This window comes from Brachybacterium ginsengisoli (genome assembly GCF_002407065.1).
Taxonomy (GTDB): Bacteria; Actinomycetota; Actinomycetes; order Actinomycetales; family Dermabacteraceae; genus Brachybacterium; species Brachybacterium ginsengisoli.
The window spans coordinates 395,603-508,227 of the sequence record NZ_CP023564.1; the positions used below are offsets into that span (position 1 = coordinate 395,603).

97 protein-coding genes, 1 tRNA gene, 1 other RNA gene and 1 pseudogene (2 of these 100 running past the window's edge) are annotated in these 112,625 nt (G+C 71.9%); 48 read left to right on the forward strand and 52 right to left on the reverse strand.

The genetic code is table 11. The features are described from left to right. The 6 genes in view from CFK41_RS01745 to CFK41_RS01770 are tightly spaced (at most 38 nt apart) and all read left to right on the forward strand, a layout consistent with a single transcriptional unit that may run on beyond the window. Window positions 1–74: the end of a DUF1772 domain-containing protein gene (locus tag CFK41_RS01745; RefSeq protein ID WP_096798122.1), read on the forward strand. 376 nt of this gene lie to the left of the window's left edge; only the last 74 of its 450 coding nucleotides appear in the window; its start codon lies beyond the left edge, outside the window; it ends in the stop codon at window positions 72–74. After that, on the forward strand, window positions 71–1,018 hold the full coding sequence (locus tag CFK41_RS01750; protein WP_096798123.1) for a carbohydrate ABC transporter permease: 948 nt from the start codon (window positions 71–73) through the stop codon (window positions 1,016–1,018). The genes CFK41_RS01745 and CFK41_RS01750 overlap by 4 nt, the downstream gene beginning before the upstream one ends. Before the next feature lie 38 nt (window positions 1,019–1,056). Beyond that, the gene (locus tag CFK41_RS01755) at window positions 1,057–3,090 is read left to right on the forward strand and encodes a pectinesterase family protein (RefSeq protein WP_096798124.1); all 2,034 of its coding nucleotides are present in this window, start codon (window positions 1,057–1,059) and stop codon (window positions 3,088–3,090) included. After that, the gene (locus CFK41_RS01760) at window positions 3,087–4,607 is read left to right on the forward strand and encodes a pectate lyase family protein (protein WP_151904633.1); all 1,521 of its coding nucleotides are present in this window, start codon (window positions 3,087–3,089) and stop codon (window positions 4,605–4,607) included. Before CFK41_RS01755 ends, CFK41_RS01760 begins: the two co-directional genes overlap by 4 nt. A 25-nt stretch (window positions 4,608–4,632) precedes the next feature. Continuing rightward, window positions 4,633–6,018, forward strand: coding sequence for a pectate lyase family protein (locus tag CFK41_RS01765; RefSeq protein WP_096798126.1), 1,386 nt, complete (start codon window positions 4,633–4,635; stop codon window positions 6,016–6,018). Further along, window positions 6,015–6,902: an acetylxylan esterase gene (locus CFK41_RS01770; RefSeq protein WP_096798127.1), complete on the forward strand. Its 888-nt coding sequence runs from the start codon at window positions 6,015–6,017 to the stop codon at window positions 6,900–6,902. The genes CFK41_RS01765 and CFK41_RS01770 overlap by 4 nt, the downstream gene beginning before the upstream one ends. A gap of 15 nt (window positions 6,903–6,917) precedes the next feature. Here the strand turns inward: CFK41_RS01770 and CFK41_RS01775 are convergent, their stop codons facing one another. Next, window positions 6,918–7,493, reverse strand: a complete 576-nt coding sequence (locus CFK41_RS01775) for a dihydrofolate reductase family protein (RefSeq protein ID WP_096798128.1) — start codon at window positions 7,491–7,493, stop codon at window positions 6,918–6,920. Between the two features lie 298 nt (window positions 7,494–7,791). Here CFK41_RS01775 and CFK41_RS01780 point away from each other — a divergent pair, with 298 nt between their 5' ends. Next, window positions 7,792–9,477 (forward strand): ribonuclease J, encoded by a 1,686-nt coding sequence (locus CFK41_RS01780; protein ID WP_096798129.1) that lies wholly within the window; start codon window positions 7,792–7,794, stop codon window positions 9,475–9,477. Window positions 9,478–9,556: 79 nt separating this feature from the next. Here the strand turns inward: CFK41_RS01780 and CFK41_RS01785 are convergent, their stop codons facing one another. Both CFK41_RS01785 and CFK41_RS01790 read right to left on the reverse strand, forming a co-directional pair. Next, a complete protein-coding gene (locus tag CFK41_RS01785; RefSeq protein WP_151904634.1) occupies window positions 9,557–11,104 on the reverse strand; it encodes an HNH endonuclease signature motif containing protein in 1,548 nt (515 codons plus the stop codon). A 264-nt stretch (window positions 11,105–11,368) separates the two neighbouring features. Beyond that, complete coding sequence (locus tag CFK41_RS01790) at window positions 11,369–12,208, reverse strand: helix-turn-helix domain-containing protein (protein ID WP_096798130.1); 840 nt, start codon at window positions 12,206–12,208, stop codon at window positions 11,369–11,371. Window positions 12,209–12,264: 56 nt separating this feature from the next. On the opposite strand from CFK41_RS01790, the gene CFK41_RS01795 reads away from it, so the two are divergent. Beyond that, window positions 12,265–13,113 carry a phytanoyl-CoA dioxygenase family protein gene (locus tag CFK41_RS01795; RefSeq protein WP_096798131.1) on the forward strand — a complete coding sequence of 283 codons (849 nt, stop codon included), beginning with the start codon at window positions 12,265–12,267 and terminating at the stop codon, window positions 13,111–13,113. A 26-nt stretch (window positions 13,114–13,139) separates the two neighbouring features. On the opposite strand, the gene CFK41_RS17880 is transcribed toward CFK41_RS01795, so the two are convergent. Next, window positions 13,140–13,307, reverse strand: a complete 168-nt coding sequence (locus tag CFK41_RS17880; protein ID WP_169928765.1) for a KOW domain-containing RNA-binding protein — start codon at window positions 13,305–13,307, stop codon at window positions 13,140–13,142. A gap of 172 nt (window positions 13,308–13,479) precedes the next feature. Between CFK41_RS17880 and CFK41_RS01800 the strand changes: the two genes are divergently transcribed. Next, window positions 13,480–13,971: a hypothetical protein gene (locus tag CFK41_RS01800; protein WP_096798132.1), complete on the forward strand. Its 492-nt coding sequence runs from the start codon at window positions 13,480–13,482 to the stop codon at window positions 13,969–13,971. Between the two features lie 16 nt (window positions 13,972–13,987). Here CFK41_RS01800 and CFK41_RS01805 read toward each other — a convergent pair whose 3' ends face one another. Both CFK41_RS01805 and CFK41_RS01810 read right to left on the reverse strand, forming a co-directional pair. Further along, a complete protein-coding gene (locus CFK41_RS01805; RefSeq protein ID WP_096798133.1) occupies window positions 13,988–14,533 on the reverse strand; it encodes an AAA family ATPase in 546 nt (181 codons plus the stop codon). 43 nt (window positions 14,534–14,576) lie between these two features. Further along, window positions 14,577–15,668 carry an NADH:flavin oxidoreductase/NADH oxidase gene (locus tag CFK41_RS01810; RefSeq protein WP_096800887.1) on the reverse strand — a complete coding sequence of 364 codons (1,092 nt, stop codon included), beginning with the start codon at window positions 15,666–15,668 and terminating at the stop codon, window positions 14,577–14,579. A gap of 185 nt (window positions 15,669–15,853) precedes the next feature. Between CFK41_RS01810 and CFK41_RS01815 the strand changes: the two genes are divergently transcribed. Beyond that, window positions 15,854–16,162 (forward strand): ArsR/SmtB family transcription factor, encoded by a 309-nt coding sequence (locus CFK41_RS01815; RefSeq protein WP_096798134.1) that lies wholly within the window; start codon window positions 15,854–15,856, stop codon window positions 16,160–16,162. Between the two features lie 21 nt (window positions 16,163–16,183). Here the strand turns inward: CFK41_RS01815 and CFK41_RS01820 are convergent, their stop codons facing one another. Both CFK41_RS01820 and CFK41_RS01825 read right to left on the reverse strand, forming a co-directional pair. Then, a complete protein-coding gene (locus tag CFK41_RS01820; RefSeq protein WP_096798135.1) occupies window positions 16,184–17,677 on the reverse strand; it encodes a hypothetical protein in 1,494 nt (497 codons plus the stop codon). An 80-nt stretch (window positions 17,678–17,757) separates the two neighbouring features. Continuing rightward, window positions 17,758–20,001: a glycosyl hydrolase family 95 catalytic domain-containing protein gene (locus tag CFK41_RS01825; protein ID WP_169928766.1), complete on the reverse strand. Its 2,244-nt coding sequence runs from the start codon at window positions 19,999–20,001 to the stop codon at window positions 17,758–17,760. A gap of 253 nt (window positions 20,002–20,254) precedes the next feature. Between CFK41_RS01825 and CFK41_RS01830 the strand changes: the two genes are divergently transcribed. From CFK41_RS01830 to CFK41_RS18265, 4 genes are read left to right on the forward strand one after another with little or no spacing between them, the layout of a single operon-like run. Beyond that, window positions 20,255–21,418, forward strand: a complete 1,164-nt coding sequence (locus tag CFK41_RS01830; RefSeq protein WP_096798136.1) for a Gfo/Idh/MocA family protein — start codon at window positions 20,255–20,257, stop codon at window positions 21,416–21,418. A gap of 5 nt (window positions 21,419–21,423) precedes the next feature. Continuing rightward, window positions 21,424–22,656 carry a DUF993 family protein gene (locus tag CFK41_RS01835; protein ID WP_096800889.1) on the forward strand — a complete coding sequence of 411 codons (1,233 nt, stop codon included), beginning with the start codon at window positions 21,424–21,426 and terminating at the stop codon, window positions 22,654–22,656. Next, window positions 22,653–23,489 carry a sugar phosphate isomerase/epimerase family protein gene (locus CFK41_RS01840; protein WP_096798137.1) on the forward strand — a complete coding sequence of 279 codons (837 nt, stop codon included), beginning with the start codon at window positions 22,653–22,655 and terminating at the stop codon, window positions 23,487–23,489. The genes CFK41_RS01835 and CFK41_RS01840 overlap by 4 nt, the downstream gene beginning before the upstream one ends. 33 nt (window positions 23,490–23,522) lie before the next feature. Next, window positions 23,523–25,202, forward strand: a complete 1,680-nt coding sequence (locus CFK41_RS18265; RefSeq protein ID WP_096798138.1) for an acyltransferase — start codon at window positions 23,523–23,525, stop codon at window positions 25,200–25,202. A 30-nt stretch (window positions 25,203–25,232) separates the two neighbouring features. Here the strand turns inward: CFK41_RS18265 and CFK41_RS01850 are convergent, their stop codons facing one another. The 3 genes from CFK41_RS01850 to CFK41_RS01860 form a co-directional block, all read right to left on the reverse strand. Next, a complete protein-coding gene (locus tag CFK41_RS01850) occupies window positions 25,233–26,336 on the reverse strand; it encodes a LacI family DNA-binding transcriptional regulator (protein ID WP_096798139.1) in 1,104 nt (367 codons plus the stop codon). Window positions 26,337–26,419: 83 nt separating this feature from the next. Continuing rightward, the gene (locus CFK41_RS01855; protein WP_096798140.1) at window positions 26,420–27,409 is read right to left on the reverse strand and encodes a hydroxyacid dehydrogenase; all 990 of its coding nucleotides are present in this window, start codon (window positions 27,407–27,409) and stop codon (window positions 26,420–26,422) included. After that, window positions 27,406–28,188 carry a sugar phosphate isomerase/epimerase family protein gene (locus tag CFK41_RS01860; protein ID WP_096798141.1) on the reverse strand — a complete coding sequence of 261 codons (783 nt, stop codon included), beginning with the start codon at window positions 28,186–28,188 and terminating at the stop codon, window positions 27,406–27,408. The genes CFK41_RS01855 and CFK41_RS01860 overlap by 4 nt, the downstream gene beginning before the upstream one ends. A gap of 198 nt (window positions 28,189–28,386) precedes the next feature. On the opposite strand from CFK41_RS01860, the gene CFK41_RS01865 reads away from it, so the two are divergent. Continuing rightward, entirely contained in the window at window positions 28,387–29,607 is a 1,221-nt protein-coding gene (locus CFK41_RS01865) for a multidrug effflux MFS transporter (RefSeq protein ID WP_096798142.1), read from the forward strand. Between the two features lie 25 nt (window positions 29,608–29,632). On the opposite strand, the gene CFK41_RS01870 is transcribed toward CFK41_RS01865, so the two are convergent. The 5 genes from CFK41_RS01870 to CFK41_RS01890 all read right to left on the reverse strand — a co-directional run bounded on the left by CFK41_RS01870 (window position 29,633) and on the right by CFK41_RS01890 (window position 33,886). After that, a complete protein-coding gene (locus CFK41_RS01870) occupies window positions 29,633–30,340 on the reverse strand; it encodes a CE1759 family FMN reductase (RefSeq protein WP_096798143.1) in 708 nt (235 codons plus the stop codon). Continuing rightward, window positions 30,340–31,503 (reverse strand): LLM class flavin-dependent oxidoreductase, encoded by a 1,164-nt coding sequence (locus tag CFK41_RS01875; protein WP_096798144.1) that lies wholly within the window; start codon window positions 31,501–31,503, stop codon window positions 30,340–30,342. The genes CFK41_RS01870 and CFK41_RS01875 overlap by 1 nt, the downstream gene beginning before the upstream one ends. Before the next feature lie 638 nt (window positions 31,504–32,141). Further along, a complete protein-coding gene (locus CFK41_RS01880; protein WP_096798145.1) occupies window positions 32,142–32,585 on the reverse strand; it encodes a cytidine deaminase in 444 nt (147 codons plus the stop codon). Between the two features lie 4 nt (window positions 32,586–32,589). After that, window positions 32,590–33,222 carry an AAA family ATPase gene (locus CFK41_RS01885; RefSeq protein WP_096798146.1) on the reverse strand — a complete coding sequence of 211 codons (633 nt, stop codon included), beginning with the start codon at window positions 33,220–33,222 and terminating at the stop codon, window positions 32,590–32,592. A gap of 136 nt (window positions 33,223–33,358) precedes the next feature. After that, entirely contained in the window at window positions 33,359–33,886 is a 528-nt protein-coding gene (locus CFK41_RS01890) for a GNAT family N-acetyltransferase (protein ID WP_096798147.1), read from the reverse strand. Window positions 33,887–33,991: 105 nt separating this feature from the next. On the opposite strand from CFK41_RS01890, the gene CFK41_RS01895 reads away from it, so the two are divergent. From CFK41_RS01895 to CFK41_RS01905, 3 genes are all read left to right on the forward strand, one after another. Next, the gene (locus tag CFK41_RS01895; RefSeq protein ID WP_096798148.1) at window positions 33,992–34,561 is read left to right on the forward strand and encodes a nucleoside/nucleotide kinase family protein; all 570 of its coding nucleotides are present in this window, start codon (window positions 33,992–33,994) and stop codon (window positions 34,559–34,561) included. A 171-nt stretch (window positions 34,562–34,732) separates the two neighbouring features. Continuing rightward, complete coding sequence (locus tag CFK41_RS01900) at window positions 34,733–36,790, forward strand: S9 family peptidase (RefSeq protein ID WP_096798149.1); 2,058 nt, start codon at window positions 34,733–34,735, stop codon at window positions 36,788–36,790. 290 nt (window positions 36,791–37,080) lie between these two features. Next, window positions 37,081–38,145, forward strand: coding sequence for an Rv2578c family radical SAM protein (locus CFK41_RS01905; RefSeq protein ID WP_096798150.1), 1,065 nt, complete (start codon window positions 37,081–37,083; stop codon window positions 38,143–38,145). Window positions 38,146–38,159: 14 nt separating this feature from the next. Here the strand turns inward: CFK41_RS01905 and CFK41_RS01910 are convergent, their stop codons facing one another. From CFK41_RS01910 to CFK41_RS01945, 8 genes are all read right to left on the reverse strand, one after another. Continuing rightward, a complete protein-coding gene (locus tag CFK41_RS01910; protein ID WP_227873167.1) occupies window positions 38,160–39,353 on the reverse strand; it encodes a hypothetical protein in 1,194 nt (397 codons plus the stop codon). 37 nt (window positions 39,354–39,390) lie between these two features. Further along, entirely contained in the window at window positions 39,391–40,698 is a 1,308-nt protein-coding gene (locus CFK41_RS01915) for a hypothetical protein (protein ID WP_227873168.1), read from the reverse strand. Window positions 40,699–41,015: 317 nt separating this feature from the next. Continuing rightward, a tRNA-Ser gene (locus tag CFK41_RS01920) sits at window positions 41,016–41,103 on the reverse strand. A gap of 306 nt (window positions 41,104–41,409) precedes the next feature. Beyond that, entirely contained in the window at window positions 41,410–42,762 is a 1,353-nt protein-coding gene (tyrS, locus tag CFK41_RS01925) for a tyrosine--tRNA ligase (protein WP_096798151.1), read from the reverse strand. A gap of 685 nt (window positions 42,763–43,447) precedes the next feature. Continuing rightward, the gene (locus CFK41_RS01930) at window positions 43,448–43,555 is read right to left on the reverse strand and encodes a methionine/alanine import family NSS transporter small subunit (RefSeq protein WP_096798152.1); all 108 of its coding nucleotides are present in this window, start codon (window positions 43,553–43,555) and stop codon (window positions 43,448–43,450) included. A gap of 49 nt (window positions 43,556–43,604) precedes the next feature. Beyond that, window positions 43,605–45,245, reverse strand: a complete 1,641-nt coding sequence (locus CFK41_RS01935; RefSeq protein WP_096798153.1) for a sodium-dependent transporter — start codon at window positions 45,243–45,245, stop codon at window positions 43,605–43,607. Window positions 45,246–45,635: 390 nt separating this feature from the next. Continuing rightward, the gene (locus CFK41_RS01940; RefSeq protein WP_096798154.1) at window positions 45,636–47,192 is read right to left on the reverse strand and encodes a PTS ascorbate transporter subunit IIC; all 1,557 of its coding nucleotides are present in this window, start codon (window positions 47,190–47,192) and stop codon (window positions 45,636–45,638) included. A 35-nt stretch (window positions 47,193–47,227) separates the two neighbouring features. After that, entirely contained in the window at window positions 47,228–48,088 is an 861-nt protein-coding gene (locus CFK41_RS01945; RefSeq protein ID WP_096798155.1) for a PTS sugar transporter subunit IIA, read from the reverse strand. Between the two features lie 279 nt (window positions 48,089–48,367). On the opposite strand from CFK41_RS01945, the gene CFK41_RS01950 reads away from it, so the two are divergent. Both CFK41_RS01950 and CFK41_RS01955 read left to right on the forward strand, forming a co-directional pair. Beyond that, window positions 48,368–49,756, forward strand: coding sequence for a M20 family metallopeptidase (locus tag CFK41_RS01950; protein WP_096798156.1), 1,389 nt, complete (start codon window positions 48,368–48,370; stop codon window positions 49,754–49,756). 67 nt (window positions 49,757–49,823) lie between these two features. Further along, complete coding sequence (locus CFK41_RS01955) at window positions 49,824–51,410, forward strand: AbgT family transporter (protein WP_096798157.1); 1,587 nt, start codon at window positions 49,824–49,826, stop codon at window positions 51,408–51,410. A gap of 10 nt (window positions 51,411–51,420) precedes the next feature. Here CFK41_RS01955 and CFK41_RS01960 read toward each other — a convergent pair whose 3' ends face one another. Together CFK41_RS01960 and CFK41_RS01965 are read right to left on the reverse strand one after the other, a co-directional pair. Continuing rightward, window positions 51,421–52,071: a cysteine peptidase family C39 domain-containing protein gene (locus CFK41_RS01960; protein WP_096798158.1), complete on the reverse strand. Its 651-nt coding sequence runs from the start codon at window positions 52,069–52,071 to the stop codon at window positions 51,421–51,423. A gap of 180 nt (window positions 52,072–52,251) precedes the next feature. Next, on the reverse strand, window positions 52,252–52,797 hold the full coding sequence (locus CFK41_RS01965) for a GNAT family N-acetyltransferase (protein ID WP_096798159.1): 546 nt from the start codon (window positions 52,795–52,797) through the stop codon (window positions 52,252–52,254). 74 nt (window positions 52,798–52,871) lie between these two features. Between CFK41_RS01965 and CFK41_RS01970 the strand changes: the two genes are divergently transcribed. Continuing rightward, on the forward strand, window positions 52,872–53,282 hold the full coding sequence (locus CFK41_RS01970; protein WP_096798160.1) for a CidA/LrgA family protein: 411 nt from the start codon (window positions 52,872–52,874) through the stop codon (window positions 53,280–53,282). Then, window positions 53,279–53,977 carry an LrgB family protein gene (locus CFK41_RS01975; RefSeq protein ID WP_096798161.1) on the forward strand — a complete coding sequence of 233 codons (699 nt, stop codon included), beginning with the start codon at window positions 53,279–53,281 and terminating at the stop codon, window positions 53,975–53,977. The genes CFK41_RS01970 and CFK41_RS01975 overlap by 4 nt, the downstream gene beginning before the upstream one ends. Window positions 53,978–54,063: 86 nt before the next feature. On the opposite strand, the pseudogene CFK41_RS18105 reads toward CFK41_RS01975, so the two are convergent. Continuing rightward, window positions 54,064–54,192, reverse strand: a pseudogene (locus CFK41_RS18105) (arsenate reductase/protein-tyrosine-phosphatase family protein); the annotation flags it as partial. An 88-nt stretch (window positions 54,193–54,280) separates the two neighbouring features. Beyond that, window positions 54,281–54,676, reverse strand: a complete 396-nt coding sequence (locus CFK41_RS01985; protein WP_096798162.1) for an ArsR/SmtB family transcription factor — start codon at window positions 54,674–54,676, stop codon at window positions 54,281–54,283. A gap of 84 nt (window positions 54,677–54,760) precedes the next feature. On the opposite strand from CFK41_RS01985, the gene arsB reads away from it, so the two are divergent. The 3 genes from arsB (at window position 54,761) to CFK41_RS02000 (ending at window position 56,743) form a co-directional block, all read left to right on the forward strand. Beyond that, entirely contained in the window at window positions 54,761–55,885 is a 1,125-nt protein-coding gene (gene arsB, locus CFK41_RS01990; protein ID WP_096798163.1) for an ACR3 family arsenite efflux transporter, read from the forward strand. Then, a complete protein-coding gene (locus CFK41_RS01995) occupies window positions 55,882–56,316 on the forward strand; it encodes an arsenate-mycothiol transferase ArsC (protein ID WP_096798164.1) in 435 nt (144 codons plus the stop codon). Before arsB ends, CFK41_RS01995 begins: the two co-directional genes overlap by 4 nt. Window positions 56,317–56,386: 70 nt before the next feature. After that, complete coding sequence (locus CFK41_RS02000) at window positions 56,387–56,743, forward strand: iron chaperone (RefSeq protein ID WP_096798165.1); 357 nt, start codon at window positions 56,387–56,389, stop codon at window positions 56,741–56,743. A 24-nt stretch (window positions 56,744–56,767) separates the two neighbouring features. Here CFK41_RS02000 and CFK41_RS02005 read toward each other — a convergent pair whose 3' ends face one another. Both CFK41_RS02005 and CFK41_RS02010 read right to left on the reverse strand, forming a co-directional pair. After that, on the reverse strand, window positions 56,768–57,583 hold the full coding sequence (locus CFK41_RS02005; protein WP_169928768.1) for a Rossmann-fold NAD(P)-binding domain-containing protein: 816 nt from the start codon (window positions 57,581–57,583) through the stop codon (window positions 56,768–56,770). A 43-nt stretch (window positions 57,584–57,626) separates the two neighbouring features. Next, entirely contained in the window at window positions 57,627–58,517 is an 891-nt protein-coding gene (locus CFK41_RS02010; RefSeq protein WP_096798166.1) for a helix-turn-helix transcriptional regulator, read from the reverse strand. A gap of 141 nt (window positions 58,518–58,658) precedes the next feature. On the opposite strand from CFK41_RS02010, the gene CFK41_RS02015 reads away from it, so the two are divergent. From CFK41_RS02015 to CFK41_RS02025, 3 genes are read left to right on the forward strand one after another with little or no spacing between them, the layout of a single operon-like run. Continuing rightward, window positions 58,659–59,855, forward strand: coding sequence for an MFS transporter (locus tag CFK41_RS02015; RefSeq protein ID WP_096798167.1), 1,197 nt, complete (start codon window positions 58,659–58,661; stop codon window positions 59,853–59,855). A gap of 10 nt (window positions 59,856–59,865) precedes the next feature. Next, on the forward strand, window positions 59,866–61,227 hold the full coding sequence (locus tag CFK41_RS02020) for a TrkH family potassium uptake protein (RefSeq protein ID WP_227873169.1): 1,362 nt from the start codon (window positions 59,866–59,868) through the stop codon (window positions 61,225–61,227). Further along, window positions 61,220–61,921: a potassium channel family protein gene (locus tag CFK41_RS02025; RefSeq protein ID WP_096798169.1), complete on the forward strand. Its 702-nt coding sequence runs from the start codon at window positions 61,220–61,222 to the stop codon at window positions 61,919–61,921. The genes CFK41_RS02020 and CFK41_RS02025 overlap by 8 nt, the downstream gene beginning before the upstream one ends. 31 nt (window positions 61,922–61,952) lie before the next feature. Here the strand turns inward: CFK41_RS02025 and CFK41_RS02030 are convergent, their stop codons facing one another. Beyond that, the gene (locus CFK41_RS02030) at window positions 61,953–62,939 is read right to left on the reverse strand and encodes a peptidoglycan-binding protein (RefSeq protein ID WP_169928769.1); all 987 of its coding nucleotides are present in this window, start codon (window positions 62,937–62,939) and stop codon (window positions 61,953–61,955) included. 450 nt (window positions 62,940–63,389) lie between these two features. Here CFK41_RS02030 and CFK41_RS02035 point away from each other — a divergent pair, with 450 nt between their 5' ends. The 6 genes from CFK41_RS02035 to CFK41_RS02060 all read left to right on the forward strand — a co-directional run bounded on the left by CFK41_RS02035 (window position 63,390) and on the right by CFK41_RS02060 (window position 71,961). Continuing rightward, window positions 63,390–65,153: an ABC transporter ATP-binding protein gene (locus CFK41_RS02035; protein ID WP_096798171.1), complete on the forward strand. Its 1,764-nt coding sequence runs from the start codon at window positions 63,390–63,392 to the stop codon at window positions 65,151–65,153. After that, the gene (locus CFK41_RS02040) at window positions 65,150–67,177 is read left to right on the forward strand and encodes an ABC transporter ATP-binding protein (RefSeq protein ID WP_096798172.1); all 2,028 of its coding nucleotides are present in this window, start codon (window positions 65,150–65,152) and stop codon (window positions 67,175–67,177) included. The genes CFK41_RS02035 and CFK41_RS02040 overlap by 4 nt, the downstream gene beginning before the upstream one ends. Window positions 67,178–67,346: 169 nt before the next feature. After that, the gene (locus tag CFK41_RS02045; protein WP_096798173.1) at window positions 67,347–68,510 is read left to right on the forward strand and encodes an FAD-dependent monooxygenase; all 1,164 of its coding nucleotides are present in this window, start codon (window positions 67,347–67,349) and stop codon (window positions 68,508–68,510) included. Window positions 68,511–68,795: 285 nt separating this feature from the next. Then, a complete protein-coding gene (locus CFK41_RS02050) occupies window positions 68,796–70,022 on the forward strand; it encodes a hypothetical protein (RefSeq protein ID WP_096798174.1) in 1,227 nt (408 codons plus the stop codon). 17 nt (window positions 70,023–70,039) lie between these two features. Continuing rightward, window positions 70,040–71,278, forward strand: a complete 1,239-nt coding sequence (locus tag CFK41_RS02055) for a sensor histidine kinase (protein WP_151904636.1) — start codon at window positions 70,040–70,042, stop codon at window positions 71,276–71,278. Beyond that, entirely contained in the window at window positions 71,275–71,961 is a 687-nt protein-coding gene (locus CFK41_RS02060) for a response regulator transcription factor (protein ID WP_227873170.1), read from the forward strand. The genes CFK41_RS02055 and CFK41_RS02060 overlap by 4 nt, the downstream gene beginning before the upstream one ends. Window positions 71,962–71,999: 38 nt before the next feature. On the opposite strand, the gene CFK41_RS02065 is transcribed toward CFK41_RS02060, so the two are convergent. The 3 genes from CFK41_RS02065 to CFK41_RS02075 all read right to left on the reverse strand — a co-directional run bounded on the left by CFK41_RS02065 (window position 72,000) and on the right by CFK41_RS02075 (window position 74,419). Continuing rightward, complete coding sequence (locus CFK41_RS02065; RefSeq protein WP_096798176.1) at window positions 72,000–72,902, reverse strand: AraC family transcriptional regulator; 903 nt, start codon at window positions 72,900–72,902, stop codon at window positions 72,000–72,002. 7 nt (window positions 72,903–72,909) lie between these two features. Next, window positions 72,910–73,686: a phytanoyl-CoA dioxygenase family protein gene (locus CFK41_RS02070; protein WP_096798177.1), complete on the reverse strand. Its 777-nt coding sequence runs from the start codon at window positions 73,684–73,686 to the stop codon at window positions 72,910–72,912. A gap of 163 nt (window positions 73,687–73,849) precedes the next feature. Then, the gene (locus tag CFK41_RS02075; RefSeq protein WP_096798178.1) at window positions 73,850–74,419 is read right to left on the reverse strand and encodes a dihydrofolate reductase family protein; all 570 of its coding nucleotides are present in this window, start codon (window positions 74,417–74,419) and stop codon (window positions 73,850–73,852) included. A gap of 101 nt (window positions 74,420–74,520) precedes the next feature. Between CFK41_RS02075 and CFK41_RS02080 the strand changes: the two genes are divergently transcribed. Further along, a complete protein-coding gene (locus CFK41_RS02080; protein ID WP_096798179.1) occupies window positions 74,521–75,105 on the forward strand; it encodes a TetR/AcrR family transcriptional regulator in 585 nt (194 codons plus the stop codon). A gap of 19 nt (window positions 75,106–75,124) precedes the next feature. Here the strand turns inward: CFK41_RS02080 and CFK41_RS02085 are convergent, their stop codons facing one another. The 3 genes from CFK41_RS02085 to adh all read right to left on the reverse strand — a co-directional run bounded on the left by CFK41_RS02085 (window position 75,125) and on the right by adh (window position 77,599). Further along, complete coding sequence (locus tag CFK41_RS02085) at window positions 75,125–75,412, reverse strand: hypothetical protein (protein WP_096798180.1); 288 nt, start codon at window positions 75,410–75,412, stop codon at window positions 75,125–75,127. A 70-nt stretch (window positions 75,413–75,482) separates the two neighbouring features. Further along, entirely contained in the window at window positions 75,483–75,962 is a 480-nt protein-coding gene (locus CFK41_RS02090) for a DUF779 domain-containing protein (RefSeq protein WP_096798181.1), read from the reverse strand. Window positions 75,963–76,075: 113 nt separating this feature from the next. Next, window positions 76,076–77,599, reverse strand: coding sequence for an aldehyde dehydrogenase (gene adh, locus CFK41_RS02095; RefSeq protein WP_096798182.1), 1,524 nt, complete (start codon window positions 77,597–77,599; stop codon window positions 76,076–76,078). Between the two features lie 129 nt (window positions 77,600–77,728). Between adh and CFK41_RS02100 the strand changes: the two genes are divergently transcribed. Beyond that, a complete protein-coding gene (locus CFK41_RS02100) occupies window positions 77,729–78,733 on the forward strand; it encodes an aldo/keto reductase family protein (RefSeq protein ID WP_096798183.1) in 1,005 nt (334 codons plus the stop codon). A gap of 115 nt (window positions 78,734–78,848) precedes the next feature. On the opposite strand, the gene CFK41_RS02105 is transcribed toward CFK41_RS02100, so the two are convergent. Then, on the reverse strand, window positions 78,849–80,420 hold the full coding sequence (locus CFK41_RS02105) for an alanine/glycine:cation symporter family protein (RefSeq protein ID WP_096798184.1): 1,572 nt from the start codon (window positions 80,418–80,420) through the stop codon (window positions 78,849–78,851). A gap of 280 nt (window positions 80,421–80,700) precedes the next feature. Here CFK41_RS02105 and ffs point away from each other — a divergent pair. The 3 genes from ffs to CFK41_RS02120 all read left to right on the forward strand — a co-directional run bounded on the left by ffs (window position 80,701) and on the right by CFK41_RS02120 (window position 83,483). Then, an RNA gene (ffs, locus tag CFK41_RS02110) (signal recognition particle sRNA small type) lies at window positions 80,701–80,797 on the forward strand. A gap of 122 nt (window positions 80,798–80,919) precedes the next feature. Next, complete coding sequence (locus CFK41_RS02115; RefSeq protein ID WP_096798185.1) at window positions 80,920–82,305, forward strand: TIGR01777 family oxidoreductase; 1,386 nt, start codon at window positions 80,920–80,922, stop codon at window positions 82,303–82,305. A gap of 113 nt (window positions 82,306–82,418) precedes the next feature. Next, on the forward strand, window positions 82,419–83,483 hold the full coding sequence (locus CFK41_RS02120; RefSeq protein ID WP_096798186.1) for an EamA family transporter: 1,065 nt from the start codon (window positions 82,419–82,421) through the stop codon (window positions 83,481–83,483). On the opposite strand, the gene CFK41_RS02125 is transcribed toward CFK41_RS02120, so the two are convergent. Then, on the reverse strand, window positions 83,434–84,828 hold the full coding sequence (locus CFK41_RS02125; RefSeq protein ID WP_407641133.1) for an MFS transporter: 1,395 nt from the start codon (window positions 84,826–84,828) through the stop codon (window positions 83,434–83,436). The two genes, CFK41_RS02120 and CFK41_RS02125, sit on opposite strands and share 50 nt — an antisense overlap. Before the next feature lie 330 nt (window positions 84,829–85,158). Beyond that, window positions 85,159–86,616, reverse strand: coding sequence for a dicarboxylate/amino acid:cation symporter (locus CFK41_RS02130; protein ID WP_096798187.1), 1,458 nt, complete (start codon window positions 86,614–86,616; stop codon window positions 85,159–85,161). 219 nt (window positions 86,617–86,835) lie between these two features. Here CFK41_RS02130 and CFK41_RS02135 point away from each other — a divergent pair, with 219 nt between their 5' ends. Further along, window positions 86,836–88,125, forward strand: a complete 1,290-nt coding sequence (locus CFK41_RS02135; RefSeq protein ID WP_174705953.1) for a hypothetical protein — start codon at window positions 86,836–86,838, stop codon at window positions 88,123–88,125. Window positions 88,126–88,162: 37 nt separating this feature from the next. Here CFK41_RS02135 and CFK41_RS02140 read toward each other — a convergent pair whose 3' ends face one another. From CFK41_RS02140 to CFK41_RS02150, 3 genes are all read right to left on the reverse strand, one after another. Further along, window positions 88,163–88,639 carry a bleomycin resistance protein gene (locus CFK41_RS02140; RefSeq protein WP_227873171.1) on the reverse strand — a complete coding sequence of 159 codons (477 nt, stop codon included), beginning with the start codon at window positions 88,637–88,639 and terminating at the stop codon, window positions 88,163–88,165. A gap of 11 nt (window positions 88,640–88,650) precedes the next feature. Beyond that, on the reverse strand, window positions 88,651–89,061 hold the full coding sequence (locus tag CFK41_RS02145) for a VOC family protein (protein ID WP_096798188.1): 411 nt from the start codon (window positions 89,059–89,061) through the stop codon (window positions 88,651–88,653). Between the two features lie 160 nt (window positions 89,062–89,221). Further along, window positions 89,222–89,476 carry a type II toxin-antitoxin system prevent-host-death family antitoxin gene (locus CFK41_RS02150; RefSeq protein WP_096798189.1) on the reverse strand — a complete coding sequence of 85 codons (255 nt, stop codon included), beginning with the start codon at window positions 89,474–89,476 and terminating at the stop codon, window positions 89,222–89,224. A gap of 199 nt (window positions 89,477–89,675) precedes the next feature. Between CFK41_RS02150 and CFK41_RS02155 the strand changes: the two genes are divergently transcribed. Then, complete coding sequence (locus CFK41_RS02155; protein WP_096798190.1) at window positions 89,676–93,095, forward strand: DNA polymerase III subunit gamma and tau; 3,420 nt, start codon at window positions 89,676–89,678, stop codon at window positions 93,093–93,095. Window positions 93,096–93,171: 76 nt separating this feature from the next. On the opposite strand, the gene CFK41_RS02160 is transcribed toward CFK41_RS02155, so the two are convergent. Next, window positions 93,172–93,693 carry a transcriptional regulator gene (locus CFK41_RS02160; RefSeq protein WP_227873172.1) on the reverse strand — a complete coding sequence of 174 codons (522 nt, stop codon included), beginning with the start codon at window positions 93,691–93,693 and terminating at the stop codon, window positions 93,172–93,174. Window positions 93,694–93,868: 175 nt separating this feature from the next. Continuing rightward, the gene (locus CFK41_RS02165) at window positions 93,869–95,212 is read right to left on the reverse strand and encodes a glycoside hydrolase family 125 protein (RefSeq protein ID WP_096798192.1); all 1,344 of its coding nucleotides are present in this window, start codon (window positions 95,210–95,212) and stop codon (window positions 93,869–93,871) included. Between the two features lie 163 nt (window positions 95,213–95,375). Here CFK41_RS02165 and recR point away from each other — a divergent pair, with 163 nt between their 5' ends. After that, window positions 95,376–95,969, forward strand: coding sequence for a recombination mediator RecR (gene recR / locus CFK41_RS02170; protein ID WP_096798193.1), 594 nt, complete (start codon window positions 95,376–95,378; stop codon window positions 95,967–95,969). A gap of 16 nt (window positions 95,970–95,985) precedes the next feature. Then, window positions 95,986–97,692 carry a hypothetical protein gene (locus CFK41_RS02175; RefSeq protein WP_096798194.1) on the forward strand — a complete coding sequence of 569 codons (1,707 nt, stop codon included), beginning with the start codon at window positions 95,986–95,988 and terminating at the stop codon, window positions 97,690–97,692. 31 nt (window positions 97,693–97,723) lie between these two features. On the opposite strand, the gene CFK41_RS02180 is transcribed toward CFK41_RS02175, so the two are convergent. From CFK41_RS02180 to CFK41_RS02205, 6 genes are all read right to left on the reverse strand, one after another. Beyond that, window positions 97,724–98,836, reverse strand: a complete 1,113-nt coding sequence (locus tag CFK41_RS02180; RefSeq protein ID WP_096798195.1) for an ABC transporter permease — start codon at window positions 98,834–98,836, stop codon at window positions 97,724–97,726. Continuing rightward, window positions 98,836–99,804: an ABC transporter ATP-binding protein gene (locus tag CFK41_RS02185; protein ID WP_096798196.1), complete on the reverse strand. Its 969-nt coding sequence runs from the start codon at window positions 99,802–99,804 to the stop codon at window positions 98,836–98,838. Before CFK41_RS02185 ends, CFK41_RS02180 begins: the two co-directional genes overlap by 1 nt. Window positions 99,805–99,995: 191 nt before the next feature. Then, a complete protein-coding gene (locus CFK41_RS02190; RefSeq protein WP_096798197.1) occupies window positions 99,996–101,351 on the reverse strand; it encodes an ABC transporter substrate-binding protein in 1,356 nt (451 codons plus the stop codon). A gap of 202 nt (window positions 101,352–101,553) precedes the next feature. After that, complete coding sequence (locus CFK41_RS02195; RefSeq protein WP_096798198.1) at window positions 101,554–102,447, reverse strand: carbohydrate ABC transporter permease; 894 nt, start codon at window positions 102,445–102,447, stop codon at window positions 101,554–101,556. Between the two features lie 11 nt (window positions 102,448–102,458). After that, window positions 102,459–103,322 (reverse strand): carbohydrate ABC transporter permease, encoded by an 864-nt coding sequence (locus tag CFK41_RS02200; protein ID WP_096798199.1) that lies wholly within the window; start codon window positions 103,320–103,322, stop codon window positions 102,459–102,461. A gap of 81 nt (window positions 103,323–103,403) precedes the next feature. Next, entirely contained in the window at window positions 103,404–104,246 is an 843-nt protein-coding gene (locus CFK41_RS02205) for a helix-turn-helix transcriptional regulator (RefSeq protein ID WP_096798200.1), read from the reverse strand. 265 nt (window positions 104,247–104,511) lie between these two features. Between CFK41_RS02205 and CFK41_RS02210 the strand changes: the two genes are divergently transcribed. Then, on the forward strand, window positions 104,512–105,453 hold the full coding sequence (locus tag CFK41_RS02210) for an SDR family oxidoreductase (RefSeq protein WP_096798201.1): 942 nt from the start codon (window positions 104,512–104,514) through the stop codon (window positions 105,451–105,453). Window positions 105,454–105,511: 58 nt separating this feature from the next. Then, complete coding sequence (locus CFK41_RS02215) at window positions 105,512–107,875, forward strand: NAD(+) synthase (protein WP_096798202.1); 2,364 nt, start codon at window positions 105,512–105,514, stop codon at window positions 107,873–107,875. A gap of 192 nt (window positions 107,876–108,067) precedes the next feature. On the opposite strand, the gene CFK41_RS02220 is transcribed toward CFK41_RS02215, so the two are convergent. Beyond that, window positions 108,068–109,030: a hypothetical protein gene (locus tag CFK41_RS02220; protein WP_151904638.1), complete on the reverse strand. Its 963-nt coding sequence runs from the start codon at window positions 109,028–109,030 to the stop codon at window positions 108,068–108,070. A gap of 767 nt (window positions 109,031–109,797) precedes the next feature. On the opposite strand from CFK41_RS02220, the gene CFK41_RS02225 reads away from it, so the two are divergent. The 3 genes in view from CFK41_RS02225 to CFK41_RS02235 are tightly spaced (at most 44 nt apart) and all read left to right on the forward strand, a layout consistent with a single transcriptional unit that may run on beyond the window. Next, complete coding sequence (locus CFK41_RS02225; protein ID WP_096798204.1) at window positions 109,798–111,165, forward strand: aspartate kinase; 1,368 nt, start codon at window positions 109,798–109,800, stop codon at window positions 111,163–111,165. Window positions 111,166–111,209: 44 nt separating this feature from the next. After that, window positions 111,210–112,280, forward strand: coding sequence for an aspartate-semialdehyde dehydrogenase (locus CFK41_RS02230; RefSeq protein ID WP_169928870.1), 1,071 nt, complete (start codon window positions 111,210–111,212; stop codon window positions 112,278–112,280). Window positions 112,281–112,299: 19 nt separating this feature from the next. Then, a protein-coding gene (locus CFK41_RS02235; RefSeq protein ID WP_096798206.1) for a TetR/AcrR family transcriptional regulator crosses the window boundary here: on the forward strand, window positions 112,300–112,625 show its 5' end (the start). The gene runs 511 nt beyond the window's last position; only the first 326 of its 837 coding nucleotides appear in the window; its start codon is at window positions 112,300–112,302; the stop codon falls past the right edge of the window.

Below are 112,625 nucleotides of genomic sequence, written 5' to 3' on the forward strand. Positions count from 1 at the left end.
CCCTCGCCTTCCTGTACTTCCTGCCCGCAGGGCTGTTCGCCCTGCGTCCCACCCCCGAGCGGAGCCACGGATGACCCTCTCGACCCCGTCCACGACGATCCCTCCCGCGCTCGCGAGCGGGCCCGCCGAGCCCCGGCCCCGCCGCAAGGGGCGCCCCCGCCCCACCGGTCAGAAGGTCTTCGCGGTGTTCAACGGGATCATCCTCACCGGCTTCGCGCTGATGTGCCTGATCCCCTTCATCCACATCATCGGCAGCTCCTTCGCGACCCCCGGGGAGCTCGCCACGCGGAACTTCGTCCTCATCCCGCGGGAGTGGTCCACGGCCGCCTACCAGTACATCCTCTCCACGCCGACGATCTTCCGCGCCATGGGGGTGTCGGTGTTCGTGACGGTGGTGGGCACCTTCGTGAGCCTCGTGCTCACCTCGATGATGGCGTACGCCCTCTCGAAGCCCCAGCTGCCCGGACGTCGCTACATCAACTTCCTGGTCATCTTCACGATGCTCTTCAGCGGGGGCATGATCCCGAGCTTCATCCTGGTCACGAAGCTGGGGCTGGTGGACTCGCTGTGGTCGCTGATCCTCCCGGTCGCGATCAACGCGTTCAACCTCGTCATCATGCGCAACTTCTTCCAGGGCATCCCCGCGAGCCTCGAGGAGGCCGCCCGCATCGACGGATGCTCGGAGCTGGGCGTGTTCGCCCGGGTGGTGCTGCCGCTGTCCCTCGCCTCGATCGCGACCATCGGCCTCTTCTACGCCGTCACCTACTGGAACACCTACATGCACGCGGTGCTCTACATCAACGACTCCTCGAAGTGGCCCATCCAGGTGCTGCTGCGCCAGGTCGTCATCGTCTCCAGCGGCATGAACGCGGATGCCACCGCCGTGGACGTGGTCCCGCCCGCGCAGTCGGTGAAGATGGCCGTGATCGCCGTGGCCACCCTGCCGATGCTCGCGATCTACCCCTTCGTCCAGCGCTTCTTCGTCAAGGGCGCCATGATCGGCTCCGTCAAGGGCTGAGCTCCGCAGCATCCGCACCGAACAGATCGAGGAAGATCATGCCTTTCGTGTCACGCCGCCGGTTCACCGCCACCCTCGGCCTCGCATCCGCCGCGGCCCTCGTCTCCACCGGTCCCGCCGCGGCGGCTCCTCCGGAGGACGCAGGAGGAGGCGAGCTCCTGCGCAGGATGCACGTCCCCTCCGGCCGAACCACGGCCGACGGCCCCATCTGGTCGCCGACCCCGACGGGGTTCGCCGGAGTGCGGACCGAGCAAGCTCCTCACGGAGCCATCGGCGGCCAGGGCGGCACGATCGTCGTCGTCCACGACGGGGAGGCTCTCGCCGACGCCGTGCTCCAGGAGGGGCCGACGGTGGTCCTCGTCGAGGGGTCGATCGTCGTCGAACCCTTCGGCACGAACCTGAAGGTCTCGAGCGATACCAGCATCCTCGGGGCGGGCCGCGGGGCGGAGATCGTCGGCGGCGGATTCCATCTCGACCGCGTCGCGAACGTGGTGATCCGCAACCTCACCTTCCGCGACTCGTACGTCCCGGGGGACTGGGACGGCAAGAGCGAGGACAACGACAACGACGGCGTCCGCGTCGACACCTCGCACCACGTGTGGATCGATCACTGCGAGTTCGCCCGGCTGGGCGACGGGCTCGTGGACGTTCGGAAGAACGCCACCGACGTCACGCTCTCCTGGTGCATCTTCCGCGACCACAACAAGACGGTCGGCGTCGGATGGACCGAGGACGTCCTCACCCGGATCACCCTGCACCACAACTGGTCCTCGAACACGTACCAGCGAAACGCCAGTATCGACAACGTCGCCGCAGGTCACCTGTACAGCTGCGTCTTCCAGGGGCAGGGACAGTACGGGACGATGTCGCGAGGGGCCTCGCAGCTGGTCGTCGAGGCGTGCCTCTACGAGAACGGCGAGGACGCGCTCGTCGCCAAGGACCCCGCCTCGAGGATCGACTCGCGCGGGAACCGCTTCACCGGGATCCGCGGGCGGAAGGACCACACCGGCCCCACCTTCGAACCCTCCGAGCACTACGACTACACGGCGGAGCCGATCGACGACGTCGCGCGGATCGTCACGGGGAACGCCGGGCCTCACGCCCGGACCGAGCAGGTGGGCCGACGGATCCGGGTCGCGCTCGACGGATCCGGGGACGTGGCGAGCATCGGCGCGGCCGTCGGCGCCGCGTGGCGCTCGCCGCATCCGGTGGAGATCGTCGTGGCCCCGGGCATCTACCGCGAGATCGTCCGTATCCAGCCCGGCATGCCGGCGGGGCTCGTCCTGCGCGGGGAGACCGGTGCGGCCACTGATGTGGTCCTGACCTACGACCTCGCCGCCGGGACGGAGAAGTTCTACGGCGGAGTGTTCGGCGGCACGGGCGCGGCGACCCTCGCCGTCCTCGCCGACGACGTCACCCTCCGGGATCTGACGATCGAGAACGCCTACGACGAGGAGGCGCATGGCGGCAGCCAGGCCCAGGCGCTGCGCACCGTGGGGGACAGGATCGTGCTGGACGGGGTCCGCCTGATCGGCAACCAGGACACCTTCCTGGCCGAGTCCCCCGGCAAGGGCGTCGTCTCCCGCGTGTACGTGAGCGACTCCTTCCTGGAGGGCGATGTCGACTTCATCTACGGCAGGGCGACCCTCGTGCTCGAGAACTGCGAGATCCGATCCTTCGACCGGGGGAGCCCGGACAACAACGGGTACGTCTGCGCTCCGAGCACCGACTCGGGGGTCCGGGGGTTCCTGTTCACCGGGTGCACCTTCACCTCGGACGCCGCCGAGGGATCGGTGTTCCTGGGGCGCCCGTGGCATCCCAGCAGCAACCCGGACGTCGCCCCGTCGGCGGTCATCAGGCACTCCCACCTCGGTTCGCACATCCGGACCCCCGGCTGGTCGGACATGGGCGGATGGCCCTGGCAGGAGGACTTCCTGCGCGAGCACGCCAACGAGGGCCCGGGTGCCGCCGTCGGCGACGAAGGCCGCCCCCAGCTCACCGCGGACGAGGCAGCCGAGCACACCCGCGAGAACTACCTCAGCGGTGACGACGAGTGGACGCCCTGGTCATGAACATCCCTCCCCGCCCGCCGGAGTCCATCTCCCGCCGTCACCTTGCTCGGATCGGCACGGCCGCGATCGGCTCCGTCGCCGCAGTCGGGGCCGCCCCGCCTCTCGCCACGGCGCGGCCGGCCGCCGGGCCCGAGCACTCCGACGCCGGAGCGATCGACCTCCTGCGGCGCATGCGTGTGCCCCCGGGGCCGACGTCGGCAGGAGGGCCCGTCTGGTCCGCCCTCGCGACCGGATTCGCAGGAGTCCGCACCGAGGACCTCCCGCTGGGAGCGGTCGGCGGGCTCGGCGGGACTGTGGTCGAGGTGAGGGACGCCGAGGAGCTCTCCGCGGCGCTGGCCCTCGACGGCCCGACGGTCGTGCTCGTCCACGGCACGATCGTCCTGCCCTTCGGGTCGATGCTGGAAGTCGGGTCGAGGACCAGCGTCCTCGGCGTCGGTCGGGGTGCTGAGATCGTCGGCGGGGGCCTGCGCCTCCTCCAGGTGAGCGACGTCGTGCTCCGCAACATCACGTTCCGGGACTCGTTCATCGGAGGGGACTGGGACGGCAAGTCCGAGGAGAACGACAACGACGGCATCCGCGTGGACACCTCGGACCACGTCTGGATCGACCACTGCGAGTTCGTCCGCCTCGGCGACGGCCAGGTCGACATCCGCAAGGACTCCACCCACGTGACGGTCTCCTGGAGCATCCTGCGGGATCACAACAAGACCCTCGGAGTCGGCTGGACCGACAACGTCCTCACCACGCTGACCCTGCACCACCTCTGGTTCTCCAACACCCACCAGCGCAACGGCAGCATCGACAACACCGCCCTGTGCCACGTCTACAACTGCCTGCTCGACGGATCGAGCTCCTACGGCATGGCCTCCCGAGGGGCCGCACAGCTGCTCGTCGAGCACAGCGTCTTCGCGTCGGTGCGCAATCCCATCGGGGTCAGTGATCCCGAGTCGCGGGTCGCGCAGAACGGCAATCTGCGCGACGGGACGTGGGGGTCGTGGGAGGACACGGGGGTCGACGTCGATCCGGCGGATCACTACTCCTACGATCTCGACCCGGTCGAGGACGTCCGCTCCCTGCTGGCCCGCCATGCGGGCCCGCACGCCCGAGGCGAGTGGACGGCCCGACAGATCCACGTCTCGCAGGACGGCAGCGGGGATGTCCGCTCGGTCCACGCCGCCGTCGGAGCCGCGTCCCGCTCCCCGCATCCGGTCGAGGTCATCGTCCATCCCGGTGTGTACCGGGAGGTCGTGACCATCTGGCCACGCCTCGAGGGGCTCGTGATCCGGGGTGCGAGCGGGGATCCCGCCGATGTGGTGCTCAGCTACGACAAGCCCGCACAGGACTGGGCCACGGTCACGGTCCTCACCTCCGGTGTGACGCTCAGCGCGCTGACTCTGGAAGCCGCCCTGGAGGATGGTCGTCCGGCCTACCCGTTGCGCTCGATCGACGACTCCCTCGTCCTCTCGGACGTGGTGCTCCTCGGCGGCCCTCACGGGATCTCCGATCCGCGCTCCTGACCCCCCTCATAGATCAAGGACGATCATGACCTCACCGACCCACCTCATCCGCGGCGCGGCCGTCGCCCTCTCCGTCCTCGCGCTCGCCGTGCCCTCCGCCGCGCTCGGCGCTCCCGGTAGGCCTGCGGAGCATCCACGCAGCCCGGCGATCACCGAGTACCAGATCCTCTCCGCCGGCGACGGCTGGGCCGGGGCCGAGGGTGCCGTCACGGGCGGCTCCGAGGCGTCCGCCGAGCAGATCGTCGACGTCGGCAGTCGTGAGGAGCTCCTCGCCGCGCTCGCCGACGCCGGGGACACGCCCTCCATCGTCCGGGTGCACGGGAACATCCCGATGAACGTCGACGACAAGGGCACCCCGCTGACCTGCGAGGGCCTCGCGGAGGGCACCGGCTTCGATCTCGACGCCTATCTCGAGGCGTACGACCCGACCACCTGGGGCACGGACCGCGAGCCCGAGGGCGAGCAGGAGGAGGCCCGTCGCGCCGCCGCGGAGAAGCAGCGTGCGCTGATCCAGGTGGATGTCCCCTCGAACACCACGATCATCGGGGCCGAGGAGGGGGCCGGGCTCACCGGGGCGTCCCTCTCGCTCCGCGGCGTGGACAACGTGATCGTCCGCAACCTGGTGCTCGCGGACACCTACGACTGCTTCCCCGCCCGGGACCCCACCGATGGGGCGCTGGGGAACTGGAACAGCGAGTACGACAGCGTCCGCGTCGTGGACGGGGCGAGCCGCATCTGGATCGACCACAACGCCTTCACCGATGCCCCGATGACCGACGACCAGCTCCCCGAGCACTTCGGTCGCACCTACCAGCGTCATGACGGGGCGCTGGACGTCACCAACGGCTCGGATCTCGTGACCGTCAGCTGGAATGCGTTCCGCGACCACGACAAGCTCACCCTCGTCGGCTCGACGGACAACCCTGATCGCGGCGATCCCGGGAAGCTGCGGGTCACCTTCCACCACAACCTCTACGACGGTGTGGGCCAGCGCGCGCCGCGCGTGAGGTTCGGGCAGGTCGACGTCTACAACAACCACTACGTGATCCGTGAGGCGCAGACGGTCGGGTACGGCTACTCGCTGGGCGTCGGCGTCGACTCGCATCTGTGGGCCGAGGCGAACGCCTTCACGACCGGTGGGGTCGTCGACGCCGGGGACCTGATCACCGTGCTGAAGGGGGCGGAGATCGCCACGCCGGGGAACCTGGTGGACAATCGACGCGTGGATCTCCGTACCGCGTACAACGAAGGACTCCCCGAGGCGGAGCAGCTCGCCGAGGACACCTCGTGGGAGCCCCGGCATCGTCTCTGCCTGGACAAGGTCCAGCACGTCGCCGGGGTCGTCGGCGCCTGGTCGGGGCCGCGCTTCGGCCCGGCGCCCGGGCGCATCGCCGAGGACTGCCTCGCATGACGGTCCCGGCGCAGCGCGAGCGCCTCACCGCACTCCTCGCCCTCGAGCCCGAGACGCCTGACGCTCCGGCGCGCCTCGAGGGCGACTCCGGCGCACCGGGCACCCACGAGGTCGCCCTGATCGCCGCCGACGGCACCCGGATCCCGGCCCTCCTGCTCCGGCCCGACCCGTCGGCGGCGACGGGGGCCGCAGCGGTGCTGGTGGCCGGGCACGGCCGTGGGATCGACGACCTGGTGGCCACGGATCCGGCCGACGGGTACCACGACGCCCTCGCCCACAAGCTGGTGCGGGCGGGGATGACGGTGCTGTGCCCGGAGATGGTCAGCTTCGGCCGGCGCCGGTTCCCATCGGCCGATGCCGAGAACTCCTGCGGGATCGACGCCGCCCGGCACCTCCTGCACGGCCAGCCGGTCATGGGCCACCGGGTCGCGGACGCCCGCACCGCGGTCACAGTCCTGCGAGCGCTGGACGGCGTGGACCCGGAGCGCGTCGCGGTGGTCGGCGGCTCGGGCGGGGGAGCGGTCTCGCTGCTGCTGGCCGCGGTGGACACCCGGGTCGCGGCGGCGCTGGTCTCGAACTACTTCTGCACCTTCGAGGCGAGCATCGGGTCGATACGGCACTGCCCCTGCAACATCATCCCGGGGCTCCTGCCGGGCCTCGAGATGGCGGACATCGCCGCGCTCGTGGCACCGCGGACGCTGGTCCTCGAGGCCGGGCAGCAGGACCGCATCTTCCCGATCGAGGCGACCCGTGCCGCGCACTCGCTGCTCGCCCCGGTCTGGGAGGCGCACGGCGAGCCCGGCCCGGAGCTGGTGGTCACCGACGGCGGTCACGCCTTCCGGGCCGAGCGCTCGCTCGAGGCGCTGCGGGAGCGGCTCGGCTGAGCAGGGCCGGTCGGGTCAGCGCACCACGTCGTAGATCAGCTTCACCACGCCGTTGGAGTAGGCGGCGCTGTCGCGCAGGCGCAGGTCGCGGCGCTCGGCGTCCCCGTCCGGGAAGGCCCGCTTGCCGGTGCCCAGCAGGACCGGGAAGACCAGCAGGTGGTAGCGGTCGATGAGATCGGCCGCGGCGAGGTTCCGGGCCAGCTCTGCGCTGCCGTGGAGGAACAGCGCGCCGCCCTCGGTGGCCTTCAGGGCGGCGACGTCCTCGATGCTGCGCAGCACCTCGATCGGGCCCCAGTCGGCAGTGACGTCGTCGGCCTCGAGCGTCGTGGAGACGACGTACTTGGGCATGTCCTGCCAGGCGGCATGGTCCTCGGAGGTGGACCAGACGGGCCAGAAGGCGTCATAGCTGCGCCGGCCCAGCAGGAGTGCCGAGGTCTCGGCGAGCTCCTCGCCCTTGAGGGAGAACGCCTCGGGGTCGAAGGGCGTCGAGAGCACCCAGCCTCCGTGCGGGTGGCCTTCGGAGGAGTCGCCGGGGGAGTCGACGATCCCATCGGCCGTCATGAACCCTGTCCACACGATCTCGCGTGCCATCTCGGTACCTCCGCAGGTCGGGGCGGCACTCGCGAGCGGTCGCGGTGATCCGTGCCGGGGTGTCGCCGGGGCTGACGCTAGCAACGCGCCCGGCCCCGCGCCAGACTTCCGGCGGCTCGGAACCCCCGCGCACCTGGGCCGACACGGGGATGTCGGAACGTGGGCTATTCGGCACGGATGAGGATCTGAGGCCGACCTGGCGTACGTTGGAGGGTGTGACCGCTGCAGCGAGCCCTGCGACGCGCGCGGAACCGACCAGACCTCTGTCCATGACCCTTCGACGATAGAAGACACCACCATGCCCTCCCCCCGCACCAAGCTCACCGCACCCCCGCGCCTGGCCAAGAACGGCATGCGCATCACGGCCCTCGGCGGCCTCGGCGAGGTCGGCCGCAACATGACCGTGTTCGAGCACGCCGGCAAGCTCATGATCGTCGACTGCGGCGTGCTCTTCCCCGAGGAGCACCAGCCCGGCATCGACGTGATCCTGCCGGACTTCACCTCGATCCGCGATCGCCTCGACGACATCGAGTGCATCGTCCTCACCCACGGGCACGAGGACCACATCGGCGGCGTCCCGTACCTGCTCAAGGAGCGGGCGGACATCCCGCTGGTGGGCTCCGAGCTGACGCTCGCCTTCATCACCGCGAAGCTCAAGGAGCACCGCATCACCCCGAAGACCATCCAGGTCGAGGCGGGGCAGAAGCACAAGGCCGGCTCGTTCGACCTCGAGTTCGTCGCCGTCAACCACTCGATCCCGGATGCGCTCGCGGTCATGATCCGCACCAAGGCCGGGTCCGTGCTGCACACCGGTGACTTCAAGATGGACCAGTTCCCGCTGGACGGCCGCATCACCGACCTGCGCGCCTTCTCCCGGCTCGGCGAGGAGGGTGTGGACCTGTTCCTCACCGACTCGACCAACGCCGAGGTCCCCGGCTTCACCATGTCCGAGCGGGACCTGAACCCGGCGATCGACCAGGTCTTCACCTCGTCGCCGCGACGGATCATCGTCTCCAGCTTCGCCAGCCACGTGCACCGCATCCAGCAGGTGCTCGACGCCGCCCACGCCAACGGCCGCAAGGTCGCCTTCGTGGGCCGCTCGATGGTGCGCAACATGGCGATCGCCCGCGACCTGAACTACCTGAACATCCCCAAGGGCCTGGTCGTCGACTTCCGCAAGATCCAGTCGATGCCCGACCACAAGATCACCCTGATCTGCACCGGCTCGCAGGGCGAGCCGATGGCGGCGCTGGCCCGCATGGCCAACGGCGACCACCAGATCCAGGTCGGCGAGGGCGACACCGTGCTCATGGCGAGCTCGCTCATCCCGGGCAACGAGAACGCCATCTACGGCATCATCAACAAGCTCACCGATCTGGGCGCGAACATCGTGCACAAGGGCAACGCCAAGGTGCACGTCTCCGGTCACGCGAGCGCCGGCGAGCTCGTGTACTGCTACAACATCGTGCGCCCGAAGAACGTCATGCCGGTGCACGGCGAGTCCAAGCACCTGCACGCCAACGCCGAGCTGGCCCGCCGCACCGGCGTCCCGGAGAAGAACATCGTCATCGCGCAGGACGGCGTGACCGTGGACCTCGTCTCCGGCCAGGCGAAGATCTCCGGCAAGGTCGAGGCCGGGCTGGTCTACGTGGACGGCCAGACCATCGGCACCGCCACCGAGGACACCCTCGCCGAGCGTCGCACGCTCTCCGGCGGCGGCGTGGTCACCGTGGTCGCGCTGATCGACCCGAAGACCAACCAGCCCGTCGAGCCGCTGGAGTTCCTCACCAAGGGCTTCGTGCACGACGATCGCACCTTCCAGGGCGCCGAGACCCAGGTCAACAAGGCCCTGGCCCGTGCCCGTCAGGACAAGATCGACGACATCGGCGAGCTCGAGGAGATCATCGTCGAGGCCGTCAGCGGCTACCTGCGCCGCACCTACCGCCGCGAGCCCGCGGTGATGGCGGTCGTCGTCGACGCGTGATCCCGCGCTGATCACCGCCTGATCACGAAGGCCCCTCCTCCCGCACTGCGGGATCGGAGGGGCCTTCGTCGTCCGGTGCTCAGAACGGAGGATCGGGGTACTGGATCGGGTCGGGCGCACTCGCGGGGTCGGGGGCGTCCTCGAGGAGCCCGAGATGGCGGGCCTCCTCCCAGACCAGCATCTCCTCGTAGATCTCGAAGGAGCGCTCGAGCGCCTCGGCGAGCACGGGCGTGACCAGATCCTTGTTCTGCCGCACGTCCATGTGCACGCGGCCGTCGACCAGCCAGGTGGTGCTCCCGTCGGGATTCCGCACGGGATCGAGGATCCTACGGGTCTTCATCGAATGGTGTCGCCAGCACAATCGATGGAGATTCTCGATCGCGGTCTGCCCGCCGTTCTCTGGATTCTGGTGATCGTATTCCTGGATATGGTCCGATTCTCCGACGGTGCAGGTGTTCCGGGTGCATCCGGGGACGGCGCAGACGGGGTCGAGAAGTCTCAGATGCTCCTGCATCGCCGGGGTGGGTGCGTAGCGGTCCGCCTTCAGCGGGAGGAGGGTGCCGTCGGCCGGATCGGTGAGGATCCGGTACCAGGTGGACTCCCCGGCGGCGAGGTGGCGGGCCATGGCCGCCGGCAGCGGGATGGTCCCGTCGATCGTGCCCGGCGCCTCCGACTCCCCGAGCAGCGTCATCGCGGGCACCACGACCTGCAGCCGCATCCGGCTCGCCGGACCCTCGATGCCGCCGGTCTCCAGCACGGAGCGGGTGAGGATCGCGTAGCGCAGCGGGGCGAGGGGCAGATGCCGACCGTCCCGGGCGGCGGATCCGTCGAGGTCGAAGGGGATGGGGGTGCCATCCGCCAGGGCGCGGCGCTGCTCATCCTGGACGGCGCGAGCGGCGGCGTCGAGACGGTGGGAGACGTCGACGATCTCGTGGACCGGCCCGGCGATGATGAGGCGCGCGGTGCCGTTGTTCTCGGGGATCACCTCGAGCGCCACATCGCGCATCTCCTGCGGCGAGGGGCGCGAGGCGGCCGAGCCGAACCAGGCGATGAGCTGGCCGAGCTCCCGGCTGAACCGATCCGCGCGCAGGTTCGCGAGGTCCCAGTCGGCCACGCGGTCATCCAGCAGACGGCACTGGTCCGGGCTGAGGCGGCGCACGCGCCTCAGCAGCAGCTCGAACCAGGTGACCGGGAGATGGCCCGCGGCGAGGCGCTCCAAGGTGCGGGGGAGGCAGGTGACGGCGATGAAGGCGTCCCGCAGCAGCGACCGGGCCTGGTCCAGGGTCACGCGGCGCGCATCGGCGACGAGGATCGCGTAGGTGTCCCCTTCGCCGTCCTCGTCCGTCTCGTCCCAGAGGATCGCGAGGCGTCGCAGTCGCTCCGCGTACGCGCGCGCCTCCTCCCGGTGCGAGTCGAACAGCTCGCGGGCGACGTGATCCTCGACGGATCCCGGCTCGGTGAAGGCGCGCGCGGCGAAGTCGTCGGGATCGAGGGGGTTCCGGGCGCGGACCTGGCGGCGGGGAGGCTCCGTGCCGCGGGGTGTCGAGGGTCGGGTGCGATCGCCCACGGGCCGCGGGGTGGCGGCGCTCGGTCCGATGGCGGTGCGCAGGTCGATGGTGGACGTCATCGCGGCACCTCCTCGGGCGATCTGCGGCGATCATCTGCAGTGTTCTGCAGTGTTCTTGTTCTGCAGTGTTGTTGGTCTACAGGGCCTCAGTTTACCACCTCAGCGATTGTCCGACCAGGCTTATCGGCAATTCTGTGGATATTGTGGATAACCCTGCGGTATGGAGGGGCCGTCAATATGTCGAAGAGTTCCTGATGTGGAAAAGAATGTTGATGAGCGGGCTGTGTGGAGGAAGGGTGCCCCGGGCCCACAGTCCACCACCCCTCACCGATGCCGCTGCCGGTGCTCCGTCGGGCTCATCCCGTGCAGCGAGCGGAAGCGCCGCGAGAAGTAGAGCGGATCGCGGAACCCGGCCCGCCGCGCCACCTCGGCGACCGGCGCCGTGGTGAGCTCCAGCAGCCGCGCCGCGCGTTCGAGCCGCTGGGCCTCTACGTAGCGCGCAAGGGGCGTCCCCACCTGCGCCGTGAACAGGTGCGAGAGGCGGGAGGGGGAGAGGTGCGCGACCTCGGCGAGGGCGCCCGGATCGAGGTCGGCGTCCAGGTGCGCGTCGATGTGCTCGAGCACCGCGAGCACCCTTTCGTCGAGCTGGTGGCGCTGTGGGTTCTGGGTGTCGTACCAGAGCAGGGCCGCCTCGAGGCCGTTCAGGGCGAACAGCTCCGGCCGGCCCACGGCGAGCCGGGCCGCGCGAGCCGCCCCGCGCAGTGCCCGGCGCACACGACCGTCCACCTCGGCGCCGAGACGGATCCTCCCCATCCCCAGCGCGACCTCGGGCCAGTCGAGCAGGGCGAGCCAGGCCGCCGGCGGGTGCACGTGGCTGTACAGCAGGCGCCAGTGCCCGGCCTCGGGGTCGGTGCCGTAGTCGTGTGGGGTCCCCGGGCGCAGCAGCACCGCCTGCCCGGGGTGCGCCGTATGGAGGCCCCCGTCGGCCGATCGCACGATCCCCGCGCCGGCGACGGTGTGGAGCAGGAGCCAGTCCTGCGTGCCGCGCGAGCGGCGCACCCGGTAGCTCGCGTCCTCCTCGAGCTCGCCGAGCAGCACGCGGCCCGTCTCCGGCGGCGGCACCTCGGTGCCGAGCACCTGGCGCCGTGCAGCAGGATCGTCCATGTCCTCGCCCTCCGATCACCTGGTCGACAGATGGTGCTGGTCCTCAGACTGACAGCATGACCACACTGAACACCACCCCCACCGACATCGGGCTCACGATCGCCGACGCCGACGTCGACGCCCAGCAGCTCGCCGCCGCCTACGAGCAGGCCGGAGCCGTGCACCTGCGCGGAGTCCTCACCGCCGAGGAGATTCGGGAGCTGCGCGAGGCGTTCACCGAGCACATCGAGACCGACGGCGCCGGCGGAGCCTTCCACGAGATCCCCGAGGACGATCCGCTGCACGCCTACCCGCGCATGATCCAGCCGCACCGCGACGAGCACCGCCCGGGCCGGCTGGCCCGACGCTGGCTGCTCGACGAGCGCATCATGGGGCGGGTCGCGTCGGCCGTCGGCCCGGTGTGGGCGGCGCAGTCGATGTTCTACTTCAAGCCCGCCGGGGCGCGCGGCCAGGCGATGCACCAGGACAACTACTTCCTGCAGTCCCACCCCGAGACCTGCATCGCCGCCTGGATCGCGGTGGACGACTGCGACGGCGAGAACGGCGCGCTCGGCGTGGTGCCCGGCACCCACCGCTACGAGATCGAGTGCCCCGAGGAGGCCGACGCGACGGAGTCCTTCACCACCATCACCGTCTCCATCCCGGAGCATCTGAGCGTGGTGCAGACGGACATGCGCGCCGGTGACATGCTGATCTTCCACGGCAGCCTCGTGCATGGGTCGAAGCCGAACACGAGCACCGACCGCTTCCGCCGCTCGCTGATCCTCCACTACATCCCCGAGGGCAGCCGCGAGGTGGCCTCCTCCTACCAGCCGCTGCTCGACGCGCACGGCGACGAGGTGCGCATCGAGACCTCCGAGTACGGCGGCGAGTGCGGCGAGGGCTGGGTGGTGGGCAACCACTGAGGCTGACGGGCGGGGGACGGGCGCGGCTAGCCCCAGGGCTCCAGCTCCTCCGCCCGGTAGTACATCTGCTGCGTGCCGCCGAAGCGCACGAGGTAGGTGGAGTCGTCCTCCTTGAGGTAGACGATCGTGCCGTACTGGTGCTGCATCGGTCCGTCCTTGACGCGGACCCCGTCTCCGATGGCGTACTCGTCCATGCTGGCCTCGATTCCTGTGGTGGCGCTGCGGATTCCCCTCCAGGCTCGCGCAACCGGGCGGCGAGCGGTAGGGCGGTTCGTCATGGGTTCTCGGGATGGGGCGGTGCGTCCGCTCGGTCACACCGGGACCCGCGCGTCCCCGTCCGCCCGCTCACAGCGGGACGATGGAGGCATGACCCACCTGTCCGGATCTGCTGACGAGCTCCCCGCCTCCGCTGCGGGCACCCTCCCCGTCCGCGCGATCGCGCTGCTCTGGGTGATCACCGGAGGCCTGGTCGCCGCGGTGACCAGCCCGCTCGGCCTCGAGCACGGGTCCTGGTCCTCGGCTTTCCAGGTGCTGGTGGGCGGTGTCATGCAGGGCGCGCTCGGGATCGCCCAGCACCACCTCGCCGCCGGGAGGATCGGCCGACGGACCCTGCTCGCTCAGCTGCTGGCCTGGAACCTCGGCTGCCTGGCCGTGATCGGCGGGACCCTGATCACCGCGCCCCTGCTGGTCGACGCCGGCGGTCTGCTGCTGGTGGTGGCGATGGTGCTGATGATCCGCGCCGTGGGCCGTGGAGCGCGCGGGCCCGCCTGGGCGCTGTGGCTGTTCCGGGCCGCGCTCGTGGTGACCGCGGCGAGCATCCCGGTGGGCCTCGTGCTCGCGCATCTGCGCGCGGCCTGAGCGCAACCCGATCTCGTCAGCTCGGTACGCCCTGCGGCTCCCACTCCAGCACCTCGTCGACGAGCGCGCCGACCGGTCGCGCGCTGTCCACTCGGAGCACCGGGACGTCGAGGGTGCTCAGCCACTCCTCGTGGCCGGCGCGGCTGCGGCCGGTGAAGGCAGGGTCGTCGTACCCCAGCGCCCACTCGCGGAACTCGGTCCACGCCTGCTGGTCGATCTCCTGACCCTCGCGCCGCACCTGCTCGCGGGCCTCGAGGCGGCGAAGGCGCTCGGCCGGGTCGAGGGTCACGAACACGACAGCCTCGCACCGGGCGAGGACCTCGTCGCCCCAGCCGTTCATCGCGCCGGAGAGCACCCACGCCTCCCTCGGGGCGAACACCTGCTCCATCAGCGTGATCCGCGCCGGGGGCTCCCGCTTCTCCCGGAACGGAGGCGTGGTGGGCACCCAGAAGTAGTCGTCGGCATCGGCGTGGGGCACGGCCCAGCGGTCGGCGAGGGCCCTCGCGAGGGTCGTGGTGCCGGAGCCGCTGGCGCCGAGGACGTGGAGGCGGGAGCGCTGCATGCGTCCATTGTCGCCACCTCTCGCCTCCTCGGCGCCGCGCCGCTCAGCGGTGGGCGCGGTGGTACGCCATCGGGATCAGGTCGGGGTCCTCGTGGTGGAGGGCGTCGGCCGCGCGAAGGGCGAAGTTCGGATCGCGGAGCAGCTCGCGGCCCAGCAGCACCACGTCCGCCTGGCCGGTGAGCAGGATCTGCTCGGCCTGGGCGGGCTCGAGGATCAGGCCGACGGCACCGGTCGGCATCCCGGTCTCGGCCCTGACCGCGGCGGCGAGCGGCACCTGGTAGCCGGGGCCGACGGGGATCTCGGCCGGGGCGTTGCCGCCGGAGGAGACGTCGACCAGGTCCACGCTGTGCTCGGTCAGCCAGCGGGTGACCTGGATGGTCTCCTCGAGGGTGAGGCCGCCCTCGAGCCAGTCCGTCGCCGAGAGGCGCACCAGCAGCGGCATGGAGTCGCCGATCTCCGTGCGCACCGCGTCGACCACGCGCAGCAGCAGCCGGGCGCGGTTCTCGAGCGATCCGCCGTAGGAGTCGGTGCGCTGGTTGGAGAGCGGGGAGAGGAACTCGTGCAGCAGGTAGCCGTGTGCGCCGTGGATCTCGACCAGGTCGAAGCCGGCGTCGGCCGCCCGACGGGCCGAGGCGACGAAGGCGCCGACGGTCGCGTCGAGGTCCGCCTCCTCGGCGGCGCGCGGCGTCGCGACGCCGTCGAAGGGGACGGCCGACGGGGCGAGGGTCTCCCACCCGCCGTCCTCGATCGCCATCGTGGTGTGCCCGCGCCCGGTGCCCCACTCGCCCCATTCCGGCCAGAAGCTGCCCTTGCGGCCCGCGTGCGCGAGCTGGATGCCGATGGCCGCTCCCTGGGAGTGCACGAAGTCGACGATCGGGGCGAGCGCGTCGCGCTGCTCGTCGTTCCAGAGGCCGAGGTCCTTGTCGGAGATGCGGCCCTCGGGGGTGACGCCGGTGGCCTCGACGATGATCGCGCCGGCGCCTCCGCGGGCGAAGCTGCCGTAGTGGACCATGTGCCAGTCGGTCGCGATGCCGTCGTGGGCCTCCACGGCGTACTGGCACATCGGGGGGACCCAGATCCGGTTGCGCACGGTGAGATCGCGCAGCGTGATGGGGTCGAAGAGCAGGTGGGACACGGGGTGAATCTCCAAGCGGGTCGTGGTCGCGGCGGGGGCACGGGTCCAGGGGCCGGTGCCGACGACGCGGATGTTCGACACCGACCATACTTCGATCTGCATCGAACGTCGATGTGATTCGAACATCGATCCAGATCGAACCATCGCGGGTATCATCGTGGTATCGACGCGGAACAGGAGACGACGTGCGCACCCTCGAACACCCCCGGTCCGATGCGCTGTGCATCGACGACGTGCTGACCGCGCTCGCGGACCCGATGCGTCGCCTCATCGTGCGCCGGCTCGCCGAGGGGGAGCACGAGATGACCTGCGTGGCCATCGACCTCCCGGTCGCGAAGTCCACCAGCTCCCATCACTTCCGGGTGCTGCGGGAGGCGGGCGTGATCCGGCAGACCTACGAGGGTGCGTCGATCATGAACGGCCTGCGCCGCGAGGACCTCGCCGCACGGTTCCCCGGCCTGCTGGACGCCGTCCTCGAGGCGCCACAGCGCTGAGCGCGGTGCGTCAGCGGCGTCTCACTGATACGACACGAACCACGGCCGCGGCTCGACGGCGAAGGTCTCCTCCGGGGTGAACATCGGGGTGTCCTCGTCGTAGAAGTTCTTCCACGCCATGAGGATCCCCTCCGGCAGGTCGCGCTGCAGGGCGCGGTAGGTGCCGCGCTTGTCGCCGGGGACGCCGTGGCCGTCGGCGTGCAGGGTGATCGCGAGCTCCGGGCGGGAGGTGTCCACGTCCTGCCGGTCGCGGATCATCGAATGGGTGAACTGGTGGAGGATCAGCACCTTCTGCGGCAGGCCGTGCTCCGCCGTGAGGTCGGCGAGCCAGGTGGAGACCTCGTTGATCTCCGCGGCGTCGACCGAGCCGATCTGCGCGAGGTGCTTCTGACCCGGTGCCAGGCGCCACTCGGAGTCCAGCGCGAGCCCCACGTGCGGGGCCGTGAGCAGGTCCTCGTAGCGCCTCGCCTGGGTGAGGAAGTCGGTGGTGCCGGGCTGCAGGTCGAGCACCACGTACACCCCGGCCTCGCCGGCGGCGTCGACCCACTCGCGCAGCGGCTCGGCCGGTAGCTCGCGGGAGTAGTCGCCGTCGCCCCCTGCATCGGAGTCGGCGACGGTGGCGATGATCTCGAGCGCCGGGACCAGCGGCTCCTCGCCGAGGCCGTCGTACTCGGCGGTCAGCTCCTGCACCCGCGTGATCGTCTCGGCCAGGCCCTGCTCGCCGAGGATCCCGAGCGAGGGGACGCCGGGGGAGCCGTAGGCGGCGATCATGCGGCGGCCCGGCAGGGCGGTGATCCCGCCGCCCGGCAGCTCGGGCGTGGTCAGCGCGTGCTGCAGCCGGTCCACCCAGTCGTCGGCCGCACCGAAGCTCGCCCCGAGGCCGAGCGCGCCCGCCGCGGGGTCGTCGCCGACGGTCTCGCGGAGCGCGGCGATCGATCCGCCGCTGCGGCCCACGTCCCCGTCGGGCATCTCTGCGACCGTGCCGCCGGCGGCGGTGACCAGGGCGTGCGCGACCTCCTGGGCGGGGGAGGGAGCCGACGGGTCCACACTCAGCAGGACGGGGACAGGATGGTTCTCCCGGCGCAGCTCCGGCAGCTCGACGTCGCTCGCGGAGAGGTCGAGCTCGAGCACGTCGAGGTCGCCCTCCAGGCCCTCGGGCACGGTCCCGTCGAGGGTGAGGATCGCGTCGGCGCCGAGCCGCTCGAGCTCCTCGGTCACCGCGTCCCCGACGCCCACCAGCAGGGGGAGGCCGACGCGGGCGGCGAGGGGCGCGAGATCGGCGAGCGTCGCATCGGTCGCGAGGACCACCACCTCCGAGGATTCGAAGAGGGTGGCGCTCAGGGCGAGCGCGGTCGACGCAGGGTCCTCACCCGGCAGCACCGTCGAGGCGGGGGCGTCCTCGGTCAGCACCACCCGGACCTGGTCCCCGCCGGTGCAGGCCGTCAGGGCGCCCAGCAGTGTGAGCGCGGTGAGGCCTGCGAAGGCCCTGCGGGAGAAGGGTGTCGGTCCGTGCATCGCCGCTCTCACTGGTCCTGCTCCTCAGCGTCGCCGTCCGTCCGCCGCGGCGGCCGCTGCCGCCGGGCGGGACCATCGTGTCAGACGAAGCGGTCCGCCCGGACCACCACCGGCTCCAGGTCGGAGAGGGTCACCTCCACGCTCTGCTCCCCGCGGCGCACGCGGTGGGTGCCGAGCGCTCCCGGCCCGAGCGCCCGCAGGGACAGCGCGGTCAGGGCGCCGTCCTTCCAGGTCATGTCCACGGCGATGCCGGGGCGGGCGCGCAGGCCCCGCACGGAGCCGTCGGCCATGATCTCCGGCAGCGCCGGCAGCAGCTCGATCTCGCCCCGGTGGCTCTGGAGCAGACACTCCGCGAGCGCGGCGACGATGCCGAGGTTGCCGTCGATCTGGAACGGCGGATGGGCGGAGAAGAGGTTCGGGTACAGCCCGCTGCGCGCGGTGCCGTCGGGCAGCTCGGCGGGGCGCAGGTAGAGCTCGAGCAGGGACTGGACCCGGTCCGGGCGGTGCAGGCGCGCCCAGAGGCAGGTCTTCCACACCAGCGACCAGCCGGTCGCCTCGTCCCCGCGCGCCTCGAGGCTGCGGGTCGCCGCCTGCTCCTGCTCGGGCGTCGCCGCAGCGGACCCCGGGTAGAGGAAGCCCAGGTGGGAGACGTGCCGGTGGTGCGGCTCCTTCTCCTCGATCCCGTCGCGGTGCCACTCCAGGACCCGCCCGTCGGCGCCGATCCGCGGCCCGGGCATCAGGTCGAGGGCGGAGGCGGCGCTGAGCACGACGGGGTCGTGGTCCTCGCCGAGCAGCGCGGCGGCGTCCACCAGATGCTGAGCGGTCTCCCGCACCAGCCAGCGGTCCATCCCGGTGCCCTCGCTGAGGCTCACCACCGTTCCTTCCTCGGTGAGCCAGAGGTTCTCCGGCGAGGTGGAGGGGAAGGTGACCAGGTGGCCGTCCGCGCTCTCGTGGAGCAGGCAGAGCGCGAAGGCGACGGCCTCGCGCAGCGCGGGGTAGCGCTCGCGGGCGATCTCGAGCGGGTCGCGGCCGTCGTGCGAGGCGAGGGTGCCGAGCAGCTGCTCGAGCCACAGTCCGCCCATCGGCCAGGTCGACCAGGAGGGCTCGCCGCGCACCGGATCGGTGTAACCCCAGGGGTCGGAGTTGTGGTGGACGGTCCAGCCGTCGGCCCCGTAGAGCCGGCGCGCGGTCTCCTGCCCCTCGCGGCGCAGCATCGCCACGTACCCCTCGAGGGCGCCGGCGGCGTCCGGGACGTGCGCGATGGCGGCCGCCCAGTGGTTCATCTCGAGGTTGATGTTCACGGTGAAGTTCGAGGACCACGGCGCCTCGAGGCGCGCGTTCCACAGGCCCTGCAGGTTCGCCGGCGGCAGGCCGGGGCGCGAGGCGGAGCCCAGCAGGTAGCGGCCGTAGGTGAAGGAGGTGGCCAGCAGCTCCGCATCCGCCGAGCCGTCCAGCTGCAGCGAGACCTCCTCGGCGCCCGGGCGGGGGTGGTCGCCGTGGCGGCGGCGCAGCTCCTCCTCGCCGCGGGCCAGGGCGGCGTCGGCCTGCTCCTGCGCCTGTGCGAGAGCCTCCTGCACGGGGCGATCGGGCACCTCGCCGAGCCCGCGCCAGGTGGTCGCGATCGCGCACACCACCAGCATCCTGCCGTCCTCGGCGCGGGTGCGGACCACGACGGCAGCCCGGCTCGCCCGCTCCGGATCCCAGACGGTCTCCAGCTCCCGGCGGAACTGGCCGGCGGGGATGTCGGAGGGTGCGCGCAGCACCAGGTCGAGGCCGTTATCGTGCACCTCGCGGTGCTCCTCGGCCAGCGGAGAGTCGAGCTCGAGCACGGCGCGGGCGCCCTCGGGGCTGGGGAGGGCGTGCACGAGCACCTCGTCGGCCGCGCTGGTGAAGCTGAGATGCTCACCCGCCGCGGCCAGCACCCGGTGCTCGCCGTGCTCGAGGTCCAGGACCCGCTCGGCATCGGCGTCGGCGTCCTCCGCCGCCGCGCCGTCCAGCCGCACCGTCAGGTCGCCGACCGGCAGGTAGGCCTGGGACCAGGCGGCGCCGAGCCGTTCGATCTCCTTCTGGGCCTCCGCGATCTCCCCGTCCTCGAAGAGGGCGCGCGAACGCGCGAGGGCCGCGGCCGCCTCCCGGCGCGGGGTGCGATGGGGTGCGTCGACCCCGGGCATCCCCGACCACAGCGTGGACTCGTTCAGCGAGAAGCGGGCGCAGCTCGCATCACCCCAGACCATCGCGCCGAGGCGGCCGTTGCCGAGGGGGAGGGCCTCGAGCCAGCGCTGCGCGGGACCGCGGCGGCGGAGGAGGGAGGGGGAAGAGCTCACAGGAGGAACCTTTCGTCGGGCGCCGAGGGTCGGTGGGGTCGCGTCGTCCAGGAGTCGTCGTCGACCGCCCCTCCTCGCAGGAGAGCGCGTGGATCTTCCTAGCGGATCAGGGGTGATCGGGGCCACTGCTTGCCCGGTGTTGTCGGCATGCGCTTGCCCGCGCCCGGGGGATGTGCTTGACTTGCCACATCGGAAAGCGGTTACCGCTCGCATCGGCGCGAACGGACCGGACATCACGAAGGGGAGCCGCCACATGGCCGCACGCAGGATCGGGATCATCGTCAACGGCGCCACCGGGCGCATGGGCTATCGGCAGCACCTGGTGCGGTCGCTGCTGGCGATCCAGGAGCAGGGCGGCGTCGAGCTCGCCGACGGGGACCGGCTGGTGCCGGACCTGCTGCTGGTGGGCCGCAACGAGGAGAAGCTGCGCGGCGTCGCCGAGAAGCACGGCCTGACGAACTGGACCACCGACGTCGACGAGGCGCTCGCGAACCCGGACTACGAGGTCTACTTCGACGCGCTGGTCACGAACCTGCGGGTGGAGAACCTCAAGAAGGCCATCGCGGCCGGCAAGGCGATCTACACCGAGAAGCCCACCGCCGAGACCTTCGAGGACGCCCTCGAGCTCGCACGGCTCGCCAAGGAGCACGGCACCGTCAACGGCGTGGTGCACGACAAGCTCTACCTGCCGGGCCTGCTCAAGCTGCGCCGCCTCATCGACTCCGGCTTCTTCGGGGAGATCCTCTCCGTGCGCGGCGAGTTCGGCTACTGGGTCTACGAGGGCGACTGGCAGGCCGCCCAGCGCCCCTCCTGGAACTACCGCAGCGAGGACGGCGGCGGCATCGTCGCGGACATGTTCCCGCACTGGAACTACGTCATCGAGGAGCTGTTCGGCCGCATCGAGGACGTCTACGCCCAGACCGCCACCCACATCGGCACCCGCTGGGACGAGAAGGGCAAGGAGTACACCGCCACGGCCGACGACGCCGCCTACGGCGTCTTCCGCCTCGAGGGCGGCACGGTCGTGCAGATGAACTCCAGCTGGGACGTGCGCGTGCACCGCGACGAGCTGGTCGAGTTCCAGGTCGACGGCACGAAGGGCAGCGCCGTCGTGGGCCTGCACGGCGCGCACATCCAGCCGCGCGAGGCGACCCCGAAGCCCGTGTGGAACCCGGACGTCAAGGACTCGCACAACTACTTCGACGACTGGATCGAGGTGCCGGACAACGCCGGGCCCGACGGCTACGACAACGGCTTCAAGGTGCAGTGGGAGGACTTCCTGGTCCACTACGCAGAGGGCCGTGAGTACCCCTTCGACTTCCTCTCCGGCGCGCGCGGCGTGCGCCTGGCCGAGGCGGGGCTCACCAGCTCCGCCGAGGGCCGCCGCATCACGCTCGACCCGCTGACGGAGGTGTGAGGACCGTGAGCGAGCTGCAGCTGACCCTGCTGGGGGAGGACGGCGCGCTGCGCCGCCTGTCGCTGGCCGAGTCGCCCGCCTTCGCCCGGCCCACCGCGCCGCTGCGCTCCCGCGTGGTCTACGCGGCGGTGCACGTGGTCCCGCAGGTGCACGGCGACAACACCCCCGGCGCCCCGGCGGACATCGACTGGGACGCCACCCTCGCCTTCCGGCGCACCATGTGGTCCCGCGGGCTCGGGGTGGCCGACGCGATGGACACCGCCCAGCGCAACATGGGCCTGGACCCCGTGGCGACCCGCGAGCTGATCACCCGCACCGCCGACGCCGCGCGTGCCGCGCTCCAGGACCCGGAGATCTCCGCCGTGTTCCCCGAGGGTGCGGGCGTGAGCGACCTCGTGGTGGCCGGCGTGAACACCGACCAGCGCAGCGAGCAGGAGCTGAGCCTCGACGAGGTCGTCGAGGCGTACCTCGAGCAGCTCCGCGCCACCGAGGCCTCGGGAGCCGGGACCGTGCTGATGGCCAGCCGGCACCTCGCCCGCGCGGCGAGCACCCCGGCCGAGTACGAGGACGTCTACCGCCGCGTGCTCGAGGCCGCGACCGAGCCGGTGGTGCTGCACTGGCTGGGAACCGTCTTCGACCCGCAGCTCGCCGGCTACTTCGGGAGCGACGACCCCGCCGTCGGGGCCGAGACCCTGCTGCGCATCATCGAGGCGGACCCCTCGAAGATCCGCGGCGTGAAGATGAGCCTGCTCGACGACGCCGCCGAGATCGCGGTGCGCGGGCGCCTGCCCGAGGGCGTGCGCATGCTCACCGGGGACGACTTCCACTTCTCCCACCTCATCGTGGGCGATGGGGACGGGGCGTACTCCGACGCCCTGCTCGGCGCCTTCGCCGCCACAGCCCCCGCGGCCTCCGCCGCCGTGCAGGCGCTGGATGCCGGGGACACCGACGAGGCGCGCCGCATCCTCGACGCCTCCGAGCAGCTGGGCCGGCACATCTTCTCCGCGCCCACCTTCCACTACAAGACCGGCGTGGCCTTCCTGGCCTGGCTCAACGGCCACCAGGACGCCTTCGTCATGGTGGGCGGGATGCACTCCGCCCGCAGCCTCCCGCACCTCTCGCGCACCATCGAGCTCGCCGCCGCCACCGGCAACCTCGAGCAGCCCGCCCTCGCCGTCGAGCGCTGGCACAGCATGCTGCGCCTGGCCGGGTACACGATCGACGAAGGAGCCGCATGAGCACGCAGCGCCTGTCCCTGAACCGCTGGACCTTCCGCACCACGCCCCTGCAGGAGTTCCTCGAGACCACCGTCTCCCACGGGATCGAGTCCGTGGGGCTGTGGCGCCAGGACGTCGCCGAGGTGGGCCTGGACGCCCTGCGCCGACGGGTCGACGACGCCGGGCTGCGGGTCAGCTCGCTGTGCCGCGGCGGCTTCCTCACCGCCTCCGCCGCGGTGGACCGCACCGCCGCGCTCGAGGACAACCGCCGGGCGATCGACGAGACCGCCGGGCTCGGCGCCCCCACTCTGGTGCTCGTGGTGGGCGGGGTGGACCGCGCGGACAAGGACATCGTCGGCGCCCGCACCCGGGTCACCGAGGCGATCGCCGAGCTCGCGCCCTACGCCGCCGAGCGTGGGGTGACGCTGTCCATCGAGCCGCTGCACCCCATGTTCGCGGCCGACCGGGCCGTGGTCTCCACCCTCGACCAGGCCCTCGACATCGCCGAGGCCTCCGGCAACCCCGCCGCCGGCGTGGTCGTGGACACCTATCACGTGTGGTGGGATCCGTACCTCGAGCGCGCGATCCAGCGGGCCGCCGCGGCGGATCGCCTGTTCAGCTACCAGGTGTGCGACTGGAACCTGCCGCTCGCGGCGGAGCCCCTGCACTCCCGCGGCTACATGGGCGACGGCTACATCGACTTCCCCTCCATCACCCGCATGGTCGCGGCCACGGGCTACACCGGGGACATCGAGGTCGAGATCTTCAACGAGGACGTCTGGGCCACCCCGGCCGACGACGCCGCGCGGACCATCGCCGAACGCTACGCGGAACTCGTCCTGCCGCACGCCTGAGGAACTCACTCCGCCCATGGAAGGATCCTCTCCATGACCACCAGCGACCCGCAGGGACTCGTCGACGCCGAGCACGACTTCAACGCCTGGTCCTTCTGGGCCGAGGCGGGGGAGGAGGAGCAGGCGCGCCAGCGGGAGCGGCTGGACGCCCTGGCGCAGGCCGGGGCCGTGCTCGGCGAGCGGTGCGTGGTCTCGACCTGGGCGGCCTGCTTCCCGGACCGTCTGGTGCTCGGGGCCGGCTCGTACCTGGCCGCCTTCAGCTACGTCACCGGTGACGTCGAGATCGGGGAGCACTCCACCCTCAACGCCTACTCGGTGGTGCGGGGCCGGGTGCGGATCGGGGACGGCGTGCGGATCGGCGCGCACACCTCGGTGCTCGGGTTCGACCACTCGATCGCCCCGGAGCTCCCGGTGCGCAAACAGCCGCTGACCAGCGCGGGCATCACCATCGGGGACGACGTCTACATCGGCTCCCACGTGGCGGTGGTCGACGGCGTCGCCATCGGCGCGCACAGCGTGATCGGCGCCGGGGCCGTGGTCACCCGGGACGTCCCCGAGTGGTCGGTGATGGTGGGCAACCCGGCGCGACGGATCCGCGACCGGCGCGGCACCTCCGCCCCGGCCCGCGGACAGGACGCCACAGGCGCCCTGCAGCGGCTCGCCGAGAGCGCCCGACGGGACGGCGCCGCGGTGCTGGAGCGCTGCTGGGACCCGGAGCAGCAGGCCTTCGTCGACACCCCCGGGGCGCCCGCGACCGTGCGCGCCCTCTGCGACGCGATCGAGATCGCGGCCCTGATGGGCGACGGCGAGCTGCCCGGCCTCTCCCGGGCCGACGCCGCCCGGGACCTCCTGTCCCGCCAGGACGAGGCCACCGGGCTGATCCCCGAGCGTGCGAGCGCAGGGGAGGCGGCCGAGGGGGAGAGCGTCGACGCCGTCGCGCTCGGCGGCGGCCGGATGCGCTATCACGTGCTGAGCGCCGGGTACGCGCTGGACCTGCTCGGCGAGCGGTTCGCGCATCCGGTGCGGGTGGTGGACGAGCTCGACGCCGAGGCGATGCTCGCCGCGGTCGCCGCCCAGCCGTGGGGAGAGCGCGCCTGGGGCGCCGGCGACTGGGTCGACGTGGTGGGCACGGCCCTGACCTGGAACCGGGAGTGGTTCGGGCTCGACGGTGCCGTCGAGGCGCTGCTGGGCTGGTTGCACCTGGCCGTCGACCGCCGCTCCGGCACCTGGGGCGCGCCCCAGGGGAGCGACGGCCTGCGCCAGCCGGTCAACGGGTACTACCGGCTCACCCGCGGCACCTTCGCGCAGTGGGGACTTCCCGTGCCGCACCCCGAGCGGACCATCGACACCGTCCTCGCCCACGCCCAGGACCAGCGCTTCTTCGGCACGGGACGCTCCACGGCCTGCGACGTCCTCGACATCGCGCATCCGCTCTGGCTCGCCGGCCAGCAGACTGCCCACCGCGCCGACGAGGTGCGGGAGTGGGCGCAGCGGCAGGCGATCGATCTGGAGCGGGCCTGGAAGCCCGGGCGCGGATTCGGCTTCGCGCAGCGACCGGATGACGTCGGCCAGGCCGCGCCGGGGCTGCAGGGCACCGAGATGTGGCTCGCGATCAGCTGGTACCTCGCGGACCTGCTCGGGGCGGCGGGGTCGCTGGGCCTCGAGCCGCGCGGGGTGCATCGGCCCTGGCCGCGCCTGACGATCACCCGCTGAGAGCGGGCGGGACGGGTAGAGAGGGCCCGGTCAGGAGCGGGCGGTGAGAGCGGTCGACTCGCGCAGGTGCACGTCGCCGCGCACATGGACCTCGGTCGCGGTGCTGGGCGCCTCGCCCACCTCGGCGGTGCTGTCGTCCGCGTCGGCGGTGTCGTCCTCGCCCTCCGCAGCTGGGCGCTCGAGCACCCACTCCACCGCCTGGCGCGCCATCTCGTGCAAGGGCAGCGCGATGGTGGTCAGCGTGGGGGCGGCGTCCTCGCCGTCGGGCACCCCGCCGAATCCGGCGACCGCGACCCGGCCGGGCACGTCGATCCCGCGGCGGCGCAGCTCGCCGAGCGCGCCGAGGGCCATGACGTCGGCCGGGGCGAAGACGCACAGCGGCAGGTCCTCGCCGGCGGGGGCCGAGACGAGGTGGTCCTCGATCACGGCGGCCAGCTCGTAGCCGCCCTCGCGGGTCAGGCCCGCCTCCACGCTGAGCTCCGGCTCGATGCCGGCCTCGGTGAGCGCGGCGATGAAGCCGCCGGTGCGGTCCGCGGCGGAGGGGATGCCGGAGATGCCCTGCACCACCGCGAAGCGCCGGTGGCCCTCGACGACGAGCGAGGTCGCGAGCTCGTGGGCGGCGGCGGCGTTGTCGGGGACGATCGTGCGGCCCACGCCCACGGCCTGCCCCATGCCCACGACCTTGCCGCCGTTGCGCACGAACCCCTCGAGCAGGGTGCTGATCGCGGCGTCGGAGTCGTTGCCGTAGCGGTGCGAGCCCACCAGCACCAGGGCGTCGACCTGCTGGGCGATGAGGGAGCGCAGGGCCCGCACCTCGGTGTCGATCTCGCGGTCGGTCTGGGTGAGCAGCACCTGGGACTGGGAGGCGAAGACCTGCTGCTGGACCTCGCGGGCGATGGTCGCGAAGTAGGGATCGGCGATGTCGTGCACGACCAGGCCGATGAGGCCCGAGCGCGAGCGGGCCAGCGCCTGGGCCTGGGCGTTGGGGACGTAGCCCAGCCGATCGGCCGCGGCGCGCACCTTCTCGGCCACGGCCTTGCCGGGGACTCGGGAGGATCCGTTGAGCACCCGGGACGCTGTTGCCAGGGAGACCCCGGCGTCCTGGGCGACGTCGCTGAGGCGCACGGCGGGCATCGGGACTCCTTCCACGGGGCAGGGTCGGGAAACGCTGTCCTGCCGTTGTCAGCATATCGGGGAGGGTGCCGCCGCGTGCCCGGTCAGGCGGAGACGTCGCGGCGGCCGCCGTCCACCGGGAAGCGCGGCGGCTCACCGGCTCTCAGGCGTCTGACCTCCTCGAGCGCCGCCTCGCCCATCCTGTGGAGCTCGTTGCCCTGGGACCCGGCGAGGTGCGGGGTGATGCTCGCCCGTGGTGCGTTCCACAGCGGATCATCGTCCGCGAGGTCGTCGTGCACGTCCAGCACGGCGGCGATCCGGCCGGAGACCACCTCGTCACGCAGCGCGTCGAGATCCACCAGGGCGGGGCGGGCGGTGTTGACGAAGGTGGTCCCGTCGCGCAGCAGCGCGAGCAGACCCCGGCTGACCAGTCCCCGGGTGGAGGGGACGTCCGGGGCGTGCAGGCTCACCACGTCGCTGCGCGCGTACAGCTCCTCCGGCTCGACCTTCGTGGCGCCGAGCGCGGTGACCTCCTCGGCGCTCGCGAAGGGGTCGGTGATCAGCACCTCGACGTCGAAGGAGCGCAGGTGCTCGGCGACCAGGACCCCGATGCGGGAGGCGCCGACGAGCCCCACCACGGCGCCGTGGTTCCCGATCTCGGAGGCGGCGATGCTCGTGGGCGGGCGGTGGTCACGGCGGTAGGCGTGCTCCTGGGCGAGGGTGCGCTTCCCGGCCAGCAGGATCTGGGCGAGGGTGAACTCCGCGACGGGGACCGCGTTGGCCTCGGTCGCGGAGGTGACGGTGAGGTCGCCGCGCTCCCAGACGGCGTCGGTGACGATGCCGCGCACGGTCCCGGCGGTGTGCACGATCGCACGCAGCCGCGGCAGGCGGGCCAGGGCCGCGGCGTCGACGGGGCCGGAGCCCCAGCCGGTCAGCAGCACCTCCACCTCGGCCAGCTCGGCGTCCTCGGCCGCGGAGAGGTCCGGCACGGTCCGCCCGGTGTCGATCTCGGCCAGCTCCCGTAGCCGGGAGAGCTGGGACGCGGTGAACATGCGGTGCTGCAGCCCCGCGGGCATCGCCAGCAGCGCTCTCATCGGGCGGTCTCCTCGCCGGCGGTGATGAGGGTGCGCAGCGTGTCCGTCTCGCGGCGCAGCAGGGCGGGGTCGTCGCCGGGGACGAACTCGAGCAGCGCGTCGCGGTCCGTGCCCTGGGCGGCGAGGACGGTGAAGACCTGCTCCCACAGCTCGGAGCGCTCGGACAGGGCGAGGCGCTCGTGGCCCGGCCACCACGAGAAGACGTGGATCGTGGAGGTGCGGGGGAGCACCCGGCGCAGGGTGCCGATCGCGTCCTCGGCGGGCATGTCCTGGTGGGGCTGCCAGTAGGAGTGCACGGTCGGGTGGCCGATCTCGTCCAGCAGGCGCAGGGTCGAGCCGATCTCGTCGGTGAGGGTGCCCCCGTGGAACTCGAGGCCGACGTCGATGCCGTGCGCGGCGGCGAGGTCGGCGAACTCCTGGATCCGACGAACGGTCCGGGCGCGCTCCTCGACGGTGGCCTCGGCGGAGCCGGTGCGGGAGGCCCAGACCCGGATCCGCGGGGCGCCGAGGGCGCGGGCGGCGGCGAGCACCGCCTCGCCCTCGGTCCGGACCTCCTCGTCGGCGCCGACGAACCGCAGGTAGGAGCCGTAGGACGCGACGGCGAGGCCGGCCTGCTCGGTGAGGGCCCGTGCCTGTTCGGCCGCGGCGACGTCGCCCGGCGGGACATGGACGTCCCCGGCCCACTCGATGCACTCGAGACCGGCGGCCCGGGCGTGATCGACCACGTCCGGGACCGCGAGATCGCGGAAGGTGACGGAGCAGAGTCCGGGGCGGATCACGGGTGCCTCCTGCGGAGCGGTCGGTGCACGGCGCGGGCCGCAGCGCCGCGGACGGGATGGAAAGCGATTGCCTTCCAGTGTATCCGCGCAGCCCTGGGGTGCCCTGTCAGGGCCTGGTCCGGGCCGACGTGCGGTGATGGGATCAGGGGGTCCGCGGGAACCGGCCCGCATGACGCCGCCAAGGAGAACGACCCCGCTGTGACCGCCACCCTGCCTGCACCGACCCGCCCGGCGCTGTCCCGGGCGATGCCGTGGATCCTGCTGCTGCTGACCGTGTTCGGCCCCCTCTCGATGGACCTGTACCTGCCGGCGCTGCCCGCCCTGACCCGCGAGCTCGAGGCGACGACCTCGATCGCCCAGCTGACCGTCACCGCCTGCCTGATCGGGCTCGCCGCCGGGCAGCTCTTGGCCGGACCGGCCTCGGACCAGTACGGCCGCCGGCGCATCCTGCTGATCGGCGTGGTCGCCTACGTGCTCACCTCGCTGCTGTGCGCGCTGAGCCCGAGCATCGAGCTGCTCATCCTGGCCCGCTTCGTGCAGGGCCTCGCCGGCGGCGTGGGCATCGTGATCGCCCAGGCCGCGGGCCGCGACGTGTTCGACGGCCGGGAGCTGATCCGCTTCTACGGCCGTCTCGCCATCGCCGGACCCACTGCCGCGATCGTCGGCCCCATGATCGGCGGACTCCTGAACGTGGTGATCGACTGGCGCGGGCTGTTCGGCTTCCTGGCCGTGGTGGGCCTGGTGCTGCTGGTGCTCTCCGCGACGCTGTTCACCGAGACCCTGCCGCCCGAGCGTCGCACCGCCGGCGGGATCGGCCGCACCGGCGCGGACCTCAAGGTGCTCTTCGCAGACCGGGTGTTCGTCGGCGCCGTGCTCTCCCAGGGCTTCGTCTACGCCGCGATCTTCTCCTACCTGGCAGGTTCCACCTTCGTGCTCCAGGAGATCTACGGCCTCTCTCCGCAGTGGTACGCGGCCGCCTTCGCCCTGAACTCCTCCGGCGGCGTGCTCGCGGGCTGGCTCGGCGGGCGGACCGCCGAGCGCTGGCGGGTGCACGGCGCCCTGTTCGTGGGCATCGGGATCACCGCCGTCGGCTGCTCGGGGCTGCTGCTCTCCGGGCTCGTCGCGATGCCGCTGCCGGTGGTGATCGCCTCGTTGCTCCTGCTGGCCTCGGGGGCGCAGTTCGCCTCGCCCGCAGGCACCACGCTCGCCCTGTCCGAGTACCCGCAGATGGCGGGCATGGCCGGATCGGTGCTGGGCACCGCCCGGTTCGGGCTCGGCGCCGTGGCCGCGCCCTTCGTGGGCATCGCCGGGTCGATGAGCATCCTGCCGCTGGGGGTCGTCACGACCGGCGCCGCCCTGCTCGCCCTCGGGGCCGCGCTGCTCACGCTGCGGCGCAGCCCCGTGGCGGTCGCGGCCTGAGGGAGGCGGCCGACGGGCGGGCGGCTCAGCGCCGGCCCAGCAGTGTCCCCATCGGCACGAAGTCGGAGAACTCCGGGTCCAGAGCCGGGGCGGCCGGGGCGTCGGCCGTGGCGGGCGCCGCGTCGGCCGCCGGGTCCAGCGCGGGCTGTGCCGCCTCGCCCCGTCGTGCGCGCAGCATCGCCGCGAGCTCGCCGGCCGCACGGCGCACCCGCGCCCCGAGCGGCAGCTCGTCGGCCTGTCCCTCGGTGTCGGCGCCGAAGTCGGCCGACGCCGCGAACACCGCCGTCGGCACCACGTCCGCCTTCAGGTAGCCGGCCATGGGCCGGATCGCGTAGTCGATCGCGAGGGAGTGGCGGGCCGTGCCCGCGGTCGCGCCGAGCAGCAGCGGCTTCCCCTTCCAGATCTCCAGGTCCACCGCGTCGAAGAACATCTTGAACAGGCCCGAGGGGCCCACGTTGAAGACGGGGGTCACGGCGATGACGGCGTCCGCGGCACGGATCTGCTCGATCACGAGCGAGAGCCGCTCGCCGGGGAAGCGGGTCAGCAGCGCATCGGTGATCTCATGGGCGTGCTCGCGCAGCTCGATGGTGGTCACCTCGACCTCGACGCCGTCCGTGCCGAGCGCCGCCGCGGACTCGCGGGTGAGCTGGTCGGCGAGCATGCGGGTGGAGCTCGGGGTGGAGAGCCCGGCGGAGAGCGCCAGGATCCGGTAGGTGGTCGGTGCCGTGCTCATCAGTGCTGTCCCTTCGCGTCCTCGGCCCGCAGGCCGGTCCAGTTGTCGCCGGTCTCGAACTTGTAGGCGTCGTCGAAGGAGCCGTTCTCCGCCTCGGCGGCCGCGACCCGGAGCGCATGCGTGGGCGCCTCGGGGACGTCGGCCGGCTTGCGGGCCTCGAGCTCCTTGCGCAGCACCGGGACCACCTCGGTGCCCAGCAGCTCGATCTGCTCCAGGACCGTCTTCTGCGGAAGCCCCGCGTGGTCCATGAGGAACATCTGGCGCTGGTAGTCGCCGACGTTGTCCGCCATGGTCAGGTAGCGCTCGACGACCTGCTCGGGGGAGCCGACGGTGAGCGGGGTCTGCGCGGTGAAGTCCTCCATCGAGGGACCGCCGCCGTAGACCGGGGCGTTGTCGAAGTAGGGGCGGAACTCGGTGACCGCGTCCTGGCTGTTCCGGCGCATGAAGGCCTGACCGCCGAGGCCCACATAGGCCTGGTGGGCCTTGCCGTGGCCGTAGTGCTCGTAGCGCTCGCGGTACAGCTGGACCATCTGCTTGGTGTGGCTCATGGGCCAGAAGATGTTGTTGTGCAGGAATCCGTCGCCGTAGTACGCGGCCTGCTCGGCGATCTGCGGGGAGCGGATCGAGCCGTGCCACACGAACGGGGCCACGCCGTCCAGCGGGCGCGGGGTGGCGGTGAACTGCTGCAGCGGGGTGCGGAACTGGCCCTCCCAGTCCACGACGTCCTCGGTCCACAGGCGGCGCAGGAGGTCGTAGTTCTCGATCGCGATCTCGATGCCCTTGCGGATGTCCTGACCGAACCACGGGTAGACCGGGCCGGTGTTGCCGCGGCCCATCACGAGGTCGACGCGGCCGCCGGTGAGGTGCTGCAGCATCGCGTAGTCCTCGGCGATCTTCACCGGGTCGTTGGTGGTGATCAGCGTGGTCGCGGTGGAGAGGATGATCTTCTCCGTCTGCGCGCCGAGGTAGGCCAGTGTGGTGGTGGGGGAGGAGGTGACGAACGGCGGGTTGTGGTGCTCGCCGAGCGCGAAGACGTCGAGGCCCACCTGCTCGGCGAGCCTGCCCTGCTCGATCATATTCTGCAGGCGCTCGTTCTCGGTGGGCACCTTGCCGGTCAGGGGATCGGGGGTGATGTCGGCGATGGTGAAGATTCCGAACTGCATGGCAGGCTCCTTGGGGTGCGTCGGGTCTCCGGGAGGGGCTGTGGCCGGGGTGCTGCAGGGGGTCCTGCTCCCGGCCGATGAGGCCGCTCCGTGAAGTTGCTACAACTTTAAACTACTTTGAGGATGGGGGCAACCTCAGGGTGACGGCGGTCGCCTGGTGGTGGGGAGGGGCCGGCCCGGCCCCCGGCGCGAGGGTCACGAAGGTGGGGGAATGGGGCCCGGATAGGCCCTCGTTCGTGACTATGGCGCTCGCCCGGCCCGGGAGAAAGGGTGCCCCCCGGCGTGAGGGTCACGAAGGTGGCGGATTGGGGCTCGGATAGACCCTTGTTTGCGACTATGGCGCTCGCTCTGGCCGTGGCGGCTGGTGCGAGTGTCACGAACATAGGGGATAGGCGCTCGGATAGCCCCGCTTCGTCATGAGGGTGCTCTTCTGTTCGCTGAGTCATCGCACCGTCTGGTCGTCCACGGCCTCGACGACGGCTCGGGGTCCTCGGGGCGGAGGAGTTCGTTGGAGATGTGCGTGCGGGGACCGTATGCCGGGTGTTTGGAGATGAGCGACGAACAGTCTGGCTAGTGACGGGGGAGAGGTGCGGCGAAGTCCGAAGAGTCTGGTCCGAAATGACTGTTTCTGACTCAGGTCACGTGGAGGGCTCGGCGCTCGTCCACATCGCCGGGGTGTCGTCGAAGGCCTGGAGCCAGTAGTGCGGCATCAGGTCTCGCAGCGGCACCCAACCGGGAGTGGTGGAGTGCTCCTGCGGCACCGCTGCCAACACACCGGGCCCGTGTGTCGCCAGACGCTCCTGGCAGACCCCGCATGGGGCCAGCACCTTCTCCGGGGAACCCGGCTCCCGGTACAGGCAGATCGTCGCCACGATCGACTCGCCGAGCCGGTGCGCTGCACAGTAGGGCTCCGTCTCGTGACAGACCTCGACCGCAGGGTTGAAGGCCTCGGGGGCGGTCCCCAACAAGATCTCTCCCGACGCCGTGAGCATGGCCGCGGCGCCCCCGTCGCTGTCCGGGAACCGCAGGTCGATGAGGTTCCGGCAGGCAAGGACCAGAGCGTCGAGATCGTGGGTGCGCATGGGGTCAGTATGGGCGAGGCGGTGGGGTGCGAGGAATCGACGTGAGGTGGCGAGGCGGCTGCCTTGCTCTGCATCGATGATCGCTGGCGGAGCCTTGCTGGTGAGCGGTTGTCCAAGGCGCCCGAAGAGACCGGACCTGTTCCACGAGCGCGTTCACCTGAGTGGGGTCAGCCGTGTCCTGGGCGTCGATCGTCAGCGCGTCCTCGTCGACGGGAGGTTCGAAGTTCGCCCGATGGTCATGGAGGACGGCATCGGTCACGTCCGGGCGGTTTGGGGACAGCCTGTTGGCACGAACGCGAGTCTGCTGGAGTTCAGGGCTGATCCGGATCCAGACGACCACGAAGGGTGCACCGCAGCTGTCGGCGACTTTGCGCCACTCATCCCTGATGAACCGCGGCGAGCCGGTGTCGTCAACAATGACCCGGTGCCCTGCGTCGAGAAGCTCGCGTCCGCGCTCGTGAGCGATCCGGTTGGTCTCGGCCCATTCCTCCAGCGGGATGCCTTGGCCGCCGTGCAGTCCGCGTTCTTCGTTGATGAGGTCGAGACTGATGAGGCTGGCAGGCAGAGAGTCAGTGAGTCGTGCTGCAAGGGTGCTCTTGCCTGCGAAAGAGAGTCCGCACATCAGCGCCAGCGTCATTCTCGCAACCTACCGCCGCTCAGGTTCTCTGTCGCCCGAATAACGCTGCTGGTCAGGCACCTGGGTTGCGCGGAGGACAGGTTGGGCTCGGTCGGAGGTGAGACGGAACGTTCCGAGGAGCGAGCTGGCCGCACCCTCAGTCTCCGACGGTTCCCCCGAGTCCGTCCTGCATCAGGTCGCGCGAAAAGGTTCGTAATGGCCGCTTCAGGAGAGAGTGCTCGTACTCGTCGCCCACGGCCGTCCACCCCTCACTCCGGTAGAGCCCGAGCGCTGTGTGATTGTCGAGGAGGGCGTGGAGCACCGCCTGCCTGTAGCCGGCATCGGAGAGATGCCTGCCGATGGCTTGCAGCAGCGTCCGCCCCAGTCCGCGAGCCTGCTGGCTCGGTTGCACCGCGAGCAGGCCGACCACGGCTGCGTCGGGCGGGTCGGTCGGCATGCCACTTCCAGGGGCAGTTGCAAGGACGAATCCATCGATCTGTTCGCCGCTCGACGCAACGATCCATCCGATGCTCCTGTCGAACTTCGGCCGAGCCCGATCCGCGATACCGCCGATGGAACGACCGTCCCGCACAGCACACGCATCGACCCATAGGGCGACGCACTGCTCGATGTCGGAGGATGCTCCGGCCCGAAGAGTGAGCGCTGGATCAGCGTGGCGTTCCATAGGGTCAGTCTCTTACCCCCGCCCTACTCATGGCCGGAAACCCGATAACTCAGCACCCGGCTCCGCTCCGCCCCAACGAACCCGCACGTACGGCACCCTGTAGCGATGAGCGACTCAGAGCTGCTGGTGATCGGTGGGGCGTCCGGGGTGGGGAAGTCGTCGGCCGCGTTCGCGCTCCACGACCTGCTGGCGGCGCGGGATGTGCGGCATGCGGTGCTGGAGGGCGATGCGCTCGACCTGGCGCACCCCGCGCCGCGGCAGGAGGGGATGGCGCTGCGGAATCTCGCCGCGATCTGGGCCAACTATCGGGAGCTCGGCCACCGTCGGCTGATCTATACGAACACGGTCTCCGTCCTGGAGTCGGCCGCGCTCGCCGAGGCCATGGGCGACCGGCCGCGCATCACGGCAGTGCTGCTCCAGGCCGGCCGCGGCACGATCGACGCTCGGCTCGCCACACGGGAGCAGGGGCAGAGCCTCGTCGCCCATGCGGAGCGGAGCCGTTCGGCGGCCGTGCGGCTCGAGGTCGAGGCCGACCCTGCCGTGCACCGGATCGACACCGAGGGCTGCACCCCGGACGAGGTGGCCCGGAAGATCGACGCCCTGCTCGACTGGGGCCGGCGACGTGGCCCTAGCCGGTGCGAAGGTGGCGAACCTGGGGGAACGGGGGTCGGATGAGCCCGTCTTCGTGACCACCGCGCTCGCCCGGCCCGGAAGGCACGGGATGCCCCGGTGCGAGTGCCACGAACCTGGGGGAATGGCGCTCGGAGGAGCCCCGTTTGTCACAGCAGGGCTACGGGATCGTGACGAGGATGGTGGCGCCGTCGGCCGGTGGCAGGATGGTGCCCCATGACACACGAAAGCATCGAGACCCTGCTGGACGCGGCCCGATTGGCCGGACTCGAGACCACCGAGGGCGGTCGGATCCTCGCGAAGGTGTCCCGCCCGGACGCGAAGGGCACCTCCTACCGCAGCAGCCTCGTCGAGATCGACGGCGACCGCCTGCTCCCGCTCACCCGCGGCAGCGCCTCCGTCGGCGCCGTCGCCGCGGCCGAGGACGGCACCACCTACTTCACCGCCAAGCGCGTGGGCGAGGACGGCGAGGAGTCCGAGGACGCGCAGCTGTGGGCCCTGCCCGTGCGCGGCGAGGCCCGTGAGCTCGCCACCCGTCCCGGCGGCTTCGGCGGCCTGACCATCGCGGGCCGCCACCTCATCACCGAGCTCGAGGTGCACTCCCAGGCCGCCGACGAGGCCGAGCACGCCGAGCTCACGAAGAAGCGCTCCACGGCCAAGGTCACCGCCGCCTTCCACACCGGGTTTCCCACCCGCTACTGGGACCACGACCTCGGCCCCACCCGCCCCGTGCTCGCGATCGCCGCGCTGCCGGACGACCTCGCGCTCGCCGAGCGCACCCCGGCACCCGCCGGCGCCGACGCGAAGACCCCGTCGGCCGACGGGGACGACGAGGACCAGCCCACCCAGGTCCTCCACTTCCGCCACCTCGCGATGCCAGCCGGTCGGCTCCTGGACTGGACCGTGGACCGCAGCGGCGAGAAGGCGCTGATCGCGGTGCAGGACTCCCGCGGCGATCTGCTCGCCGTCCCCGACCTCTACCTCCTGGACCTCGTGGGCGGCGAGGCGCCGCGCCTGCTGCGCGAGGGCACGGCCGAGATCGAGCACGGCCCGGGCGAGTTCAGCCCCGACGGCCGCCGCGCCCTCGTCGGCCGGTACCGCACCTGGACGCAGACGGCCACGATGGGCGTCGGCGTCGAGCTGCTCGACCTCGCCACCGGCGAGTCGACCCCGGTCTGGCCTGAGCTCGACCACTGGGCGGACCCGATCTGGCTCGACGAGGACACCCTCGTCGCCACCACCGACGAGCAGGGCCGCGGCGCCGTGTGGATCGGCGGGGTCCATGACCCGGCCCCGCGCCGCCTCGCGGGCGGACCCGACCAGGACCTCGCCTTCTCCGGCGCCTCGGTCGCAGGCGGTGCGATCATCGCCTCCGCCTCCGGGATCGCCGTCGCCCCGCACCCCGTGCGCATCGATCCCGCCGACGGCACCGTCACCGCGCTGCCCAACCCGGCCGAGCCCGTCGACCTGCCCGGCACCCTCACCGAGGTCACCGCGACCGCCGAGGACGGCACCGACCTGCGCGCCTGGCTGCGCCTGCCCGAGGGGGAGGGGCCGCACCCGCTGGTGGTCTTCGCCCACGGCGGCCCGTGGGGCTCCTGGAACGCCTGGACCTACCGCTGGAACCCGGGCCCGTTCGTCGCCGCCGGCTACGCCGTGCTGCTGCCGGACCCGGCGATCTCCACCGGCTACGGCCAGGCGATGATCGACCGTGGCCAGCACGAGCTGGGCGGCGCCCCGTACACCGACATCATGGCGCTCACCGACGCCACGATCGCCCGCGAGGACGTCGACGCCGAGCGCACCGCCTTCGCCGGCGGCTCCTACGGCGGCTACATGGCCAACTGGGTGGCCGGGCACACCGGTGACCGCTTCCGATGCATCGTCACCCACGCCTCCCTGTGGGACACCGCCACGATGGGCGCGACCACCGACAACTCCGGGTGGGAGCGGCCGATGCGGGAGCAGAACCGGCTCTACAACCCCAAGGACTTCGTGGCCGACATCGTCGCTCCGATGCTCGTGATCCATGGCGACCGGGACTACCGGGTGCCGATCGCCCAGGGCCACGCCCTCTGGTACGACCTGCACACCTTCTCGGGCACTCCGCGCGATGCCGAGGGGCGCACCCGCCATCGCTACCTGTACTTCCCCGACGAGGGCCACTGGATCCAGGGCCGCGGCAACGCGCAGGTCTGGTACGAGACCTTCCTCGGCTTCCTGGACGAGCACGTGCGCGGCGAGGAGTGGACGCGCCCCGCGACTCTGGGCTGATCGACGTGCTGCGAGGGACGAGCGGCAGGAGATCAGCGGGATGGCAGGGCTGATCGACGTGCTGCGAGGGACGAGCGGCAGGAGATCAGCGGGATGGCAGGGCTGATCGACGTGCTGCGAGGGACGAGCGGCAGGAGATCAGCGGGATGGCAGGGCTGATCGACGTGCTGCGAGGGACGAGCGGCAGGAGATCAGCGGGACGGCAGGGCTGAAGTCACCGGGCGGCCGACGGGCGGGATGGTCCGTCGGTCGCCCTTGACATCTGTTCGAACGGGCGTTCGAATAGGGTCATGCGGTGGAGCGGGCAGGAGATCAGCACGGGGACCGGCGAGCAGCCGAGCACCCCGGCGCTGCTGGGCATGTCCGGGCTGGTGCGCAGCGTGCAGACCCCGGAGTTCCAGGGCGTCACCTTCCACGAGGTGATGGCGAAGTCGGCGCTGAACAAGGTGCCGGCCGCGAGCTCCATGCCCTTCGAGTGGACGGTGAACCCCTACCGCGGCTGCTCCCACGCCTGCGTGTACTGCTTCGCCCGCAGCACCCATCGCTACCTCGACCTCGACGCCGGGGCCGACTTCGACCAGCAGGTGATCGTCAAGGTCAACGTCGCCGAGGTGCTGCGGGCCGAGCTCGCCAAGCGCTCCTGGAAGCGCGACCTCGTGGCGCTCGGCACCAACACCGACCCCTACCAGCGGGCCGAGGGCCGGTACCGGCTGATGCCCGGCATCCTCTCCGCCCTCGCCGAGTCCGGCACGCCGATCTCGATCCTCACCAAGGGGACGCTGCTGCGCCGTGACCTGCCGCAGCTCGAGACCATCGCCGAGCAGGTCCCCGTGGACCTCTCGATGTCGATCGCGGTCTTCGACGACGCGCTGCAGAAAGCCGTCGAGCCGGGCACGCCGAGCACCGCCGCGCGCCTGGCCACGGTGCGCGCCGCGGCCGACGCCGGATTCCGTGTGACCGTCTTCCTCATGCCGATCATGCCGTGGCTGACCGACTCCGACGCGCAGCTCGACGAGGCCCTGGCCCGGATCGCCGAGGCGGGTGCGGCGCACGTGGTCCACGGCGCCCTGCACCTGCGGCCCGGTGCCAAGGAATGGTTCCTGGAGTGGATCGATCGGGAGCATCCCGAGCTCGCCACCGGGTATCGGCGCTTCTACGGGACCTCGTCCTCCGCGCCCGTCGCGTACCGGCGCACCCTCTCACGTCGGCTGGTCCCGCTGCTGCGTCGCCACGGGCTCGACTTCACCGAGGACGTCGACCAGCCCGAGCACCGGAGCCGGGCGGCGGAGGCCGCGCGCCGGCCGCGCCTCGCACCGGCGGCGCTGGATCTCCTGCCGCAGCCGGCGCTGTTCTGACCGGAGGGAGGGGCTCAGGCGACCTGGTCGGCCGGGGCGCTCCAGGTCGTGCACTGCCCCAGTTGGCCGCGGCTCTTCTGCCCGGCGACGACCCAGGCGGCGCGGGAGTCCTGAGAGGGGTCGCCGGCGCTGAGCGGTGCGCTCTGGGCGTCGACCGAGGTCACGAAGTCCTCCACCCGATCGGCCGGCCGGATCCCGGCGGGGAGCTGGAAGGCTGCCGCCGAGGCGATGCAGCTCAGCTGGAGCGTGTAGCGGCGCTGCGCCTCCTCGGCCTGCTCGGGGGAGTCGGCGAGGGCGAGCAGCAGCGAGCCGTAGTAGTCGTCGAGGTCCCCGGCGGCGAGGACGAACACCGCGTAGGAGTACGAGAGGTGCCACATGTACAGGCTCGGCGCCTCCTCGGCGGAGGCGTTCGAGAACCCGGCATCCCACTGCGCCGGCCAGTACAGGGTGCGATCGTCGTGGCAGACCACCGGGGCGGTGCCCGTGAAGCGCTCGGCCGCGCAGGAGGAGCCCTGCGGCGGGGAGTCCGTCTCGAAGACCACCACCCGCGGGGCCTCGAACGATATGCCTTCGGCCGAGAGCGCCGGGGCCCAGGAGACGGCGAGGCAGTCCGCCCCGGCCTCGAGGAAGGTGGGCAGCTTCTCCGCCGGCACCATGCCACCGGTGGTGGCGGGCAGGGAGCATCCGGTGGGTGCGGGCAGCTGCGTGACGAGCAGCGGGTTCTCGGTGAGCACCTCGCGCAGCTCCTCCGGCCCGCCGGAGGGGATCTGGTCCTGTTCCAGCGGCTCCCACACGCCGGGCTCCGTGCCGGGCGGCGCGGTGAAGGGATCGCTCCGGGCGATCGGGGTCGAGTCGCGGTCACGGTTCGTGAGCCACAGCGCGGTCAGGCCGCCGCCGATCCCCAGCAGCAGGAGCAGGGCGCAGCCGAAGGCGATGCCCGGGATCAGCAGTCCGCGACGCCGCGGCCCCGTGGTCGCGTCGATCCCCGGGGGCAGCGCAGAGCCCGAGGACGAGTTCGCGGGAAGAACCCGCATCGGCTCCCGGGTCGCAGACGGCGGTGGATCGAAGCGCGGCCGCTGGTCGAAACGCTGGATCGGGTCGGGGTCGACGGACTGTCCGACGGGGGAGGTGCCGGAGGTCAGCGGGCGAGGTGCGGTGTCCTCGTCGTCCGGGGCATCCGGGAACCCGACCTCGTCGTTGCTGGTCATCGTCCTCCTCCGACCGGGCCGGGCTGCGGCGCCACGATCAGGTCACCTGGTCGACGTCCGCCGTCCAGGCATTGCAGACGGAGAGGTCGCCGCCGGAGTCGAAGCCGCGCTTGATCCAGGCGGCGCGGGTCTCCGGGCGGATGGTGTTCGGCGGCTCGCCCTCGGGCCAGAACGTCGGATCGGTGAGCGCCTCACGGAGCGCCGGGGTGGGCTCAGCGGCGGTGGGGACCTGCATCGAGGCCGCCGAGGCGAAGCACTCGCGCTGCATGGTGAAGCGGCGCCAGGCCTCGTTGTAGCGCTCCTCGTCGGTGGTCTTGAGCCCGTCGCGGAGGGTCGTGAAGTAGACGGTCAGCGAACTGTTCCAGCTCAGCGTGTTCGTGTAGATGAAGGAGAGGTCCCACAGGTAGGCCCCCGGGACGTTCTCCGGGTCATCCAGCGTCAGCCCGGAGCCATAGCCCACGGGCCAGTAGATCGTCGAATCCAGATTGCACATGCGCGGGAAGTCCGCGGAGAACTCCGAATCGCAGACGGCCGTCGAGGGAACGTCCGGGTGCTTGTACACCACGATCTTCGGGCTCACCCAGGGCAGGTTGCGGTCCGAGCTCGCCGTGGACCAGACCTGGTCCAGGCAGGTCGCGGAGGCGTCCAGAACCGCCTGCAGCTCCTCGACGCTCGGCTCGACCGGGGTCGCCGGCAGATCGCACTCGGGAAGAGTGGGGAGGGTGCCGGAGGTCAGCGGGTTGTCCCCCATGGTCTTCCAGAGCTCATCCGGGGTGCCGGTGGGCGGGTCATAGGGGACGACCACCTCGAACTCCCCGGCCTCCGACTCCTCCGGGGTCGTCGAGTCCGTCGCGCTCGGCGTCTCGGAGTCCTCCGGTGTGGTGGTCTCCGAGGGGGTGTCGGAGGCGACCGGGGCGTCGTTGGTGCGCAGGGCGAGGTAGGTGATGCCGCCGCCGACCACCAGCAGCAGGGCCAGGACGCAGCTCAGCGCGACGCCGATGAGCAGCCAGGGGCGCTTCGGACGGGGCTGCTGGCCGCCGGGGCCCTGGGGGCTGCCCGGTCCCCACCCGCCGGGGCCCTGCTGGTTGCCCGGGCCCTGAGGGCTGCCGGGACCGGACGGCGCGGGAGTCCAGCTGGCGCCCTGGGGGCCGGTGGGACCGGACGGCGCCCCGCCCCAGCCCTGCTGGCCGTGCGGTGCGGGGGAGGCCTGCGGTGCGCCATATCCAGGAGCTGACTGGGGGCCGCCGCCCTGTCCGTTCGGGTTCTGCGGCTGCCCGCCCTGCGGTGCGCCGTTCTGCCACGGCTGCGGCCCGCTGTCAGGACCACCCCATCCTGAGCTCGACATCGGCTTCCCCTCGCGTCCTCGGTCCAGTGCTGAGCGAAGGATATCCGTGCAGGCCGTGGCCGAGAAGGCGGTTCCGGCAGGTCGGACGGTGCGCTGGGCGATGGTGGCGCGGTGATCGCCGGGTCGCGGGGCGCTGACGTGCGCGGACGTGCGACGACAGGCGGCCGACGGGTCCAGGTCCCGATGCGGTCACGAGTTCGTGCCCGTCGGCTCTCCCTGAGGCCCTGCCTGCGGTGCGCGGCCTGCGAGCGAGTGCGTCCGGGCATGAGAAAGGCCCCTGATCTGCGATCGATCTCGCAGGTCAGGGGCCGTTCTTCTGGCGGAGGATAGGGGATTTGAACCCCTGAGGGCGTTAACCCAACACGCGTTCCAGGCGTGCGCCATAGGCCGCTAGGCGAATCCTCCAGCGCTCGTAAGAGCAGGCATCAGCGTACCCGACGCCCCGGTGACGTGCGAACTGACCGGGTACAGGTCACACTGCGGGCGTCGGCGGGGGAGCGGTGGGCGCTGGCGCGGGCACTGCGGGAGTCGGCGCTGGAACAGTCACTGCTGGCCTCGCTGGAGTCGGCGGCAGGCGCTGCTTCCGACGTGGGCCGCCGCGCCGTGGTCGTCTGCTGGCGCGTGGGCGATGAGTACGGCGATATCGGCATAGTCATCGCTCCTGCGCCAGCAGTCGACCAGGTGGAGAGAAGCCCGCCGCCTGATGAGAGGTCAGGTGCGCGGCGCCTCCACCCGGAACCAGCGCCGCCGGCCCGCCCGCACCACCTCGCCGCCGCGCAGCACCACCGCCTGCTCCGGATCCTCCACCCGGGCGTCGTCCAGCGTGACCGCCCCGCCCGTCAGCAGACGGCGGGCGGCTGATCGGGACAGGTCCGGCCGTGCCGCGATCACCAGGTCCAGCGCCGTGAACTCTCCGGGCTCGAGGGCGAGCGGGACCATCTCCTTCGGCCGCTCGCCCGCCGAGAAGACCCGCAGGAACTCCTCGCGGCTGCGCCGGGCGGCCGGCGCGCCGTCGTTCCGCGCCACCACCGCCTCGGCGAGATCCAGCTTGGCGTCGCGTGCCGCGGCGCCGCCGGCACCCGCCCGTCGGCCCAGGTCCTCCGCCTGCTCGAGGGGCAGGTCGGTGTAGACGCGGGCCCAGATGCCCACCAGCTCGTCGCGCAGCGTCATCAGCCGGCCGAACTTCTCCTCCGCGCTCGCGCACAGCCCCACGTAGTTCCCGAGCGACTTGGACTGCTTGGGCCCGCCGTCCAGCCCGGGGGTGACGGTGCTGGTGATGACGGTCTGCGGGCGCTGGCCGTGCTTGACCTGCAGCTCCCTGCCCATCGACTCGTTGAACAGCTGGTCCGTGCCCACGATCGTGAGGTCGGAGTCCAGCGCGACGCTGTCGAAGCCCTGCAGCACCGGGTACAGCAGCTCGTGCATCGCGATCTCGGTGCCGGAGGCGAGGCGGGCGCGGAACATGTCGCGGGAGATGAGCTGGGCGTGGGTGATGAGGCTGAGCTCGCGGAGCATCCCGGGCACGCCCATCTCGTCGAACCACTCGGAGTTGCGCCGGATCTCCAGCAGCTCGGGCTCGCTGCGCAGCACGCGGGTCACCTGGGCGAGGAACGACTCGGCGTTGTCGTGGATCTGCTGCTCGGTGAGCACGGGGCGGGTGGTGCTGCGCCCGGTGGGATCGCCGATGCGGCTGGTGGTGTCGCCGAGCAGGAAGACCACCGTGTGGCCGTGGTCCTGCAGCGTGCGCATCATCCACAGGTTCACGGCATGGCCGAGGTGGAGGTCCGGCGCGGTGAGGTCCACGCCGAACTTCATCCGCAGCCGTCGGCCCTCGCGCAGCCGGTCCAGCAGGTCCTGGCGTCCGAGGATCTGGTCCGTGGTGCGCTCGAGCGCGGCCAGGATCTGCTCGGGGGAGCCGCCGGGGGACGGGGTCGGGGCGGCGGCCGACGGCGGAGCGGGCTCGGGGGAAGCAGTCGGCGGAGCGGGCTCGGGGGAGACGGCGTCGGGGGAAGCAGTCGGCGGAGCGGCCGACGGAGGGGCGATCGGGCGGGTCGTGCTGTGCATGGGGGTCCTCTCGAGTGGGCGAGAGGATCTGCGGAGCCCCCACGCCGTGGGAATGACGACGGCGAGGACCGTTGGTCCTCGCCGGGGGCTCTGGGGGAGCGGTGCGCAGTCACCGCGGATGCATCAGGGCAGCTGCGTCACCGCAGCAGCGCGCACGACGGCACGGCTCTCCTCAGAGCCGTACGGATAGTCGAAGCGCGTGAGCATGCCGGAAGAGTAGCGCATCGCGGAGGACGGGGGCGGGCCCGGCCTCCGCGGCGCGTTCCTGCCGCGCCGTCGCCCTGTCGCCCTGCCGCCCTGTCGCCCTGCCGGCCTGCCGTCCTGCCGCCCCGTCGGCCTGCCGGCCTGCCGTCCTGCCGGCCTGCCGTCCTGCCGCCCTGCCGCCCCGTCGGCCTGCCGCCCTGTCGCCCTGCCGCACCGTCGGCGCCCGCGCGTGGTCGGGTACTGGCGTGTGGGCGAGGAGTATGCCGATATCGCCGCAGTCCTCGCCAGGGCGCCAGTTGTCGACCAGATCGGGGGGAAGCCGGGGCGGCGCTGGGCTGGGCAGGACCAGCGCGGGGCGGCGCGGGGCGGCGCGGGACAGCGCGCGCCGGGCGGATCGAGCACTGCCCCCGCACACGGAACGGGCAGGGCCGGGGCCGCTCTCGCAGCCTCCGCCCTGCCCGTTCCGGGTCCGTCGGGGAGGTCAGTCCTTGACCTCCGGGTGGCGGGCGAGGTTGACGACGGCGGCGACGAGGCCGCCCCAGACGGTGACGATCGCGATGATCATCATGACGATGGAGGCGAAGGACATGATCACTCCTGGGTGGTGAGAGGGCGGTGGCTGCGGGATCCGCGACGCGTCAGCGGACGGACCGCAGGGCGTGCGGGGTGTCCGCCGAGGGATCGGCGTCCAGACCCCTGCCGGAGACGACCTCGGGGGCGATCGGATCGCCGTCGGAGTCCGCCTTGAACAGGTTCGACCCGGCGGGCCACGGGATCAGCGAGAGCACGATCGCGACCACGACCAGGCCGATCGCCATCAGCCAGCCGAACACCAGCACGAACCACGAGGGGTAGCCCTCGTAGGTGGTGCCCGAGGTGACCAGCGAGATGGTGCTGAGGATCAGCGAGACGCCCAGCACGAGCGGCGCGATGACCGCCACGCACAGCATCCAGATCCGCCCCACGGGGAAGGTGCCGTGGTGGTTGAGGTGATCGCGCAGGGTGGGCAGGCCGCGCACCAGGTAGGCGACGATCAGCGTGGACACCGCCGCGACGGCGACGATCCCGTACTCGTTGGCCCACTTGTCCATGACGTCCAGCAGCGGCAGGCCCATCGTGGTGGAGAACAGCACGGTGGAGACCACGGCCATCGGCACGGAGACCCACAGCGTGGCGGAGAGGCGGCCCAGGCCGAACTTGTCCTGGATCGCGGCGATGACGACCTCGACGATGGAGATCAGCGAGGTGAAGCCCGCCAGCACCAGCGAGCCGAAGAACAGCACGCCGATCAGCGCGCCCGCGGGGGCCTCGCCGATGATGGTCGGGAAGGCGATGAACGCGAGGCCCACGCCGGAGGTGACGACCTCGTCGATCGCGACACCCTGCGCCTGGGCCATGAAGCCCAGTGCCGAGAACACGCCGATGCCGCACAGGATCTCGAAGCTCGAGTTCGCGAAGCCGACCACCAGGCCGGAGCCGGTGAGGTCGGTCTTCTTCTTCAGATACGAGGCGTAGGTGAGCATGATGCCGAAGGCCACGGACAGCGAGAAGAAGATCTGGCCGTAGGCGGCGATCCACACGGCCGGGTCCGCGAGCGCGCCCCAGTTCGGGCGGAAGAAGGCGTCCAGGCCGTCGATCGCACCGGGCAGGAACAGGGAGCGGACCACGAGGATCACGAACATCACCACGAGCAGCGGGATGAAGACCACCGAGCTGGCTGCGATGCCCTTCTGCACGCCGAGCGCCATCACCACGATCACCGCGAGCCACACCACGATCATCGAGATCAGCACGGCCGGGACGACATCAAAGGAGATGGTGGCGTCGGCCCCGCCGAGCGCCTGGGTGTACTCGCCGAAGAAGGCCGCCGGGTCATCGCCCCAGCGCTGGTCGAGCGAGAAGATGGTGTAGTTCGTGGCCCAGGCCAGGATCAGCGCGTAGTACAGCGCGATGATCAGGGCGATCAGCACCTGCCACCAGCCGAGGAACTCGGTCCAGCGGCGGAAGCGGCGCCAGGCGGCGGGGGCCGAGCCGCGCCAGCGATGCCCGAGGGCGTAGTCGAGGAACAGCAGCGGGATGCCCGCGCTGAGCAGCGCGACCAGGTACGGCAGGATGAACGCGCCGCCGCCGTTCTCGTACGCGACCGCGGGGAAGCGCCAGATGTTGCCGAGGCCGACGGCGGAGCCGATGGCCGCGAAGATGAACGCCGTCCGGCCGGAGAAGGCGCCGCGGTCGGCGCTCTGCGTCTCCGTGCCGGCGGATGGGGACGTTGCACTCATGAAGAGCCTCCGGGGAGCTGCGCCGTGGGGGCGGCGCGGGGAAGGGCCGACGACGGTGACGGCCCGGGGGAGGGACGCCGCAGAAGGTCGGCGACCGATGGACAGCCGCGGGGCGCGGCAGGCGCTGTCGTCGGGAGATGGAGCGGGCCCGGGCGGGCGCGCGCTCCGTCGGGGACGACGGGACCGTCGCACGAGGCGGCGGCGAGGACCACCGCGAGGTGGCCGCGGGCCGCGGGGGTGGGCGGCCCGGAGAGGGTGTGCCGGTGCGGGATCGCCGCGGAGCACTGGAGGGAATCGTACCGTTCGGGCCCGCCCGGTGCCGCTCTGGGCGGAGCCGGCCGGTCGGGCCCGGACGGACGGACTCGGACGGACGGACTCGGACGGACGGACTCAGGCCGGGGGCGGCGGGGGCGTGGGTGCGCCGGCCGGGGGAGCGACCCTCGGGTAGGCGGCACCGGCGGCGCGGCGCGGTGCGCCCTGGCCGTCCCCGGCCTCCGCGGCGGCGCCGACGGGCTCGCGCGCCGGGGCCGGGTCCCAGCCGGCGTCGACCACGCGGCGCTGCATGAGGATCGCGCCGCCCAGGATCACGGCGCCCACCACGACCAGCAGGATGATGCCGGGCAGCACGCCGGTGCGGGCGGAGTAGCCGATGAGGATGCCGAACCAGCCGAAGTCGGTGTCGCCGAAGGTGGTGTTCGCCGAGCCGAAGGAGCCCAGCACCTTCAGCAGCAGCGCCGGCAGGAAGGTGACCAGCAGGCCGTTGACGAAGCCGCCCGCGACCGCGCCGCGTCGGCCGCCGGTGGCGTTGCCGTAGACGCCCGCCGCACCGCCGGTGAAGAAGTGGGGCACCAGGCCGGGCAGGATCAGGGCGAGCCCGAGCACCGGGCCGAGCCAGACCCCGAGCACCAGCAGCCCCACGAGCCCGCCCACGAAGCTCGAGAGGAAGCCGATCAGCACCGCGTTCTGCGCGTACGGGAAGACGATCGGGGCGTCCAGCGCGGGGATCGCGCCGGGGACCACCTTGGCGGCGATGCCCTGGAAGGCGGGCACCAGCTCGCCGAGGATCGTGCGCACGCCGAAGAGGATCACGGCCACCGCGATGCCGAACTGCAGGCCCTGGGTCACGGCCTGCATGAGGTAGTTGCCGACGTCGGTCGCGCCGCCCTCGAAGGCGTCGAAGGCGGTGGCCTGACCGGCGCGCAGCAGGTAGGCGACCGCGACCACGAGGTACATGAGCACCATCGACAGGGCGGTGGCGACCATGGAGTCGCGCAGGAAGCGCAGGGACTCGGGGACCTTGAGGTCCTCGGTGGAGCGGCTGCGGCCCTTGGGGTCCACGAGGCGGCCGACGGCGCCGGCGGCGATGTAGCCCGCGGTGCCGAAGTGCCCGATCGCGATCGAGTCGTCCCCGGAGATGCGGCGGGTCCAGGGCTGGGAGAAGGCCGGCAGGGAGACCATCAGGATGCCCAGCAGCACCGCGCCGAGCACCACCACGACCACGGTGGGCATGCCCGCCGAGGCCATGACCACGGTGATCAGGGTGGCCATGAACAGCAGGTGGTGGCCGGTGAGGAAGACGTACCGCAGGGGCGTGAAGCGGGCCAGGGCGATCGCGACGACGAAGCCGAGGATCATCAGCCACGCCACCTGGGCGCCGAACTGCTCCTGGGCGATGCCGGCGATCGCCTCGTTGGTCGGGACCACGCCCTGCGCGCCGAGGGCGCCCTGGATCATGACGCCGAGCGGGGTGAGGGAGGCGGTGACGAGGGTGGCACCGGCCCCGATCAGGAGGAATCCGAGGACGGCCTTGAGGGCGCCGCCCGCGACCTGCCCGGCGGACTTCCGCAGGGCGATCAGGCCGATCGCGGTGATGATGCCGATGAGATAGGCGGGGACGCTGAGCACCTCGTTGACGAGGAACTCCGCGATCGAGACGAGCACGTTCATGAGCTGGCTCCGGGGGAGAGGGTGGGGAGGCGGGATCAGACGGCGTAGACGCGCCGCAGCACGGCGTCGATCTCGGCCTGGGAGGTGAAGTTCTCGATGACCTCGACCGGGACGCCGACGTCGCCGAGGGTGTCCGCGATGGCGCCGGAGGTGAGGATGACGTCCGCGTCCTTGGCCCGGCCCTTGGCGGAGATCGTGTCGGTGGCCTGGATGTCGAGGTACGGGGACCAGCCCCAGCGGTCCAGGACCTGCTCGGCTGTGTTCTTGAGGAACAGGCTGGTGCCCAGGCCGTTGCCGCACACGGTGAGGATGAGGTTCTTCGACGGGACCGCGTCCGGGTCCGAGGGGGTCGCGGCGGCGGCCGACGGGGCGGCGGCCACGGGGGAACCGGCGGAGGCCGACGCCGTCGGGCTGGTCGCGGCGGCGGCGTCGCCGACCGCGGCGGAGGATCCGGCGCCGAGCGCGGCGAGGACCTCGTCCGGGGTGGCCGCCTCGTCCAGGGCGCGACGGCCCTCGGGGTCGGCGAGCACCCCGGCGAGGGCCGCGAGCGCCGCCTGATGGGCGGAGGCGTCGGCCGCGGCGAGCGCCATCACGAGCGTGACCGGGTCGTTGGCCTCGTGGCCGAAGGGGATCGGCTCGGCCAGGCGGACGAAGGACATCGCGGTGCGATGCACGGACTCGTCGGGCCGGGAGTGCGCGAGGGCGAAGCCGGGCGTGATGACGATGTACGGGCCATGCTCCTCGACCGTGCGGATCATCGCGTCCGTGTAGGCCGGGGTGGTGGCCGAGGCGGAGACCAGGAGGTCGCCGGAGAGCCGGATCGCCTCCCTCCAGTCCGTGGCCGGTGCGTCGAGGAGGATGGCGGTGGGATCGACGAGATCGCTGAGCTGTGACACGGGACTTCTTCTCTCGAGAGGGGTGCGCGCTGCGCCGTTCGAGCGTACGTCCTCCGCGACGAGCCCGGTGGGCCAGGACCCTGTGGCAGGCGGTGGGCGCGAGCGAGCTCACGGCGGCGGCTCCGCTCGGGGACCGGCGCACAGGGCCGGGCTCCGGCGCCGGAGCCCTGCGTCGGCCGAGGAGCAGTGCGTCCGGGGAACAGGACGCGAGGTCACAGGCCGGGCAAGGTTCGGCTCCGGGTGCCCGAGCATCGTGCCCGGTGTCATACCGTGGCCCGCATGTCCCTTGAGTCGACGCCGCGCGACGGCGCCCCGCAGTCCCCCGGCAGCCAGCACACCGAGGTCTCCACGGCCTACCTCGCCCAGCTCGACGAGGAGAGGGAGGCCGCGATGCGCAGCGAGAGCCACCCCGGCTCCTCCTTCACCGGCGCCGCCGCCGCGCTCCACACCCTCCTCGAGGAGAAGGTGGCGACCCACGGCCCGGAGATGATCGAGCTGATGCTCGACCTCGCCGAGCACCCCGAGCCGGCCTTCGAGGAGCACCGCTCCGCGCGCGCGATCGCGGACGTGCTCGCCGCCCACGGCATCGAGGCGCAGGTGGGCGTGCACGGGCTGGACACCGCGATCCGTGCGGAGATCCGCGGCGAAGGCGGCGACCAGGAGGGCGCGCCGACCTACGCGATCCTCTCGGAGTACGACGCCCTGCCGGGCGTGGGCCACGGCTGCGGCCACAACGTCATCGCCGTCATGGGCCTCGGCGCGTTCCTCGCGCTGGCCGCCCTCGCGCAGGCCGACCCGTCGGCCGTGCCGGGACGGGTGGTGTTCCTCGGGACCCCCGCCGAGGAGGGCCACACCGGCAAGGAGTACATGGCCCGTGAGGGTGCCTTCGAGGGCCTCGACGCCGCCGTGATGGTGCACCCCTACGGCTACGACCTGGCCGATCAGACCTGGCTGGGGCGTCGCACCCTCACCGTCGAGTACCACGGGCACACCGCTCACGCCTCCGCCCAGCCGTACATGGGCCGCAACGCGCTGGATGCGGCGAGCCTGATGTACCAGGGCGTGGGCCTGATGCGTCAGCAGACCCCGCCGACGGACCGCATCCACGCCGTGATCCGCGAGGGCGGGGAGCGGGCGAGCGTGGTCCCCGACCATGCACGCCTGGACCTGTACGTGCGCTCGCAGCGGCCCGAGACCCTGCGGGACCTCTCGCAGCGCGTCGAGGACGTGGCCCGCGGCGCGGCGCTGATGGCGGGCGTGGGCGTCACGGTGACCTGGGACGAGCACCCGCCGTCCCTGCCCGTGCGTACCAACGAGGCGCTCACCGGGCGCTGGGTCGAGTCGCAGCGCCGCCGCGGCCGCGACCCTCTGCCCCACGGCGTGGTCTCGCCGTCGCTGGCCGCCTCGACCGACTTCGGCAACGTCAGCTACCGGATCCCCGGCATCCACCCGGTGATCCGGATCGCGCCCTCCGAGATCGCGCTGCACACCCGGGAGTTCGCCGCCTGGGCGGTCTCCGAGGACGCCCGGACCGCTGCGGCCGACGGCGCCTACGGCCTCGCCGCGACCGTGCTCGACGCCCTTCACGACCCGGCGCTCGCCACCGCCGTCGGCGACGAGTTCCAGGCCGCCGGCGGCGCGATCGACGTCCCGCACTTCTTCGACTGACCTGCGTCGATCGACCTCGCTGCAGTCCCCCTCCTCCTCCTCCTCCCCCACACCCCCAGGAGCTTCGATGAGCACCGCAACCACCGAGCCGTCGCCGAGCGGCGGCTTCACCGACCGGGCCCTGAACTGGGTCGAATGGGCCGGCAACAAGCTGCCCGAGCCCTTCATGCTGTTCGTGGTCCTGTTCCTGGTCACCGGCGTGGTCTCCACCGGCATGGAGCTCGCCGGCGTGGTCGTGCAGGTGCCCGGCTCGGACGAGCCCACCGCCATCCAGGGGCTGTTCACCGGTGAGGGCATGGCGTGGCTGACCACGAACCTCGGCGTGAACTACATCGGCTTCCCGCCGCTGGTCACCGTGATGCCGATCCTGCTCGCGATCGGCATCGCCCAGCACTCCGGCCTGCTGGCCGCCGCGATCCGCAAGCTGTTCGGCTCCGCCCCGGCGTGGATGCTCCCCTATGTGGTGGGCTTCGTGGGCGTGGTCTCCTCGATCATGGCCGACTCCGCCTTCGTGGTGGTCCCGCCGCTCGCGGCGCTCGTGTTCAAGGCCGCCGGCCGCCACCCCGTCGCCGGCCTGCTGGGCGGCTTCGCGGCCGCCGGCGCCGGATACTCCACGAACATCTTCCCGACCTCGCTGGACGCCCTGTTCGCCGGCATCACCACCACTGTCATGGACGCCCTGCCCGGCTTCGAGTTCAGCGCCGTGAACCCGGTGTCGAACTGGTGGTTCAACATCGCCTCGTCGATCATCCTGGGCTTCGTGGCCGGCTTCATCATCGACCGCCTCATCGAGCCGCGGCTGCGCCGTCAGGGCGTCCCGGTGGACGAGGTCGCCGTCGAGGGCGCCGAGGACTCGGCCGAGAGCGCCGAGCAGATGCGCGCCGCCCTCTCGCCGAAGGAGAACAAGGGCCTGCTGGTCGCGGTGATCGCCGCCGTGGTCCTGACCGCCGGGATCCTCGTGGCCGTGCTCCCCGCCGCCTCGCCCTGGCGCAACGAGGAGGGCGGCTACCTGCCCAAGTCCCCGCTGCTGGACTCGATCGTGTTCATCGTGATCGCGTACTTCTTCGTGGTGGGCATCGCCTACGGCGCGATCGTCGGCACCCTGCGCAGCACCCGCGACGCGGTGCGGATGATGTCCGATGCGCTCAAGGAAATGCTGCCGTTCATCGTGCTGGCCTTCATCCTGGGCAACTTCATCTCCCTGTTCAACTGGTCCGGGATCGGCACCTGGATCGCCGTCACCGGCGCCGCCGCCCTCGAAGGGGCGGGGCTCACCGGCTTCGGCGCCATCATCGGCTTCATCCTGCTGGCCAGCGTGCTGAACCTGTTCATCATCTCCGGCTCCGGCATGTGGGCGATCATGGGCGCCGTGTTCGTGCCGATGTTCGCTCTGATCGGCTACGAGCCCGCCTTCACCCAGGCGGCGTTCCGCGTGGGCGACTCCGCCACGCAGGTCATCACGCCGATGAACCCGTACATGATCGTGCTGCTGGGCATGCTGCGGAAGTATGAGCCCGGCGCCGGCCTGGGCACCCTGATGGCGCGGATGCTGCCCTTCGTGATCCCGTTCTGGATCGTGTGGACGGCGATCCTGGCGGTGTTCTTCTTCGCCGATCTGCCGCTCGGCCCGGGCAACAGCATCTTCATGGGCTGAGGCTCGGCCCTCAGCTGACGATCGTGGAGTACCCCTGCCGCGCGGCGATCAGGTGGTCGCGCGAGTAGCTGGTGATCCCGAGGGTCTGGGCGCGCCCGGGGTCGGAGACCAGGATGTTGCCGTCGGCGTCCTCGCCCTGGGCGACCACGAAGTGGCCGTAGTTCGCCGTCGGATCGTCGATCAGGGCGCCGTGGCGGACGTGCAGGATGACCACCGAGCCGTTCGCCGCGGCGGCCACGCCCTCCTCGAAGACGGCGCGGGTGGCCCGGGCGCCGGCGTCGCGGATCCCGTCCTCGAGGTCGCCGAGGTACGCGCCGATGTAGTCGACGCTCTTGGCGTCGGGGTCGTCCCACGGGGAGAGCCCGCAGCGGGCACGCATCTCCTCGACGGCGCGGATGTTGCCACCCACCTCGGTGCCCTTCGTCCCCGAGACGTAGTGCGGGACCGTGCGCCCGGCGGCGACCATCGCGATCACCGTCGAGGTGGGGCCGCAGTTCTCCGTGTCCCAGCGGCCCGTGCCCATCTGGTCGACCACCACGAGGTCGCTCGAGGCATGGGCCTGGCTGGTGGCGAACAGACCGGCGGCGACGGTCAGCCCGATCGCGCCGAATCCGCGGAGCGCGGTGCGTCGATCGATGGCGTCATGCAGGGGGCGGGGCATCCCGGTGACCTCCGATGGGGCAAGAGGGGCGGTGCAGTCGACGCCGTCAGCGCTGCTCGTGAATGATCAACCACTGTGGTCCCCGTGCCCCGGGCGCTTCAAGCCGGGCGTGATCCTCCGCTCGCCGTGGCGGCGGCCACTCGGGGCCGACGGCGAGCTCGAGCAGGGCTTCGCCGCAGGTCAGCGCGTCGTTGATCGGGGGTCGCCGGCCACGGGTGTCACCCCGGGCTCGTGCTCGAAGGAGTGATGTGCGCGACCGAAGGCCTGCGTGGTCCCGCGGCGGCGGAAGCCGATCTTCTCCAGCACCCGCGCCGAGGCGGGGTTGTGGACGTCGGCCAGGGCGACCAGCCGCGGCAGCGTGAGGGGCCCGACGGCGGCGTCGAGGCACAGCTGCGCGGCCTCGGTGGCCAGGCCCCGACCCCACCACGGCCTGCCCAGCGTGTACCCGAGCTCGACCCCGTGCTCGGTGACCTCCAGGCCCGCGTCCCCGATCAGCGCGCCGGTCGCGCGCTCGATCACCGCCCAGAAGGCGAAGCCGTGCCGTGCCTGGTGGGCCCGGTGCTCGGCGATCATCTCCGCGGACCGCCCGCGATCCACCGGCCCGCCCTCGCCCACGTACCGCATCACCTCGGCGTCGCCGTAGACGCGATGCGCCGCCTCGAGGTCGGCCGGCTCGAAGGAGCGCAGCAGCAGGCGATCGCCGAGCAGGGGGAAGGACAGGGACATGGCGGCAGTGTGTCGCCGGCATCGCCCGTGGTCAACTGCGTTTCCCACGGCCCGTGCCGGATACCCTGGCGGCGATGTCCCGACTCTCCGCGCTCCCGCCGATCGTGCTGGGCCTCGTGATCCTGGTGCTCGCGCAGCTCGCCGGGCTGGGGCTCGCGTCCCTGCTGCACCTGCCCGTCCCCGGGGTGGTGCTGGGCCTGGTGATGCTGGTGGGGCTCGGCGCACTGCGGCCCACCGCGATGCTCACGCGCCGGGCCGAGCCCGCGGCCGCCCCGCTGCTGAAGCACCTGCAGCTGCTGTTCATCCCGCCGGGCGTGGGCATCGTCGTCGAGCTCGAGGAGCTGGCGCACAACGCCCTCCCGATCGCGCTCGCCGTCGGCGGATCCTTCGCCCTCGCCCTGGTGCTCGTGGGGCACCTGCTCCAGGCGCTCCTGCGCTGGTGGGACCGTCGTCGAGCGGCGGCCGACGGGGAGGCGCCCGCATGAGCGCCGTGCTCCACCTGCCGCTGTTCGGGATGGTCCTGACGATCCTCGTCTACCTCGTCGCCCACCGGCTGCACCAGGCCTCCGGGCGCAGCCCCCTGCTCACCCCGGTGCTGGTGAGCGTGATCGTGATCGCCGTGATCCTGCAGCTCGTGGGCCTGCCCTACGCCGAATACCTGCGCCAGTGCTTCGTGCTCACCCTGCTGCTGGGCCCGGCCACCGTCGCGCTCGCCCTGCCGCTGCTGCACAACGGACGGGCCCTGCTGAGCTCCGCGCTGCCGGTGGCGGTGACGCTGCTGATCGGTGGGGCGGTCAGCGTGGCGATCACCGTCGGCACCCTCCTCGCCTTCGGGGTGGACACCGACCTCCTGCTCGCCGCGCTGCCGCGGTCGGTGACCTCGCCGGTGGGGCTCTCGATCGCCGAGGTGCTCGACGCCTCGGTGCCGCTCGCGGTGACCCTCACCCTGATCTCCGGAGTGGCCGGTGCGGTGGTCGGCCCGGCGCTGCTGACCCTCGCCCGGGTGCGGGACGAGCGGGCGCGGGGCTTCGCGATCGGCATGACCTCCCACGGCATCGGCACCTCGCGGGTGCTCGCCGACTCGGCGGTCTCCGGGGGCTGGTCGAGCGCCGGGATGGTGCTGAACGCGCTGGCCATGACCGTGGTGCTGCCGGTCGTGGCGCACCTCGTGACCGGTTGAACCTCCCCTCGCCCGAGCTCGGAGGCGTCAGCTCAGAGGTCCGGGCGGAGGTCAGGCTGCGAGGCTCGCGATGAGCTCCTCAATCCGGCAGCGGGATTCACGGAGTCGGCCGGAGCGGAGCCGGCCGAGCGAACCTCGATGCGGTCGCCCGCGAGATGCTGCAGATAGCCGGCGGCCATCTGGGAGCGGCCGGCGTTGTGGACGCAGACGACCAGGACGCTGGGGCGAGAGGACGTGCGGTCTCCTGGTGGGCTGGGAGGAGTCGTCGGCGCAGGCGCGGCGGACGGTGGATCGGGCGGCGGATCAGGCGAGGTGCAGGAAGTCGCGCAGCTCCGCGAAGGCCGAGGGCACCACGGAGTAGTGGGCCCAGCGGCCCTTCTGCTCGCGGGTGAGGAGGCCGGCATCCACCAGCTTCTTCATGTGGTGACTCACGGTGGGCTGGGAGATCCCGAGCGGCTCCGTGAGGTCGCAGGCGCACACGTCCCCGCAGCCGGCGGCGGCGACGTGGGAGAGCAGCTGCAGCCGGGTCGGGTCCGAGAGCGCCTTGAGCCGGGAGGCGAGATGCTCCGCCTCCTCGGCAGAGATCGGGGCGCCGCCCAGCGAGCAGCAGTCCTCGGCGCCCGCCGCTCCGGATGTGCAGCCATCGGAAGTCTCTTCGCCGAGAGGGGCGAGGGTGAGGGGCTGTGACGAGAGGGTCATGGGATCACCATACATTGACGTCCGTCTATGTGACGGGCTAGCGTTCCCCTCGATATCCGTCCATCGGAAGAGGCAGCACCCGTCATGTCGACGACCACCGCGCCCGGAGCGCCCACCAGCGTCGCCGACGAGATGTCGTTCCTGGACCGGTACCTGCCGGTCTGGATCCTGCTGGCGATGGGGCTCGGCCTGCTGCTGGGGCGCGCCGTGCCCGGGATCGCCCCCGCGCTCGAGTCCGTGAGCATCGCCGGGGTCTCCCTCCCGATCGCGGTGGGCCTGCTGGTGATGATGTACCCGGTGCTCGCCAAGGTGCGCTACGACGAGACGCGCCGCATCAGCGCCGACCGTCGGCTGATGATCACCTCGCTCGTGCTGAACTGGATCATCGGCCCCGCGCTCATGTTCGCCCTCGCCTGGATCTTCCTCGCGGACCTGCCCGAGTACCGCACCGGGCTGATCATCGTGGGCCTCGCCCGCTGCATCGCCATGGTGCTGATCTGGAACGACCTCGCCTGCGGCGACCGCGAGGCCGCCGCCGTGCTGGTCGCGATCAACTCCGTCTTCCAGGTGCTCGCCTTCGGGGCACTCGGCTGGTTCTACCTGCAGGTGCTGCCCGCCTGGCTGGGTCTGTCCACCACGACGGTGGAGTTCTCGCTCGGCGCGATCGTGCTCAGCGTGCTCGTGTTCCTCGGCATCCCGCTGCTCGCCGGAGTCCTCACCCGGGTGCTCGGCGAGCGGGCCCGGGGCCGGGCCTGGTACGAGGAGACCTTCCTGCCGCGCATCGGCCCCTTCGCCCTCTACGGCCTGCTGTTCACGATCGTGCTGCTGTTCGCCCTGCAGGGGGACGCGATCGTCTCCGCCCCGGTGGACGTGGCCCGGATCGCGCTGCCGCTGCTGGTCTACTTCGTGCTCATGTTCGTGGGCTCCCTGTTGCTGGCCCGCGCCGTGGGGATGGACTACGCGCGGTCCACCACCGTCGCCTTCACCGCCTCGGGCAACAACTTCGAGCTCGCGATCGCCGTCGCGATCGGCACCTTCGGCGTCACCTCGGGTCAGGCGCTCGCCGGCGTCGTCGGCCCTCTCATCGAGGTCCCCGTCCTGGTCGCGCTGGTCTACGTCTCGCTGTGGCTGGGCCGTCGGCTCTTCCCCGGCGATCCCACCGTCCCCTCCGCCCGCACCCCCGCCGTCCCCGAGGAGATCTCCGCATGAGCGCCGCATCCACCACCCCGTCCGTCCTGTTCGTCTGCGTGAAGAACGGCGGCAAGTCCCAGATGGCCGCCGCCCTCATGGAGGCGCGCGCCTCCGGCGCCGTCGAGGTGCACTCCGCCGGCACGAAGCCCGGTTCCGCGATCAACGCCCTCTCCGCCGAGGTGGTCGCCGAGGTCGGGGCGGACATGTCCGCAGGCTTCACGAAGCCGATCGACCCCGCGGTGCTGGCCCGGGCGGACCGCGTCGTGGTGCTCGGCGAGGAGGCCGTGGTCGAGCCCGTCCCCGGCATGTCGGGGACCATCACCACCTGGGTCACCGACGAGCCCTCCGAGCGCGGCATCGAGGGCGCCGAGCGGATGCGCCTCGTGCGCGACGACATCGATCGCCGGGTGCGGTCCCTGCTCGCGGAGCTCACGGCCGACGAGGGCTGAGCGCCCGGCGTACGCTGGCGACGCTCCCTCGCGACACGGCCTACGGGACGCGAGCGGAAGCGAGGCACCCGTGACGGCGACACCCGACCACGACACCTACATCGCGGCGGCGCCCGAGGCGTTCCGACCCCTGCTGGAGGGCCTGCGCGCGACCCTGGCCCGCGCCCTGCCGGACGCGGAGGAGGTCGTGGCCTACACCATGCCGGGCTTCCGGATCGACGGGACGATCGTCGCGGGCTACGCGGCGTTCACCCGGCAGTGCGGGCTGTACCTCCAGGCCGAGGCGCTCACGGAGCATGCCGAGGAGATCGCCGCCGCAGGGCTGAAGGCGACGAAGACGGGCATCACCTTCACGCTGAAGACGCCGATCCCGGACGGTCTCGTCGCGGAGCTCGCGCTGGCCTCGCGGAGGGCCGCAGGGGTCTGACGCCCCGGGCCGTGGTCTCGAGCCTCAGGGCCGACGGGGCCCGGGCGGTGCGTCCTCGAGCATCGCGTCGTAGCCCGCCCGGAAGTCCGGCACCTCGAGATGCCCCAGCAGCTCATGCAGCGCCGCGGCGTCCAGCACCGTGCCCGTACCGGGATCCGGGGAGACGCGCGGCGGGACGGGCACGCCGAGCCGCTGCGCGAGATGCGTGACGACCTCGCCGAGCCGGGCGGGTGCGCCGTCGGCCGCATGGAGCAGCGCCGGCGGCTCGGGCGCCGACAGCAGCGCGACGATCGCTCGCGCCAGATCGACCTCGTGGATCCGGTTGGTGCGGCGGTCGTGCTCGACGGGCCGCCCTTCCAGGACGGTTCTGATCAGGAGGTCCCGGCCGGGGCCGTAGATCCCCGCGGGGCGCAGGATGCTCGCGCCGAACAGCTCGCGCGCCAGCTGCTCGCCCTCGACGAGCACCCGGGCGCGGTCGGAGCGGGGCCGGGCGGGATCGGCCTCGGTGAGCGGGCGCGAGGCGTCGTAGCCCTCGAGCACGCGCGTCGAGGAGACGAACACGGTGCGCCGCGGGAGCGAGGGGAGCGCGGCCGCGAGATGCGCGAGCGGCTCCCGATAGCTCGCGGCGACCGACGGGGCCAGCGTGATGACCATGGCGTCCGCCGCGGGGAGCGCGACGGACAGGGGAGCGCTGAGGTCCGCTGCGACGTGGGTGAACGTCGGCGGCAGGGAGCTCGGGTCGCGGCGCAGGCCGAGCACCTCGTCGCCGCCTGCGCCCAGCAGCTCGCCCACGCGGAGGCCCACCCGCCCGCAGCCCACCAGCAGGGTGCTCGCGGTCACGGCAGTCCTTCCGGTCGGTGAGGCTCCAGTATCGCCGGAGGGCTCACTCCTCGCGGGGCTTCACCGGCATCGTCATCGGCGCGATCGGCTTCTGCGAGGCGGCGAGGGAGGCGAGGAGACGCAGCCGCTCCTCGCTCGGGGAGCCGGGCTCCGCCGTGCAGACGAACATCATCCAGCCGGGGGTGCCGGGCAGCTCGAGGCCGTCGAAGGTGAGCTCGAGCTCGCCCACCTGCGGATGGAGCATCCGCTTCACGCCCGCGCGGTGGTACCGGACGTCGTGCGCGGACCAGCGCTGACGGAACTCCTCGCTGCGGGTGACGAGCTCGCCGATCAGGTCCGTGAGGTGGGTGTCGCGGGGGTTCTGCCCGGCCGTGAGCCGCAGCGAGGCCACGATGCTGTCCGCCGAGCGCTCCCAGGCCGGGTAGAAGGTGCGCGAGGCCGCGCTGAGGAACACGAACCGGGCCGTGTTGCCGCGCGCCTCCGGGTCCTCGAGCAGCGGCGCGTGCAGGGTCCGGCCCAGCGCGTTGAGGGCCACGAGGTCCTTCCGCGGGGTCACGATCCAGGCCGGCGCATCGGTGATCGCGTCCAGGATGCGCTGCAGGGACGGGCGCATCGACGTCGAGGGGCGAGAGGGGCGGCGACGTACGGCGGCCGGTCCCGCGGCGCGCGCGAGGGCGTGGAGGTGGTCGGTCTCGGCGTCGGTGAGCTGGAGGGCCGTGGCGAGGGCATCGAGGATCTCGGGGGAGACCCCGGCGAGGTCGCCGCGCTCCATGCGCACGTAGTAGTCCACGCTCACCCCGGCGAGGAAGGCCACCTCCTCGCGGCGCAGTCCCGGGACCCGTCGACGCCCGCCGCCGACGATCCCGGCCTGCGCGGGGGTGAGCCGTCCGCGACGGCTGGTGAGGAACTCCCTCACGTCCTGGCGGTTGTCCATGCGGCCAGGCTACGGCGGGAACGGGGAGGCAAGGGGGTAAGGGCAGTACCTGGACCGGCAGGGACTTCCCCGCACCCGCGCGCCGGTGTGTACTCGGTCAGGACGACGGCGTGATCGTCGACCCCTATTCCGAGGACCTCCGTGAACCGACTCCTGATGCCCTCCGCGGCGCTCCTGTGGGGGCTGCAGATCGCCTTCCTCAGCCCCTCCCTGGCGCTGATCCTCACCTCGCTCTACGGGGCGTCGATGGTCGAGGTGGGCTGGGTGCTCGCGATCTACAACGCGAGCGGCTTCGTCGCCTCGCTGGTCCTGCCGGCCTGGGCGGACCGTCATCTCGACTACCTCCGGCCCATGCTCGGCGCCGGGGTGCTCACGGCGCTGCTCGTGCTGCTGCTCGCCACGGTCACGACCCTGCCCCTGGTCACGATCGCCCTGGTGGTGCTCGGCGGTCCCGCCGGTGTGGGCACCTCGATGATGTTCGCCCACCTGCGGCACTCGGGGGCGCGGGCCTCGCAGGTCATGAACATGCGCGCGGTGGTCTCGGCCGCCTGGGTCGCGGGCCCGCCGGTCGCGACGCTGATCATCGGCTGGTACGGCCCCCGCGCGATCCTGGTCGCGATCGGGGCGGTCGCGCTGCTGAACATCGCGACGACGATGGCGATGATGTCCCTCCGTCGGCGGGAGTCCCTCGCGGCCGACGGGGCTGCGGCGCCCGTCGTGCACGAGGACTCCGTCGCCCTCGGGACAACCGGGATCGTGCTCGTGACCACGGCGTTCGTCCTGCTCCAGGCGACCAACGCGACGAGCATGTCCTTCCTCGCGGTGTACGTCCCGCAGACCCTCGGGATCGACGTGCTCTGGGCGGGCATCGCTCTGGGCCTCGCGGCCGGGCTCGAGATCCCCGCGCTGATGCTCATCGGCCGGCTCACCGAGCGCTTCTCGAGCCTGGGCCTGATCGTCACCGGCTGCCTCGCCGGCATCGTCTACTACGCGGGCGTCGCGGTCGCGACCGGGCCGGTGCTCCTGCTCGTGCTGCAGCCGCTGAACGCCTGGTGCTTCGCAGGCATCGGCGGCGTGGGTCTGACGCTCTTCCAGCAGATGATCTCGCGCCCGGGACTGTCCACCGGCCTCTACATGAACACCCGTCGGATCGGCGCGATCCTCTCCGGGCCGCTGATCGCCCTGGGCGGCGCGACCCTCCTCGGACTGCGCGCCACCTTCCTGGCCTGTGCGCTCCTCACCGTGATCGGGATGGTGATCATCCTCGTCGCCGCCCGGCGCGGCACCGCGGTGATCCGCGGATCACAGGAGGCTTCCGTCGGCCCGGCGCAGGCGTAGCATTCCGCGCGTGCCACCACTCGGGCCGCTCCGGCCTTCCCGCACCGACCGGCGACCGCGCCCCACCCGGACGGTCTTCCTCGCCTTCGCCCTCAGCGCCGTCCTGGGGACGCTCCTGCTGATGCACCCGGCCGCCTCGACCGGTCCCGGCGGCGCCGGGGTGATGGAGGCGCTGTTCACCGCGGTCTCCTCGCTGTGCGTCACCGGGCTGATCGTGGTGGACACCCCCGTCTTCTGGACGGCGTTCGGGCAGGTCGTGATCCTCGCGCTGATCCAGCTCGGCGGCCTCGGCGTGATGACCTTCGCCTCCGTGGTGGGCATCGCCGTGGTCCGCAAGCTGTCCCTTCGCTCGAAGCTCACCGCCGCCGCGGAGGTCAAGAGCTTCGGCATCGAGGACGTGCGCACCCTCGCGCTGAGCGTCGTGCGGATCTCTCTCGCCATCGAGGCGATCGCGGCGGCGATCCTCACGCTGCGCTTCGCCCTCACCTATGACGAGTCGTGGGGAAGGGCGCTGTGGCTCGGCGTCTTCCATTCGATCTCCTCCTTCAACAACGCCGGCTTCGCGCTCTACAGCGACAGCCTCATGTCCTTCTCCGATGATCCCGTGGTGCTCCTGACCACGAGCGGCGCGACCGTGCTCGGCGGCCTCGGGTTCCCCGTGCTGATGCAGCTCATGAAGCATCTGGGCACCGTGCGGCTGTGGACGATGAACACCCGGATCGTGCTCGCGGCGACCCCGCTGCTGCTCGTCCTCGGCACCGTGTACATCACCGCGCTCGAGTGGACCAATCCGGCGACCCTCGGCGGGATGCCCCCTCACCTGCGGATCCTCAACGGCTTCGCGATGTCGGCCCAGACCCGCACCGCGGGCTTCAACTCGATCGACACCTCGGCGATGGACCCTGCGACCTGGCTGGGCATGGACCTGCTGATGTTCATCGGCGGAGGCCCCGCGGGCACGGCGGGCGGCATCAAGGTCACCACCTTCGCCGTGCTGTTCTTCCTGATGCTCGGCGAGCTGCGCGGCGCCGGCGCCGTGACCGTGTTCGGCAAGCGTCTCTCCCGGGCGGTGCATCGCCAGGCGATCACCGTCATCGTGATGGCGGTCGGCCTCGTGGTCGCCGCGACCGTCGCGCTCATGCTCATGACCGACTTCTCCCTCGACCAGATCCTGTTCGAGGTGGTCTCGGCGTTCGCCACGGTGGGCCTGTCCACGGGGATCACCGCGGACCTCCCCGTCGGTGCGCAGCTGATCATCGTCGCGCTCATGTTCATCGGCCGCCTGGGCCCGATCACGGTCGCCACCGGCCTCGCCCTGCGCCGGCGCACGCTCCTCTACGACCTCCCCAAGGAAAGGCCGATCATTGGCTAAGCACAGACTCTTCCGCACCGGCCTCTCCGCCGGTCCGACCTCCGACCGGTCCGTCGCGGTCATCGGCCTGGGCCGCTTCGGGCAGTCCCTCGCCCTCGAGCTCATGGACGAGGGCGCGGAGGTGCTCGGCATCGATGCGCGCGAGGACATCGTCCAGTCGCTCAACGGCAGGCTCACGCACGTCGTCCATGCCGACGCCACCGACGAGGCGGTGCTGCGGCAGCTCTCGATCCCCGAGTTCGACCGGGTCGTCATCGCGATCGGCAGCGACATCCAGGCCAGCATCCTGGTCACCTCGCTGCTGCTGCGCTTCGACATCCGGAAGATCTGGGCGAAGGCCGTCAGCGACCCGCACGGTCTGATCCTCGAGCAGCTGGGCATCCAGCACGTGATCTACCCGGAGAAGGACATGGGCCGACGGGTCGCCCACATCGTGCTGGGCACGATGCAGGACTTCATCGAGATCGACACGGACTTCGCGATGGTCAAGACCGCGCTGAGCCCCGAGCTCGCGGGTGCGCGGCTCGGGGACAGCGGGATCCGCCGGCGGTACGGTGTGACCGTCACCTCCGTGAAGCCCGCGGGGGGCACCTGGCAGCCCGCCACGCAGGACACGGTGCTGCAGGAGGGGGACACCATCCTGGTCACCGGCCCCACGAAGCAGGCGGAGACGTTCAGCCGCGGCATGTCCTGACCTCGCCCGGGGCGCGGTCAGGGGCCAGGGGTCAGCCGACGATCAGACCGCGGTTCATCTGCAGCGCGTTGATCAGGGTGGAGCGGCTGTAGCCCCTGATGCCGATGCTCTTCGCGCGGCCCGGATCGGAGACCAGGATCCGCCCGGAGGAGTCCTTGCCCCGCGCCACGACGTAGTGCCCGTAGTTCGCCCCGGAGACGCCGAGCAGCTTCCCGTGGTTGACGTGCAGGATGGTGGTCCTCCCCACGGCGGCGGCATCGGTCGCGGCGGCGAAGGAGACCTGCGAGGCCGCACCCCGGGTGGCCCTGATGCCCCGGGCGAGGTCGGTGAGGTCCGAGCCGTAGTAGGAGACGCTCTTGACGGTGGGTCGGCCCGCGGGCGAGAGACCGCAGGACACGCGCATCCGCTCCACGACGGCCCGGTTGCCGGTGATCGAGGAGGTGTAGCCGCTGGGTGCTTTCCCGACGCCGACCAGTGCGATCACCGCGGCCGTCGGCCCGCAGTTCTCCGAGCTGAAGTAGCCCGTGCTCATCTGGTCGATCACGACGAGCTTGCCGGTGGTGGACGTCGGGGCGACCACGCGCCTCACCCCGAGGGCGGACATGGTCTTCGCCCCGGCGCGGCCGTCGGCCACGAGCTTCTTGGAGGTCTGGTACTTCTTCATCGCGGCGACGGTGACGCTGCCGTAGTCGCCGTCGACCACGAGGCCGAGCGGCTTCTGCACGGCCTTGACCACAGTCACGAGCTCGGCCTGGGTGATCGGGCCGGGGTCGCCGTCGGCGACGAGCCGACGATCGGTCTGGAAGGCCCTGATCGCGGTGCGGGACATGGGCCCGATCTGGCCGTCGACGACGCCGTCGTAGTAGTAGAGGCCCCACAGGGACTTCTGGACGCCCGAGGTGGACAGCGCCTGGGCGGCGGTGGGCAGGAGCAGCCCGCCGGTGGCGAGCGCACCGGTGAGCGCGAGGCCGCGGAAGGCCGCGCGGCGGGTGACGGGGGCGGGGATGAGTCGTGACATGGCGAGGGATCTCCGTCTCGTGGTGGCCGTGCAGGGGCTCCGTCGGGTCGGGACGGCGCTGCGGTCGACCGGTCGTGCCGTCATCCTGCGATGGCCGAACATCGCGACGCAGGCGATCACCGGAAGTCCTCGATCGGTTCCGGGCCTGTTCATGCCTGGGCCTCCGTCCAGCCATGGGGGATCCGGGTCCGTGCCCGACCGGTCAGGAGACGGCGCGCGTCTCCTGCGAAAGTCGGGTGCGCTCCGAGGGCGTGGCGGGAAGAATGGGGATCGAGCTCCCGCCGGGTCGCCACCGGGCCCGCGGGATCGGGCTGGGCCGTCGGGCCCGCGGTGCACAGCGATCGCTTCGAGGACAGGAGCTGTCCTCCACCGCCCCTACGCTCCGACTGAGACCTCGGCCGCTCACCCCCGTCGGCCGGGCCGCACGACCATGCACCGGGAGATCCCTCCATGCTCTGGACCCTGATCCGGCGACACCTCCGGCCGTACCTGCCGCACGTGGCGGCCGTCGCCGTCCTCCAGCTCGCGACCGTCCTCGCGACCCTGTACCTGCCGAGCCTCAACGCCGACATCATCGACAACGGCGTCGCCACCGGGGACACCGACCACATCTGGCGCGTCGGCGGGATCATGCTGGTCGTCGCGATGATCCAGGTGATCACCGCGATCGTCTCGGTGTGGTTCGGGGCGCGGGTCGCGATGGGCATCGGGCGGGACATCCGCCGCTCCGTCTACACGCGCGTGGATCGCTTCTCCACCGAGGAGATGGGCCGCTACGGGGCGCCGACCCTCATCACCCGCGCCACGAACGATGTCCAGCAGGTGCAGATGCTGGTGCTCATGACCCTGAACTTCATGGTCATGGTGCCGATCATGTCGATCGGCGGGATCATCATGGCGATCCAGGAGGATCCGGGGCTGTCCTGGCTGGTGTGGGTCTCGGTGCCGGTGCTCATGCTGATCGTCGGCCTGCTGGTCACGAAGCTGATGCCGCTGTTCCAGCGGATGCAGGACAACATCGACTCCCTCAACGGCGTGATGCGCGAGCAGATCATGGGCATCCGCGTGGTCCGCGCGTTCGTGCGGGAGGACCACGAGACCGGCCGCTTCACGGACGCCAACGCCATCCTCACCGACACCTCGGTGCGGATCGGGCGGCTCTTCGTGATCATGGGACCGGCGATCACCGTGGTCCTGCACCTCGCGACCGCCGCCGTGCTCTGGTTCGGCGGCCACCGTGTGGACGCCGGCCTGGTCGAGGTGGGCTCGCTGACCGCCTTCATGCAGTACCTGCTGCAGATCCTCATGGCGGTCATGATGGGCACCTTCATGTTCATGATGTTCCCGCGCGCGATCATCAGCGCGCGCCGCATCGGCGAGGTCCTCGAGACCACCCCCACCCTCGCCGAGCCTGCGCGGCCGCTCGCCCTCGAGTCCTCCGGCGGCGGCGCGACCGTCGAGTTCCGCGATGTCACCTTCGCCTACCCCGGCGCGGAGTCCCCGGTGCTGGACGGCGTCTCCTTCACCGCGGAGGCCGGCCGCACCACCGCCATCATCGGCGCCACCGGCGCGGGCAAGACCACGCTGGTCAGCCTCATCCCGCGTCTGCACGACGCGACCGGCGGGCAGGTGCTGATCTACGGGATCCCCGTCACCGACCTCGACCGCGCGAGCATCTCCGCCGCCGTGGGCCTCGTGCCGCAGAAGCCCTACCTGTTCTCCGGCACCATCGCGCACAACCTGCGCTTCGGAGATCCTACGGCCGACGACGAGCAGCTGTGGCGCGCGCTCGACGTCGCGCAGGGCACCGAGTTCGTCCGCGACCGGACCACAGGCGAGGGGGAGGGCGCGGCCCGGGGGCTGGAGTCCTCCGTCTCCCAGGGCGGCACCAACGTCTCCGGCGGGCAGCGCCAGCGGCTCTGCATCGCCCGCACCCTCGTCGCCGCTCCGCGCGTGTACGTCTTCGACGACTCGTTCTCGGCGCTCGACGTCACCACCGATGCGAAGGTCCGCGAGGGCCTGGCCCAGCACACCGAGGGCGCGACCACGATCATCGTCGCCCAGCGCATCTCCACCATCACCGCCGCCGACCAGATCCTCGTGCTCGAGGAGGGCCGGATCGTGGGCCGCGGCACCCACGACGAGCTGCTCGAGAGCTCGCAGACCTACCGGGAGATCGTCGACTCCCAGATCACCGTGGAGGAGACGGCATGAGCGCGAAGAAGAGCACCGCCGCGACGCAGCAGGACGGCACCGCCGAGCTCACCGAGTCCGAGATCCTCGAGATGCAGGACTCGATGTCCGGCGAGTGGGGCGAGTCCGCACCGCGCAAGGCCAAGGCGTTCTGGCCCTCCGCGCTGCGCCTCGCGGGCACCTTCAGGGACCACAAGCTCGGGCTCGGCGTGGTGCTGCTGTGCGGTCTCATCTCCACCGTGCTCACGGTGTGGGCGCCCACCATCCTCGGCGACGCGATGGACGTCATCTTCGACGGTTTCCTCTCCGGGCAGGGCGTCGCCTTCGACGCGCTCGGCCGCCTGCTCATCATCGTGCTCGGCATGTACCTGGTCGCGGCGCTGTTCGACTGGCTGCAGGGCCGCCTGCTGAACGACGTGGTCATGGACATCGTCTACGGCCTGCGCCAGCGGATCGAGGCGAAGGTCAACCGCCTCCCGCTGTCCTACTTCGACACCCGCCAGCGCGGCGACCTGCTCTCCCGCACCACCAACGACGTCGACAACGTCCAGACCGCCCTCCAGCAGGCCTTCGCCTCCCTGGTCTACGCGGTGCTGACCATCGTGGGCATCACGATCATGATGTTCTGGCTCTCCTGGCAGCTGGCGCTCATCGCGCTCGTCGCCCTGCCGATCTCCGGCGTGGTCATCGGCATCATCGGCGCGAAGTCGCAGAAGCTGTTCACCGCCCAGTGGCGCAACACCGGGCGCCTGAACGGGCACGTCGAGGAGTCTTTCACCGGGCACGACCTGGTCACCGTCTTCGATCGCCAGGACTCGATGCGCGAGCAGTTCGACGAGCGCAACGAGGAGCTGTGGGAAGCCTCCTTCAAGGCCCAGTTCTACTCCGGCATGATCATGCCGATCATGCAGTGGGTGACCTATCTCGGGTACGTGGGCATCGCGGTGGTGGGCGGACTGCGGATCGCCGCCGGGCAGATGTCGCTGGGCCAGGTGACCGCCTTCATCCAGTACTCGCGCGAGTTCAACGCGCCTCTCGGCGAGGTGGCGGGGATGGCGAACATGCTGATCTCGGGCGTCGCCAGCGCCGAGCGGATCTTCGAGCTGCTCGACGCCGAGGAGCAGGAGGCCGACGGCGAGATCACCGTGGGCGACGAGGCCGCCGGATCGGGCGGCGCACGCCGCATCGCGCGCTCCGAGCTGACCGGGACGACCCGGGGCCGGATCGAGTTCGACCACGTCGCCTTCTCCTACACCTCCGACAAGCCGCTGATCACCGACCTCTCGCTGACCGCGGAGCCGGGGCAGACGATCGCGATCGTGGGCCCCACCGGCGCGGGCAAGACCACCCTGGTCAACCTCATCATGCGGTTCTACGAGATCGACGGCGGCCAGATCAGCCTGGACGGCGTGGACATCCGCGCCCTGGACCGCGGCGAGGTGCGCTCGCGCGTGGGCATGGTGCTGCAGGACGCGGTGCTGTTCGGCGGCACCATCCGCGAGAACATCCGCTACGGCCGCCTCGAGGCGAGCGACGAGGAGGTGGTCGCGGCCGCCACGGCCACCTTCGTGGACCGCTTCGTGCACACCCTGCCCGACGGCTACGACACCGTCATCGAGGACGAGGGCGCGAACGTCTCCGCCGGGGAGCGCCAGCTCATCACGATCGCCCGCGCCTTCCTCGCCGATCCGGCTCTGCTGATCCTCGACGAGGCCACCAGCTCCGTGGACACCCGCACCGAGGTGCTCGTGCAGGAGGCGATGGCGGCGCTGCGCACCGACCGGACCTCCTTCGTGATCGCCCACCGCCTCTCCACCATCCGCGACGCCGACGTGATCCTGGTGATGGAGCACGGCGACATCGTCGAGCAGGGCGATCACGACGCGCTGCTCGAGGCCGAGGGCGCCTACCACCGCCTGTACTGGTCGCAGTTCGCCGACGGCGTGGATCCCGACGAGGACGAGGCCGTGGTCGAGGGCGCCGCCACCGGCGAGATCGCGAAGGTGCCCGGCGAAGCACCCGAGGACTCCGCCCGGGGCGAGTGACCCCGGCCGGCCGGCCCCCGGTGGCGGACACGCCGAGCGGTGGAAGTCGCGTACTTGGGGGAATGGCGCCTCCATTCGCCCGTGACCGTCACCCTCGTCGGGTCGCGTCGCACGGATCGTGACGAAGGTGGGGTGCGCTCCGGCGCAGGCCCCCGGTAGCGTCGAGTGCATGGACGTCATCCTGATCGGAGGCGGCATCGCCGGCCTCGCCCTCGCCCACCAGCTCGCCCCCGACCACCGCGTGACGGTGCTCGAGGCCTCCCCGGGCCCGCGCGGCGGCGGCTACATGATCGACTTCTTCGGCCCCGGGTATCTCGCCGCCGAGCGGATGGGGATCATCGACGCGCTCCGATCCCGCGGGCACGTCTTCGAGGGTGTGCGCTACGGGACGCCCGACGGGGCGGAGTCGGGCCGGATCGACGTCGGCCCCCTCGTCGCCGCCTCCGGCGGGCGCTACTTCTCCATCCTGCGCCCCGAGGTCGAGCTCGGGCTCCTCGCAGTGCTGCCGGATACCGTCGACCTGCGCTACGGCGCCCGTGCGGTCGCGGTGCGCGATGCCGATCTCGTCGGTGCGGGCAGCCCTCGTCGCGCGGTGGTCGAGCTCGCCGACGGGGCGACGCTCGAGTCCGATCTGGTCGTGGCCTGCGATGGCGTCCGCTCGGTCGTGCGGGGACAGGTCGCGCCCGGTCACGGGGGGATCGTGCCGATGGGGTACCGGGTGGCGAGCTATCTCTACCAGGATCCGCAGCTCGCCGAGGAGCTGGGGGAGCGGATGCTCATGACCGACACGGTGCGCCGGGTGGGCTGGGTGTACTCGGCCGGAGGCGGTCGTGTCGGCGCGATGTTCGCCGAACGGACCGACGCCGCGCTCACCGAGCGGCCGGTCCCGGACCGGTCCCGGCTCCAGCGGGAGTTCGCCGGGCTGCACCCTCAGGTCGACAGGGCGCTCGCCCACGCCCCGGAGAGCTTCTACGACGACCTCGTCGCGCAGGCGGTGGCGCCCTGCTGGAGCCGGGGACGCATCGCGCTCGCCGGGGACGCCGCCCACGCGCCGTCGCTCCTCGCCGGGCAGGGCACGTCCCTTGCGATCGCGGGCGCCGAGGCGCTGGCCCGCAGCCTCCGTGCCGCCGGCCCGCACGTGGAGGTCGGCCTGACCGAGTACGAGCGCCGCTGGCGGCCGACGGTCGAGGCAGTCCAGCGCGCGGGCCGACGCAGCGCGTCGTTCTTCGCCCCGGCGAACCGGGCGCAGCTGCGCTTCCAGCAGATCGCCCGCCGCGCGGTCACGCTGCCCGGGGCCGCCCGGCTCGCCGCCCGGAGATTCGTCGCGCCCTGACACCGGGGGTCACGGGGCCGAGCCCGGCCCCGCTCCCTGTCCGCTGCCCACCCTCCGCCCGGCCCCGTGGACCTGCGGAGGGCTTTTGTCCGGTGAGGACCGATGCCGGCCCCGACATCGGTCCTCACCAGACAAAACTCGGCTCCCGGTTCCCGGTTCCCGGTTCCCGGTTCCCGGCCCCGGCTCTCGGCTCTCGTCCCTCGGCACTGGCCGTCGCCGGGCGGGGGAGGGGGTTCACCCGGGCGGGGGAGGTGCTCGGCGGCGTGCGGCACGAGGCTCGTGGACATGACCACCACACCTCGCCCTTCCGCCCCTCCGACCCCGCCGGTGGGTGCTGCCCCTGCCGCCGCGCACGCCACCCGTGGCGCTGCCTCAGCTGCCTTCACCGCCCCGACGCCCACCTCCCCGCCCCGCGTCCCCCGCCCGCTGCTGGCCGGGGCGCTCGCCGCCTCCGCGCTCGCCGCTGCGCTCGGCCTGCTCGCCCCGCGGCTCCCGCTGATCGGAGAGGGCATCGCCGAGACCATGCTGGGCGGCATGCTCGGCGCGGGCACGGCGGCGCTGGTCCTCGCCCTCACCGCCCTGGTCGGCGCCGCAGCCGGCATCGCCGCGCTCGTCGGCCTCCTGCCCCGGCCCGCTCTGCTGGGCGTCACCGCTGTCGAGGTGCTCGTGGCCGGCGTGGGCCTGGGCAGCATGTCCACGCTGTCCACCGCGGGCTATCTGCTGGCGCTCGCCATGCCGGTGATCCTCGCGCTGCTGCTGATCCAGACGATCCGGCGTTACCCGCGCCTCCGCCTCCCGCTCTCCGCCGCGGCGGTGCTCGGCGTGGGTGCCGGGACCGTGGTCCTCGGGGCACCGCTGCGGGAGCTGCTCGGGTATCTGCTGCCGGCCTTCGCGGCGGAGCTGCCGCTGATCGGCTTCACCCTGCTCATGGTCGCCGTCGGGGCGCTGTGGTCCGCCGCCGCCGCGCTCGACCTCCGTGGTTCCGCGACTGCCGCCCGCGCCACGGCCTGGGTGACCCGGCATCGGGTGGCGCTCACCGTGCTCGCCGCCTGCGGGCCGCTGCCGTATGCGCTGATCCGCCTCACCTGGCTCACGCCGTGGCCGCTGCTGGGCACCGAGCAGGCGATGGACCTGTCCACCCGGCTGTGGGGCCTGGCGCTCTCCTCCGGCTCCTGGCTCGCCGTGATCCTCACGATCGGCCTGATCCGTCCCTGGGGCGAGGTGTTCCCGCGGTGGATGCCGGTGGTCGCCGGCAGGCCGGTGCCGATCGCCGCCGCCGCGGTGCCTGGCGGGGCCGTCGCGGCCCTGCTCAGCTTCGCCGCGGTGCCCCTGCTCGTGGGGGCGGCGGCACAGGGGCAGGGTGCCGGGCTCGTGCTCGCCTTCGCGATCATCTTCCCCTGCTGGCTGTGGGGCCCCGCGCTCGCGCTCGCCGTGTGGGGCTACGTCGGGCATCGCCGTGACCAGCAGCGACGAGAGGTTATGACGGATGTCCCTGGTGCCGGCACCGCATGATCGGGGACGATGACCGGATGGACACCCTCCGACGGCAGGGCCGCCGCCTCGCGTGGCTGATGGCGGGCGCCGCCATCGGCCTGGCGGTGGTCCTGCTGGTCGTCGTGGTGGTGACCATCATGACCGGCCGCAACGGGGTGGTCACCGGGCCGCTGTGGCTCCTCGTCGCGGTGAGCCTCCTGCTGGCGGCGCTGCTGGGGCTGGTCCCCGGGGTGCGGGAGCTCGAGGTCACCGGGGCCAGGAGCATGCTCGGGGCCGACGGGGAGATGGTCGTCCCGCACCGACCGCGCCCCGCGCACCACCTGCGGACCGGGCTGTGGGTGGTGCTGCATCTGCTGCTGGGTCTGCTGGTCACTGCGGTGCTGGCGACGTTCGTGCCCACCGCCGGGCTGTATTTCGTGGAGCTGGTCCGCGACCGGGATCTCGGCTCCGGGGTGCCGCTGCCAGGGTCCGCGACCGGGAGAGCGGGCGCCGGTGTGCTCGCGGTGCTGGCCGGGGTCGCCTCGCTGCTGGCCTGGTGGCCCATCGGCGCGCTGCTGGCCCGCCTCGCGCCGCACGTGCTCGGCCCCACCACGGCGGACCGCCTCCAGATCGCTCAGGAGCGCGCCGAGCGCGAGGCGGAGCGGACCCGCATCGCCCGGGAGCTGCACGACGGGATCGGGCACGCGCTGAGCGTGGTGAGCATCCAGGCCGCGGCCGCGCGCGCGATCCAGACCCGGGACCCGCAGGCCGCCGCGACGGCTCTCGCCGCGATCGAGGACACCGCCCGCGGCGCCACGGGAGAGCTCGACGCGGTGCTCGCCCTGCTGCGGGAGGAGGAGCCGGCAGGCGAGGGCCGGGCCCGGCCCCCCGAGGGGATCGACCGGCTGATCGCCGAGCATCGGCACCGCGGGATGGACCTGCGGGCACGGGTCGAGCTGCCGGACGATCTCGCCGTTCTGCAGCGTGAGCACCTGGAACGCTGCCTCGCCGAGCTGCTGACCAACGCCCAGCGGCACGGCGGCGAGGGCGCGGTGCACGTCGAGCTCGTCGAGGTCGATCAGCGGGTGCGGTTGCAGGTCACCAGCCCGCTCCGCGATGCAGGCGGCACCGCGACCGCCGGAGCGTCGCGGCGGGGGAGCGCCGGCGGGCGCGGCCTCCGCGGACTGCGTGAACGCGCGGATCTGTTCGGGGGTACGGTCGAGGCGGGGCCGCGGGGGGACGTCTGGACCGCCCGGCTCGATCTGCCGCTGCTGAGGGGGTCCGAACACCGATGAACGCATCGCCGTTCCAGCCGATCCCCGACGCCCCGGAGAACCCGATCCGCATGGTCGTCGTCGACGACGAACCGCTGGTCCGGCAGGGCCTGGCCCTGATCCTCGGCGCACAGGAGGATCTGGAGATCGTGGGGGAGGCGGCCGACGGCGCCGAGGCGCTCCAGGTGGTGCGCGAGACCGCCCCGGACCTGGTGTGCATGGACGTGCGCATGCCGCGGGTGGACGGCCTGCGGGCGACGGAGCTGCTGCTGCGCTTGCCCGATCCGCCGAAGGTCCTGGTCGTGACCACCTTCGAGCATGACGGGTACGTGCACGACGCCCTGGTCGCCGGGGCCTCGGGGTTCCTCCTCAAGCGCGCCACCGCCGAAGAGATGGTCCAGGCCGTGCGCACCATCGCGCGCGGCACCAGCCTGATGTTCCCCGAGACGGTGCGCGAGCTGCTGCGCCCGAGCGCCCGCACCGCCCGGCACGACGGGCCGCCGCTCACCGAGCGGGAGCAGGAGGTGCTGGTCCATCTCGCGCAGGGCCTGACCAACGCGGAGATCGCGAGCGCCCTGTTCCTCGGCGTGGAGACCGTCCGCACCCACGTCGCGAACCTGCTCGGCAAGCTCGGCGCCCGCGACCGCACCCAGGCCGTGGTCTTCGCCTATCGCGCCGGTCTGGTGGACCCGCACAAGGGCTGAGCCCTCGCCGCGGCCAGCGCTCGACCACGCCCGGCCGGTCAGAGATGCAGCGTGCCGCCGTGGGTGCGGAAGGCGCCCGGCGGCTGGCCGTAGCGTCGGCGGAAGGCGGTGATGAAGGGGCGCGCCTCGGGGTAGCCGCTCGCGCGGGCGATCTGGGCGATGGGCTCCTCGGAGTCCAGCAGCAGGTGCGCCCCGTGCTCGAGCCGCATCCGTCGCAGCGCCGCCATCAGCGACTCCCCGGTCGCCTCGGCGAACAGCCGCGAGGCGTGCCGGGCGGACAGATGCACCACCTCGGCGACGTCCTGGACGCGCAGGGGTCGGGAGAGGTTGTCTCCGAGATAGCGCTCCATCGCGGCGACGCTCGAGGTGGTGCGGGCGCCCGGGTCGATCTCGACGGCGAGGTCCTCCGCGCTCGCGAAGGCGCGGCCCGTCTCGACGACCAGCGCGCCGCCCAGGGCCCGCACCTGCTCGACGACCCCAGCACGGGGCGAGCCGGCCTCCGCGGCCAGGGCCGCGATGAGCACGGGCAGCGAGCCCAGGGCGGTGGAGACCCGGGGTCGGTCCTCGAGCAGCAGCCCGCTCCACCAGCCCGGGGCGCTGGTCGGGGACGCACCGGCATCCTGCAGGGCGATGCCCCAGAAGGCGATGCCCAGCCCGTCGGCCGGATGCGAGACGATCTCGTGCACCTCGCCCGGCCGCGCGATGAAGACGCTGCCGGCGGTGACCTCGTGCTCGGTGCCGTCGACGGTGAAGGCGCCGGATCCGGCGTAGGCGAGGCACACCTCGTGGAAGGAGTGCGTGTGGGGGTGGTTGCGCCACACCGAGGGGGCGTAGAAGCCCCAGCTGAGGAAGTCCACCGCCACGCCGTCGACCTCACCGGCCCGCAGCAGGCCGGTGAGGTCGACGAAGGCCGTCGCCTCGGCGACGAGATCGAGTCTCACAGGGGCATCATGCCTGCCCGGCCCGCCCGGTGGGGTCGCTCCCGGCGAGGATCAGGCCCTGGCCCAGGGAGTGGGTGTGCTGATCGGTCAGGGGCGGGTCCGCCGGGTCGCGGAACTGGACCAGCCAGGTGGTGCGGGCCTCGTCGCTCTCGTTCACGCCGGAGCTGTGCACGGTGAGGTAGGTGAAGAACAGGACGTCGCCGGCCTCCGCCTCCATCGGCACGAGCTGATCGGTGGGGAAGTCGGGCAGGTGGTAGCTGCCCTCCGGGTCGTGCTCGCGCGGGCCGGCCTTGTGGCTGCCGGGGGCGATGCGCACGCAGCCCTTCAGGTCCGGGGCGTCGTCGAAGTGGAAGATCGCCGCGGCCACCCGGTGGTGGGTGTGGGGGAAGAAGGGATGGTCCTGGTGGGGCGGGAACGGCGAGCCGTTCTCCGGCGGCTTGATGAACATCTTGGTGTGGTGCAGCTGCACGTCCGGGGTGCGCAGCACGGCCGCGGCGACGTCGGTGAAGCGCGGATCGGTGAGCAGCCGGGTGAATGCCGCGTCGTGGAACTGGGCGTCGTGCAGGTGCTGCAGGCTGGTGGCCCGGCCCATCGCGACGCCGGCCGCGGCGTCCCAGGTGGGGTCGTCGCCGCGGTCCAGCGAGGCGATCAGCTCGTGGCTGCGGGTGCGGAGGTCTGCTGCCTCCTCGCGGCTGAGCAGGCCTTTCACCAGGACGTAGCCCTGCTCGTCATAGGAATCGGCCAGGGCATCGAAGTCGGCGCGCGGTGTCTCGAGGGTGGTCATCGTCGACCCTTCCGGGAATCGGTGGTGGGTGGTGATCGTGCATCTCGAGGCTAGGTGGGGTGCTCTGGGACTCACCAGGCCCGCCGCGGACACCGATGTTCGCAGGACGGACATGACCTCCACCTCGCCTCTGCGCCGGTGCGGGGACCGGGGGAGGGGGCCCTCAGCGCCGGCGCGCGTACTCGGTGAGGCTCACCCCGGACTCGAAGCTCACGGTGCGCACGTGCTCGAGCCGTTGCGGCGCGTAGGAGCCCGGCGCGAACAGCGGCACCCCGTCGCCGAACAGCAGCGGCTGGCGCTTGAGCACGAGGCGGTCGATCTCGTCGCGCAGCTGGGCGGCGAGCTGTGCTCCGCCGCAGAGCCAGATGTCGGCGCCGGGCTGCTGCTTCAGGGCGCGCACCACCTGGACCGGGTCCTCGTCGGTCGCGCGGAGGTTCTCCGCGGTGCCGAGCGGATGGTGGGTGAACACGATCTGCTCGAGGTGACGGTAGGGGCTGGGCATGTCCGGCAGGCCCATCGAGTAGGTCGTCGCACCCATGAGCACGGTCCCGAAGCGCTGGGCGCTCTGGGGGATGCCGAGATGGGCGGCGATGTCGGTGGGGATCGCGTCGTGGAACTCGGCGTTGATCCCCTCCATATGGTCGCCCTCGATGAGGAAGGCGTCGAACTGGTCCTGGGGCCCGGCGATGAAGCCGTCCAGGCTCACGGCGACGTAGTACACGAGTTCTCGCATGGGTCTCTCCCGACCTCGAGGCGACGCGTCGCAAGGTGAACCACGACGCCTGTCGTGGTCGAGTGTACGACAGGCGTCGTGGTCCCGGCTACTCTTTTCCCATGCCCCGCAATGAGGAGCGCCGCCGTGCGCTCGCCGACGCCGGTCTCGCCGTGCTCGCCGAGCAGGGCGCGCGCGGCCTCACCCACCGGGCCGTGGACCGCGCCGCCGGCACCCCGCTCGGCACCGCCTCGAACTACTTCCGCACCCGGGACGACCTGCTCGCCGCCCTCGTCGAACGGATCGGCGAGCTGTTCGCTCCCGAGCCGGAAGTGCTCCGGGAGCGTGCCGGAGCCACCCCGGATGCCGCCCTGTTCGCCCAGTTCATGCGGGACATCGTGCGGCGTCTGCTGGGACAGCCGCAGGTGACGCTCGCCCTGTTCGAGCTGCGACTGGAGAGCGTGCGCCGCCCGGAGGTGGCCGAGCTCCTGGGGCCCTGGCGGCGCGAGGGGTTCGCAGCGGACGTCGCCTTCCATCGCGAGGCCGGGCTGCCCGGCGGCGAGCGGGAGGTCGCGCTCTTCCACTATGCGATGGACGGCCTGCTGCTGGACCGGCTCGCCGGGTCGCTGCGTCCCGCGGAGACCACCGATGACGTCATCGACGCCCTGGTCGCCGGGCTTCTGCCCGACGGCCCCGGTGCGGAGTAGCCCCCGAGCGGAACAGCCCTCAGTACGGCGTGGTCGGCGGGGCCCCGGGCGGTGGCTCGGCGGGCGGCGGCTGCAGCGGCTCCGTCGCCGGCTCCGGGTCGGGCTCCGGGCTCGGCTCCTGGGGGTGGCCGGGGATCGGCTCGATCGGTCCGGTGGGCGGGGTGCCCGGCGGGCCGATCGGCGGCTCCGTGGGCGGTGCCGTCGGAGGCTGTCCGGGCGGAGTCATCGGGGGCTCGCTCGGCGGCGGCAGGGAGTCGCCGGGCAGGCCGCCCGGTGGGCCGGGCAGGGGTGCGGGCTGGTCGGTCATCTCGATCCTTCCTCGCGGTGCGGGTCGGTGGAACGGACCTCGCCACGGACCCCTCAGGGGAGGGGTCCGGTCAATCGGTCAGCATCCGCGACCTGGTCAGGAATCTCTTCCCGTCGGGCGATTCGAGGCTGAAACCGCCGCCTCGCCCGTCGACCAGGTCGATCGTGAGGTGGGTGTGGCGCCAGTACGCGAACTGCTCGCGGCTCATCCAGAAGTCGAGCGGGCTGGTGGAGCCGTCCGGCAGCGGCACCTCGACGTGCCCCATCCTCACGTCCGCATCGCCGGTGATCAGGTCGCCCTCGGGATAGCACATGGGGGAGGAGCCGTCGCAGCAGCCCCCGGACTGGTGGAACATCAGCGGGCCGTTGCGATCGATGAGCCGCTGGATCTGTGCGACCGCGGCCTGCGTGAACGCGACGCGGGAGAAGTCCTCGCCCTCGACGGTGGGATCGGCCTCCAGGACGTCGTCGGCCGCCGTGGGCTCGGGCAGGTCCGGCGTCGGAGGCTGCCCGGGCTGCGGTGACGGTGCTGCGGTGGGGTTCTGGATCATGGTCCTTCCTTCCGCGGGGATCGAGCGGTCGGCCGACGGACGGCCGGCCCTCGGCCGACGGGCCGGGTGCGCACTGCGCGGGCCCGGCCCGTCGGCCGCTGTGGAGCGTCGGCTCAGAAGAAGCCGAGCTTCTTCTCCGAGTAGCTGACCAGGAGGTTCTTGGTCTGCTGGTAGTGGTCGAGCATCATCAGGTGGTTCTCCCGGCCGATGCCCGAGGACTTGTACCCGCCGAACGCGGCGTGGGCCGGGTAGGCGTGGTAGTTGTTCACCCACACGCGACCCGCCTGGATGGCGCGGCCCGCGCGGTAGATGGTGTTCTGCTGGCGGCTCCACACGCCGGAACCCAGCCCGTAGAGGGTGTCGTTGGCGATGGAGATCGCCTCGTCGTAGTCCGAGAACCGGGTCAGCGCGAGCACCGGCCCGAAGATCTCCTCCTGGAAGATCCGCATGGAGTTGTCACCCTCGAAGACGGTGGGGGTGACGTAGTAGCCGCCGGAGAGGTCCCCGCCGAGATCCGCGCGCTCGCCGCCGGTGAGCAGCTTCGCGCCCTCCTGCTTGCCGATGTCGATGTAGGACAGGATCTTCTCGAGCTGGTCGTTGCTGGCCTGGGCGCCGATCATGGTGTCGGTGTCCAGCGGGTCGCCCTGCTTCGTGGCCTCCACCCGGGCGATGCCGTCGGCGACGAAGCCGTCGTAGATCGATGCCTGCACCAGGGCGCGCGAGGGGCAGGTGCACACCTCGCCCTGGTTCAGGGAGAACATCGCGAAGCCCTCGAGCGCCTTGTCGTAGTAGTCGTCCTTCTGCGAGGCGACGTCCTCGAAGAACAGGTTGGGGCTCTTGCCGCCCAGCTCCAGGGTGACCGGGATCAGGTTCTGCGAGGCGTACTGCATGATCAGGCGCCCGGTGGTGGTCTCGCCGGTGAAGGCGATCTTCCGGATCCGCTTGTTCGAGGCCAGCGGCTTGCCGGCCTCCACGCCGAATCCGTTGACGATGTTCAGCACGCCGTCGGGCAGCAGGTCGCCGATCAGCTCGACGAGCACCAGGATCGAGGCCGGGGTCTGCTCGGCGGGCTTGAGCACGATGGCGTTGCCGGCCGCGAGCGCCGGGGCCAGCTTCCACACGGCCATGAGGATCGGGAAGTTCCACGGGATGATCTGCCCGACCACGCCCAGCGGCTCGTGGAAGTGGTACGCGACGGTGTCGTCGTCGAGCTGCGAGAGCGCCCCCTCCTGGGCCCGGATCGCCCCGGCGAAGTAACGGAAGTGATCCACCGCCAGCGGCAGGTCGGCGTTCAGGCACTCGCGGATCGCCTTGCCGTTGTCCCAGGTCTCGGCGACCGCGAGCATCTCGAGGTTCTCCTCGATGCGGTCCGCGATCTTGTTCAGGATCACCGCGCGCTCCGCGACCGAGGTCTTCCCCCAGGCAGGGGCGGCGGCGTGCGCGGCGTCGAGCGCGAGCTCGATGTCCTCCGCGGTGGAGCGCGCCACCTCGGTGAACACCTGCCCGGTGACGGGGGTGGGGTTCTCGAAGTACTCGCCCTTCACGGGCGGGACCCACTGGCCCCCGATGTAGTTCTCGTACCTGGGCTTGAAGTCGACCTTCGCGCCGTCGGTCCCTGGTCGTGCGTAGACGGTCATCTGCTCTCCTCGGTGCTCGTCGTCGAGTCGGGAACGCGGCGGGGAGGATCGCTGTCGGTGCAGCGGCCCGCCGCGCTATGACGTGGATCACCATCGTAGGCCCTGTCCGCCGACCGTAGGCTGACAACCATGGAACATCGTCACCTCGGCCGCTCCGGCCTCAAGATCAGCGAGATCATCTACGGCAACTGGCTCACCCACGCCTCCCAGGTCGAGGACGACCGGGCCCGCGCCTGCGTGCGCGCCGCGCTCGACGCCGGCATCTCGACCTTCGACACCGCCGACACCTACGCCAACACCGCCGCCGAGGTCGTCCTCGGCGAGGCTCTGAAGGGCGAGCGGCGCGAGTCGCTCGAGATCTTCACCAAGGTCTACTTCCCGACCGGCCCCAAGGGCCACAACGACACCGGCCTGTCCCGCAAGCACATCCGCGAGTCGATCGACGCCTCGCTGCAGCGCCTGCAGACCGACTACGTCGACCTCTACCAGGCCCACCGCTACGACGACGCGACCCCGCTCGAGGAGACGATGCAGGCCTTCGCCGACGTCGTCCACTCCGGCAAGGCGCTCTACATCGGCGTCTCCGAGTGGAACGCGGACCAGCTCCGCGCCGGACACCAGCTGGCCCGCGAGCTCGGCATCCAGCTCGTCTCGAACCAGCCGCAGTACTCGATGCTGTGGCGCGTGATCGAGGAGCGCGTGGTCCCCACCTCGCGCGAGCTCGGCATCTCCCAGATCGTGTGGTCCCCGGTCGCGCAGGGCATCCTCACCGGCAAGTACGCCCCCGGCGCCGAGGCGCCCGAGGGCTCGCGCGCCCGTGACGAGAAGGGCGGCGCCGACATGATCAAGCGCTTCCTGAACGACGAGGTGCTCACCGCCGTGCAGGGCCTGCTCCCGATCGCCGAGGACCTCGGCCTCACCCCGGCGCAGCTCGCCGTGGCCTGGGTGCTCAGCAACGACAACGTGGCCGGCGCGATCATCGGCGCCTCTCGCCCCGAGCAGGTCACCGAGAACGTCAAGGCCGCCGGCATTACGCTCGAGGCGGACGTCATGGCCCGCATCGACGAGGTGCTCGGCGAGCTCCCCGAGACCGACGCGACCAAGACCCAGTCCCCGGCGAAGCGCCTGGCCTGAGGTCTCCCGCTCCGCGCCGCCGATCGGTGGGCGAGCGGGGCACGACCGAGGGGCCGGTCCGTCATGACGACGGACCGGCCCCTCGGCGATGGTGCGGGCTCCCTGCGGGGAGGAGTCAGCTCTTGGTGTCGATCCCGCGGACCTCGGGCGGCAGGTTGCCTCCGGCCCGGCCCTGGAGCTGGTGGCCGTCGGCCCGCAGCTCCCAGAAGGTCGCGTTCTCGATGCCGAGCTTGCGCGGATCGAACTGCGGGTCCAGACCCTGCTTCTTCTGCTCGCGGTAGTCCTTGAGCGCCTTCAGAGCCGGGACCTGCAGGAAGAGGATGCCGATGATGTTCAGCCAGGCCATCGAGCCCACGCCGATGTCGCCGAGACCCCAGGCCGCACCGGCGGTGGTCACGGCGCCGTAGGCCACGGAGATGAGCACGAGCGCCTGCAGCACGCGCAGCAGAGCGCGGGCGACGGTGCGGTTCTGCATCTTGCGCGTGAGGTAGTTCAGGTTGACCTCGGCCATGTAGTAGTACGCGACGATCGTGGTGAAGGCGAAGAACGCCAGCGCGATCGCGACGAACGAGGGGCCGGCTCCCGGGAACGCCGAGTCGAGACCCGACTGCACGTAGCCCGGACCCGGCTCGACCTCGAGCGACAGGCCGCCCTCGCCGGAGCCGATGACGGGCGAGGTGCCCTCGTCCCACTTCTCGCCGGCGAAGGTGTTGAACATGCCGGTCGAGATGATGATGAACGCGGTCGCGGAGCAGACGAACAGGGTGTCGATGTACACCGAGAACGACTGGGCGAAGCCCTGCTTGGCCGGGTGGGAGACCTCGGCGGCGGCTGCGGCGTGGGGGCCGGTGCCCTGCCCGGCCTCGTTGGAGTAGATGCCGCGCTGCACGCCCCACTTGATGGCGAGGCCGATGAGCGCGCCGAAGACGGGCTGAATGCCGAACGCACTCGCGAAGATCAGCCCGAACACTTCGGGGATCTGCGAGAAGTTCATGAAGAACACGATGAGCGCGATGAGGATGTACCCGATCGCCATGACGGGCACCACGATCACGGCGAAGCTGGCGATGCGCTTGACGCCGCCGATCACGATGAAGCCCAGCAGGATCACGAGGCCGATGGCGGTGGCCCAGGCCGGAATGCCCCAGGCGGTGTCGATCGCGGAGGCCACACCGTTGGCCTGCACGCCCGGCAGGAAGAAGCTCATGGCCAGGATGGTGACGATGGCGAAGAGGATCCCGTAGAAGATCGAGAGTCCGCGGTACTTGTGCTTGTAGGCCTTCTCGAAGTAGTACGCCGGGCCGCCGCGGTACTCGCCGGTGTCCGGGTCCTTCTCCTTGTAGATCTGGCCCAGGGTGCACTCGATGAACGAGGTGGAGGCGCCGAGGAAGGCGGAGACCCACATCCAGAACACGGCACCGGGGCCGCCGAAGGCGATCGCGGTGGCGACGCCGCCGATGTTGCCCATGCCGACGCGACCCGCGAGCGACATCATCAGCGACTGGAACGACGATGTTCCGTCCGGCGAGGTCTCGCCCTTCTTGAGCTGGGCGAGCATGTCGGGGATGTTGCGGATCTGCAGGAGGCCGGTGCGGATGGTGAAGTACAGGCCGACGAGCAGGCAGAGGGCGATCAGCGGGATCGACCAGATCAACAGATTCGCGCCCTCGATGAATGAGGCGATCATGTGTGCTCCTGGGGATAGGGGAGGCGATGGCACCCTCCGCGTCGCGCTCGAGGTGAGGGGCGTCACCATCCGGTGCTGGAGGGAACCTACCGGACACGGCGGTCTCCAAGGGTTCTTTCAGCGTCCCGTTGCCCTGTCGTGACCTTCGATCTGGTGTGGTGGGCGTGAAGTCCCTGGTGGTGCGAGGCATCGACCGGTCAGCATCCCTGTGCCGGGCGTGTCGTGAGCAGGATCGCCCACGCCGGCTCGAAACGTCGGCCCATGAGCCGGTATGCTGTTCCGCGACCCCTCGTGCGGTGTCATCTTGCTGAACTCCCCCAGGGCCTGACGGCAGCAAGGGCAGGTGAGCTCTGGCAGGTGCACGAGGGGTCGCTTCATGCCCGGAGGCAGGTCGAGACCGCTCCCTGCCATCGCTCCTTACCACCGCTTTCAGACCCTTTCCCCGCGGCCCTGCGGTGCGTAGCGTGGGAGGACCCGTTCTTCGAGGTCAGGAGCTGCGATGAGGATCGAGACAGTCCACCGGGTTGCGCACCCGCCGTCCGAGGTCCTCGCCTGGTACGGCAGGCCCGGCGCGCTCATCCGGCTCACCCCTCCCGGCCTCGCCTCGGTGGACGAGCCCGACGTGGGCGGGATGCGGGCAGGGCGCCTCGTCGGCACCCGCGTCGGCCCGTCGGTGCTGCCCACCGCGCTGCGACCGCACTGGGTGCTGCGCCACGTCGAGCACGACGAGCGGGGCGATCAGGAGCGCTTCGTCGACCAGCAGGTCCGCGGTCCCTTCCGCACATGGCGCCACGAGCATCGGATCGCGGCCGACGGAGACGGCGACCGCACCGCGATCCGCGACGTCATCGAGCTCGAGCTGCCTCGGCACCTCGAGCGCCTCGCCCCCATCGCGGAATCCCAGATGCGCCGCCTGCTGGACTTCCGTCGCCGCCAGCTGCACGACGATCTCGCCTTCCACGCCCGGTACGAGCACCTCCCGCGCCGCACCGTCGCGATCACCGGCTCCTCCGGCCTGATCGGCACGCAGCTCGCGGCACTGCTCGAGACCGGCGGGCACACCGTGCGACGGATGGTGCGCGAGGAGGTCGTGGGGCCGGGGGAGATCTCCTGGGACCCATCGGCCGGACGCCTGGATCCCGTCGACCTCGAGGGCGTGGACGTGGTGGTCAACCTCGCCGGGAAGTCCATCGCGACCCGCTGGAGCTCCTCGGCGAAGCGGGAGATCCGCGATTCGCGCGTCGGAGGCACCGCCCTGATCTCCCGCACGCTGGCCCGGATGCAGGACGGCCCCTCCGCGCTGGTGCAGGCCTCGGCGATCGGCGCTTACGGTCCGCGCCGGCCCGGCGAGCTGCTCACCGAGGCGGACCCGGGCGGCGAGGGATTCCTCGCCGACCTCGTCCGGGACTGGGAGGGCGCCGCCCATGCCGCGGCCGACGCCGGGGTGCGGACCGCCTTCGTGCGCACCGGGCTCGCGCTCTCGGACGGCGGCGGCTCCCTGCTGCCCCAGCTGCCGCTGTTCCTGGCCGGCCTGGGCGGTCGCCTCACCGACGGGGAGGCGATGCTCTCCTGGGTCTCGCTGGACGACGTCGTGCGGGCCTTCGCCCATGCCGCGCTCACCGCGGAGGTGGTGGGCCCCGTGAACGGCGTGGGACCGCAGCCGGTCTCCGCCCGGGACTTCGCGCGCACGCTGGGGCGGGTGCTCCATCGGCCGGCGCTGCTGCCCGTGCCGCCCGCCGGCCCGCGTCTCGTCCTGGGCGCGGAGGCGGCCGACGAGCTGATCCGCACCGACCAGAACGTCTCCTCCGCCCGCCTCGAGGCCGGCGGCTTCGTGCCCGCCCACCGCACCGTGGAGGAGGCGCTGCGGCACGTGCTCCGGCGATGAGCGGCTGAGGGGCTCGCACTCGAGGGACGGGCGGGCGAGGGGCGGTCGGGCGAGGGACGGGCGGGCGCTGAACCCGCTTGTCCTGGAGGGACGCGGCGGGCACAGTGGTCCGCATGCCCGCCCAGCACCGTCTCCTCGCCCTGGTGGTCGCCGTGCTGTGGGGGCTGAACTTCCTGGCCATCAACGCCGCCCTGGCGCAGTTCCCTCCGCTGTTCCTCGTCGCCGTGCGCTTCGCGCTGATCGCCGTGCCCACGCTGCTGTTCGTGCGCCCTCCGCAGGTGCCGTGGCGCTGGGTGCTCGGCTACGGGCTCGGCTTCGGGGTCGCGCAGTTCGCGTTCCTCTTCCTCGCGATGACGCTCGGGGTGCCGCCAGGCCTCGCCTCGCTGGTGCTCCAGGCCTCGGCGCCCTTCACGGTGCTGCTGGGCGTCCTGCTCACGCGCGAGCACCTGGGCGCCCGAGCCGGTCTCGGAGTGGCGGTCGCCGTGGTGGGCCTGGGCGTGGTGGGGCTCCACCGGGCGGAGAATGCGTCGCTGCTGCCCTTCCTGCTCACGCTGCTGGGCGCGCTCGGCTGGGCGTTCGGGAATCTCTGCGCCCGTCAGGCCCGCTCGAGCGAGCCGCTGCGGCTGGTGCTGTGGATGTCCGTGGTGCCGCCGCTGCCCGCGCTCGTGCTCTCGCTGCTCGTGGAGGGTCCGGACCGGATCTCCGCGTCGATGCACGGGTTGGGCACCTCGACGGGGGTGCACGCCCTGCTCGGCCTCGCGTACACCGTGGTGCTCGGGACCCTGGTGGGCTCGGCGATCTGGAGCTGGCTGATGGCGCAGCATCCGGCCGGATCGGTCGCCCCGTTCTCGATGCTCGTGCCGGTGGTGGGCATGAGCGCCGCGGCACTGGTGCTGGGGGAGCGGGCGGCCCTCGCCGAGGTCTCGGGCGCCGTGCTGGTGGTGGGCGGGGTCCTCGCAGCCACCTGGTCGCCGAGGCGCGGGCGTGGTGCTGTGGAAGAGGTCTCCGGCAGGGACGCCGAGCAGGAGACGGATCAAGAGCCGGACGTCGTCGGGGCTGTCGGAGCCGGTGGTGCCGGCGCTGGTGACGCCGGACTCGACGCCCGCGACGCCCCCGACACCCCCGATGTCAGAGGTGCTCGGCGGGATGCTCCGCGAGGGTCGTCGCCCGTGCCGTGACCGGCTCGGTCTGCGAGTCCTCGGCGGTGTCGCCCTCCGGGGCGGTGACGGCGGAGCGGCCGCCGCCGAGCACGGCGTTGGCCACGGCGGCGAGCAGCACCAGGCCGGCCGCGCCCGTCGGCAGCCACATCGCCGCCCCGGATCCGGCGCTGTCCGCGACCGCGCCGGTGAGCGCGGAGGCGGCGGACTGGCCCACGATCGTCGCGGAGCCGAGCATCGACATGACCGTCGCGGACCGGCCCTGCGGGGAGCGCTCCGCCGCGAGGCTGTACAGGGTCACGACCGTCGGCCCGATGCCCACGCCCGCCACGGCCATCGCACCGATCAGACCCATCAGGCCGCCGGCCAGGCCGAAGGCGATCATCGAGGCGAGCATCAGCGCGGAGAAGACGAGCCACCGCGCCGAGAGCCGGAACCGCTCGGGGAACAGCGAGATCGACAGCGCGAGGATCGTCGAGCCGACCCCCATCACCCCGTAGACCAGCCCCGCGGAGCCTGCGTTCCCGGTCTCGGCCAGGAAGGCGGTCAGCGAGGTCAGCACGGTGCCGAAGAACAGTCCGACGCCGAGGGCGCCCGCCACGATGACCAGCACCGGCGCGGTGCGCAGCGCGGAGGCGGGGGCCTGCACGGTCGGTGCCTCCGTGCTCGGAGCGCTCAGCGCGGCCGTGGGATGCAGGGCGAAGGCGGTGACGAACAGCAGCGTCAGCACGGCCGCGCCGATCATCGGCGCCGCGGGCGTCATCGTCGTCGCGAGCAGGCCCACCACGACCGGACCGAACACGAAGGCGGTCTCGTCGGCCGCGGATTCGTAGCCCATGGTGGCGTTGAGGCTCTTCGCGCGGCGGGCGGCCGGGAGCCGGGTGAGGATCAGCTGCACCAGGCGGGAGCGGGAGAACGGCCCGATCTGCGGGGACGTCGCACCGATCACGAAGCCGACGGCGAGCACCGCCACGTCGGGCAGGGAGCTGAAGGCGACATAGGCCAGGGCCAGCAGCGCGAGCGAGTTGAGGATCCCGGACACCAGGATCACGGGCCGCTGGCCGATCCTGTCCGCCGCGGCGCCCAGCAGGGGGCCGACGAGCGCGGAGCCGAGCCCCAGCAGCGCCGAGTTCAACCCGCCCAGCGCGATCGAGTCGCGCGCGGCGACGACGAGCGTGAGGGTGCCGACGACCATCATCGCGAAGGGGAACCGGGCGATGAAGGCGATGGGGAAGTAGCCGGCCCCGGCCGCGGCGCGCAGGGTGAGCGGGCGCTGGGCGGGCTCGGCCGCGGTGGGGGCGCCCTGCTGCGGGGCGCCGTGCTGCGGGGTGCTGTTCTGGGGGGTGCTGTGCTGGTCAGTGGTCAACGCCGCTCCGGACGGTGAGGTGCCGCCTTGGACGATCCGCTGAGGACCCGAGGTAGATGCACTGCGGGGCCCGTGCGCCGGGCCGAGAGGACGTCTCCACCCTACGACCCCGGGGTCCGTGCGGGCCAGAGGAGGAGGGACCGCTGGTGCGCGGATTCACGTCGGCCGCGGCCGGCCGCCGCGACCCCGCAGCCCCGACTCCCGCGGGCCCGCTGCGGGATGCAGAGATGTCCCGTGACGTCCGATGCCGGGGTGCGCATCGGTCGTCACGGGACATCTCTCGCCGGGCCGAGCCGGGGCCGCGGCTCTTGCCACGTTCGGCCGGGGCGGTCAGGCGGTGGCGGACTGCTTCTCGCGGGGCCCGTCGGCGCCGTCGGTCGCAGCGTCGGCCTCTGCAGCGTCGGCCTCGGCCTGCGCGGACTCCTCGGCCTGGATCGCCGAGAAGGAGGTGCGGGCGGCGGCGTCATAGGCCGCCTGGTCGAGGATCTTCTCGCGCTTGGCGACGATGACGCCCACCAGCGACTGGCCGGTGACGTTCAGGGCGGTGCGGCCCATGTCGAGGATCGGGTCGATCGCGAGCAGCAGGCCCACGCCCTCCAGCGGGAGGCCCAGGGTGGACAGGGTCAGCGTGAGCATGACGGTCGCGCCGGTCATGCCGGCGGTCGCGGCCGAGCCGAGCACGGAGACCAGCACGATGAGCAGGTAGTCGGTGACGCCCAGCGGGACCCCGTAGAAGTTCGCGACGAAGATCGCGGCGAGCGCGGGGTAGATCGCGGCGCAGCCGTCCATCTTGGTGGTCGCGCCCAGCGGGATCGCGAAGGAGGCGTAGTGGCGCGGGACGCCCATGCGCTCGGTGACCGTCTGGGTCATCGGCATGGTGCCCAGCGAGCTGCGGGAGACGAAGCCCAGCGAGGTCGCGGGCCACACCCCGCGGAAGAAGGAGCCGATGGAGAGCCCGTTGAGCTTCAGCAGCACCGGGTAGACCACGAGCAGCACGATCAGCATGCCCGCGTAGACGTCGAGGGTGAACACGCCGAGCTGGCCGATCGCCTCCCAGCCGTAGCTCGCCACGGCGTTGCCGAGCAGGCCGACGGTGCCGATCGGGGCGAGTCGGATGACCCACCAGAGCAGCTTCTGCACGATCGCGAGCGCGGAGCCGGTGACCTTGAGGAAGGGCTCGGCCTTGTCCCCGACCTTGAGCACGGCGATGCCCACGGCGATGGAGATGACGAGGATCTGCAGGGCGTTGAAGCCCAGGGTGACGGAGCCGTCGTCACCGGCGGTGCCGGTGATGCCCAGGAAGTTCGAGGGGACCAGGCCGGTGAGGAAGTCGAGCCATCCGCCCTGGGTGCTCGAGGCGGCCTCGGTGGAGCGGTCCACGCCGGATCCGCTGCCGGGGTTGGTCAGGGCGCCGAGGGCGATGCCGATGGAGACGGCGATCAGCGAGGTGATCGCGAACCACAGCAGGGTCTTCCAGGCCAGTCGGGCGGCGTTGGTGACGTTGCGGAGATTCGCGATGGAGGTGACGATCGCGAGGAAGATGAGCGGCGGGACCAGCGCCTTCAGCAGCGTCACGAAGATGGTGCCGATGGTGTCCAGCACGGTGGTCAGCCAGTTCGCGCCGTCCTCGCCGGAGCCGGGACCCATCTGGGCGGCGACCAGGCCGAGGATGATGCCGAGGGCGAGTCCGATCAGGACCTGCCAGCCGAAGGGGATGCGGAGGATCGCGCCGAGCGGGTTGCGCCGACGCGTCTCCGTCGAGGGGGCGGGGGTGGTGGATGTGCTCACAGGCGTCGACGCTACGCCCGGCATCGTCGCCGTTTCAACCAAACTCCTATGCGGTCACATTAGGAGCGCTAGGGAGATCAGCGGTCCTGCCAGGTGCGGGCTTGCGCGGGCGACCTGCGAGGCGTCCGGCGCGGCATCCTCCGTTCGGCCGATCCGAGGAGCACCGGATCTCGACGAGAGGAGGATGGCTCCGCCATCGCGTCCTGGGACAGTGGAGGCATGCCCCGCAGCGCCCTCGATGATCTCGACTCCGCCACCGCTCCCGAGACGAGCGACGGAGGGGGCCAGGAGACGTCCGACGGGGCCGGTGCCGACGACGGGGAGGAGCGCTCCTTCGGCGAGCAGCGGTCGACCCGATTCGCCGCCGACGTCGAGTACCGCGGTCGGGCCGGCGCGCACGACTACGTCGTCCGCGTGCGCCATCGGCTGCTGGACACGACCTTCACTCTCGTCGTCGACGGGGTCGAGCACGACCCGAAAGCCGAGGAGGCGGCGCGGAAAGGATCGCCGGAGCCGGAGCCGGAGCCGGAGCCGGAGCCGAAGTCAGGGTCGGAGCCGGGGCCGGATGCTGGGGAGTCTGCGGGCGCCGCTGCGGAGGAACGGCCGGAGGACTCTGGGACCGAGGACGAGGGAGACGCTGACGGTGGGGGAGCCGCCGTCGATGCCGCGGGTCCCCTGCAGTTCGGTCTCGAGGACGGCTTCTCGACGCTCACGTGCACGGTGCGCCGTCGTCGTCAGAGCGGTGAGATCAAGGACTGCGAGGTGATCACGATCCGCACCGCCGGACTCGGCGGAGCGGGCGAGGTCGAGGTGCGCCATGGCTTCCGGACCACTGTGCTCCTCCCGGCCGACGGGTCCCCGTCGGCCGTGCGCGACGAGAAGCGCACGACGCATCCGACCCGCTTCGCGCTGGTGGCCGCGCTGACCAAGGGGGCGAAGTTCCTCATCCCGCTGCTGGGTCTCGGCACTCTGCTCAGCGGACTGCTCGATCCGGTCGCGCGGTGGATCGAGAGCCTCGTCCGCCCGGTCATCGACGCGGTCGCGCAGGCCACTCAGCCGATCAGGGACTGGGTCGAGGCGTTCACGCGGCCGGTGCGGGAGTTCATCGACGCGCTGCTGACACCGATCCGGGAGCTGATCGCCGAGATCCTGCGCCCCGTCGGCGACGCCGTGCGCTGGCTGCTGGGCCTGGTGCCGGACTTCTCCCTGCCCTTCGATGTCCCCGACTGGCTCCTGGACGTCCTGGTGCCGGTGCTCGTGGTGGTGATCATCTTCGTGGCGACCTACTCCGGCCTGAAGAATCGTCGCGAGAAGCTCACCGAGGCCGCGAGTGCCGCGGAGGGAGACGCTCCGTCGGGCGAGGGCGAGGGCGAGGGCGAGGGCGAGGGTGAGGGCGATATCGATGGTGACGGCGATGTCGATGGCGACGGCGATGCAGCGGGCGGCGCGGCGGAGCCGGGTGCAGACCCCGCGGCTGAACGGTCGGAGCAGTCAGCACCGGCTGACTAGCCCGACGGCGTCGCATCCCTCGAGCTCTGCCGACCGATCAGGTGCCGGCGTCGAGCCTCCGGCTTCCGAGGGACTGCTGGAAGCGCAGGAGGTACCCGTCGGGGTCCTGCACCAGCGCCTGACGCACCCCGACCTCCTGATGCTCGTCGACGCGGTACCAGCGGGTCTCGGGCTCCATGAACAGCGGAACGGACGCCTCCCGGAGCGCGACAAGGAGCGGTTCGAGGTCGCGCACGGAGATCTGCAGGTTCAGCCCGCGGCCGTAGGGCGGTTCGAGCGGGCCGGTCACCCAGTTGCGGCCGCGGCCCCGCTCTTCGAGCATGACCTGCGCCGATTCACGGACCAGGTACGCGAAGCCCTCCTCGGGCCGGTCGTAGCGGATCGCGAAGCCGCAGTTGCCACGCCAGAAGGAGAGGCTCCGCGCCAGGTCCTCCACCAGCAGCTCCGGCACCAGATCCGGATCCGGGCTGCAGGGGCGCCCGGCGCCGTCGTGGCTCATCTCGTCGTGGCTCATGTCGTCGTGACTCATGTCGTCGCGGCGAGGAAGGCCGTGCGCTCGTCGGGCGAGAGCAGCACGCAGAACTGGTTGCCCTCCGGATCGGCGAGGGTGACCCAGCCGCTGCCCGGGCCATGGATGCCGCGGTGGTCTGCGACGAGCTGGGCTCCGTGCTCCTGCAGCCAGACGACCTCGTCCTCCTGCGAGCGTTCGCGCGGGCGCACGTCGAAGTGGATCCGCTTGGCGGGCAGCTCCGCGTCGGGGACCTCGAGGAAGAGGAGTGTGTGGCCCGAAACGGGATCGTGGATCGCGCACTCCTCATGGCCGGGGAGGTTCGGGTCCTCCGTGTCCATGTCGTATCCCAGCGCGGTGCGCCACCACTCGGAGAGGGTGAAGGCATCGTGGCAGTCGATGCTGGTGTGCGAGATGAAGATCGTCATGGGAGGAGTGTCCCGAGCGGCGCGGCGGCGGTCAACGGAGTTCTGCTGCGGGCAACGGGGTGATGGTGGGGCTACGGGGTGATGGTGGGGCGGCGCGATCCACGGGGTCGGCATCGATGCCCCCGGCGACCGACTGGAGCCTCGCGGGGGAGCCGCGGGCTCAGAGATCTCCGAGGAGCCGCATCGCATCCTCCATGATCTCGTCGAGACGCGACTGCGGAGGGCTGGCGTACGGCTCGTCCCCGAGAGCGATGCACGCCCTCTCGAAGAACTCGCGGGAGACGAGCACGCCGCGGGCGCGCGCGCCGCGACTCGCGATCGTGATGGGCTGGCGGTTCGCACGTTCCAGGTACTCGCTCAGCTGCGCACGGAACCGAGCGGTGGTCACGAGCGCGGTGGATGTCATGTCCGGCATGCGGGGGAACGTACAAGATGTACGTCATGTACGGCCCCACGAATCGGCCGACAACGTTCGGTGCGGAGCTCTCGGGTGGGTCGCCGGGTACTGATCGCGGTGCGCATCCACCGGATTCGTCCGTCCCGCACCTCTCCTCCACAGCGTGGAGTTCTCCCCAGCGGTGGGGAGCGTCTGCCACCTCGACTAGCCTGTCGGGGTGGCCACCGCTCTGTACCGTCGTTACCGCCCGGAGTCCTTCGCCGAAGTGATCGGCCAGGACCATGTCACCACGCCTCTCCGGCGTGCGCTGCGCGCGGGACGGATCGGCCATGCCTACCTGTTCTCGGGCCCGCGCGGCTGTGGCAAGACCACCTCCGCACGCATCCTCGCGCGCTGCCTGAACTGCGCCGAAGGGCCGACTGACATCCCTTGCGGGCAGTGCGATTCCTGCCGTGACCTCGCCAACGGCGGCTCCGGCAGCCTCGACGTGGTGGAGATCGACGCCGCCAGCCACGGCGGCGTGGACGACGCCCGCGAGCTGCGCGAGCGCGCCTCCTTCGCCCCGGTGCGCGACCGCTACAAGGTGTTCATCATCGATGAGGCCCACATGGTCACCTCCGCCGGGTTCAACGCCCTGCTGAAGCTGGTCGAAGAGCCGCCGGAGCACGTGAAGTTCGTCTTCGCGACCACCGAGCCGGACAAGGTGATCGGCACCATCCGATCGCGCACCCACCACTACCCCTTCCGGCTGATCCCGCCGCAGGTGCTGGGCCCCTACCTCGAGGAGGTCTGCGCCGCCGAGCAGGTTCAGGTCGGCGAGGGCGTGATGCCGCTGGTGGTGCGTGCCGGAGGCGGGTCCGCACGTGACTCGATGTCGGTGCTCGACCAGCTGATGGCCGGCGCCGGGGACGACGGCCTGGACTTCCCGACCGCGATCGCGCTGCTGGGGTTCACCGACACCGCGCTGCTGGACAGCGCCGTCACCGCCGTCGCCGAGCGCGATGCCGCTTCGCTGTACTCGGCGGTCGAGCACGTCCTGGCCACGGGCCACGAGCCGCGGCGCTTCGTCGAAGACCTGCTGGAGCGGATGCGGGACCTCATCGTCCTCGCCGCCGTGCCCGATCGCGGCGCGGATCTGCTGCCCCAGGTCCCGGCCGGCGAGCTCGAGAGCATGCGTGTCCAGGCCGGGCTCTTCGCCCCGGCCGACCTCTCCCAGTGCGGCGATCTCGTGCACGAGACCCTCTCCACGATGAGCGGGGCGACCTCGCCGCGGCTGCATCTCGAGCTGCTCGCCGCGCGCCTGGTGCTGCGTGACGAGCGCGCCGCGCTGGCGGCCGCCGATGGCCCGGCATCCGCCCCTGACCAGCGTGGCGGTGCGCAGCCCGTTCGTGGCGGACAGCCCGCGCAGGCACCGTCCCAGAGCTCCGGCGCCGGAGCGTCCGGCGCTCGCGAGGAGGCCCGACGCATCGCGCAGGAGAAGGTCGAGGCCGCTCGCCAGGCCCGGGGCGGGCGTCCGGCAGCGGCTCCGGTCGCGCAGGAGGAGCAGCCCGCACGGCAGGAGCGCGCTCCGTGGGGAGACGCGGTGCAGCAGAGCGCTCCGCCGCGTCCGGCGGCGCAGGATCCCGCCGCGTCGGCTCCGCAGAACGACCCGACGCAACAGCCTGCAGACCAGACGTCGGGGCAGCGGGTGCCTGCCCAGCAGGCAGCTGCACAGCAGAGTCCCGATACGAGTGCGGAGCCGCAGGCCGCGACCCCGCCGCAGACCATGACGCAGGGATCGGCGGCCGCGGCCCGGTCCCAGGGCTCATCGCAGGACGCCCCGGCACAGCCTGCTCCGGCAGCCCAGCCCGCGCAGGGCGGTGGGCTCGATGCGGATCAGGTGCGGACCCACTGGTCGGCGATCCTCGACGAGCTGCAGCAGATCCGTCGGCCCAGCTGGGCGCTGATCTCCCAGAACGGGCACGTCAACGGCGCGCACGACAGCACGCTCGTGATCGGGTTCCGCACGGACGGACTCGTCAGCGCCTTCCACCGCGGTACCGCCGCGCAGAACCTGGCCGATGCGGTGCGCCGCATCATGCACCTCGACGTGACGATCGAGGCCGTGGTCGGCGAGGACCCCGGCCCCGGCGGCGGGAGGGGCGCGGGCCCTGCAGGTGGTGGCTCTGCAGGTGGTGGCTCTGCAGGCGGCGGCCCTGCAGGTGGTGGCCCGGCAGTCGGCGGTTCGTCAGCCGGTGGTTCGTCAGGCGGTGGCCCGATGAGCGGCGGACCAGCAGGTGGTGGCCCGGTGCCGACCGGTGGTGCGACCGCGCCGGTGGCGGGGGCAGCTGCCGGGGGCCCGGCCCCGACCGGCACCCCCGCTTCGGAACAGGTGGATCCCGCCCCCGCGTCGAAGCCGCGCTGGGGTGACGCCGTCTCTGCGGTGCCTGTGCGGGAGACCGCTCCCGCCCCCCAGGAGCCGGAGCAGGTCTCGGCGGGGCAGCGGGCGTCCGAGCGCGCCATGCAGGCCGCGGCGCGAGCCGCCCAGTCCGGCGGTCGCCCCGGTCCCGGCGCGGCACCGGATCGGGTCGAGGACTTCCCGCCGGAACCCGACGACCCCTTCCCACCGGATCCCCAGGACGACTACCAGCCGCGATACCGCACCCCTCAGCAGGATGCCGCCGCGCCGGTCACCGCCTCCGCGCCGGTCCCGACGCCGGCCAGGGACGAGACGCCGGGCGGCTCCCGCTGGTCCGACGCGCTGCAGGATGATTCTTCGCCGGCACCCGCGCGCGATGTCGACGTCCAGGGCGCTGCACCCTCCGCGGCGGCGACCGCCCCCGCTCCGGGCGGCGGGACCCCGGTGGTGGATGACGAAGGCCGTGACAGCCTCCCTCCCGAGGACCCCCGGACCTATGGCCAGAACGCTCTGCGCCGTGCGATCGCCGAAGGACGAGTCGTCCATTCCCGCCCAGCTCAGAATGCCGCCGGCGCCGCCTCTGCTGGCGCCGACTCCGCCGGTGAACAGCCGGAGGGCGTCACGCCAGGCGACGTCGACCAGGGCGGGCAGGAGTTCGACTCCGGGCGCCCGGCGCTGCAGGCCATGCCGCCCATGTCTTCGGGGTCCGCCGCCAGCGCCCCCTCCGCCGACACCCCTGGCGCGGGCGCGACCTCGTGGACGAGGTCTGAGCCGGCGGAGGATGCCTCCGCCGCCCCCGCCACCGGTGTCGAGGGTTCGGCCTCCGCTCGGGCCGCCGCGTCGTGGGGGACCACCGCCACGACCCCGCCTGCCTCGGGGACCTCCTGGTCCTCGTCGGCGGCGTCCGCCGCGACGGTTCCGTCCGCCTCGTCATCGGCGACCTCTGCGCCGAGCGCATCTGCCCCGTCGGCAGCCGACTCCGCAGCCGACTCCGCGGCCCCTCGCAGCGGCGCCGCCCTCGTGCGCGAGGCGGCGCTGGCCTCTCGCACCGCCGCCGGTCAGCGCGGCGCGAACCGGCGCGGGGGAGCGGCGGAGCCCGTCGCGGACACCGACCCCACCGGCGGGGCGACCCGCGACGACGAGGATGCGGTGGTCGCCACCCGCAACGGTCGTGAAGTGGTCGAGAAGCTCCTCGGAGGCAAGGTCCTCGAGGTCATCGACGAGAACCGGAACTACTGACGAGAACCGTGACTGCTGACGGGGACCGCGACTACTGACGAGAATCGCGACCGGCCGAGCCGTCGCCCGGAGGTGCTCAGTCCTCGCGCGGCTCGAGCAGGGTGAACAGATCCGTGCGCAGGGTGGCCGGGTTCATGCCCGGCGACGGCGGCGTCACGTAGAACTCCCAGAACGGGAAGGTCATCTGCTCCTCGGACTCCCCGATGCCCTCGGTGAAGGCGCCCCACTTCTCGGCCAGGCCGCCATACCCGCCGATGTGCGAGGTCCAGCCCACGCGACCGGCCGGCAGCACGGACCCGGTGACCTCGAATCCGCTGGGCAGGGTGAGCGTCCCGGAGAGCGGGGCATCGATCGGGAAGCCCACCTCGAGATCCGCGGTGGAGACCGGGGCCCGATGGTGCAGCGCGAACGCCGGGCCGATCACGCTGATCCCGGCCTCCTCCAGCGCCGCCGCCAGATGGGAGAAGGTCCCGTCCATCAGCGAGGCCATCTCGTGCATCGGGAACTCGGTCCGGGAGACCACGGCCGTGGGCACCTCCGGCGCCCGGGTCACCTGGCATTCGACGGCGGGTTCAGGGGCGCCGTAAGGGGGCGGCATCGACGGCATCTGTCCACGTCCTGTTCAGGGTCGACGATGGGCCCTGCCAGGGAGCGAGGGCCCGCTCCGACCGTATCCCGCCCGCGACGCGGTGGCCAGCCGGGGCGCTCCCGCACGGGGGGAGGGCGCGGAGAGCCGGACGCCCCGTCCCGAGCGAGCGGCCACCCCTCTGGACTCACGCCCGGGCGTGCAGGTCCCGGTCCACCCCGGCGAGGTCGAGGGCGAGCTCGCAGAACATCGAGTTCGACCACGAGAACCACTCGCGGGTGAAGGTGGTCGGCTCGTCGACGTGGACGCCCTCGTGCATCATCCCGGTGTCGCCGTCGGTCGCGATCATCTGCTGCAGCAGGCGCAGCTTCTCCGCCCGGTCCGACGTGGTCAGACCCTCGACGGCCTTCGCGATCGGCCACACGTGGTCCTTCGGGGTGTGCGGGGAGCCGACGCCCTCGAGGTAGAGGCCCGCGTAGTAGTACGGGTTCCGGCGCGAGAGCACCGCCTCGCGGGTCGCGAGGTAGACCGGATCCTCCGCATCGACGCAGCCCAGGTAGGGCAGCGCCAGCAGGCTCGGCACGTTCGCGTCGTCGAGGAAGCGGTGCTCGCCGCGGCCGTCGATCTCGTACGCCCAGATCTTCTGCCCCTCAGGTCCGTCGATCAGGCCGTGCTCCGCGAGCGCCCCCCGGATCTCCTCGGACAGCCGCCGCGCCTCGGCGGCCTCCGTCGGAGCGTCCGCCACCTCCTCGAGCAGCACCGCGAGCCGCTCGAGGGAGAGGGCCAGGAAGTGGTTGCCCGGGATGTTGTACCCGAGCTCGCAGGCGTCGTCGGACGGACGGAAGCCCGCCCACACCAGGCCGTTCGGGGTGGTCAGCGAGCCGCGGCCCTCGCGGTCCAGGGTGTCCTGCGCGGGCACGCCGGAGCGTCGGAAGAAGTACTCCGAGCGCTCCTCGTGCCGCTGCTCGGTGGCGACGGTGGCGAGGATCGTGCGGGCCGCGATGAGGAACTGCTCGCCGGCCCACGAGGTGTCCCCGGTGGCCGTCCACACGCGCCAGGCCAGGTCCGGGCCGTAGGACAGCGAGTCCAGCTCGAACTTCCGCTCCCACGCCCAGGGGTTCTGGCGCTCGGTCTCGTCCTGATCCCAGTGGGAGGAGTCCGGCCCGCGGTTGAAGGCGTTCGCGTACGGATCGATCTCGATGTACTGCCAGTGCCGGCGCAGCAGGCCGCTGAGCAGGGAGACCAGCTCGGCGCGGTCCTCGTCGGATCCCACGCCGCCCACCACCAGGCGCAGCAGCGGGGTGAGCTGCGCGGCTGAGTCCCGCAGCCACATCGCCGGGATGTCCCCGGTGATCACGAAGGTGGTGCCGTCGTCCTCGACGTTCACCGTGGTCTCCGCGGTGTTGCGCAGGTAGGAGATCACGCGACCGGCGATCTCGTCGATCGTCGCGGGATCGCCGCCGACGTCGGAGAGTCCGGCGAGCAGGCGCTCGTGAACGGCATCGAGCAGGGTGCTGGGAAGCTGGGCCATCGTTCTCCTCGTCGAGCAGCCGTACAGGCGCGGTTCTTCAGCCTATCGAGGTCCCCACCCCGCGGCGGAACGTTTCACCAGGTGGTCGACCGGGGCGGCGGTTCGCTCACAGCACGGCTCGTCCGCGCCCGTGATGTCGCAGGCGGGAACTAGAGTTGGGGCTGTGTACGAAGGCATCGTCCAGGACCTCATCGACGAGCTCGGCAGACTGCCGGGCATCGGCCCCAAGTCGGCGCAGCGGATCGCGTTCCATCTGCTGGACGCCGACGACGCCGCTGTGCGCCGGCTCGCGGAGGTGCTGGTCCAGGTCAAGGACACCGTGCGCTTCTGCGAGATCTGCGGCAACGTCTCGGCCGAGGAGAAGTGCCGCATCTGCACCGACCCCCGCCGCACCGACGAGGTGATCTGCGTGGTCGAGGAGTCCAAGGACATCGTCGCGATCGAGAAGATCCGCGAGTTCAAGGGCCGGTACCACGTGCTCGGCGGCGCGATCGATCCGATCGGCGGCGTGGGCCCGAGCGACCTGCGCATCACCCAGCTGATGACCCGTCTCGGCTCCGGCGAGACCCAGGAGGTCATCCTGGCCCTGGACCCGAACATCGAGGGCGAGGCCACCTCCGCCTACCTCTCGCGGCTGCTGGGCCCGATGGAGCTCACCGTCACCCGCCTCGCCTCCGGCCTGCCCGTGGGCGGCGACCTCGACTACGCCGACGAGATGACCCTGGGCCGCGCGTTCCTGGGCCGACGTTCCGTCTGATCCCCGGACCCCGCCGATGACCTCCCCCTACTCCCGACCGCTGCCGCCGCTGACGTCCCTGCCGGACCCGCAGCGGCTGCCTGAGGAGAGCACCTCCCTGGTGCCGCCCGGAGAGATCATCGCCGAGTCGAAGGCGGAGATCCGTCGGCGCCTGCTGCGGATCCTCTGGGCGCCCGCCCTGGTGCTCCTGGGCCTGTGGTACCTGCTGCTGACGCTGTACGTCGGCGGCACCTCGCCCATCTTCTGGCTCCTCTCCCTCCTGGCCGGCCTCGCCGAACCCGGCATCCTCCGATCCACCGTGCTGGGCCTGGGGTTCACGCCCGACGGCATAGGGACGGCGTACCTCCTGGTTCCGGCCGCCGCCACCTTTCTGAGCCTGCTCCCCGCACTGCTCGCCCCGTCGGCCGTGGCCGGGCTGCTGCCGCAGCACTTCCTCACCGAGCAGGCCTTCCAGCGGGCGGTGACCACCCGGGTCACGGCGACGCTGATGCTGATGCCGGTCCTGGCGGTGCTGCTCCTGCCGGTCACCGTCCTCCTGGAGGTGCCGCAGCCCTGGTCAGGGCTCGGCGCGGGTCCGCTGTCCGCATGGTGCCTGGGCATCGCCGCCCTCCAGGTCGCGTGGGTTCTGGTGCGCCGGCTGGTGACCGCTCCGACGCTGCTGGGCATCCCGGATGCCGCGGCGCTGGCCACGACCGCCCGGATCGATCCTGATCTGGAGCGGCGCGCCGCGGCCGCCGCCCAGGTGCAGGCACAGGACCGCAGGCACCTGCCCCCGAACCTGGGCACCCCGGCTCTGAACCGCGCCGCCACGCCGCGCGGCGCCCTGCTCGCGCTGGGACTGATCGCCCGCTCGAGCCTGGTCCGGGTGCTGCCCACCGCGACGGGCCTGGGCTGGATCATCTTCGGGATCACCGATGTGGTCACCGTGATCTCGCGGCTGTCCACCAACGAGCTGACCGACATGACCTCCCCGCTGCGCTGGCAGCAGCTGGTGGTCGTGGCAGGGGTCTCGGTCCCGGTGGTGCTCGCACTGGCGTTCACCCCGGCGCTGGCGGTGATGCTCTCCGCCTCCCAGCGCGAGAGGGTGGACGACCTGCGCACCCACGAGTCGTGGATCCATCGCGCCCGGGTGAACCGGTGGGAGTCGCGGGCCGTCGAGCTGTGCGGCTGGCTCGGCTTCCTCTGGGTGTTCGCCGGAGCGGTGGTGATCGGGGTGCTGCTGGGGCAGCTGCAGATCTCGTCCGCCCTGACCGGGGTGTGGGTGGCGGCCGCCCTGCTGGTGCTGGCGCCCCTGCAGGGATATGCCGCCGACACCGCGATGCGCACCGGGCTGCGGGACGTGCTCTATGGGCCGGCCGGTGATTACATGCGACGGAAGAGCCCGTACGTGCTGGTCGCGCCCGACGTGGGCACCCGCTCCGACCGCGCGAAGGACCCCGCCGTGCGCGCCGCCCTGCGCCGACGCCTCCAGGGCGACGCCGACGCGCATGCGCTGGAGATCTTCGACCTCGACGCCGCCGGCGAACGGCTCTGGGTCGACGACAGCGAGCCCGGCGCGACCGACACCGCCGTGCGCGAGGCGGACCTCGCACGAGGACGCCTGCCCGACTTCGGCGGCGAGGGCTCGTCCTTCACCGGCGGCGGGCAGGAACCGGCGGAGTTCGGCGAGTCCCGGCACGGCATCCCGGACTCCGTGAGCGGGCTGCGGGACCTACGGGACTGACGGGCCCGTCGGCCGCCCGCACCTCGGGGCCTCAGGCGATGCGGGTCCCCGCGCCGAGGCGTCGGATCGGCACCGCAAGCCGCCTCACCGTGACCGATGTGGCGAGGACCGCGGCGAGCAGCCACAGCGTCAGGCCCATCGGCCAGACGGGCCGGTTCGGCACCTCGCCGAGGTCCGTGGGATATCCGGGCTGGCCCGGCTCGCAGTAGTTGCTGTTCGCCGGATGGGTGATGGAGGACGCGGCCCGGACGCCTGCCGAGATCACTCGCAGCGCGTCGACGTTGCCGTCCTCCTCCTCGCCCCAGTCGGTCGGCGACATCGGCGGAGAGGTCTCGGCCAGCATCACCACCGGGTTCCCCCACAGCAGCGGCATCGTCAGATCAATGCGGGGCACGTCCTGGGTCCCGGTCTCTGGCTCGCAGCGCCCGGACTCGTAGTCCGTGTAGTACTGAGTGACCTCCCGCTCCTGCTGCAGGAAGACGGCGGTGGAGCCCCAGGCGATGGGCAGCACCGCAGTCACCCCGAACACGATGATGTAGGCCAGCACCACCGAGCCCAGCTGCCGCTGGGTCAGCGCGGACAGGCCTAGCCCGACCGCCGTCACGCACAGCGTGATCAGCACGATCATCATCACGGCCCGCAGGAAGTACAGCGGTCCGATGCCGCCCAGGAGGGCGATCGGCACCACCGAGGGCAGGGCCAGGACCAGGAAGGCGAGCCCGGTGAGGAAGCCGGCCAGCAGCTTGCCGAGCGTGATCTCGAGCGGGCTGAGCAGGCTCGCCTGCAGCGTCGCGAGCGTCCCCGCGCTCCGGTCGCCGTTGATCGACCCGGCCGTGAGCGCCGGCACCACCAGCAGCATCGCGAACAGCACCAGGATGATCTGGAGGCTGAACACCATCGCGGCGACCTGCTCGATCCCGTCCCACTGCGAGGTGTACAGCGTGGGCGCGAGCCCCAGCACGCCGATCCCCAGCAGCACCACGGTCCACACGCCGAGCCCCACGTACCAGCGCACCGAGCGCACCCGCTGGCGCAGCTCGAGCGAGGTCACCAGCCACAGCCCGCGGGGGCGCAGCGAGAGGGTGCCGTTCCGGCCGCGGCCGCGGACGGCGGTGGACTGCGGGGTCGAGGGCGGGGTGCTCATCACAGGGCTCCTTCGCGGTGGGCGGCGTCCGAGGCGAGGTAGGCGGCCTCGAGCCGCCCGGTGGCCGGGCCGAATCCGATGACCTGGGCGTCGGCGGCGGTGAGATCCGAGAGCAGCCGGGAGGCGGTCGCCTCGTCCGGGAGCTGCACGATGACCTCGGCGTGGCCCGAGCTGGTGCGCTGCGGATCGAGCACCTCGCCGTGGCGCACCCCGAGCCTCTCCAGCGCCTCCTGCAGCCGCTGATGGTGCAGGGAGGCGATCCGCCAGGGTCGCGGCCGCGCGGCGAGATCGCGGATGCTCGACGCGTCCACGGCCCGCCCGGCGTCCATGAACACGACATGATCGGCCATCTCCTCGAGCTCGGAGAGGATGTGGCTCGAGATCAGCACGGTCGTGCCCTCGGCGGCGAGCGAGCGCACCACGTGCAGCAGCCGCCTCCGCGAGGCGGGGTCCAGACCGGAGGCGGGCTCGTCGAGGATCAGCACCGACGGGGCGTGGATCAGCGCCCGGGCCAGGCCCAGCCGCTGCTTCTGCCCGCGGGAGAGCACATGCGCGGGCTGCTGGGCGAGGGAGGCCAGGTCCATCAGCTGCAGCAGCTCGTCGACCCGCTGGCGGGCTTGTGCCGTCGGCAGGAAGTAGGCGCGGCCCATCACCTCGAGCACCTCGGAGACCCGCAGCGAGTCCCAGGCCCCGAACTGGTCCGGCATCCAGCCGACGCTCGCGCGCACGGCGGCGGAATCCACCGCAGGGTCCACCCCGCCCACGAGCACCCGGCCGGAGTCCGGGGCCAGCAGCGAGGCCAGCATCAGCATGAGCGTGGACTTGCCGCAGCCGTTGGGGCCCACCAGCGCGGTCACCGCCCCTCGCGGCGCGGAGAAGCTCAGGTCGTGCACGGCTTGGACGCTGCCGAAGGCGCGGCTGACGTGCTCGACGACGATGCCGTCCGGCGGAGGAGTGCTCTGGCTCATGTGCTCAGCGTGGCATGCGCTCACCAGGAGCGGGAGCGATTTCGGGGTACGAAACGGGCACGGTCCGGGGAGGAGTCGTGAGGGAGCGGTGGAGGCGGCCGGCGCGCAGCGCCGGTGCGGCGAACAGGGGCGATCAGGGACGCCATTCCCCCGTGTCTGTCACTGCCGCGCGGGGAGGTGCCGCGCCGGGCTCAGCCGGCCATGGCGGCGTTGCCCTCCTCCTGCGCCTGCGGGATGCCCTTCTCCGCGGTGAGGCGGCCGATGAAGACCTCCTGGAAGACGGGGATCGCGGCGGTGAGCCCGTCGTTCGCGCGGGCGCCGGTGTCCGCCTCGGCGGCGTTCTTCGCCGCGTCCACGAAGACGCTGACGTCCACGCCCTTCTTCTCCCAGAAGGCGAGGAAGGCCTCCTGCGCCTCCACGTGACCGGGGAAGGAGACGCCCTTCTCGGCCAGGGGCAGCTGCCCCTCCTTCGACCCCAGCCAGGTCAGCAGCTCCTTGATGCCGGGCTGCTGGTCGTCGTCGGCCTTCGCGTTGCCCACCGCGACCACGCCGTGGACCAGGGACTTCGGGCCCTCCGGGCCGGAGACCGGTGCCGCCAGCGCCCACTCGAAGGAGTCGGCCACGCCGTCGGAGACCGGCAGCAGGTTGTAGGGGCCGGACTGGAACAGGGCGAGCTTGCCCTGGGTGAACAGGTCGCGGGTGAAGTCGCCGTTCTCGTTGGTGTCCGCGGCGCTCGGGGCGATGTTCTGGACGTTGATGAGGTCCGCCATGTACTGGAAGGCCTCGATGCCCTCGGGGGAGGCGAAGACGTACTTGTCGTCCTTCTGCCACTCGGCGCCGTTGGCGGCCAGCATCGGGCCGATGATCGCCTGGCGGTCGGCCTGGGAGTTGATGCCGAACTGCTCGCGGGAGTCGACCTCGAAGCCGTCCTCGCCCGGGTGCTTGCCGGCGCCGTCGAGGGTCAGGGCGGCCCCGGCCTCGCGCAGGGTGTCCGAGTCCGCTCTCGGGTCGAAGGCGAGGGTCGACGGGTCCACGCCCGCCTCCTCGACCAGGGCCTTGTTGTAGAACAGGGCGATCGAGTCCCAGATCTGGGGCACGCCCCAGAGGCCGCCGTCGCGCGTGTAGAGGTCCACCACGGACTTCTCCCACTGCGCGGCGCCGTCGGGGACCACCTCGTTGATGTCCAGCAGCGCCTCGGAGTCCTTCAGCTGGATGTAGTTCGCGGAGTTCATCCAGTACACGTCCGCCGCGTCACCGCTGGCGACGTCGAGCGGCAGGCGGGTCCAGTAGTCGGCCCACGGCACCACGTCGATCGTGACGTTCCAGCCGGTCTTCTCGGTGAAGGCGGTGAACGACTCCTCGTAGGCGGCCACGGCGTTCTCGTCCCAGAGGCGGAAGGTCAGCGAGCCCTTGTCACCCCCCGTGCTGCCGCCGGCGTCGCTGCCGCCGGAGCCGCCGGAGGTGTCCGACGAGGGCGAGCAGGCCGCAGCGGTGCCGAGCAGGCCGGCCGCGGCGAAGGAGGAGAGGAGGGTACGGCGGTTCAGCACGGTGATGTCCTTCCGGGAGCACGAGTCCTCCCAGTATCGTCCGTCGGCCGAGGTTCCGGGGCGCCATATGACCTCCGGTGACACCGCGCCCTCACCCCCGGGCCCACGCCCCGTCGTGAGAGTGACAGACCTGGGGGAATGGCTGGCCCGTTCGCCCGTGTTCGTGACTCCGGCTGGGCTGGGTGGGGCTGGTCCGGGCCGCTCAGCGCAGGGTCGCGTCGCCCACCGAGCGGGTGATCTGCTTCTGGAAGACCACCATGAGCAGCACCAGCGGCAGCATCGCGAGCGTGGTCCCCGCCATCACCAGGGTCCAGTTGTTGTTGTACTGCGACTGCAGCGCCGAGGTCGCGACCGTGATGACCCGCCATTCGGGGCCGGAGGTGATCACCATCGGCCACATGAAGTTGTTCCAGTGCGTCACCACGGTGATCAGCACCAGGGTGACGATGATCGGCCGGTTCAGCGGCACCACCAGGTGCCACAGCAGGCGCAGGGTGCCGGCGCCGTCGATCCGCATCGCATCCATCAGCTCGCCGGGCACGCCGCGGAAGTTCTCCCGCAGCAGGAAGATCGCGTACGGGGAGCCGAGCACGAAGGGGAGGATCAGCGCCCAGAACGTGTTGCGCAGCCCCACCTCGCTCATCATCAGGTACAGCGGCACCACCACGACCACCTGCGGCACCATCAGCGTCGCGATGTACACCCAGAACAGCAGGTCACGGCCGGGGAAGCGGAGCTGTGCGAAGGCATAGGCGGCGAGCACCGAGAACACCATCTGACCCACCAGGATCACCGCGACCATCTGCACGGTCACCACCACCGGGGTCACGAAGCCGTCCGGCCCGGCCTCCGGGGAGAACAGGGCCAGGAAGCTGTCCAGCACCGGCGGCGCGGGGACGGACAGCGGGCCCTGCTGGGCGAACTGCTGCGTGGAGGTGAAGGCCGTCATCACCGAGACCAGGAACGGACCCAGGGTGAGCACGGCCGCGACGGCCAGCACCAGGTAGGTCGCGGCGTGGGCAAGGAGGCGCCGGGCCAGGAGCGGCCCGGTCAGCGGGCGGCGACGGCGCGGGGGAGCCGGATTCTCGGTGGTCATCTCGTCTCCTCTCAGCTCAGGTCGTAGGTGATGCGGCGGGAGAACCAGCGCTGCTGCGCCAGCGTGATCACCACCAGCAGGAGGAACAGGATCACGGCGACGGCGCTCGCCCGGCCCAGGCGGCTGCTCACGAACGCCTCGTGGTAGATCAGCGAGGCGATCACCTCGGTGCGGTGCTGGGGCCCGCCGCCGGTGAGGGCGAAGACCATGTCGAACACCTGGAAGCTCGCCACCACCTGGGTGACCGCGAGGAAGAAGGTGGTGGGGCGCAGCAGCGGGATCGTCATGTAGAGCATCGACTGCCACGGGGCGGCGCCGTCGATCCGCGCCGCCTCGTAGATCGAGCCGGGGATCCGGGTCAGCCCCGCCTGGAAGAACAGCGAGATGTAGCCGACGTTCTGCCAGATCGCCACGAACGCCACCGCGGGCAGCGCCAGCGACGGATCGGTGAGCCACTCGACGCGCACGCCCAGGATCTGGTTCAGGGCGCCGACGGAGGGCTGGAAGATCCACTTCCACACCACGCCCAGAGCCAGCGGCGCGCACACCCACGGGATCACCACGATGACCCGCACGATCGCCGATCCCGGCAGGGCCCGCACCAGCTGGGTCGCGAGCATCAGGCCCAGCGCCAGCGAGAGCGGCACGGAGATCAGCGTGAACAGCGCGGTGACCAGCAGCGAGTTCAGCAGCGCCCCGTCGGACAGCAGCCCCTGATAGTTCTCCAGGCCGATGAACTGCCGCGAGCCCAGCAGGTCCCAGCGGAACAGGGAGACCACGAACGCGAGGACGACGGGCAGGATCAGGAAGGCCGCGACGCCGATCAGGCTGGGGGCGACGAGCAGCCACCCCAGCAGGGGGCGACGGGAGTTCATGCCGCTCCCTCCGGGGGACGGGTCGCGAAGGCATCCATCGGATCAACCTATAGCAGGTCGGGGCCCTTCCCGACGCGTCTGTCAGAGGGTGGCCGGTGCCCCGAGCATCGAGAGCAGCTGCAGCTTCTCGTGGCTCTCGCTGCCGGGCCGGGCGGTGTAGACCAGCAGCGCCTGCGAGCTGCCGGGATCGTGCAGCGACTGGCAGTCCAGCTCGAGCGGACCCACCTCGGGGTGGAGGAAGTGCTTCACCTCCCGCGGCCGCAGCCCCACCTCCTGCCGCGCCCACAGCTCGCGGAACTCCTCGCTGCGGGCGGTGAGATCCTCGGCCAGGTGCGCGGCGCGGGAGCTCGGACCGCGGCGGGTCGCGACCTCGCGCAGCCCAGAGGCCCACAGCCGGGACAGGAACCCGTGATCGGCGGGATCGTAGAGGTCGCGCGCGCCGGGATCGGTGAACCAGCGGTACCCGATGGCGCGGGAGGGGCCGGTGAGGGCGGTGAGGTCGCCGGTCAGGGCGATGCCGGGCGGGGTCTGGCGGAGGGTCTCGCCGAGCTCCGTGATGATCTCCGCCGGGGTGTCCTGCAGACGGTCCAGGATCCGCATCAGGCCGGGGCCGATGTGCTCGCCGCCGCCCTCGCGCTCGGGCGGGCGGTGACCGGCCAGCAGGAACAGATGGTCGCGCTCGTCGCGGGTGAGGTGGAGGCCCTGCGCGATCGAGACCAGCATCTGCTCGGAGGGCTGCGGGCCGCGCCGCTGCTCGAGCCGGGAGAGGTAGTCGGCGGACATGTGGCACAGCGCCGCGAGCTCCTCGCGGCGCAGACCGCTGGTGCGTCGTCGGCCGCCGCGCGGGAGGCCGACGTCCTCCGGCTGGAGCGCCTCGCGGCGTCCGCGCAGGAAGACGGCCAGACCGTCCCGGTCGATGCTCATCGGATCCCCCTCCGTGTCGGCGCCTGAAGGCCGGTCGCTGCGGGCTGGTCGCTGCGGGCCGCATCCGGCGGCCCGGCCGCCGTGGCGGGGCCCGTCGGGCGAGATGTCTCCGCCCGGTCCTCTTTCTAGTCCGACGGCGGCGCGCAGGCAACGGTCTGCGCCGCCGCAGCGTAGGAGCATCTATCCCTGGATGCGGCACGTCGGGCGCTTCAGGCTGGATCCCGTTCACCCCGACCACCCCGTCGGCCCGACCCGAGGAGCCCCCATGGCCCGCACCGCCCCCGATCTCGCCCTTCCCGATCTCACCGGCCGCCGTGCCGTCGTCACCGGCGCCTCCGACGGCATCGGCGTGGTCATCGCCCGCCGCCTCGCCGCCGCCGGGGCGGAGGTGATCCTGCCGGTGCGGAACCCCGCCAAGGGTGAGCGCGCGGCCGACGGGATCCGCGCCGCGGTGCCCGGAGCGCAGGTGTCGCTGCGTGCGCTGGACCTCGCCTCGCTCGCCTCCGTCGGCGCCCTGGCCGCGACCCTCCAGGACGAGGGCGTGCCGATCCACCACCTCATCGCGAACGCCGGCGTGATGACCCCGCCCGAGCGGCGCACCACCGAGGACGGCTTCGAGCTGCAGCTGGGTGCGAACCACCTCGGTCACGCCGCGCTGGTCGCCGCGCTGATGCCGCTGCTGCGCGATGCGGGGGCGACCGTCGCCTGGCAGATCAGCATCGCGGCCGCCCGGGGCGGGATCCACTGGGAGGACCCCCAGCACGAGCGCTCCTACGACCCGATGCGCGCCTACAGCCAGTCGAAGATCGCGCTCGGCCTGCTCGGGCTCGAGCTCGACCGCCGCAGCCGGGCCGGCGGCTGGGGCGTGCGCAGCGGCCTGGCCCATCCCGGCGTCGCCCCCACCAATCTGCTGGCCGCCCAGCCCACGCTCGGCCGGTCGGCGGAGACCCCGTCCCGCCGGATCATCGGCGCGCTCTCGCGGCGCGGGATCCTCGTCGGCACCCCGGAGAGCGCGGCGCTGCCCGCACTGCTCGCCGCCACGTCCCCCGAGACCGCCGGGGGCCGGCTCCACGGGCCGACGGGCCCCGGCCATGTGGGCGGCGGCCCCGGGCCGCAGACGCTCTACCGATCGCTGCGCAGCGCCGACGAGGCGCGTCGCGTGTGGGAGTGGACGCAGGAGCTGACGGGCGTGCCCTTCCCCCGGTGAGCCCCGCTGAGCGGCGCGACGGGGCCCTGCGAGGGGGTGCCTGGATTACGCTCGTTCCATGAGCACCGCGTCGCAGCCCGCCTCCCCGAAGCCCACCGGTCAGGGGCCCGCGCAGCCCTCCGAGGTCGAGCGCGCCCACGCCCTCGAGCGGGCCCTTCCCACGATCACCCACGAGGACCCCTCGGACCCCCACGCCTCGATCTACGACCACGGCTTCCTGCGCGCCGCCGCGGTGACGCTGCCGGTCGCGCTCGCCGATCCGGCGACCAACGCCGAGCGGCACCTCGAGGTGCTGAGGGACCTGCATGAGCAGCAGGTGGGGCTCGCGGTCTTCCCCGAGCTGTCGCTGACCGGCTACTCGCTCGATGACCTGGTCATGCAGGAGCCGCTGCTGGACGCGGCCGAGCAGGCGGTGCTGACAGTCCTCGAGGCGAGCGAGGACCTGATGCCGATCATCGTGCTCGGTGCGCCGCTGCGGGCGAAGGACCGCTCGCGGATCTTCAACTGCGCCGTGGTGATCCATCGCGGGCAGATCCTCGGCATCTCCCCGAAGCAGAACCTCCCCACCTACCGCGAGTTCTACGAGCGCCGCTGGTTCGCGCCCGGTGACGACGCCTGCGACGAGTCCGTGGTGCTCGGCGGCCAGTTCGCGGACCTCACACCGCACGGCATCATCACGGTCGACGACGTGCCCGGGCTGAAGCTCTACGTCGAGATCTGCGAGGACATGTGGGTCCCGATCCCGCCCTCGGCCGAGGCCGCGCTCGCCGGGGCGACGGTGATCGTGAACCTCTCCGGATCGCCGATCACCATCGGCCGGGCCGAGGACCGCAAGCTCCTCGCCCGCTCCTCCTCCGCCCGCACCCAGAGCGCCTACGTCTACGCCGCCGCCGGCGAGGGGGAGTCCACCACCGACCTCGCCTGGGACGGCCAGACCTTCGTGTACGAGTGCGGTGACCTGCTGGGGGAGACGGAGCGCTTCCCGCAGGGGCCGCGCGCCACCATCGCCGACATCGACCTGGACCGGCTCGTCGCCGAGCGCCGCCGCCAGAACACCTTCGACGACAACCGCCGCACCCACGAGACCTCGCTCGAGAAGTTCCAGACCTGGGGCGAGACCTCGCTCTTCGGGCCCTGGGACGCGACGGACTTCTGGGACGAGCAGGGGGAGCACGACGAGGACGAGGTCGAGGACGAGGAGATGCTCGCCCCGATCCTGCTCGGCCGGCGCCGCGGCGCGGCTCAGGCCCGCCACGACGCCCACGCCGCCGAGACCGGCGAGGAGCTGCCCGCGCTGCGCACACCGCCGCCCACCGGCCCGCTGCGCCGCAAGCTCGACCGCTTCCCCTTCGTGCCCGACGACCCCGCGCGTCTCGCCCAGGACTGCTACGAGGCGTTCTCCATCCAGGTGGCCGGGCTCGTGCGTCGCCTCAGCGCGATCGGCGGGGACAAGCCGGGCGGCGCCCGCCCGGTGCTGGGCGTCTCCGGCGGCCTCGACTCCACCCACGCCCTGCTGGTGTGCGCGCGGGCGATGGACCTGCTGGGTCGCGACCGCTCCGAGATCCTCACCTACACGATGCCGGGCTTCGCGACCACGGAGCACACCCGCTCCAACGCCGAGCTGCTCTCCACCGCGATCGGCGCCAGCTTCGAGACCCTCGACATCCGCCCCGCGGCCACCCAGATGCTGAAGGACATGCACCACCCCTTCGGCGACGGCGAGGAGGTCTACGACGTCACCTTCGAGAACGTCCAGGCCGGGCTGCGCTACGACTACCTCTTCCGCCTCGCCAACCACCTCGGCGGGATCGTGGTGGGCACCGGCGACCTCTCCGAGCTGGCGCTGGGCTGGTGCACCTACGGCGTGGGCGACCACATGTCCCACTACGGCGTGAACGCCGGGGTCCCGAAGACCCTCATCCAGCACCTGATCCGCTGGGTGATCGCCGAGGGGCTCTTCGGGGACGACGCGACCGGCGTGCTCCAGGCGGTGCTCGACACCGAGATCACCCCCGAGCTGATCCCCACCCGCGAGGGGGAGAAGGCGCAGTCCACCGAGGACTCCATCGGCCCCTACGCCCTGCACGACTTCTTCCTCTACCACCTGCTACGCCGCGGCGACGGCCCCGCGAAGACCGCCTACCTCGCCCACCAGGCCTGGGGCGATGTCGAGGCGGGGGAGTGGCCGGCCGGCTACCTCGAGGCGGACAAGCGCTCCTTCACCCGCGGCGAGATCAAGCACTGGCTGACCGTGTTCACGAAGCGCTTCTTCTCCAACCAGTTCAAGCGCTCCGCCCTGCCCAACGCCCCGAAGGTGCTGGCCGGCGGCTCGCTCTCGCCGCGCGGCGACTGGCGCATGCCCTCGGACGCGGCGTCGCGGGCCTGGCTCGCCGAGATCGATGCCGAGGTCCCCGGGGACTGAGCTCGGGGCGGCGGACCCGGGCGTGAGGGTGACGAACCGGGGCCTACGGCGACCTCTATCGCCCCTGTTCGTGACAACCGCGGGCCGGACCCAGGTGGGCTCGGGCGTGAGGGTGGCGAACCGGGGCCTACGGCGACCTCTATCGCCCCTGTTCGTGACAACCTCCAGGATCTCGTGCCCCCGGGGACCGTCTCAGGCGGCGGAGGCCTCGGGGCGCCAGCCTTGTCGTCTCAGCGCCTCCGCGATGCGCCGCACCCCTCGTCGGCACTGGTGGCGAAGGTCGGCGGCGACGGTCTGGAGCTCGACCCAGCCCTGTTCCTCACGACTCTCGCGACGCCGGATGTCCTTGTCCTGCTGCTTCTTCGTGAGGTGGCTCGGGCCTTCGTGCTCGACGCACAGCCTCCAGTCGGGCCACGCGAGGTCGGGCTCGCCGAGATCGACGCCGTTCTCGCGGATGCGCACATTGAGCACTGGAGCCGGGAGTCCGGCGCGCATGGTGGCCAGGCGCAGGGCGGTCTCCGCCGGTGAATCGCTGCCCACTCGCACGAGATCGAGCGCCTCGCGGAGCCGAGGCCCGCCCGGGCTTCGAAACTCGTGGACGGCTGCGGTGAGCTGTGCCGGAGTCGCATGCGGGGCGGTCCTTCCGGCCTCCGCCCAGGGGCGAGGGATGCGCACCAGGTGGTCACCGATTGCCACGAGGTCGTCGAGGGAGAGCTCCCGGGCGAGATCGAGCCAGGTGCGGATCCTCCCGGTGACGCGGAGGTCGCTGATCGTGTCGATGTCGGAGTCGGGCAGCCGCTGCCGGGTCCAGAGCAGGATCGAGGTGTCGCGGTGCACGACGCCGTTCCCCGTCAGCTGGACCGGAGTGACCTTCGGACCGTCGAGCCACTCCTGTGACGAGGCGGGCAGCGGGAACTCCCAGTACCGGGCCGCGCTGAGGCCCCGCGCCACCGCTCCTGGGACGGAGCGGGTCAGTGCGGTCAGCAGATCCGCCTCGGTGAGATCGACGTCGTCGCGGGCGTAGATGCCGTAGCCCAGCCGGCGCAGATCCTTCGAACGCAGCCGGTCGATGCTCACCCCGGCCTTCTTCGCCTCCGCGATCGTGAACACCGCGTGCGGCAACGAGGGAGGGAGCGGAGCAGGTCGGCGAGGCATGACGTCATCGTGGGGGAAAGACGCGACGAGGACCCTCGATCATCCACAGTGCCGTGGTCCTGGCGCCGGTGGCCTCTCCTCCACAAGGGCGAGGCCGCCAGCGCCTCGCCGGCGTGGGTGAAGGAGCGCTCTGCGTCATCGTGCGCGTCCCGTTCGGAGTCACAGACGTGGGCGATTGGGCGCCGGATAGCCCAATGTTCGTGACTCCGGTGCCGGGGAGAGCGCTGGCGAGGACGCCAGGTGGCGGTTTCGAGGCGTGAGAGTGACAGATGTGGGCGAATGAGCGCCGGATGGCCCCCTGTTCGTGACTCCGGGCGCGGGAGCGGGACACGATCTCCTCCCCGGCGGCCCCGCGGAGGGTACGCCGCTGCCGCGCCCGCCGCGATCGCGGCGCGCCCGAGCCCGTGTTGTGCTGGTCACGCCCTCGCGGCGCGCTGACCTGGGAGCTTGTCTCGCATGCCGAGGCCGCTGGGGCCAGGACCAGGCATTTTCGTAGACTGGCTGCCGTGCCTGCGCGTCACCCTCGGGTCCGGCTCGGATCCGACGAGGGCCGCCGCGCCGGGCGTGAGCACGCACGACCATCCGGTCCGTCGGCACGTCACGACGCCGCCTCGGCGGCGGCGCGGTCTGCCCCGGCGGCGCCGAGGCCCTCACCACCCGGTGCGGCCCGCATCATCCGCAGGACCGGCTCCACCCGACACGACCCGCACGACCCGCAGCGCCCCGCACGATCCCGCACCGTCCTCGACAGTCAAAGGAACCCGCACATGAGCCTGGTCGTCCAGAAATTCGGAGGATCCTCCGTCGCTGACGCCGACTCCATCAAGCGCGTCGCGAAGCGCATCTCCCTGTACGCGAAGGCCGGCCATAAGGTGGTCGTCGTGGTCTCCGCGATGGGCGACACCACCGACGAGCTGATCGACCTCGCCGAGCAGGTGAGCGACAACCCGCCGGCCCGCGAGCTGGACATGCTGGTCACCGCGGGCGAGCGGATCTCGATGGCGGTGCTCTCCATGGCGCTGAACGATGCGGGCGTCGACGCCCGGGCCTACACCGGTTCGCAGGCGGGCCTGATCACCGACGAGGTGCACGGCAGGGCGCACATCCTGCGCGTGACCCCGGGGCGCATCGAGGAGGCGCTGGAGAGCGGCTCCGTCGCGATCGTGGCGGGCTTCCAGGGCGTCTCGCAGGCCACGAAGGACATCACCACCCTGGGTCGCGGCGGCTCGGACACCACCGCGGTCGCGCTCGCCGCCGCGCTGGAGGCCGACGTCTGCGAGATCTACTCCGACGTGGACGGCGTGTTCACCGCCGACCCGCGGATCGCCCCCGCCGCTCGTCGGGTGCCGCTGATCTCCAGCGAGGAGATGCTGGAGATGGCCGCGAACGGCTCGAAGATCCTGATGGCGCGCAGCGTCGAGTACGCACGCCGCTACGACGTGCCGCTGCACGTGCGCTCCTCGTACTCGGGCCGAGTGGGGACCATCGTCGCCGACGACCCCGAGCGCGAGATCCCGCTGGACCCTGACGTCACCCTCCGCACCGCGGACGTCGTGCGACGCGACGCCGCCGACCCGAGCAAGGAGCTCCCCATGGACGACATCGCAGCACCGGGCCTCGAGGCGCCGATCATCTCGGGCGTGGCCCACGACCGGAGCGAAGGCAAGATCACCGTGGTCGAGGTGCCGGACCTCCCCGGCCGCGCCGCACTCCTGTTCGACGTGGTCGCCGCGACCGGCGCGAACATCGACATGATCGTGCAGAACTCCTCGACCGTGGACGACACGGTCGCGATCTCGCTGACCCTCCCGGAGGACGACGCCCCGGCGGCGCTGAAGGCCATCGAGGACGCCCGCGCGGAGATCGGCTATACCGAGGTCCGCTACGACGACCAGATCGGCAAGGTCAGCATCGTCGGCGCCGGGATGCGCTCGCATCCGGGCGTCTCGGCGCTGCTGTTCCGCTCCCTCGGCGAGGCCGGCATCAACATCGACATGATCTCCACCTCGGAGATCCGCATCTCCGTCGTCACCGAGCAGGCTCGGCTCGACGACGCGGTGCGCGTGATCCACACGGCGTTCGGCCTCGACGCCGAGCAGACCGAGGCCGTGGTCTACGGAGGGACCGGACGATGAGCACCGACCAGAGCGATCCGATCTTCCCGCCCGTCGAGGTGGACATGAGCCGCACGCCGGGTTACTCGGCCGACGGGCCCGTCATCGGCGTGGTCGGCGCCACAGGCCAGGTGGGTCGTGTGATGCTGACCCTTCTCGCCGACCGGGCGGTCAGCCACTCCGCCATCAGGGTGTTCGCCTCGGCCCGCAGTGCGGGCACGACCGTCCAGTACGCCGGACTCCCGCTGACGGTGGAGGACGCGGAGACCGCGGATCTGACCTCCGAGGGGCGGCGCGTGGACATCGCGATCTTCTCCGCCGGGGGCTCGACCTCCAAGGCTCTCGCCCCGCGCTTCGCCGAGGCGGGCGCGACCGTCGTGGACAACTCCTCGGCCTGGCGCCGGGACGACGAGGTGCCGCTGGTGGTCTCCGAGGTGAACCCGGAGAAGCTCGCGAACCTGCCCCGCGGCATCATCGCGAACCCGAACTGCACCACGATGGCGGCGATGCCCGCCCTGAAGGTCCTCCACGACGAGGCGGGCCTGGCCCGGCTGAAGGTCGCCACCTACCAGGCCGTCTCCGGCTCCGGCGTCGCCGGGGTCGCTGAACTGGCTGGTCAGGTGCGCAATGGAGTGGACGACGTCGAGAAGCTCGCGATCGACGGAGCGGCCGTGGACCTCGGCACTCCCGAGGTCTACGCCAAGCCGATCGCCTACAACGTGGTCGCCCTGGCCGGGAGCCTCGTGGACGACGGCTCGGGGGAGACCGACGAGGAGCAGAAGCTCCGGAACGAGTCGCGCAAGATCCTGGGCCTGCCGAATCTGCCGGTCGCGGGCACCTGCGTGCGCGTGCCGGTGATGAGCGGCCACTCCCTGGTGATCCATGCCGAGTTCGATCGGGCGCTCAGCCCGGAGCGCGCCCAGGAGCTGCTCGAGGGAGCGCCCGGGGTCGAGATCGTCGACGTGCCCAACCCGCTCGAGGCCGCGGGCCGGGACGGAACGTTCGTGGGCCGGATTCGCAAGGACCAGTCGGTCCCGGACGGCAAGGGGCTGGTCCTCTTCGTTGTTGCGGATAATCTGCGCAAGGGCGCCGCCCTCAACGCGATCCAGATCGCGGAGCTGATCGCTCAGAACTGACCGGTGAAGGAGAACTCCGATGACACTCGATGCTGCCAGCGCACCCCATGGACCGGGAACGGGCCCCACGCCGCTGTCATCGTTGTTCTCCGATCGGGTCGGCGAGGAGCTCTCCGATGGTGGTGCCGTGGCGGCGGGCGTGGACCCGCTGGCCCAGGTGCTGCGCACGCTGGACGGGATCTCCGCGACGGAGCTCGCGGCCAGCCCGGGCGGCAGGGCGCTGATCGACACCTCGCTGGGCGGCCCGCCGGAGGATGAGGGCACGGCCGACCAGTCGGCGGCCTCCACCCGTCGCGAGGAGATCCTGGACTCCGCCTCGGCGCTGTTCGCCGAGCGCGGCTATCA

Excerpts from the sequence above, each read along its gene's own strand:
- CFK41_RS01750 (WP_096798123.1), top strand. The coding sequence starts at position 71 with ATGACCCTCTCGACCCCGTCCACGACGATCCCTCCCGCGCTCGCGAGC.
- CFK41_RS01755 (WP_096798124.1), top strand. The coding sequence starts at position 1,057 with ATGCCTTTCGTGTCACGCCGCCGGTTCACCGCCACCCTCGGCCTCGCA.
- CFK41_RS01760 (WP_151904633.1), top strand. The coding sequence starts at position 3,087 with ATGAACATCCCTCCCCGCCCGCCGGAGTCCATCTCCCGCCGTCACCTT.
- CFK41_RS01765 (WP_096798126.1), top strand. The coding sequence starts at position 4,633 with ATGACCTCACCGACCCACCTCATCCGCGGCGCGGCCGTCGCCCTCTCC.
- CFK41_RS01770 (WP_096798127.1), top strand. The coding sequence starts at position 6,015 with ATGACGGTCCCGGCGCAGCGCGAGCGCCTCACCGCACTCCTCGCCCTC.
- CFK41_RS01775 (WP_096798128.1), bottom strand. The coding sequence starts at position 7,493 with ATGGCACGCGAGATCGTGTGGACAGGGTTCATGACGGCCGATGGGATC.
- CFK41_RS01780 (WP_096798129.1), top strand. The coding sequence starts at position 7,792 with ATGCCCTCCCCCCGCACCAAGCTCACCGCACCCCCGCGCCTGGCCAAG.
- CFK41_RS01785 (WP_151904634.1), bottom strand. The coding sequence starts at position 11,104 with ATGACGTCCACCATCGACCTGCGCACCGCCATCGGACCGAGCGCCGCC.
- CFK41_RS01790 (WP_096798130.1), bottom strand. The coding sequence starts at position 12,208 with ATGGACGATCCTGCTGCACGGCGCCAGGTGCTCGGCACCGAGGTGCCG.
- CFK41_RS01795 (WP_096798131.1), top strand. The coding sequence starts at position 12,265 with ATGACCACACTGAACACCACCCCCACCGACATCGGGCTCACGATCGCC.
- CFK41_RS17880 (WP_169928765.1), bottom strand. The coding sequence starts at position 13,307 with ATGGACGAGTACGCCATCGGAGACGGGGTCCGCGTCAAGGACGGACCG.
- CFK41_RS01800 (WP_096798132.1), top strand. The coding sequence starts at position 13,480 with ATGACCCACCTGTCCGGATCTGCTGACGAGCTCCCCGCCTCCGCTGCG.
- CFK41_RS01805 (WP_096798133.1), bottom strand. The coding sequence starts at position 14,533 with ATGCAGCGCTCCCGCCTCCACGTCCTCGGCGCCAGCGGCTCCGGCACC.
- CFK41_RS01820 (WP_096798135.1), bottom strand. The coding sequence starts at position 17,677 with ATGCACGGACCGACACCCTTCTCCCGCAGGGCCTTCGCAGGCCTCACC.
- CFK41_RS01830 (WP_096798136.1), top strand. The coding sequence starts at position 20,255 with ATGGCCGCACGCAGGATCGGGATCATCGTCAACGGCGCCACCGGGCGC.
- CFK41_RS01840 (WP_096798137.1), top strand. The coding sequence starts at position 22,653 with ATGAGCACGCAGCGCCTGTCCCTGAACCGCTGGACCTTCCGCACCACG.
- CFK41_RS18265 (WP_096798138.1), top strand. The coding sequence starts at position 23,523 with ATGACCACCAGCGACCCGCAGGGACTCGTCGACGCCGAGCACGACTTC.
- CFK41_RS01850 (WP_096798139.1), bottom strand. The coding sequence starts at position 26,336 with ATGCCCGCCGTGCGCCTCAGCGACGTCGCCCAGGACGCCGGGGTCTCC.
- CFK41_RS01855 (WP_096798140.1), bottom strand. The coding sequence starts at position 27,409 with ATGAGAGCGCTGCTGGCGATGCCCGCGGGGCTGCAGCACCGCATGTTC.
- CFK41_RS01870 (WP_096798143.1), bottom strand. The coding sequence starts at position 30,340 with ATGAGCACGGCACCGACCACCTACCGGATCCTGGCGCTCTCCGCCGGG.
- CFK41_RS01875 (WP_096798144.1), bottom strand. The coding sequence starts at position 31,503 with ATGCAGTTCGGAATCTTCACCATCGCCGACATCACCCCCGATCCCCTG.
- CFK41_RS01880 (WP_096798145.1), bottom strand. The coding sequence starts at position 32,585 with ATGCGCACCCACGATCTCGACGCTCTGGTCCTTGCCTGCCGGAACCTC.
- CFK41_RS01885 (WP_096798146.1), bottom strand. The coding sequence starts at position 33,222 with ATGACGCTGGCGCTGATGTGCGGACTCTCTTTCGCAGGCAAGAGCACC.
- CFK41_RS01890 (WP_096798147.1), bottom strand. The coding sequence starts at position 33,886 with ATGGAACGCCACGCTGATCCAGCGCTCACTCTTCGGGCCGGAGCATCC.
- CFK41_RS01895 (WP_096798148.1), top strand. The coding sequence starts at position 33,992 with ATGAGCGACTCAGAGCTGCTGGTGATCGGTGGGGCGTCCGGGGTGGGG.
- CFK41_RS01900 (WP_096798149.1), top strand. The coding sequence starts at position 34,733 with ATGACACACGAAAGCATCGAGACCCTGCTGGACGCGGCCCGATTGGCC.
- CFK41_RS01905 (WP_096798150.1), top strand. The coding sequence starts at position 37,081 with ATGCGGTGGAGCGGGCAGGAGATCAGCACGGGGACCGGCGAGCAGCCG.
- CFK41_RS01910 (WP_227873167.1), bottom strand. The coding sequence starts at position 39,353 with ATGACCAGCAACGACGAGGTCGGGTTCCCGGATGCCCCGGACGACGAG.
- CFK41_RS01915 (WP_227873168.1), bottom strand. The coding sequence starts at position 40,698 with ATGTCGAGCTCAGGATGGGGTGGTCCTGACAGCGGGCCGCAGCCGTGG.
- tyrS (WP_096798151.1), bottom strand. The coding sequence starts at position 42,762 with ATGCACAGCACGACCCGCCCGATCGCCCCTCCGTCGGCCGCTCCGCCG.
- CFK41_RS01930 (WP_096798152.1), bottom strand. The coding sequence starts at position 43,555 with ATGTCCTTCGCCTCCATCGTCATGATGATCATCGCGATCGTCACCGTC.
- CFK41_RS01935 (WP_096798153.1), bottom strand. The coding sequence starts at position 45,245 with ATGAGTGCAACGTCCCCATCCGCCGGCACGGAGACGCAGAGCGCCGAC.
- CFK41_RS01940 (WP_096798154.1), bottom strand. The coding sequence starts at position 47,192 with ATGAACGTGCTCGTCTCGATCGCGGAGTTCCTCGTCAACGAGGTGCTC.
- CFK41_RS01950 (WP_096798156.1), top strand. The coding sequence starts at position 48,368 with ATGTCCCTTGAGTCGACGCCGCGCGACGGCGCCCCGCAGTCCCCCGGC.
- CFK41_RS01955 (WP_096798157.1), top strand. The coding sequence starts at position 49,824 with ATGAGCACCGCAACCACCGAGCCGTCGCCGAGCGGCGGCTTCACCGAC.
- CFK41_RS01960 (WP_096798158.1), bottom strand. The coding sequence starts at position 52,071 with ATGCCCCGCCCCCTGCATGACGCCATCGATCGACGCACCGCGCTCCGC.
- CFK41_RS01965 (WP_096798159.1), bottom strand. The coding sequence starts at position 52,797 with ATGTCCCTGTCCTTCCCCCTGCTCGGCGATCGCCTGCTGCTGCGCTCC.
- CFK41_RS01970 (WP_096798160.1), top strand. The coding sequence starts at position 52,872 with ATGTCCCGACTCTCCGCGCTCCCGCCGATCGTGCTGGGCCTCGTGATC.
- CFK41_RS01975 (WP_096798161.1), top strand. The coding sequence starts at position 53,279 with ATGAGCGCCGTGCTCCACCTGCCGCTGTTCGGGATGGTCCTGACGATC.
- CFK41_RS01985 (WP_096798162.1), bottom strand. The coding sequence starts at position 54,676 with ATGACCCTCTCGTCACAGCCCCTCACCCTCGCCCCTCTCGGCGAAGAG.
- arsB (WP_096798163.1), top strand. The coding sequence starts at position 54,761 with ATGTCGACGACCACCGCGCCCGGAGCGCCCACCAGCGTCGCCGACGAG.
- CFK41_RS01995 (WP_096798164.1), top strand. The coding sequence starts at position 55,882 with ATGAGCGCCGCATCCACCACCCCGTCCGTCCTGTTCGTCTGCGTGAAG.
- CFK41_RS02010 (WP_096798166.1), bottom strand. The coding sequence starts at position 58,517 with ATGGACAACCGCCAGGACGTGAGGGAGTTCCTCACCAGCCGTCGCGGA.
- CFK41_RS02030 (WP_169928769.1), bottom strand. The coding sequence starts at position 62,939 with ATGTCACGACTCATCCCCGCCCCCGTCACCCGCCGCGCGGCCTTCCGC.
- CFK41_RS02035 (WP_096798171.1), top strand. The coding sequence starts at position 63,390 with ATGCTCTGGACCCTGATCCGGCGACACCTCCGGCCGTACCTGCCGCAC.
- CFK41_RS02040 (WP_096798172.1), top strand. The coding sequence starts at position 65,150 with ATGAGCGCGAAGAAGAGCACCGCCGCGACGCAGCAGGACGGCACCGCC.
- CFK41_RS02045 (WP_096798173.1), top strand. The coding sequence starts at position 67,347 with ATGGACGTCATCCTGATCGGAGGCGGCATCGCCGGCCTCGCCCTCGCC.
- CFK41_RS02050 (WP_096798174.1), top strand. The coding sequence starts at position 68,796 with ATGACCACCACACCTCGCCCTTCCGCCCCTCCGACCCCGCCGGTGGGT.
- CFK41_RS02055 (WP_151904636.1), top strand. The coding sequence starts at position 70,040 with ATGGACACCCTCCGACGGCAGGGCCGCCGCCTCGCGTGGCTGATGGCG.
- CFK41_RS02060 (WP_227873170.1), top strand. The coding sequence starts at position 71,275 with ATGAACGCATCGCCGTTCCAGCCGATCCCCGACGCCCCGGAGAACCCG.
- CFK41_RS02070 (WP_096798177.1), bottom strand. The coding sequence starts at position 73,686 with ATGACCACCCTCGAGACACCGCGCGCCGACTTCGATGCCCTGGCCGAT.
- CFK41_RS02075 (WP_096798178.1), bottom strand. The coding sequence starts at position 74,419 with ATGCGAGAACTCGTGTACTACGTCGCCGTGAGCCTGGACGGCTTCATC.
- CFK41_RS02080 (WP_096798179.1), top strand. The coding sequence starts at position 74,521 with ATGCCCCGCAATGAGGAGCGCCGCCGTGCGCTCGCCGACGCCGGTCTC.
- CFK41_RS02085 (WP_096798180.1), bottom strand. The coding sequence starts at position 75,412 with ATGACCGACCAGCCCGCACCCCTGCCCGGCCCACCGGGCGGCCTGCCC.
- CFK41_RS02090 (WP_096798181.1), bottom strand. The coding sequence starts at position 75,962 with ATGATCCAGAACCCCACCGCAGCACCGTCACCGCAGCCCGGGCAGCCT.
- adh (WP_096798182.1), bottom strand. The coding sequence starts at position 77,599 with ATGACCGTCTACGCACGACCAGGGACCGACGGCGCGAAGGTCGACTTC.
- CFK41_RS02100 (WP_096798183.1), top strand. The coding sequence starts at position 77,729 with ATGGAACATCGTCACCTCGGCCGCTCCGGCCTCAAGATCAGCGAGATC.
- CFK41_RS02105 (WP_096798184.1), bottom strand. The coding sequence starts at position 80,420 with ATGATCGCCTCATTCATCGAGGGCGCGAATCTGTTGATCTGGTCGATC.
- CFK41_RS02115 (WP_096798185.1), top strand. The coding sequence starts at position 80,920 with ATGAGGATCGAGACAGTCCACCGGGTTGCGCACCCGCCGTCCGAGGTC.
- CFK41_RS02120 (WP_096798186.1), top strand. The coding sequence starts at position 82,419 with ATGCCCGCCCAGCACCGTCTCCTCGCCCTGGTGGTCGCCGTGCTGTGG.
- CFK41_RS02135 (WP_174705953.1), top strand. The coding sequence starts at position 86,836 with ATGCCCCGCAGCGCCCTCGATGATCTCGACTCCGCCACCGCTCCCGAG.
- CFK41_RS02140 (WP_227873171.1), bottom strand. The coding sequence starts at position 88,639 with ATGAGCCACGACGAGATGAGCCACGACGGCGCCGGGCGCCCCTGCAGC.
- CFK41_RS02145 (WP_096798188.1), bottom strand. The coding sequence starts at position 89,061 with ATGACGATCTTCATCTCGCACACCAGCATCGACTGCCACGATGCCTTC.
- CFK41_RS02150 (WP_096798189.1), bottom strand. The coding sequence starts at position 89,476 with ATGCCGGACATGACATCCACCGCGCTCGTGACCACCGCTCGGTTCCGT.
- CFK41_RS02160 (WP_227873172.1), bottom strand. The coding sequence starts at position 93,693 with ATGCCGCCCCCTTACGGCGCCCCTGAACCCGCCGTCGAATGCCAGGTG.
- CFK41_RS02165 (WP_096798192.1), bottom strand. The coding sequence starts at position 95,212 with ATGGCCCAGCTTCCCAGCACCCTGCTCGATGCCGTTCACGAGCGCCTG.
- CFK41_RS02175 (WP_096798194.1), top strand. The coding sequence starts at position 95,986 with ATGACCTCCCCCTACTCCCGACCGCTGCCGCCGCTGACGTCCCTGCCG.
- CFK41_RS02180 (WP_096798195.1), bottom strand. The coding sequence starts at position 98,836 with ATGAGCACCCCGCCCTCGACCCCGCAGTCCACCGCCGTCCGCGGCCGC.
- CFK41_RS02185 (WP_096798196.1), bottom strand. The coding sequence starts at position 99,804 with ATGAGCCAGAGCACTCCTCCGCCGGACGGCATCGTCGTCGAGCACGTC.
- CFK41_RS02195 (WP_096798198.1), bottom strand. The coding sequence starts at position 102,447 with ATGACCACCGAGAATCCGGCTCCCCCGCGCCGTCGCCGCCCGCTGACC.
- CFK41_RS02200 (WP_096798199.1), bottom strand. The coding sequence starts at position 103,322 with ATGAACTCCCGTCGCCCCCTGCTGGGGTGGCTGCTCGTCGCCCCCAGC.
- CFK41_RS02205 (WP_096798200.1), bottom strand. The coding sequence starts at position 104,246 with ATGAGCATCGACCGGGACGGTCTGGCCGTCTTCCTGCGCGGACGCCGC.
- CFK41_RS02210 (WP_096798201.1), top strand. The coding sequence starts at position 104,512 with ATGGCCCGCACCGCCCCCGATCTCGCCCTTCCCGATCTCACCGGCCGC.
- CFK41_RS02215 (WP_096798202.1), top strand. The coding sequence starts at position 105,512 with ATGAGCACCGCGTCGCAGCCCGCCTCCCCGAAGCCCACCGGTCAGGGG.
- CFK41_RS02220 (WP_151904638.1), bottom strand. The coding sequence starts at position 109,030 with ATGCCTCGCCGACCTGCTCCGCTCCCTCCCTCGTTGCCGCACGCGGTG.
- CFK41_RS02225 (WP_096798204.1), top strand. The coding sequence starts at position 109,798 with ATGAGCCTGGTCGTCCAGAAATTCGGAGGATCCTCCGTCGCTGACGCC.
- CFK41_RS02230 (WP_169928870.1), top strand. The coding sequence starts at position 111,210 with ATGAGCCGCACGCCGGGTTACTCGGCCGACGGGCCCGTCATCGGCGTG.